Here is a 112,899-nt window from a genome sequence, read left to right as displayed (position 1 = left end):
GATCCGGACGCGGCGCTGGAGCAGCTGCGACGGACGATGTCGCTGGATCTGCGTCGCTTTCCGGGTGGCATCGCCGTCCTTGGATAGATGAAGGCGCTGGCCGTGCGCGCCGCGCCGGGCTGTTGCAAGCAAGGAGAATCCAAGGATGCGCAACGAGACCATCGGTGTGCTCGATCTGCGCCGCAATCTGTCTGCATTGCTGGAAACCACCCAGCGAAGGCCCCTGATGGTGCATCGCTATGGTTCGCCCTGGGTGTGCGTGGTGTCTGACGCGCAGTGGCAGCAGCAGGCGGTGCTGCTGGACTTCAATCCGCAGTCACACCCATTGGCGATGCTGCTGCGGCTGCAGCAGCAGGAGATGCCTTTGGTCGAATCCGGGGCGCTGCCGCCTGCGGTGCTCGCACGCGCACTGCTGTTGGCGGGCATGCATGGCATCGACGATCTCACGCAGCTGCATGAGCAGGTACTGCATCATCGGCTCTGGCACTGGTTCGTGGCGGGCGCCCATGGGGTGATGGAGGGCTGGCAGCTGCCCGCACTGCGCGTTGCGCTGGCGTCATGGTGCGATGACGTGGACATGACCGATGCACTGGTCGCATTCGCTGCCCGCAGCGACGTGGCGGTACTGGCCCGCCGTTGTGGGGGTGACGCACCGCGGCTGCAGCGCGAAGCCTGCAGGCGGATGACGCTGCGATGACGTTGCCGGTGAAGCGCCACCCCGTGCACAGAGTTGCATTCGCGGTGTCGCTTCACCTGCCTTGCTGACGTCTTCTCCAGAGTACGACGCACCACGCGTCGTGGAGCACGGGCGGCGCAGATGGAAGACAGTCGCAGGATCAGCATGCTGGAGCTGGATCGCCACCTGAGCCAGTCGCTGGAGCAGGCACGGCACACGCCCCTGAACGTACAGCGCTATGGGCGCTCGTGGGTCTGGGTGCTGTCCAGTGACGCCTGGGCGGATGCGGCGCGCTGGGCGGCACTGGACAACAGTGCGCATCCACTGGCGGCACTTCGAAAGGCCCTCGACCTGCGGCTGTGGCCCTGGCCCGACGCGGCCATGAGCGCGCTGCCGCTTGGCGCAGCCGATGCGCGACTGCTGCAACGTGCGGCCCTGCTGGTGATCGTGCGTGATCTCAACACTGCGCAGCGCGTGTACGACGACCTGCGCTACCACCAGGCCTACCGCATGTTCATCGGCCTCGACCACGGCACCGCGTGGTCGCCGACGCAGTGCGTGCGTCTGCTGCAGGCGTGCGTGCATCCGTTGCTGCGCGAGTGCATCAACCAGACACTGGCCAGCGTGCCGCCGCACCTGCTCGAGGCGGCACGCGCGCCGGCTGCACGTGCGCCCGCACAGGCAACCGCGCAGCGAATCGCAGGCGGATGTTTATCGTACTGACACATGCACCGCTGACCATGGTGCAGCGGTCTCTTCCAGGATGACGAGGGCGGAACAATGGCAAGGCAGGCAGGTGGTCGCAGGGCTCGGCAGCAGGGCTTCAGCCTGATCGAGATCATGGTGGTGGTGGTGATCATCGGCATCCTTGCCGCGCTGATCGTGCCGCGGTTGATGGACCGTCCGGACCAGGCGCGTGTGGTGGCGGCGCGCCAGGACATCGCGGCGCTGATGCAGGCGCTGAAGTTGTTCAAGCTGGACAATGGGCGCTATCCCAGTGCCGAACAGGGCCTGCAGGCGCTGGTGAAGCCGCCGCAGGGCAGCGGTGCGTTGCCGGTGACGCCGTATCTGGATCGCCTGCCGAATGATCCGTGGGGCCATCCGTACCAGTACCAGGTTCCAGGCACTCATGGCGACATCGATGTGTTCTCGCTGGGTGCGGACAGCAAGCCCGGTGGCGACGCCGGGAACGCAGACATCGGCTCCTGGCAGCTGTGAGGCGTGCTGATGGCAGCCCGGACGCGTTCGATTTCATGCATCCACCAGCGTGGCGTGGCGGTGATCGTGGCCTTGCTGGTGGTGGCATTGGTGGCCGTGATTGCCACTGCGCTGCTGACCCGGCAGTCGGCGCAGCTGCGCGCGCTGCGCGGCGACCAGTTGCGCGCACAGGTACGCATGGCGGTGGATGCGACGCTGGAGCGTGCGGCGCAGCAGCTGCGTGAGGATGTCAAGGAACAGCTGACCACGGTGCGCAGCGGGCGCTGGGCGCGCCCGTTGGAATTGCAGGCGCCATTGCCGGTGCAGCTGCAACTGGTCGATGCGCAGTCGATGTTCAACCTGCGCAACCTGCTGGCACAGGGCAGGCCGGACCCCGAGGCGCGGGGCGCGTTCGTCGCGTTGTGCGCCGGGCAGGGGCTGGGCCAGGGCACCTGCGCATCCGCGGTGGACCACATCCAGGCGCGCCTGCGCGACGGCGATGTGCAGGCGCAGGCACCGCTGCCGCGCGAATCACTGATCGAACAGGCGCTGGTCGGCGCTGACCCGGTGGCGTTGCAGGCGCTGGCGCGGCGCACCGTGGTGTTGCCGGCGCAGACCCTGGTCAACGCCAACACCTGCGACCTGAGCGTCCTGCAGGCGGTCGCGCCTGCGGTGGAACCGGCAAGGCTGCAGGCGCTGCTCGCTGAGCGCGACGCTGGCCACTGGCTGCTCAACCGCGGTGACATCGCCAACCGACTCCAACTGAGCAACGAACAGATGGCCGTGCTTCCGCTGGGTATCCATAGCGAGTGGTTCCTGGCCGTGGGCCGGGTGCAGGCTGACGGCAGCGCGGTTGATTTTCGCGCGCTGCTCTGGCGTGAGTACCGCGACGACGGGGTACGTGTACAACGGGTGTGGACGAGGATCGGCGCATGACGGTGCAGCTTCGGGTGCGCCTGCCGCCGTTGGCGCACCTGCGCGCCGACAGCGCGGTGGACTGGGCGCAGCTGCACAAGGACGAGGTAGTGGCACACGGCCGCGACACGCTGGCCGCGCTGGGTCTGCGGCATCCGCGGGCCACAGTGCATGCCTGCCTTGACCCGAACGACCTGATCCTGCTGGAACTGCAGCTGCCACCGCTGTCCGGGCGCCGCCTGCAGGCGGCGTTGCAGGGCGAGGTGGAGGCCATGCTGCTGGATGACCTGCAGGACGTGGCGCTGGCCCACGGTCCGCAGGCGGCAGACGGTACGGTTCCGGTGGCCTGGCTCGGTCAGCAGGCCATCGCGCAGGTGCAGCAGCTGCTGGCCTCGTGTGCGCTGCAGCTGCAGGCGTTGTATCCGACGCCACTGCTGCTGCCTTGGCAGCGCGGCCACGCCACGCTGCAGGTCAGCGGCGAGCATCTGCTGGTGCGCAGCGGGCGCGATCGGGGACTTGTCCAATGGTATGGCGGACGTGACGCGTCCGCGGTGATGCAGGCGTTGGCCACCCGCCTGCAACAGGCCGGGGTGCGGGCCGTGCAATGGATCGACAGCGTACCGCCGGCGTGGCCGGACAGCCTGCCGGCCAGCGCCGTTGCGCATGAACAGCAGGCCTGTGGTCCGTTGCCGGGTTGGTCATTGCCGCTGCCCGGCGCAGGCCGTCAAGCGCCGCGACTGGCGATCGGCCTGGCACTGGCGGCGGTGCTGCTGGCTGCACTTGGCCTGCAGTGGCAGGTCTCGCGTTGGCGGATCGAGGGTGAGGCGCTGCAGCAGGGCATGGCACGGCAGTTCAGCGCACGCTTTCCGGAGGTCACCGATGTGGTGGACCCGGTGTTGCAGGCAAGGCGAGCGCTTGCGGTTCCACCGCCGACGCCGCCGTTGCCGGCGCTGCAACGTCAGGTCGCCAGCACGCTGCACGCGGTTCCGGAGCTGGCGGGTCAGGTGCACAGCCTGCACTACCAACCCGGGCAGGTGTACCTGGAGCTGGACGCCGGTGCCCAGGCATTGGCCGACGATCCACAGCGGCTTGAGCGCTGGCAGCAAGCGATGCAGGCGCAGGGACTGCAGCTGGCGCGCGATACCGGTGGACGCCTGCGGGTGAGCGGAGCGGGACAGTGACGACCCGAACCCTGCGGCTGGGCCAGGGGCTGGTGGGCCTGCAGCAGCGCTGGCAACGCCTGCCACCGCGCGACCGGCTGATGCTGTGGGTGATGGTGGTGGCGCTGCTGGTAGCGGGCCTGTGGTCGTTATGGCTGGAGCCCCTGCTGAAGCAGCGCACGCACTGGCAGGCCGAACTGCCACGGCTGCAGGCGCAGTCCCGCGCACTGGCGCCGCTGCTGCGCGCGCGTGAGCGCCAGCAGCTGGCGCAGGGCCAGCATCCGACCCTGGCCGGGCTGCGTGACCAGATCAAGGCTGCCGGTCTGGCCGACGGCCTGCACATCGAAGCGCGCGACGGGCGCTGGCACCTGCAGGTACGGGCCGTACCCGCCGATGCGCTATGGAACTGGCTGCTGCCGCTGCTGGCCGACCCGGCCATCGAGTTGCAGCAGCTGCAATTGACACGCACAGGGGATGCGAACATGCCGGCGGCACGGATTTCAGGACACATCGTGATGGTGGCAACTGCGGGTGCCCATCCATGAGGGCGATGCGCAGCCTTGCCTGCAGTGCCGCATTGGCACTGATCGTGTGCATGGGCCACGCGCCGGCACCCGTGCTGGCGCAGGACACCCGCGATGAGCCGGTGCAGTTGAACCTGGTCGACACCGACATCGGCGGCGTGCTGCGCATGGCGGCGCGCTTCACCGGGCGCCAGTTCCTGGTCGACCCACGCGTGACCGGCAAGATGACGGTGGTTTCCGATGGCCCGGTCAGCCGTACCCAGGCCTACCAGTTGCTGCTGGGCGCATTGCGCATGCGTGGCTTCGCCGTGGTCGAGAACGGCGGCGTCAGCCGGGTGGTGCCGCAGGCCGATGCCAAGTTGCTCGGTGGACGGGTGGGCAGCGGTGGTGCAGGGGGCGAGATCGCCACGCGCACCTTTGCGCTGCGCTATGAGAATGCGGCGGCGCTGGTGGCTGTGCTGCGGCCGATGATCAGCCCGGACAACCCGATCACCGCCAATCCAGGCAACAACACCCTGGTGATCACCGACTACGCCGACAACCTGGATCGCATCGCGCGGGTGATCGCCAGCGTCGACACGCCCGCCGGCATGGACACCGATGTGGTGAAGCTGCAGCAGGGCATTGCGGTGGACGTGGCGGCAATGGTCGCACCGCTGCTGGATGCGCAGGGTGCCGAGCCGGGCCAGAAGGTGGTGGTGATGGCCGACCCGCGCAGCAACAGCGTGCTGCTGCGTTCCAGCAGCCCCGGCCGCACCCGTCTGGCGCGGCAGCTGGTGGAGAAGCTGGACCGCGCCCAGGACGAGTCCGGCAACCTGCATGTGGTCTACCTGCGCAATGCCCAGGCCAATCAGCTCGCCGGCGTGCTGCGCGGCGTGGTTGCGGGGCAGAGCGATGCGCCGGCAGTGGGCAGCAATGAAGGCATCACGCCACTGCCTGGCGATGCAAGCCGTTCCGCACCGGCGCAGCCGTCGCAACCGCAGCAGGCCAAGACCGGAAGCAATGCGCTGGAATCGCAGCGGCTGGACCCGAGCCGGCGTGACCCGATCGATGCGGGAAGCACCGGCTTCAGCCAGAACGGCATCTCGGTGCAGGCGGACGTGGCCACCAACACGCTGCTGATCTCGGCGCCGGAGCCGGTGTACCGCAACCTGCGACGGGTGATCGACCAGCTCGACCAGCGCCGTGCACAGGTGCTGGTCGAGAGCCTGATCGTGGAGGTCAACCAGACCGATGCGGCCGAGCTGGGCGTGCAGTGGATGCTGGGCAATGGACGCACCTTTGGTGGCACCCACTTCGGTGGCGCCACCGGCGGCAGTGGGCTCAATACCGGTGCCCGCACCACGCTGGACGTGCTTCCCCGGGATGGCCTGAAGATCGGCGTGATCGACGGCACCATCAACCTTCCAGGTGTCGGCCAGATCCTCAACATGAAAGCGCTGGCCAACGCACTGCAGAGCAAGGGCGGCGCCAACATCCTGTCCACGCCGAACCTGATGACGCTGGACAACGAAGCGGCCAGCATCATGGTCGGCCAGACCGTGCCGTTTGTCAGCGGGCGCTACGTGACCGACGGTGGCGGCGGCAGCAACAACCCGTTCCAGACCATCGTGCGCGAGGACGTGGGCCTGAAGCTGCGCGTGCGCCCGCAGATTTCCGAAGGCGGCACGGTGAAGCTGGACATCTACCAGGAAGTCAGCAGCATCGACGCGCAGAGCGCGAACAGCACGGCCGGCATCATCACCAACAAGCGCGCCCTGGATACCAGCGTGCTGCTGGACGATGGCCAGATCATGGTGCTGGGTGGCCTGCTGGAAGACAGCGTCAGCCATGGCCGTGATGCGGTGCCGGGGCTGGGAAAGATCCCGGTGCTGGGCGCCTTGTTCCGCAGCGACACGCGCAAGCGCGCCAAGACCAACCTGATGGTGTTCCTGCGCCCGCACGTGGTGCGTGACCCGGCCGCCGGCCAGCGCCTGACCCGCGACCGCTACGACTACATGCGCAACGCGCAGGCGGGCGCGCAGCCAGTACAGAGCTGGGCCTTGCCGGCGCTGTCGGCACCGCAGCTGCCACCGCAGGACCTGTCTGTACTCGGCCAGGGCAATGCGCGCGATGGCCGGGGCCAGCCGTTGCAGAACACCAGCCTGGCCGCGTTGTATCCGTCCGGTGACGGCGATGCGCAGCTGGTGCAGTTCGCGCAGGGGCTGGACCCGGCGCGTGCCAGCCAGGGCGTGGCGCAGGTGCGGGCACTGGGCCTGCAGGCCTATGCTGAAGCGACGCCCGGCGAGAGCGGGCAACGCCTGCGCGTGCGATTGCCGCGCGATCCGGCGACGCTGGACCCTGCGCTGCAGCAGCTGCGCGGGCTGGGCTACACGCCGGAACTGGTGATCGGGCCGTGAGCGCTTCCGCGCCGCTGGCGTACGCCTGGGTGCGCAGCCATGGCGTAATGCTGTCCGAAGTTGGCGGCGAGCCCGTGTTGCTGGGCACCGCCGACACCGCAGCGTGGGCTGTGGCCGAGCTGCGCCGGCGGCATGGCCCGCTTCCGTTCCAGATGCTGGATGCGGCAGCCTGGCAGCAGCACTTGGGCGAGCAGTACCGTGACGGCGGCGATGCCGCTGCCGTGGTGGGGGCCGTCGAGAGTGAAGTCGATCTGGACCGGTTGATGCAGGACATGCCGGAGGTCACCGACCTGCTGGATGCGCAGGACGATGCGCCGGTGATCCGCATGATCAATGCGTTGCTGGCACAGGCTGCACGCGACGGTGCCAGCGATCTGCATATCGAGCCGTTCGAGACCCATTCGGTGGTGCGCTACCGGGTGGACGGCACGCTGCGCGACATGGTGCAGCCACGGCGCGCACTGCATGCAGCGCTGGTGTCGCGCATCAAGATCATGGCCCACCTGGACATCGCCGAGAAGCGGTTGCCACAGGATGGGCGCATTGCGATCCGCGTGGGCGGGCGGCCGCTGGACATCCGTGTTTCCACTGTACCGACCGGGCACGGCGAGCGCGCCGTGCTGCGATTGCTGGAAAAGGATGCCGGCCGCCTGCAGCTGCAGCGCCTGGGCATGGCCGATGACACCTTGGCCACATTCACCGGGCTGATCCGGCAGCCGCACGGGATCGTGCTGGTGACCGGGCCGACCGGCAGCGGCAAGACCACGTCGCTGTACGCCGCGCTGGGCCAGCTTGACAGCAGCACCAGCAACATCCTCACCGTGGAAGACCCAGTGGAGTACGACTTTGCAGGCATCGGCCAGATCCAGGTCAACGCGCGCATCGGCATGAGCTTTGGCACCGCGCTGCGCGCGATCCTGCGCCAGGATCCGGACTCGATCATGATCGGTGAGATACGCGACCTGGAAACCGCACAGATCGCGGTGCAGTCGTCACTGACCGGGCATGGGGTGCTGGCCTCGCTGCACACCAACGATGCGATCTCGGCGGTGACCCGCCTGGCCGACATGGGCGTGGAGCCGTTCCTGCTGGCTTCGTCGCTGCGCGGCGTACTGGCGCAGCGGCTGGTGCGCCGGCTGTGCACGCAGTGCCGGCGTGCCGAGGTGGATGGCGAAGGCCGAACCGTGTGGCGCGCGGTGGGCTGTGCGGCCTGTGCCAACAGCGGCTATCGGGGACGCACCGGCATCCATGAACTGTTCGTGGTCGATGACCGCGTGCGCGCATTGATCCATGAAGGGCAGGGCGAGCCCGCGCTGCGCGAGGCCGCGCGGCGCGCCGGCATGCGCACGTTGCGGCAGGACGGCCAGCGCTGGGTCGACAGCGGGGTGACCACGCTGGAAGAAATCCTGCGCGTCACCGGCGACGACTGAGACGACGATGGCACTGTTCGATTATCAGGCCGCCAACGCGCAGGGCCGCATCGAGAAAGGCCAGCTGGACGCCGACAGCCCGCGCGGTGCGCGTCAGCTGCTGCGCGGGCGTGGGCTGACGCCTGTGCAGGTCAGTGCGGCGCGCAGTGCCGGCAGTGGCTGGGGTGCTCGCCGGTTGTCAGCCAGTGAGCTGGCCTGGGCCACGCGCCAGCTGGCCAGCCTGCTGGCCGCCAGCCTGCCGTTGGAAGGTGCCTTGAGTGCGGTGATCGAGCAGGCCGAGCGCCCGCACGTAGCGCAGGCGCTTACTGCCGTGCGTGCGGATGTACGTGCTGGCCAGCGCCTGACCGTGGCACTCGCCGCGCGGCCTCGCGATTTCCCGCCGATCTATCGGGCCCTGGTGGGGGCGGGTGAAGACTCCGGCGACCTCGCGCGAGTGATGGAGCGCCTGGCCGACTACATCGAAGAGCGCAACGCGCTGCAGGCCAAGGTGCTGACCGCCTTCATCTACCCGGCGGCGATCAGCCTGGTGTCGGTGGCGATCGTCATCTTCCTGCTCAGCTACGTGGTGCCGCAGGTGGTGACCGCGTTCGTGCAGGCGCGGCAGACGCTGCCGATGCTGACCCAGGTGATGCTGGCGGCCAGTGCTTTCGTGCGCAGTTGGGGCGTGTGGGCGGGGCTGGGCATCGCTGCGCTGGTGGTGGCATGGCGACTGGCGCTGCGCCGGCCCGAGCTGCGCCTGCGCTGGGACGCGATGCTGCTGCGGCTGCCGATGGTCGGGCGTTTCGTGCTGGGTGTGAACAGTGCGCGCTTCGCCTCGACACTGGCGATCCTGCTGGATGCCGGCGTGCCGCTGCTGCGCGCGTTGGAAGCTGCCCGGCAGACACTGGGCAATGCGTTGCTGGCGCGTTGTGCCGATGACGTGTCCGCGCGCGTACGCGAAGGCGCTGCGCTGGGTGCTGCGTTGAAGGTACAGAAGGTATATCCGCCGATCCTGGTGCATCTGGTGGCCAGTGGCGAGAAGACCGGTTCGCTGGCGCCGCTGCTGGATCGCGCCGCGCAGACCATCTCACGCGAGATCGAGCGTCGCGCGATGGCGCTGACCGCCCTGCTGGAACCGACCATGATCCTGGTGATGGGCGGCGTGGTGCTGACGATCGTGCTGGCGGTGCTGATGCCGATCATGGAAATGAACCAGCTGGTGCAGTGATGCGCAAAGCGCATCACAGGTAGAGTCGACTGTTAGTCGACTAGCGCGCAGCGCGCGTGCTTCGTACTGCTGCTGCGTGTGAAGAGCAGTCGACTAACAGTCGACTCTACCCAGTCGATTCGATCCAGCCGATCCCATCAAATCGATTCGATCCAGTCGATTCCATCGAATCGATCCCATCCAGTCGATCGGACGGCGTCGTTGGAATGTGGCATGGGCCGATTCTCCACACAATCCTCCACACCTTTTTTCGATCTTCCACAGGTTTCTTAAGCGGCCTGTCATCGGTGCGGACCAGCATGGACACGTCGCCGCAGAGTGGGCTGGGAGGCCCTCGGCGGCAGCAGGCGTGTAGTGACCGTTCCTCCCTTGGCGTTTCCCTTCGCAGTAAACCCTTCAGGAGAAGATCATGAACAAGTACAAGACCCTGGCCGCGCTGGTTGCTACCGCGCTGCTGGCCGCTGCTGGTGCCGCTTCGGCCCAGACCGCCGTCACCGGCGGCGGCGCTTCGCTGCCGGCCGACCTGTACAAGGGCCAGGCCGACAGCATCCTGCCGGCCAACTTCAGCTATGCCGTGACCGGTTCGGGCACCGGCAAGAAGGCCTTCCTGGAAAACAATTCGGCGCTGTTCTCCACCACCGGTACCGTGCACTTCGCCGGTAGCGATTCGGTGCTGAACAGCACCGAGCTGAGCACCTACAACAGCACCTACAACGTGTCCGGCGACGCCAACCGCTATGGTGCTCTGGTGCAGATCCCGTCGGTGGCCACCTCGGTCACCATTCCGTTCAACAAGGCTGGTTCGGCGGTTGACCTGTCGGTCACCCAGATCTGCGGCATCTTCTCCGGCAAGATCAACAACTGGAGCCAGCTGGCGGGCCTGGGCCGTACCGGCGCCATCCAGGTCGTCTACCGCGGCGAAAGCAGCGGCACCAGCGAACTGCTGACCCGCTTCCTGACCAGCGCCTGCCAGCCGGCTGACGTGTCGGGTACCAACCTGAAGCTGACCAACGGCGTGCCGGCATTCTCGGTGCAGTCGACCTTCGCCAACCTGTTCACCAGCTTGCCGTCGAACTTCATCGCTGCCCCGGCCACCGGTGGCACCGCGCTGTACAACGCCGTCTATGCCGTTGACGGCCGCGTCGGCTATGTCGGTCCGGACGTGATCCCGAGCCTGACCGATGCCACCAAGATCGCCAAGGTCAAGGGCTTCTCGCCGGATGAAGTGAGTGTGCAGGCCACGCTGGAAACCGCTGCGCCGCCGACCGGTGCCGCCGCCGAGAACCCGGCGAACTGGGTGCCGGTGTTCGGCAACCCGAACGCGGGCTATCCGATTGCCGGGTACACCAACTTCGTGTTCGGCCAGTGCTACAAGAATGGCACTGTGGGCGCCAACGTGCGTGCCTTCCTGGCACGTCACTACGGCAGTGTCGTCGATGCCAGCGGCGTCGAGAAGGGTCCGAACGACGACGCGATCCGCGCGCACAAGTTCATTCCGCTGACCAAGACCTGGCGTGATGCGGTCCGTACCCGCTTCGCCACCGCCAGCAATGCCGGTGCGGTGAACAATCCGAGCACCTGCTCGGGCATCGGTCGTCCGCTGTAACTGCCATTGCTTCTGTAGTTGCAGGAAATGCACAAGGGCGCCGGCAGCAATGCCGGCGCCTTCTGCGTATGTCCGCTGCATGACAGTGATGCGCCTGTCGCCTTCACGCCGTCGCCACCGTCTATGAGGTGCAGGGCGTGCCTGGCGCAGGCCCATCCGTACACACGCCGCGGCCGACGCGGCCCATCAGGTTGACGAGGTCCCCGATGTCCCACCCGCATTCGCCCACCGCCCGTTTCCCTGCTGCCCTGTGGCGCAGCCACCCGATGGCCTGGGCCGTCGCAGTGGCCCTGGGCAGCGTAGTGGCTCCGGCCACTCAGGCCCAACAGGCGTTCAGCCCCGGCTGGTTCGCCGAGCGCGGTGCGGCGCAGGGCGCGGCGGCACAGAGCGGGCGCATGCCCAACGGCGTGCCGATCCAGTTCCAGCTGCCCGCGCAGCAGCAGGATGCGGCACGGCAGAAGCTGCAGCAGTCGATCGACAACCTCGGCACGGCCGCGCAGGCCATCGCCCTGCAGCAGCGCCTGCAGGAGCAGGCACGGCAGGCGCGCCGCGAGGCGGGTTTCGTAGTGGCCGATGGCCTGGGCAAGGATGGCCTGAAGGTCGACGAGAATCCGCTGACCCGAGGCTGGATCAACGCCCGTGAGGCCATCCAGTCGCAGACCGCCGAGGGGCGGGTGCTGGTCAACATCGAGCAGACCGCCGACCAGGCGATCCTGAACTGGGAGACCTTCAACATTGGTGGCAACACCACGCTGAACTTCCTGCAGAACCCCGACTGGGCCGTGTTGAACCGGGTCAATGATCCCGCTGCAAGACCCAGCCAGATTCTCGGCCAGCTGAAGGCCGATGGCACGGTGTTCGTGGCCAATCGCAACGGTGTGGTATTCGGCAACAACAGCCAGGTCAATGTCCGCAATCTGGTCGCGGCGGCGGCGCGCATCAGCGATGCGCAGTTCCGCGAGCAGGGCCTGTACACTGCCGACGCGAACACCTCGGCGCTGACCGACGCCGTGGGCAAGGTCATGGTCGAACGCGGTGCGCGCATCACCACGCACGAACCGACCACGGCTACACGGGGCGGCGGTCATGTGCTGCTGGCTGGCCACAGCGTGGAAAACGCGGGCCAGATTGAAACCCGCAAGGGACAGGCCCAGCTGGCCGCCGGTGACAGTTTCGTGATCCGTCGCGGCGTGGGAACCGCCCAGAACACCGCGTCCACCACCCGCGGCAATGAGATTGCCCCGCGCTTCGTCGCTGACAGCACGGCGGGCAGTGTTCGCAACAGTGGTCTGATCCAGGCGCGCGAAGGCGATGTCACGCTGGCCGGCCGCACCGTCGAGCAGGCTGGAGTGGCCGTTGCTACCACCACGTTGAACCAGCGCGGTACGGTGCACCTGTTGAACTCGGCGTCCGATGCGGCCGGCAGCGTGACTCTGGCCGCCGGCTCGACCACGGCAGTACTGCTGGAGGACGATGGCAAGAGCACGGCGCTGGACAGCCAGCGCAACGCGCTCATCAAGGAATCGGCCGAGCAGGACAAGCTGCGTGGTTCCAGCAACAGTGGCACCTTCGATAATCTCTCGCGCCTGCAGGACCGCCGCGAGCAATCGCGCATCGAAGTCGTGTCCGGCGGCGATGTGAACTTCCAGGCCGGCTCGCTGGCAGTGGCCACCGGCGGCCAGGTGATCGCCGACGCCAGCCGGCGCAGCTATCTGGATGATGGCGCGCGCGTGGACGTCTCCGGTGCGGTGGGTGTGCAGGTGGCGATGGAAAGCAACAACGTCAAGGTGAAGGTGCAGGGCAACGAGCTGCGCGACTCGCCGGACAATCGTGACAGCGGCAAGCTGATCAGCAGCGAGGTGTGGATCGACCGCCGCCAGTTGACCGAAGTTGCCGCCGGTACCGGTGGCTATGAAGGCACGCGCTGGTATGCCGGCGGCGGCCTGCTGGAAGTGGGTGGCTATCTGGACAATCAGGGGCATTCGATCAGCGAATGGGCAGCGCAGGGCGGCACCGTCCAGTTGGCAGGCAAGGAAGTCGTCAGCCACGCCGGTTCGCACATCAATCTGGCCGGTGGCAGCCTGGATGTGCAGTCCGGCGTGGTGCAGCAGAGCTGGCTGCGTGGCCGCGATGGCCAGTTGTACCGCCTTGACGACGCGCCGGCGGAGATGCTGTACGAGGGCCTGTACCAGGGCTATGAAGTGAAGCAGGAACGTTGGGGGGTGACCGAATCGTTCCGCAATCCGCTGGTTGCCCCGGGCCAGCGCTTCGACAATGGCTACACCGTGGGACGCGATGCTGGCCGCCTGTTGATCTCGGCGCCCACGGCCGTCCTGGAGGGCCAGGTGGATACGTTGGCCTTCCAGGGCGCACAGCAGACGCGCCGGCCCGATCAGGGGCAGGAGGGCTATGCGCAGGCACAGACGGCGGTGGCCCGCAACGCCCAGCTGTGGCTCGGGCGTTTTGACAACAGCGGGCGCAGCGCGGTGTTCGACTCGAATGTCCGCATTGGAGCGCTCAAGGCCGATCCCCGGCCGTGGACGCTGCAGGCGCCGGTCGGGGAAGCACAGCGCAATACCGTGTGGTTGGACAGTGAGGTGCTGAGCGCCCAGCGATGGGGGCAGGTGGACCTCGCTTCGGCCGGCCGTATCGACCTCGATGGCACGCTCAGGTTGCAGGAGGGCGGCCGGCTTGGGCTCACCGCAAGCCGCGTCAGCTTCGGTGGAACGGTGCAGATTGCCGGCGGGCAGGTGGAAGCCGGAAATCTGCTTGCGGCGCTTGGCGGGCCCACGGCATTGCTGACGTCCGGACGTGGTGCGGTGGATGTCGCGGCCGGCGCGCGGATCGATCTTGGCGGTGGCTGGAGCAACGCGCTTGCAGCGCCGGAGGGCGGTCCCGCACAGGCGTGGATCGACGGCGGGCAGGTGCGCTTCAACAGCAGCCACGATATCGACGTGGGCCAGGCAGCAGCGATTCTGGTTGATGCCGGCGGTGCGATCGATGCCAACGGCAAGGGGCGCGTCGGCAAGGGCGGCAGCGTCAGTCTGCTCGCGGCCAGCACCGAGGTCGCCACCGACGGCAGCGGCCGGCTGGGCTTCGGCGAGGGCGCGCGCTTCAGCGCGCTCGGCAATGGCAGCGGCAACTTCATATTGGCAACCGGCGGTGCGGTGTCCATCGGCGTGCCTGGCACGGAAGCATCGGCAGCCTCGCTGCGATTGCAGGCAGCGCTGTTCAACAGCGGCTTCGCCGGCTATGACATCGCCGGTCACAACGGTTTGACGGTTGAAGAGGGCACCCCGCTGCAGGTGCAACGACCTGCGCTGCGCTTGGCCGACGGCGCAGCACAGGCTCTGGTCCGCGAGCAGGGCGTGCAGGCCTGGATGCCATCGTTGTACGAGGCCGATCCGAGCAGTGGTCGCGTGGCGCAGCGTGGCGGCGCGAGCCTGACACTGCGCGCGGGGCATCTGCTGTCCACGGCCGACCTGCGCGTTGGCAAGGGGGCCAGGATCGAGGTCGACCCGGGCCAGTCGATCGAACTGTCCAGCGCCGGCAACCTGAGCGTGGCCGGTCATCTGAGGGCAGCCGGCGGCCGCATCCGCCTGGATGAGGCGTTCGATCCATCCGGTGTACGTGGTGATGCACGCCGCGAGCGCCAGTGGACGATCGCCGATGGCGCGCTGCTGGACGTGAGTGGCGATACCGTTTCGCTGCGCGACGCGCGCGGGACGTTGCGCGGGCAGGTGCGCAAGGGCGGAACGATCGAGATCGGGGGCGCGCTGGACTGGGAAGACCAGGACAACGTACGCCACCTGCCACCCGATACCTTCGTGGTGGTGGAGCGTGGGGCGCGCCTGGATGCCTCCGGTGCGTCGGCGCTGCTCGATATCGATGGCAGCGGGCGCACCCGCGTGGACAGCGATGGCGGCAGCATCGTGCTGCGCAGCGGCAATTCCCTGTACCTGCAGGGTGAACTGAACGCAGCGGCCGGCGGCGACGGCGCGCGCGGCGGCACCCTGGGGGTTGCCTTCGGTGGTGGCACCTACGGCAGGACGGCAGACGGCAAGGACGTGCTGGCACCGCGGATGATCTCACTGACCCAGCACGCCGCGCAGACGGCGGACCTGCCTGCACGCCTTGAGTACGGCCATGCGGCACTGTCGGTGGAGCAGATCGAGGCCGGTGGTTTCGATCATCTGGCCCTGTTCGGTGACATCCGTGCGCAGGGGGATGTCAATCTGCGCATGGACCAGAGCCTGCGCATCCAGGGCTCGAACGAGCGTTACCTCGGCTTCGTCCCGGGTGGCAGCGAGGGCGGGCACCTGCAACTGGCCGCGCCGTATGTCCGCCTTGCGCAGGGCCGCTGGTGGCAACCGGCCGGCGAAGGCACGTTGCGCCCGCTGGAGGCGCCCCTCGACGCCGGCCGGCAGCATCGCCTGGAGGTGGGCGCCGATCTGATCGACCTGCGCGATGTGACCTGGCTGGCGGGCTTTGATCAGGTCGCGCTGCGCAGCCGCGGTGACATCCGCTTGCTGGCCCCGGTCGCCAGCAGTTCGCTGGTCTCCACGCTGGCAAGCCCGGGGTCTATCGACATCAGCGCCGCACGCCTGTACCCGGCAGCCCGGGCCAAGGGACGCATCGTGGCCGGCGTCCCCGACATCGGACCTTCAGGCGAGCCGTTCTGGCAGAACCCCGACGCCGTGCTGCGCATTCATGGCATTGCAGGCGGCGCGCAACCGGCACCGGATTCTGCGTTCGGAAGCCTGGAGCTGGTGGCGGCGACGGTGGTGCAGGGCGGCAATGTGCAGGTGCCGTGGGGCCATGTGCAGCTCGGCGGCCGGAAGTTCAACGCCGATGTCGCCGGCCGCGTCGACCTGCTTGCAGGCAGTGTGACGTCGGTGAGCGGAGCGGGCCTGCAGCTGCCGTTTGGCGGCACCGTGGATGGTGTTGGCTGGCGCCGCAACGGTGCCGACTTCGATGTGCTGGGCCCCGGCTCGAACAACATCCCGATCGGTATCGACATCGTGGCCAACGCCTTCAATGGCGTGGCGGGCAGCGTGCTGGACATGTCCGGCGGCGGCGAGCTGTCCGGCGCTGCATTCGTGGCCGGACGGGGTGGCTCGGTGGACGTCCTGCGGCATGCGCTGGCGGATGCGAACCCGCGCTACCGCTTCAGCGGCAGTGACAATGCGGTCTACGCGATCATGCCGGGACGCTCGGGCACGCAGGCGCCGCAGGCGCTCGCTGACGGCAGCGCCGATCCGCGCGTTGGCCAGCAGATTGTCATCCCTGCCGGGGTTCCAGGCCTACCGGCGGGAACCTACACGCTGCTGCCGGCCAGCTACGCACTGCAGAAGGGCGCATTCCGCGTCGAAGTCGGGGCTGAAAGCGCCGTCGGCAGCCGACAGCCAGTGGCGACCGGCACCGGTTCCTGGCGCGTCAGTGGACACCAGGCGCAGAGCCTGGGGGGTGGAGTCTCATCGCTGCTCACTGATCTGGTGCTGACGCCGGCGGATGTGGTGCGCCGCCATGCCAGCTACAACGAGACCTCCTACAGCGCGTTCGTACAGGGCGTGGCCGAGCGGCGTGGTGAAGCGCTGCGCTGGCGGCCAACGGATGCCGGCAACCTCAACCTGGTGCTGGGTGATGGCGCCGGACGTTCGAGCGTGCCAGCCGCGATCTTCCAGGGCGTGTCACGCTTCAACGCCGGCAGCAATGACGGACGGGGCGGCACGCTTTCGGTCAATCTGCTCGCTTCCAATGAGGCGATGCTGGAGATTGCCACCCAGGGCGTTAGTGCCGGCAGTGGAAGCGGTGCCACCCTCTTCGATTCGGCGCTCAATGCGTTCCGCCCGGAAACGATGCTGATCGGCGGCGTGCTGCGACGTGACGCGACGACGTATTCGCTGGAGGGCAGCGCGCAGCACATCGTGGTGCGCAACGGCGTCACCCTGACGGCGCAGGAAGTGCTGCTGTCGGCTGCGTTCGGGGGCAAGGGGATCCTGGTCGAGCAGGGCGCTTCGATCGATACCTTGGCCGCAGCCGATCCCTCGCGCGTGGCGCAGCCCACGGCGCCCTATCTGGTGTCGGGCGGCCTGCTTGCCGTGTCCAACCAGCGCTTGACGGCGCTCAGTGCGCAGGGCGGCAGTGCCGCCGGTCCGGTGGCGATCGACATCGGCGGATGCGAGGTGGACTGCAGTGGCCAGACCCGGTTGCTGTCGGCAGGCAGCATCAATGTGGTCACCGACGGCGCCTTGAACATTGGCGACGCAGTGAGCTATGGCACGCGCCAGCTCGGCCTGGGCATGTCGGCCCTCAACCTCGGTAGTGCCGAAGCCATTGCGACGGCAGCGGCAGCTGGTGGCCTGCCGGCCGGCATGACCATGAACCAGGAGGTACTGCAGCGATTACTGCGCGGAAACACCGCCACCGGCGCGCCGGCGCTGGAGGCGCTCAGCCTGACCGCGCGCGATGCCATCAATGTGTTCGGCAGCGTGGACCTGGATACGCGTGACAGTGCGACCGGCCGCAGCAGTCTACGCAGTCTGGTGCTGGGTGCCCCTGCCATTCACGGCTACGGCAGCGCTACCGACCGCGCGCGCATCTACGCCGATACGCTGGTCTGGGACGGTACGCTGGCCGGCACCGCATTGGCCGGCGGTGAGCAGACCCAACCAGCCGGCGAGGCGATGGTGGGCCGGCTTGGCCAAGGGCAGCTGGAGATCAATACGCGGGTGCTGGAGCTGGGGCGTGCGCCCTTCACCCGGTCCAGCTCGACGGTGGCCGCAGATCGCCAGGTGCTCGGCTTCGCCGGCGTAACGCTGGCGGCGTCGGATCGCATGCTGTTCTCCGGCAAGGGCAGCCTGGACGTCTTCCAGCGCCAGGGCGACTACGGGGCAGGCAGCGGCTGGCAGTTGAATGGCGGCGCGCTGGATATCGTCACCCCGCTGCTGACCGGCAACGCGGGTGCGCAGCTGGCCATCCGCAATGGAGGAACGGTGCAGCTGCGCGGTGCTGCGGCGACCACGGGCAGCGATGCGTTGGGTGCAGAGTTGTCGATCACGGCCGAACGGATCGGCATCGACAGCCGCGTGGCGCTGGCGTCCGGCCGGTTCGAAGCCAATGCCCGCCAGGGCATGACGCTTGGCAGCAACGCGGTGCTTGACATGGCCGGCCGCAAGGTCAGCCTGTTCGACGTGGACAAGTACAGCTGGGGTGGCGACGTGGCGCTGACGAGCCGCGAAGGTGACATCGTTGCCGACGCCGGGTCGCGTATCGATCTTTCCGCCCGCAACAACCGCGGCGGCCGCCTGACCGTTGCTGCGCTGGGCCCGCAGGGCGGCCGTATCGATCTGGCCGGGACCCTGCTGGGCGGCGCCAGCGGTCGCTACGATGCCGGTGGAACCGAAGTGCCCTATGACGGTGGCGAGCTGGTGGTGCGTGCACGCCGGTTGCAGGACTTCTCCGGCCTGAACGCTCGGCTTACCGCCGGTGGCATCACCGGTGGCCGGACCTTCCAGTTGAGTGAAGGCGACCTGGTGATCGGCGATGAGGTGAAGGCCCGAAACGTTGATATCAGCGTCGATGGCGGCAGCCTGCAGGTCAATGGCCGCGTTGATGCCAGTGGCGAACAGGTCGGCAGCATCCGCCTGTCCGCCCGCGACGTGCTGCGTATCGATGGCACATTGGACGCGCATGGCAGCGGCCTGCGCGTGGACAGCTACGGCAAGATCATCGACAGCCCGAACCGGGCCATGATTGAACTGACCTCGGCCAACGGCAGCCTGCAGCTGGGTGCGGCTTCCTCGATGGACCTGCGCGCCGGTACGTCGGTGGCGACCGGTAGCGGCCCGGGCCAGAACGACGGCCGCGCACGCGGCAGCGTCAAGCTCAACGTGCCCCGCGTGGGCAGCAACGATGCAGCAATCGAAGTGGCCAGCGGCATCCGTATTGCCGGCGCCGGCGACCTCCAGGTCAACGCCTTCCGCAGCTACGATTCGGCGCCGCTGGCCAGCGCTCCAGACGTGCACGGCCATCGTCCGCAGGTGATCAACCAGCAATGGCTGGATACGGTGGTGGACCCGGACAACAGCCTGTGGATGAACGCCGCGCTGGCCAATACGGGATTGCAGCAGCGCACCGCCGCCCTGGGCAGCTACCGCCTGCGTCCCGGCGTGCAGCTGGTGGCGCGGAGCAGCAGTGACAATCCGCGTGGCGACCTGGTGGTGGCCGGTGATATCGATCTGTCCGGCTACCGCTACGGACCGCAGTCGAACCGGACTGATCCAGCGCGCCGTGGCTTCGGTGAATCGGCCGCGCTCGTGCTGCGCGCCGAGGGCGATATCAACGTCTACGGCAGCATCAACGACGGTTTCGCACCGCCGCCTGCCAACCCGGATGAGGACGGCTGGGTGCTGTTGGAAGGGCGGAGCGCGGGCTCGCCGAACACCGCATTTGGTGGCGATCTGATCGTGCCCGGCGAGGGCGTCAAGCTCCAGATCGGCACTGAGTTCCGCGCCGGTGCGACACTGAATTACGACCTGCCGTTCCAGGCGCTGACATTGCCGTCGGGTACGGTGCTGCCGGTGGCCATGACACTTTCCGCAGAGCTCACGCTGCCCGCCGGCAGTGTGCTGGGGGCGGCGGTGACCACCGATGGCGGCCAGGTGCTGGCAGCAGGCACCGTGCTGGCCCAGGCGCTCACCCTTCAGGCAGGCGCACGGCTGGGCGCCGGCTTCCGCCTGCGCAGTCCGGCACCGGTGGCGGCCCAGGTCTGGCCTGCCGGAGTGGCGTTGCCGATGGTGATGCGGCTCTCCGGCGCGCTGGATCTGCACGCCGGTGCCATCATCCCCTCGATGACCAAGGTGGAACTGGCCGGCGACGCTCCGGTGAAGCTGCGGGTGGCCGACGCCAGCGGCCGACAGGGGCGCAATTGGGCGTTGGCCTCGATGTTGCCCGAAGGGACCACGTCATGGGACCTGACTGCGGTGGCTGGTGCAGATACAGCGTCTGCCGATCCGCGCACGCGTCGCTGGGGCAGTGACGGCAGCATCGTGCTCGCCGACAGCCACTACAGCACCATCGGTACAGTGACCACCACGACGGAATGGAAAGGCGATCGTGTCGTCAACCTGGAAGGTTCGCTGTTCTGGTGGGGGGACGACAGTCTGGTCGGCAAGTCGCCCCGGGAGGCGGCTGAAATGCTGGGTGTCGCCGAAGGTGACATCTGTGAACTGGGACCGTTCTGCGGCGCGGCGCCGCGCCTGGTGGACAAGGAGGGTTCGCTGATGTGGTGGGGGGACGAGTCCTGGGTCGGCAGGCCTGCGTCGGAACTTGGCGCCGAGATGGGCATGTCCGAGGAAGATATCTGTGCAGTCACCGGTTACTGCTACGGCGGCGGCACGCTTACCGAAGTCACTACCTACGGCAAGCGCCTGGGCTCGCCGGCCTGGAGCGTGTTGCGTACCGGCAAGGGAGACCTGGCGCTGCTGGCGGCGCAGGACGTGCGCATGAAATCCGGCTTCGGTGTCTACACCGCAGGTACGCCCACCCATCTGGGTGATGGCAGCGATCCGCGCTTCAACGCGGCGCGTGCGCCGAAGCCGGAGAACACCTTGCTGCTTGGTTCGACCCAGGCCTCCGGGGCCTACGACGCGGCCCTCGCCAGCTATCAGGCGTGGTATCCGGACCAGGGCGGCAATCTGCGCATCGAGGCGGGGCGCGACATCATCGGCGATACATGGAGCTTCCGCGCGGAATCGGGCACGGTCCAGCGCGACCAGGCTGGCCACTCAAGCGCAGCGGTGGGCAACTGGTTGTGGCGGCAGGGAACGGGCACCACCGGCGGTGTCGTGCAGACGCCGACCAGTTGGTGGATCAATTTCGGAACCTACAGCACGGTGAGGCCCGAACTGGATGCAACCCCCCGCCTGGTGGGCTTTACCGGGTTCGGGACGTTGGGGGGCGGCAATCTGAGCCTGGACGCAGGCCGCCATATGGGCATGCTGGACAGCATGGGCAACGCGCTGGGATACGAGATCTCGCCGCATTCGAGTGCGCTTTCGGTCGCGGTCGGATCAACCGGGCGCGTGGTCGATGGCCAGTTGCATGTCACCGGCGGTGGTGACATGGCCCTGCGCAGCGGGGGTGCACTGAATCCGGGCCTGCGTGCCAGCAGTCGTGGCAGCACATCGGATCAGCAGGACCTGGACGTCAATGGCGTGGTGACCAATGTTCGTGGCAATACCCGCATCGACGCTGCGCGCATTGGTGGCCTCAGTACAGTCCAGGCCAGCTATGGGCAACTGGGCCTGAAGGATCCGCTGGTGGCCGACAGCCCGGTTGCGATGGCCGGACCGGTGCTGGTGCTGGGCGACTCAACCGCGCAGTTGCAGGCGCGCGGCGACGTGGTGCTGGGTAGTGCCGCCGATCCAGGCCGGGTTCCCGTGGCCAATTTCAACACGATCGTGCTGGATGATGGCAGCCGCGCGTCTGGCACGAGCTGGTTCTCGCTATGGACGCCGCGCACCGCGCTGGACCTGTTCTCCGCCGGCGGGAATCTGTCGCCGGGCCTGGTGGGCACGCAGCATGCGAGCGGCAGCAATCAGGCCAGGGAGGTGGTCGAAATCAACGCCAGCAATGGCGACATCTATCTCAACTACTGGTTGTATCCCTCCCGGTTCACCGCCATTGCAGCCTCGGGCAACATCAATCTCGCCAATCTGCGCAGCGGCAGTGTGCCTGATGCCCAGGACGTCATCCTGCTGGCGCCCTCGGCGTCGGGACGGCTGGAGGTGCTGGCGGGAGGATCGATCCTGGCCGCCAACCGAGCGACACAGATCGCGCGCTCCAGCAGTGATGCCCGCATCCCTGGTCCGTTCGATCCCGGCTTCATCGCGCAGGGGCCCGGAAACGCGGGAACGGTGCGCAGCAATGTATCCGTCGATGGGAACGCCGCCAGCCCTGACACCGTGCTGCCGTATTTCGCGTTCGGTCCCAATACCGCGCTTGGTGCGTCGTTGTCGGCTACGCCGACGGCGGTCAGCCGGTTCTATGCCGTGGCCGGCGATATCATCGGGCTGGGCAGCGGCAGCAGGCGGCAGCTCTCGCGCAATGGCCAGAATGGCGGACGTACCGTATTTGACTGGTTTGAGGCGGGCTCGGCGGTACGGCTGCGCGCCGGCCGCGATGTCATCAGCGCCGATGTCACCGCGCTCAACACCCGCGGAACCGATATCAGCGGGATCGAGGCGGGCCGGGACATCATCCGCAGCAATCTGACGGTGGCCGGCCCGGGCAATGTCGAGGTCAGCGCCGGTCGCCAGCTGCGCCAGGAAGAGGCAGGAAGCATCGTCAGCCTGGGCGGCATCGTGCAGGGCGATACGCGCCCGGGCGCAAGCATTGCCTTGACGGCGGGCAATCAGGCCATTGATTTCGATGCACTGCGCACGCGCTACCTGGATCCGGCCAACCTCGCCGATCCCTCGCAGTCGTTGGCTGCGCAACCGGGCAAGGCGGTGAAGATCTACGACAAGGAGTTGAGGGAGTGGCTGCAGCAGCGCTTCGGTCTGGCGGTTGGTGGCGCCGAGGCCCTGGCGGCATTCGACCGGCTGCCGAAGGAACAGCAGCGCATCTTCCTGCGCCAGGTCTACTACGCCGAACTGCGTGAAGGTGGGCGCGAGTACAATGATCGGAATGGGCCACGCGTTGGTTCTTACCTGCGCGGCCGCGAGGCCATCGCCACGCTGATGCCGGACAAGGACGCTGCCGGAACGGCCATCGACCGTACCGGCGACATCCTGTTGTACGGAGGCTCCGGCGTGCGTACCGAAGCCGGCGGCAACATCGAGCTGATGGCGCCGGGCGGACAGATCGTGGTGGGTGTGCAGGGCGTGGTGCCGCCGGCCAGTGCCGGGCTGGTGACCCAGGGGCAGGGTGACATCCGGCTGTTCAGCCAGGACAGCGTGCTGCTGGGCCTGTCGCGGGTGATGACAACGTTCGGCGGTGACATCCTGGCCTGGTCGGAGCAGGGTGACATCAATGCCGGCCGTGGTTCGCAGACCACCTTGTTGTACACGCCACCGCGCCGCGTCTATGACGGCTGGGGCAATGTGCTCCTGTCGCCGCAGGCCCCGGCCAGTGGTGCAGGCATCGCAACGTTGAACCCCATTGCCGAAGTGCGGCCGGGCGATGTCGACCTGATCGCGCCGCTGGGCACCATCGATGCGGGCGAAGCTGGCATCCGCGTCTCGGGCAACATCAACCTGGCCGCGCTGCAGGTGCTCAACGCCGCCAACATCCAGGTACAGGGTGAAAGCAAGGGCCTGCCCGTGCTGGCCACGGTGAACGTCAACGCGCTGGCCTCGGCCAGTGCAGCAGCCAACAGCGCCAGCCAGGCGGCACAGGATGTGATGCGCAAGAGCCAGGATGATGCGCGGCGCAACCAGCCATCGGTGATCAGCGTGCAGATCCTCGGTTTCGGCAGCGGCACCAGCAGCATCAACCCGCCGGCGCGTGGCAATACTGCCAACGCTGGCTATGACGCCAACAGTGCCTTCCAGTTCCCGCAGGCAAGTCGCGACGAGGGCACGCAGCGCCGGTAGGCCTCTTGCAACGGTGCCGATCAACGGTCGGCACCAAGGTAGATCCACGCCATGCGTGGATGCGATCGGGCCGGAAGAACGGACAGCATCGGGCCAGCCGCCAAGGAGCGGTGGCGGCCCCAGCCAGGACGGCACGGAGGGCAGGGAACGGCCATCAGCGGTGAGGACCACCGACACAACGCCGCCGGGTGCAGGAGAGTGCCCGGCGGCAGGCGGGGGGATCCATGCAATGCGCGGATTCCGGAGCCAACAACAATGCCGACCAACGGTCGGCACCCACCAAGGCACGGTCGGCACCCACCGTAGATCCACGCCGTGCGTGGATGCTTTGCCTGGGAAGAATCCTACAGCTCCAGCACGCGCCGGTAACTCAACGGCCCACGCCCATCACGCAGGCCCAGCCGCAGTTCCAGCCCGGTGGCCGGCAGCACTTCGCCTTCGCTCGGCAACGGCGCCCAGCCGGCACCGGACTGCCATGCCCACACCTCGAACCGCTGTACCTCGCGCGCCACGGCAATGCCCTTCGACAGATCCGGCGCCGGCAGGGGATACCGATCCGTCGCTGCGCCGCTGGCCCGCCAAAGCGTACTTCCCTGCCGCCACCAGCGTACCCGTTGCCAGTGCAGCCCATCGCTGCCGACACTGCGGGTGATCTCCAGCGCGAAGCTCCCATCCGGGTGCCGCTCGCTCACCAGCGACGGCGGTAGCAACCGCTGCGGTTGATCGGCCGGCCGCACTGCGCCATTCATCAACGCATCGTCTGCGCGCATTTCGATATCACGCTGGAACTGCTGCAGCACGCGCAGCGCCGTCGTGGTCTCGGCATCGGCCTGGCGCAGGCGCTGATTGCTGTTGGCCACGCTGTCGAGCGCCCGCCAGCAGATCAGCGCCAGTACGCCCATGATGGTGATCGCAATCATCACCTCGATCAGGGTGAAACCGCGCACGGCGCGCGTCATTGCGCCGCCGTCCATGGCAACTGCATCCGCGCCAGCGACTGCCGGGGTGCATCTTCGGCAACCACACTCAGCTCCAGCTGCGGCTGGCCGTCGCTGCCCGTGCCCAGATGCTGAAGCACCAGGAAGCTGCTGCGCCCCTGCACGCAGCGCTGCCGGTCATCCTGCGGTGCCTGTCCGCTCAGACGCAGTTCCTGCCAGCGATCCTGCGCACACAACAGTGCCAGGCGACGGTCACGCAGCCGTGACTGATCGTCGGTCGCCACTGCCACCGAGCGCATCACCGCCGCCAGTGCAATCGATACGATCGCCAATGCGATCAGCACTTCGATCAGGGTGAATCCGCGTGCCGCCTGCTTCATTGCACGACCTGCAACTGTCCGCTGCCATCATCACGAAGACGCAGTTTGCGACCATCCAGCGACAAGCCAAGCTCCCAGGCGATACCGATCCACTCCGGGCTCAGCTCAATGGGGTTGGCGGGCTGCACCGCAATGCCGGTTGCCTGCCACTTCTGCGGACGCAGCAGATCATCGTGTTCAACGGTCACCCAACCGCTGCCTTCGCGGCGGCTGAAACGATAGCCGTTGGCGTCGGCCTGCCAACGCAGGGGGCGGCCATCGATGCGCGCCTCATCGCGCGCCACCTGCAGGCGCTGCGCCAACCGCTCGGCTTCCTGTCGCAGCTGCCGGCCCGGGTCGAGCAGGCTGCCCAGGCCCAGCCCGATTCCGGCCGTGCAGATGCCGATGATCACCAGCACCACCATCAGTTCCAGCAGGGTGAAACCACGCGGCACGCGCTGCATCGACGTTGCCTCCTGTCCGGGTCGATACCTGCCAGCGTAGGCCGGCATGATGAAACAAAAGCGTCAGCCACAGCTGCTAGCGTAGGCGGACACGAACGTGGCGGTGGTGCGGAACATGGATGGCAGGCGCTGGGATCGCAATCGCATACTGACCCTGCTGGCGGCGACGCTGCTGCTGGCCGTGGTGGCCTATTGGAGTGTCACCCTGTCTGCCGTGGCGCCAGCGGCCGCGGCCAGTGAGGCGAAGGCCGTGGCGCCGGTACGGCCGATGTTCGATGCAGTGGCCAGCCTGCCGCTGGTGCGGCTGCTGTCCCCCGGTGCAGTGCAGACCGAGGTGGTGGTGCTGGGCGTGATGGCCGGTGACCATGCGCCATTGGCCCTGCTCTCGGTCGATGGACGCCCGGCGGAAGCGTATGCGCCCGGCCAACGGCTCGGACCCTGCACGGTGCTGGCCAGCATCAGTGCCAGCGCGGTGGAACTGAACCAGGCCGGGCAATCGCGTAGCCTCCCGGTGCCCGAGCTGCCGCCGGTACCGACCGATGGCATCGTGCCCGCGGCACCGTAGAGCCGAGCCTACGCTCGGCTGCGCCTGCGCGGCATCGCCGATGAATGTAAAGACAGCCGAGCATGGGCTCGGCTCTACAAAGGCGCTGGCTCAGCGCGCAGGTCGCTGCGGCACCACCGAGCGCCCGAACGCATCGCCCATGCGCTGTCGTGTGCCTTCCAGGTTGTACTGCATCAGTTGGTTGCCAGGCTGCCGCATCAGGCGTTCGGCCTCCGGCAGCGCCGGTGATTTCGCCGTTTTCGATGCCGGCGCAAGTTTGCGCTGCAGGCAGTCCCAGGCCGGAATGCGCTCGCCGTTGACCTGTACTTCGATGCACGGCGCGGCATCGTCCTGCTTCTTCGCCTCTTCGGCCCAGGCCGATGGCAACGCCAGCAACAAGGCAAGGGCGAGGGCAGGGCGAACGCCCGCCTTCAACGGCTCACTCATCTCTAATCTCCTGCGACAACCGACGTTCTGCAATGAAGACGTGTGGCGAGGGCAGTCTCCGCCCGCGAGTGTTCCGGCGCTGTCAGAAGATGACAGTGCTGTCACAAAACTGTTGGCGGTTTTGACGCGACGTGCACGTCCTGTTGGTAGACCCACGCGCCGCTCCCTGGCCACTCCCTTCGATACGACGTGATGCCTTCGATGACTCCTGTTCCGTGCCGAGCCGTCCGCCTTCCGCTGCGCCTGCATCCGCTGGTGCTGGCCCTGGCCGTGATGCCGCTGCCGCTGTTCGCGCAGGAGGCGGCGCCTGCGCCCAGCGTGAACATCAATGAATACATCGTGCGCGGCAACACCGTGCTCGACCCGCGCCAGATCGAGCGCGCGGTGGAGCCGTTCCTCGGCCCGGGAAAGACCCTGGCCGATGTCGAGAAGGCACGCGATGCAGTCAATGCGCTTTACCAGCAGGTGGGCTACCAGTCGGTCTACGTGGAGTTGCCCGAGCAGCAGGTCAGCGGTGGCGTGGTACTGCTGAAGGTACAGCAGACACCGATCGGCCAGCTGCGGGTCGTGGGAACGAAGCACGAATCGCCCGAGCGCATCCGCGAGCGCGTGCCGGCGCTGGCGGAAGGCAAGGTGCCGGACTTCGACCAGGCGCAGAAGGAACTGACCGCGCTGAACGAAGGTGGCCGCCGCCAGGTGATGCCGCTGGTACGGGAGGGCCAGGTGCCAGGCACGATGGATGTGGACCTGCAGGTCGAAGAGAAGTCGCCGTGGCGTGCCAGCGCGTCACTCAACAACGACCATAGCGCCGACACCGAGAAGCTGCGCCTGAGTGCGTCGCTGGCCTACGACAACCTGTGGAAGCGGGGGCACAGCGCCAACATCGGCGTGTACCTGGCGCCGGAAGATGCAAAGCAGGCCAAGGTGTTCTCGGCCTCGTACGCGATGCCGTTCGAAGGCACGCCGTGGAGCCTGGAAGCGTCCGGCTACAAATCCGACAGCCGCGTGCTGAACGCGGGTGGGCAGGTCGGTACCGGCACCGGAACCAATGTGGTCGGCAACGGCCATTCGATCGGTCTCAAGCTCAACTATCGACTGGCCGGCAGCAGCCAGTGGTGGCGCCAGCTCAGCCTCGGCGTGGACTTCAAGGACACCGAGGAAGACACGCAGATGGGCAAGGAGAGCCTGAAGACGCCGCTGAAGTACGCGCCGATCACCCTGGGGTTTGTCGGTGTGCGCCAGGGCGAGCAGGATCAGTTGAGCATCAACACCCAGCTGGTGGCCGGTACCCGCCGCCTGTTCGGCTATGGCAGTGACGCCACCGCCTTCGGCCAGAAGCGCTACTGGGCCGATCCGAGTTTCGTCGCCTTCAAGGCCGACGTGGCCAACACCCACACCTTCAGCAGTGACTGGCAGTGGTATGCGCGTGGCGCGCTGCAGGTAACCGATGCGCCACTGGTGTCGGCCGAGCAGTTCGCTGCTGGCGGCATGTACACCGTGCGTGGCTACCTGTCGGCCGAGGCGATCGGCGACTACGGCGGCCTGGCCAGCCTGGAATGGCGGACCCCGGCGTGGTCGCTGTGGAGCGGTACCGACCTGCGTGTCTACAGCTTTGCCGACGCGGCCTACCTGCGCCTGCGCCAGCCGCTGCCCGAGCAGCGCGACAAGTACAACCTGGCCTCGGTCGGCCTGGGCGCGCAGATGCGCCTCGGCGAACACCTGCAACTGCGCCTGGACTACGCCTGGCCTTATGCCGATGGCCCGGTCACGCGCAAGGACGACCCGCGCCTGCATTTCAACATCAGCACCAGTTACTGACCCTTCCCTTGAACATGCGTTCTCCGGAGACCCTTCGCATGGACCGTTTGCTTTCCCGAGTGTTGTTGCTGCTGGCCGCGCTGGTTGCGCTGCCGGTCGCTGCGGCCGATGCCAATTGGTGGCAGGCCGAATGGAAGTACCGCAAGCCGATCACCGTCGACGCCGGCCCGCAGGGCGCGGGCCTGGCCGGTGACCCGGGTCGCACGCCGCTGCTGCTGCGCCTGCATACCGGCAACTTCGGTTTCGACGGCACCCAGGACGCGGGCAACGACCTGCGCTTCGTCTCGGGTGATGGCCGCACCGTGCTGGCCCACCAGATCGAACAGTTCGATCCCAGGCTGGGCCTGGCCCTGGTCTGGGTGGACGTACCGGCGGTCAGCGCCGCAGCACCGCAGACGATCTGGATGTACTACGGCAACGAGAAGGCCCCGGCCAGCGGCAATGGCCAGCAGGTGTTCGACCCGGACTACACGCTGGTCTACCACTTTGCCGAGGCCAATGCGCCGGCCCGCGACACCACCGCCTATGGAAACAACGCCGGGGCCGTGGCGCCGCCGTCGGAAGGCTCGGTGATCGGCCGCGGCGTTCAGTTGGGCGCAGCCCCGCTGCCGCTGCCGGCCAGCGCATCGCTTGCGCAGGAGGCGGGCGCGCCGCTCACCGTCTCGGCCTGGATCAAGCCGGGCAGCAACAACGCCGCACAGGCGATCTACGCCCGTCGTGACGGTGCGTCCGAACTGGTGCTGGGCATCGAAAACCGGGTGCCGTTCGTGCAGCTCAATGGCCAGCGCAGCACGCCGGCGCAGCCGATTCCGGAAGGGCAGTGGGCGCATGTGGCGCTGACTGCGGAGAAGGGCGCACTGCAGTTGTACCTCAATGGCCGCGTGGTCGCCCAGCTGAGCGGCGAGCTGCCGGCGCTGACCACCGCGCCGGTGGTGGGCGCTGATGCGCCGGGCGCGGTGCAGCCGTTTGCCAATTTCGAGGGCGCACTGGATGAGCTGCGTATCTCGCGCGTGGCACGACCGGCGGCACTGCTGCTGGCCGATGCCACCGCACAGGGCGCCGACTCGCGCCTGATCAGCTACGGTGCCGACGAGCAGTCCGCCGGGCAGAGCCACTTCGCCTTCATCCTCAAGGCGATGCCGTTCGACGCCTGGGTGGTGGTCGCTATCCTCGGCCTGATGATGCTGCTGTCGTGGGCGATCATGATTGCCAAGGGGCGGCACTTCGGCCGTACCAGCAAGGCCAATGCAGTGTTCACCGAGAGCTTCGGCAAGCTGTCCGGTGTGCCGCTGCGCACCCTGTCCGACATGGACCGCCAGGGCAAGGCACCCACCGCGATGTACGACGGTTCGCTGTGGCGCATCTACCAGGTGGCCATCGATGAAATGCAGCAGCGCCACCAGCGCGATGGCAACAGCGGTTACCTCAGTGGCGCCACCATCGCCGCGATCCGCGCCTCGATGGATGCGGTGATGGTGCGCGAGCAGGAAGCGATGGCACGGCGCATGAACTGGCTGTCGACCACCATCGAAGGCGCGCCGTACGTGGGCCTGTTCGGTACCGTGATCGGCATCATGCTGGTGTTCGTGGTGGCGGCGATGGCCGGCGCGGTGGACATCAATTCGGTGGCACCGGGCATGGCCGCGGCGCTGCTGTGTACCGCAGCCGGCCTCGGCGTCGCGATTCCGGCGCTGTTCGGCTACAACTACCTGGGAGCACGTGCCGAGGCGATCGGCGCCGACATGGCGGTGTTCATCGACGAGTTCGCCGCGCGCCTGGCCGAAGAGCAGGACGGGCGCGGCCCGGCCGCGGTCCAGGGCTGAGGGGCGCGCCATGGGCCAGAAGGCGAAGTTCGGCATCAAGAAGCGCGAGAAGGGCATCAACGTGACGCCCTTCGTCGACGTGCTGCTGGTGGTGCTGGTGATCTTCATCCTGACCAGCAACGCCTCCATTCCCGGCATCGAGGTCAACCTGCCGAAGGCCAGCAACAGCGTCGCGCTGGAGAAGCCGAAGACCAAGGCGATCACCATCGACCCCAGTGGTCAGGTATTCCTGGATGCCTATCCGGTGACGATGGCCGAGCTGGAAGATCGCCTGCGCACCGAGCGCGCGACCACGCCGGATTTCCCGGTGATCGTGCGCGGTGACGCGCAGGTGCAGTACGCCCGTGTGGTCGAGGTGCTGGACCTGCTGCGGCGGCTGGAGCTGGCCCAGGTTGGCCTGGTCACCGGCAAGGCGCAGGGCTGAGGCATGACGGCCCATCAACCCCCTCGGCCGGAGCCCGGCATGCGCGGACGCCAGTTGCTGGTGACCTTCGCGTTGGTGCTTGCCGCTTTGCTGGTGCTCGGCATCGCCGTGTGGTGGATGCTGTTCAAGGACACCGCCAGCACCCGCAGGCCGGTGGTGCAGCCGCCGATGCTGGCATTGCCGCCCCCCCCTCCGCCGCCGCCACCGCCGCCGGAAAAGCCACCGGAGCCGGAGACGCCGCCGGAAGAAACGATGCCCGAACCGGAGCCGCTGGATCAGCCGACGCCCGCTGAAGAGCCCACACCGACGCCGGACAATGCAGACCCGGTGACGATGAATGCCGATGCGCAGGCCGGTGGTGACAACTTCGGCATCCAGTCCGGCAGTGGCGGCGGTTCGTCCGGCGTCGGCCGTGGCGGCGCCGGCAATGCCACCTATGGGCGCTATCTCGGCTACCTGATGCAGCAGGCGATCTCGCGCGACGACAAGGTCAAGCGCCTGGCGTTCCAGCTGCAGGTGAATGTGTGGCTGTCCAACGATGGCCGCCTGGAAAAGGTCGAGCTGGTGCGTGGCAGTGGCAACGGGGAGGCCGACGCGGCCGTGCTCGATGCGCTGCGACGCATCGGCAAGGTCGACCAGGCACCGCCGCCGTCGCTCGATTTCCCCGCCCGCGTGCTGATCCAGGGCCGCCGTCCCGGGGCCTGATTCCCGACTTCCGTGATTTCCCTTCTTTGGATGAGAACCGTGATGAACGACCACGACCGCGCACGAACCGACTCCCGCTGCTCGCGGCCGGCCCGACGGGCGCTGCTGTGCTGCGCCGTGCTGCTCAGCCTGGCCGCCCCGGCCGGTGCGATGGCCGCAGAAACCACCATGGTCAAGCTGATCAAGGGCCTGATCGCCAGTGGCGCGCTGAAGCCCGAAGACGGCCAGGCATTGCTGGTGCAGGCCGAGGCTGAAGCAGCGGCCGCGTCGCGCACCGCGACCACCGTACCTTCGGCCGCCAGCGGTGGCGTGGCCCTGGAGGCCGGCGACGTGCGCGTGCCCTACGTGCCGCAGAGCGTGCGCGACGGCATCCGTGACGAAGTGCGCCAGGACGTGATGGCGCAGGCCAGGTCCGAGAGCTGGGCGGCACCGAACGAAGTGGCTGAGTGGACCAAGCGCATCAAGGTCACCGGCGACATGCGCGTGCGCAGCGAGTCGCGCTTCTTCTCCGAACGCAACAGCGACATCGTGAGCAACTGGTCGTCGATCAATTCCGGCAACGGCTTCGACACCAACACCAACACCAACCTGCAGCTGCCGCCGCTGCTGAACACCCGCCAGGACCGCCGCAACCTGTGGCGCATCCGCGCTCGCCTGGGCATCGAGGCGACCATCGGCCAGCACACCACGGCCGGCGTGCGCCTGGCCAGCGGCAGCAGCAATGGCCCGGTGTCAACCACCGAACAGCTGGGTGGTGGCCTGAGCAAGAAGGACGTGTGGCTGGACCAGGCCTGGCTGGCCTACAGCCCGGCCGATTGGGTGACGGTGCGCGGCGGCCGCTTCGGCAATCCGTTCTGGACCAGCGATACGCTGTTCTCCAACGACCTGAACTTCGACGGCCTGGCCGCCAACCTGAAACACGACTTCAACGGGGGAGATCTCGAGCTGTTCGGCAACCTTGCGGTGGTACCGCTGGAGTACACCTCCGACAGCTCGCCCAGCCAGAGCCGGGTCAAGACCCCGAACGAGAACAAGTGGCTGTCCGGTGCACAGGTCGGCATGAACTGGCGCTTCAACGACGACAATGCGCTGCGTGCCGCACTGGGCTACTACGATTTCAAGAACATCAGCGGCCGCCTGTCCTCGCCGTGCGCGCTATATGCGGGCGCGGTGGGCTGCGATACCGACTGGTCGCGCCCAGCGTTCATGCAGAAGGGCAATACCCTGATGCTGATCCGCGACATCGCGCGCAATCCGCTGGACCCGGCCAACACGCCGACCCCGCAGTATGTCGGCCTGGCCTCGGCATTCCGCCTGGCCACGCTCAACCTGCGCTGGGATACGCAGTTGGCTCAGGGCATCGGCCTGCGCCTGGATGGCGACTACATCCGCAACCTGGCCTACGACAAGCAGGCCATGTTCAGCCGCGCCAACAACGGCATCGTCAACAACTACGGTGCCGGTGGCGCCGCCAGCATCGATACCTTCCGCAGTGGCGACACCGCCTGGATGGTGCAGGCCACCTTCGGTGCCACCGACCTGAAGGAGAAGGGCCAGTGGCAGGCGCTGCTGGGCTACAAGCATATCGAGGCCGATGCGCTGCCCGATGCCTACAACGACCCGAACTTCCACCTCGGTGGCACCAACGCCCGCGGCTACTACGTGGGCGGCGCCTACGCGCTGGACGCGCGCAGCTGGATCAGCGGCAAGTGGATGGCGGCCAAGGAAGTGTCCGGTGCTCCACTGTCGATCGACGTGTTCCAGCTGGAGTTCAATTCCGGGTTCTGAGTGACGGCGTGATGTGGATCAGGTAGTGCGTGGCGGGGGCGCAGTGATGCGCCCGTCTAGGGAAAGGAGACCACGCGTTGCACATATGGAGGAGTGGATGAGCCGTCGCAAGCTGTTTGAAAGTTCCGAACCGTCCAGTCGATCGCTGGGCATCGGGCCGGCCTATGTCTCGGTGGAGGGGCTGCGCCAGCACTTGGCGGAGTTCCTGCTGTATGCAGGCCGGCCGGTGGTGATCATGCGCGGGCGCAGCGAAGTGGGTTACTTCCTGCCGGCGCGCTGCTGGCGCCAGCGTGACGACGATCCGCTGGCGGCGGCCGCCGCCGACCAGCTGTTGGACGCGGCCGGGTTCCAGGCCGAGGATATCCAGCAGGTGGAGCAGGAATTCAACGCGATGCGCCAGCGCACCGTGCTGCATTCACGGCGCTGAGCGGCCGCCGGGCATGGCCCGGCGCTACCCGATGGCCCCGCGCCGCTCCGGTAGCGCCGGGCCATGCCCGGCTAGCGTCGTCTGTAGATCCACGCCATGCGTGGATGGGGCTACGCTGCGGCCCCACGCTCACTGGTGATGCGTGCACCTTCGCGCATCACCAGGGTCACCGGGGTCTTTTCCACCACCTCCAGCAACCGCTGCCACTGCGCATCGCTCAGCGCGGCGCTGGCATGCAGCACGCGGTGCACGTGGAAGCGTCCATCCGCGTCACGTTCCGAGCGCAGCTCGGCATGGAACTCGCCCAGTTCCCAGCCCTTGCGCTGCGCATACATGCGCAGGGTGATGGCGGTGCAGGCCGCCAGCGAGGCCAGGTACAGGTCGAACGGTGCGAAGCCCTTGCCCTGGCCGCCCAGCGAGGCAGGCTCGTCCGCATCCACATCGAATGTGCCGTTGCTGATGTGGTGCAGGTAGTTGTCGGCGGTCGAAACAATGCGTGCGTAGGCCATCACGTTCTCCATCTGTCTATAGCGTCGAGCCATGCTCGACCGTTCCCAAGGGCGGCGCCAGCCAGGGTCGGCGCCGCCACGCAATCACTCGGTACGATCGTACGAGAACTGGATGCCCGCCGTACCGCCGGTTTCAATGAAGAGGTTCATGAAGGCCGGCACCGTTTCCGAACGTGCCCAGTCGCGCTGCAGCTCGCAGAACAGCTGCGGCACGCTGATCAACTGGCCACCGGCCTGTTCGATTCGGCGCAGCGCGGCATCGTGCGCGGCCAGCGAGGTACCGCCGACGGCGTCGACCACCACATACACCTCATAACCTTCCTTCAACGCATCCAGCGCCGGGAAGGTCAGGCAGGCCTCGGTCCACAGCGCGGTCATGATCAGCTTGCGGCGTCCGGTGGCTTCCACCGCCTTGCGGAACTCGACGTCCTCCCAGGAGTTGATGGTGGTGCGGTCGTAGGTGGGATAGTCGCCCAGCACCTTGCGCAGCTGCGGAATCGGCGGTTTGTTCAGGCCGGTCTTGACGTTCACCGTCGAATGCACGATCGGCAATCCATAGGCGACGGCGGCCTTGGCGGTGCCGACGATGTTGTTGACCAGCAGCTGGCGGTCCATCGAGGCGATGGAGTTCACCTGCACCGGCTGGTAGTCGATGATGATGAAGGCGGAATTCTGCGGGGTCAGCAGGTGGTCGCTGACCGGGTCGCGGATCGGTTCACTGGACATGATGGGTCTCCTGGTTCGGGGAAGTGCCGGCGGTCGGCCGGCACCGGGACAGCTCAGCTGCGTTGAGAATCCAACGGTTCGTGGCTCTTCTGCACCTCCTGCGCCTTCAGGTAGCTTTCGATCAGCAACTGGTAGTTCGGGAAGGTCTTCGTGTAGACCTCGGCCCATTGCTGGGCATCGTCGCGGTTCCAGGTGCGCTGGATCTCCGAGGCCACCGCGGCGGTGTCCATCGGTACCACGCCGGCCTGCACCACGCGGGCCAGGGTGATCTCCTCGGCCATCTTCGAATAGGTGCCGGACGCGTCGATGACTGCGAACACCTGGTAGCCATCGGCAACGGCGGCGATTGACGGGAAGGCCATGCACACGCTGGTGATGGTGCCGGCAATGATCAGCTGCTTGCGGCCGGTGGCCTTCACTGCGGCAACGAATTCCGGGTTGTCCCAAGCGTTGATCTCACCCTTGCGCGGCACGTACTGGGCATGCGGGGCTGCGTCGTGGATCTCCGGGATCAGCGGGCCGTTCGGGCCCTGCGGAACAGAGGCGGTGGTGATCACCGGCATCTTTGCCAGCGTGGCCATCCTGGCCAGTGCGGTGGCGTGGGCGCGCACGCTGGTGAACGGCATGTCACCGATGGTCTGGAACAGGCCGCTCTGATGGTCGATCAGCAGCATCGCGGCGTTGTCCGGATCGATCACCGGGCGGGCACCGTTGAAGTTGCCGGGGGTACTCATGGTCAGTCTCCTGGAGAAGGTGGGCGATGGCCCGGAAGGTGCGGCGGGCCAATACCCGCAGCATTGAAACGATCAGTGCGCGATCTGGCCGAAGCGGCCGCTGTTGAAGTCGTTGACCGCCTGCGCGATCTCGGCCTGGCTGTTCATCACGAACGGGCCATAGCCCAGCACCGGCTCGTCGATCGGTTCACCGCTGAGCAGCAGCACGGTGGCGTCGCTATCGGCGTCGACGAACACGTCCTCGCCGCTGCGGTCGAAGGTGACCAGCTGTGCCTCGCCGACCGGCTGGCCGCCGTTGATCCGCACCGAGCCCTTCAGCACCACCAGCGCCAGCGTGCGGCCATCGGCCACCGGCAGTTCGGCGTGGTGGCCCTGCCGCAGGCGGATATCCCAGACATCCATCGGCGTGTGGGTACGCGCCGGGCCGGCATGACCGTCGAAGCGGCCGGCGATGACACGCACGCGGCCGGCGCCATCGGGCAGATCCACCGAGGGGATCTGTGCGTCGAGCAGGGTCTGGTAGCCCGGTAACCCCATCTTGTCGCGCGCCGGCAGGTTCACCCACAGCTGGACCATGTCCAGCGTGCCGCCGCGTTTGCTGAATTCCGGCGTGTGGAATTCCTCGTGGAGGATGCCGGAGGCAGCGGTCATCCACTGCACGTCACCCGGGCCGATGGTGCCGCCGGCCCCGGTTGAATCGCGGTGGGCGACCTCACCTTCATAGACGATGGTGACGGTCTCGAAACCGCGATGCGGATGCTGGCCAACGCCACGCGGGGTATCGCTGGGAGCGAAGGTGTAGGGGCCGGCATAGTCCAGCAGCAGGAACGGGCTCAGGTGCTGGCCGTGGGTGTTGTAGGAAAACATCGAACGGGCGGGGAATCCGTCGCCCACCCAGTGCGGGCGGGGGGCGCTGTAGGTACCGGTGACACGCTTCATGGCGATCTCCTGGCCGGGGCTGCCGGCCGCTGTTCTTCGTTGCGAAGACGATATCGCCGCGACAATGAGGCCAGTAGGCGCCAATATTTGCCGTCATAGTCCTATCTGGTGAACAATGGTCGCAGGCCGTGGGCCGCAGGAGATCGCCCCGTGTTCATCGCAGATATCCGCCGTTGTGACCTCAACGACCTGTTCTACTTCGCCATGGTGATCGAGCACGGCGGCTTCTCGCAGGCAGGCCGGGCGCTGGCCATGCCGAAGTCGAAACTGAGCCGGCGTATCGCGCTGCTGGAGGAACGGTTGGGCGTGCGCCTGATCCAGCGTTCGACCCGGCGCTTCTCGGTCACCGAGGTCGGCCAGGACTACTACCGCCATTGCAAGGCCATGCTGGTCGAGGCCGAAGCGGCCGAAGAAGCAATTGCGATGTCACGCGCCGAGCCGCGCGGCACGATCCGCTTGGCGTGCCCGATCGCGATCCTGCATGCACGCATCGGCACGATGTTGGCCGATTTCCTCGCCCTGCACCCGCAGGTGACGGTGCAGCTGGAGGCCACCAACCGGCGCGTCGACGTGGTGGGCGAGGGTGTGGACGTGGCGATCCGCGTGCGACCGCCGCCGCTGGAGGACAGTGACCTGGTGGTACGCGTGCTGGCGCGCCGGGTCTGGTGCACCAGTGCCAGCCCGGCGCTGTTGCAGCGGCTGGGCGCGCCGCAGGTGCCGGCCGATCTGGCGATGATGCCGACCGTCGATCTGGCGTCGCCCAGCCAGCAGCATGTCTGGGAATACACCGGGCCGGACGATGTGCTGGCCAGCGTGCACCATCGCCCGCGGCTGGTCAGCGATGACATGATCGCGCTGCGCACCGCCGCGGTGGCCGGGGTGGGCCTGCTGATGCTGCCGCGGATGATGATCAGCGGCGAACTGGCCAGCGGTGCGCTGGTGCCGGTGCTGCCCGAGTGGGTGCCAAAGCATGGCATCGTGCACGCGGTGTTTCCATCGCGACGCGGCCTGTTGCCTGCAGTGCGTGCGCTGATCGATTACCTCGCCGAGCGCTTCGAGGCGCTGGAGGAACCCTAGGTCTTCCAACCACACCATGCGTGGATGATATCGGGGCCTCTGCTTGCCGCCTGCGGCCGCGCAGCCCACAATCCACGTCCGGACCGTCGCCATCACGCCCATCATTCCCCGGTCCGGCCTTGGCACCTATGTCTCCCAATGCCCTGGCGCTGGTCGAGCTGCTGATCCGCGAGCGCCGTGCGTTGTCTCGCTTCATCGCGCGCTATCTCGACCCGGCCAGTACCGAGGACACCCTGCAGAACCTGTACCTGAAGGCCAGCAGCGTGCCCGGCGATCCGCCCATCCTCGAGCCGCGCGGCTATCTGTACCGGATGGCCTACCACCACGCGCTCAACCGCAGCAAGTCCGACGCCCGCGAGCGGCGTGCGATGGCCGAGTACGCCCTCGACATGGCCGAGGCCAGCCGCGATGGCGAGGCGCAGGCGCTGGACCAGGCGCAGCTGCGCGAGATCACCCATACCATCCTCGCGCTGCCGGCCCAGGTGCGTGAGTGCTTCGTGCTCAACCGCTACCTGGGCCTGAGCGAGCGCGAGATCGCCGCCAGGCTGGGTATTTCCAAGAGCCTGGTCGGCAAGAATGTGCTGCGGGCGGCGCTGTTGATCCAGCAGCATCAGCAGGGAGTGCATTGATGAGCTGCGATTGCCGTGGGCAGATCGCGCCCGCCGTTGTCACAACAGGAAGGCGCACCCGTTCGTGGTGCGGCAGGCCACAACCATGAACACGTCCGAACCCTCGCCGCGTCAGGCCAGGCAGGCGTTGCGCTGGGTGATCCGGTGCAGTGCAGGCCCGCTGCCGGAACGTCAGCAACGAACCCTGCAGCGCTGGCTGCAGGCCGACCCTTGCCATGCGCTGGCCTGGCGCCAGCAGCAGGCCTTCTGGCAGGGCTTGGATGCCGCCGGGCCAGAGGTGCTGGCCGCGCTGCCAGGGCTGACGGCTGATCGCGAAGGGTGGCGCCCGATCGCACCGCGCCGCCGCCTGCCGTGGCTGTTGGCCAGTGCCGCCGCCGTGGTACTGGTGGTCGCGGCCGCACCGCAGGCGTTGCTGCTGGCACGCAGTGACCTGCGCAGCAGCGATGCACCGCGCGTGGTGCAGCTGGAGGACGGCAGCACCGCCGTACTCGATGCGGGCACCGCATTGGCGGTTGAGTTCGATGGTCAGCGGCGGCACCTGCGCCTGCTGCGCGGCCAGGCCTGGTTCCAGGTGGTGCATGAACAGCGACCGTTCCAGGTCGAGGCCGGCGGTGGCCAGATCCGTGACATGGGCACCGCCTTCAGCGTGTCGATGCGGGACACCACGGTCGTGACTCAGGTCAGCGAGGGCGTGGTCGATGTGCGCCCAGGCGATGGCAGCGTGCAGCGCCTGCATGCTGGGCAGGCACGGGTGTTCCGTGACGGTCGCTGGCTGCGGCCGGTGCAGCTGGAAGATCTCGAGACGATGGCGCCGTGGCGGCGTGGCGAGGTAGTGATCGACGATCAGCCGGCCGCGCAGGCCATCGCTGATCTCGCGCGCTACCGTCGTGCACCAGTCTGGGTACTGGGCGGGCAGGGCGCGGACTTACGGGTCAGTGGTCTGTTCCATCTGCAGCAACCGGAGGCCGCCATCGATGCGGTGGCCGCGCAGGCAGGGCTGCGTGTGCAGCGCTTGCCCGGCGGCGCGCTGTTGGTGTGGTGAGGCTCGCGCAATGCCCGGATGAACCGGTCGCATAAAAAAAACATGAAAAAACCGTGGGCAATCGCCACATCGCGCTGTCTATAGAGGTATAGCCAGAGCGAAACACCGTTTCTCCTCAAGCCAGACATGCCACCGGCACCGGATGTGCCCGTGGTTCCGCCACGCTTGAGGAGTTCCTGTCCATGCCGTCCACGGCATCCGCCTGTCATCGTCGCGTCACCGCCCTGGCCCTGGCCATCTCCACTGCATTGCTGCCGCTGGCCTGGGCGCCGGGCGTGCAGGCGCAACCGGCGGTCGTCGCGCCGTTGCGCCAGTACACGATTCCGGAACAGCCCCTGGCCGACGCTGTGCGTGCCTTTGGCCGCCAGGCCGATGTGCAGGTGGTGTTCCGCAGTGACCTGGTGGAGGGCCGCCGCTCCAGTGCGGTGAAAGGCGAGTACAGCCAGATGCAGGCGCTGCAGCAGCTGTTGCGCGGGAGTGGCGTGCGCGCACAGCGCGGCATGGACGGCACCTGGAGCCTGCGGGCCGCAGTGGAGGCGGGTGAAGGGCAAGGGGTGCGGGTAACCGAGACTCTGGACGTGGCCGGTCGCCTGCAGTCGGAAGGGGGCGAGGCGCGTGATCGGCGCGGCTACGATGATGTGTTCGCGCTGGACCTGACCACGGCGTATTCGGGGCGCGACCGGGTGGAGCGCTACCGCGGCTCCAACCCGGCCGACGTGGTCAAGGATCTGGTCGGTGTGTTCAGTGGCGATGCGCGCAACAGCGGCGCACTGGACATCAACATCCGCGGCATCCAGGGCCCGGGGCGGGTGCCGGTCAGCATCGACGGTGGCGAACAGGCGCTCACGGTCTGGCGCGGCTACAACGGCGTCAGCAACCGCAATTACATCGATCCCAACCTGATGGGTGGCATCCAGGTCATCAAGGGGCCAGGGCTGGTGCGCGATGTGCACAGCGGGATCGGTGGCGCGCTGGTGATCAAGACCATCGACGTCGATGACATCGTGGAAACGGGTGAGCGCTTCGGCGGGGAGCTGAAGATCGAAGGCAGCAGCAATGCGGTGGCGCCACGCCTGCCGCGGCTGCACACCGGCGAGGATTACCGCACCGTGCCGGGGTTCCCGCAGGGCTCGCCGAACTCGCCCTACGACGACCGCACCCTGGTGGTGCCGGTGAAGTCGCGCAGTGGCAACAACCCCTTCGATGGCGAGGACCAGGCCTGGCGCCTGGCGCTGGGCGTGCGTGGCGACAACGTCGACCTGATGGCCGCCTACGCCTGGCGCAAGCGCGGCAACTACTTCTCCGGGACCCGGGGCAACGCCTACTACGACCAGGACCGGCGCGAGCAGTTCGAGTACCAGGGCATCGACTACATCACCACGCTGGCGCGCTACTTCAAGCCCGGCGATGAAGTGCCCAATACTTCCAGCGAACAGGAGTCCTGGCTGGTCAAGGGCAGCTGGCAGATCAACGATGACCAGCGGTTGAAGGCGACCTGGCGGCGAACGCTGTCGCACTATGGCGAGATCATGCCGTCGCGCATCTTGTCCGCGCCGGACTATGGGCGCATCCAGTGGCCGCTCAGCCGGGTTGCGTCCGATGCCTGGAACCTGGAGTACCGCTTCCAGCCGGCCGGCAGCCGCTGGCTGGACCTCTACGCCAACCTGTGGCGCACAGAGACGGACAGCGATACCTACACCGCAGGCGGCTTTCCGAACTTCGCCCCGGGCAATCCGGACTGGAATGCCGGCGCCAGCCCGATTCTGCGCAACACCGCGCTGGCAAATGCGAGCAACGACCGGACCGGCCTGACCCTGAGCAACCGCTTCGCCCTGCATTCGACCCTGGACCTGACCGTGGGCGGCAACTGGCAATACGAGAAGCTCGGTTCGCGCGACCCGTATTTCGGCCCGTCCGACGGCTGGCGCATGTACCCGCGTGCCGGCCGTCGCCAGGAGGGCGAGGGCTACCTCACTCTGGAATGGCGTCCGGTCGACTTCCTGACCCTCAATGCCGGCGTGCGTTACAGCCGTTACTGGGCGTTCGACGACTTCCTGCAGGCCCACCCGGAACTGCAGACGACCTCGATCGTGCCGCGCGAAGCGCAGTACCGGGTGAATGAACTGCCGCCGCGGCCGGACAGCCTGCAGGGCGAGATCGACGCACTCGAGAGTGAGCGGGAATTCTGGGACAGCATCGGCATGGGCTGGATCGTCGATCAGTCGCTGGCCGACCTGCTGCGCAAGTACGAGACACCCAGGGAGGTCCAGCACGGCATTCCCTGGTTGCCCGATGCAAACGGTAACTACAGCCGAGCCACCAATCCCTGCCTCAACGGCCAGGTCGCCGCCATCCCCGGGCTGCTGCCGATGGTCCTCGGCACCGACATCCGCTGCAGGATCGGGGGCGGGGCGATGCAGTCGGTGGCCGGGCGCAACGAACGGCACCGCGATCACGCCTGGTTGCCGACGTTCTCGGCGACGGTGCGTTTCTCGCCGGCCGCTCGTGCCTATCTGCGCTACAGCGAGGCGGTGCGCTTCCCCAGCATGTTCGAAAGCACCATTGCGTTCTCCAGCAGCCTCAATCCGCTGTATCCACTCAAGCCGGAGCATGCCTACAACTACGAGCTGGGGTACGTGCACAACCTTTCCGGGCTGTTCGGCAACACCGCCGATGCCGACGTCAAGCTGGCCTACTACGTGCACAAGACCCGCAATGTCATCGAGCGTGATGCGTACTTCATGTTCGACAACATCGACAAGCAGACCATCCGCGGCATCGAGCTGCAGGCGCGCTTCGACAACCGGCGCTTCTTCACCGATCTGGGCATCAGCCGCATCCTTGAAAACGAAGTCTGCGACGAAAGCTCGGCGGTACGGCTGGATGCGGACCAGGGGCGGGTGCCCAACTGCGTCCAGGACGGCTTCGTCAGCGGCTATCTGCTGACCCAGGCCACGCCGAAGCTGTCGGTGAACTGGTCACTCGGCACCCGCCTGTTCGATGAGCGCCTGGAGCTGGGCAGCCGCATCGTGCACTACCAGCGGCACGACAATCCGGACCTGCAGGCCTACCGCGACCGCCTGATCGCCGGGGGCAGCAGCCTGCTCTGGCAGAACGTGCCCTTCACCTGGGGAAACATCACCACGGTGGATGCCTACGCCCGCTGGCGTTTCAACCAGCACGCCAGCGTCGAGCTGGTCGGCAGCAATCTCGGCAACCGCTATTACGTCGACCCGGCAACACGCTCAACGCTTCCGGCACCGGGCCGCACGATCAAGCTTGGCATCACCGCACGCTTCTGAGTCCGCATTCGACAGGGAGAATCAACCGTGAAACAGCCCCGCACCCTTGTACTTTCGATCGGCCTGCTGGCTTCCATGCCGGTCATGGCTGCCGACATCGCTGGCGGGCAGAGCCCGGCCCAGGACGGCGTCCATTACATCAACGCAGGCGAATCGACACTCAATGCCGGTCCGCACCGTTCCGGTCGCGCAGGCATTTCGTTGGGGCCGTATGCCAACGCGGCGCGAGTGGACGTGGCCAGCCTTGTGCCCTACGCCACCACGGTGGTGCGTGGCGCAACCACGGTCCGCACGCTGGGCCCGGACGCAGGCCTGCCGTTCGCCACCGCTGGCGTGGGCCACTTCAGCTTCGTGCAGGTGGGCAATGCAGATGTCTGGTTCGGTGAATGGTCATCCAGCGGCGCGCAGGCGGGCTTCAATCACCGCCAGGTGTTCTTCGTCGGTGACCGTGCCGGTACTTCGCTGCCAGCAGGCATCGTGACCTACACCTTGGCTGGCATCAACCGCTTTGATGGCAGCGGCGTGTTGGAAGGTGCACTGCGGGCGAATTTCGATACCGGCACCGTCACCGCCGGCCTGGTCGGGACCGGATACAGGCTCGCCGCGAGCGGCACGCTGGATCGCGCCACCGGTGCGTTCAGCGGTTCGGCCATCGCCAATGGTTCGATCATCGGTACCAGCAGCGGCCAGTTCTTCGGCGCCGGTGCCAGTGCGGTGACCGGCATCGCAACCTTTGCCGGCAACAGCCAGTTCGATACGTCCTTCGGCGGTCAGCGCAACTGATCCGCCGCCGTTCCTTTTTGTGTTGTACCCGTAGTTCCCTCAACCCAAGGAGCAATACCATGAAAATGATCAACCGTTCCCTGTTGGCCGTCGCCGCTGCACTGGCCCTGGCCGGCACTGCGCAGGCGGCCGACATCGTCGGCGCTGCCAGCCCGGCGACCGATGCGCAGCTGTACGTCAAGGTGGGTGCGTCGGAAGTCAACGGCGGCCCGCACTCGGCCGGCAAGGCCGGTATCGGCGTTGGCACCGTGTCCAATGCCAAGCCGGTCGATTTCCAGGGCCTGGCGGCCTACTCGGCCCCGACCACCGTCAATGGTGTCACCGTACGCACGCTGGCCATGCCGATCACCGGTACCCCTGGCAGCCATTCCGGCATGGGCCACTTCAACTTCGTGAAGGTCGGCAGCGGCGATGTGTGGTTCGGCGAGTGGTCCAAGGATGGCGCCGCTGGTGGCTTCAACAACCGCCAGGTCTATTTCGTCGGTGACCGTGCCGGCACCACGCTGCCGGCCGGCGTGGCCACCTACAGCGTGGCAGGCCTGAACAAGTTCAATGGCAGCAACCTGCTGTCGGGTACGTTCCGCGCCAACTTCGGCAATGGCACCCTGCTCGGTGGCCTGAGCGGTGGCGGCCTGTCGATCAACGTCAACGCCAACATCAACAGCGCCAACGCCTCGTTCGCCGGCACCGCCACCGCCAACGGCAGCGTTGCCGGCACCACCCAGGGCCAGTTCTTCGGCGCCAACGCGGCCACCCTGGCCGGTATCGCCACCTTCAGCGGCAACAGCCAGTACGACACCGCCTTCGGCGGCAGCAAGAACTGATCGCCACGCCCCTGACGGGGCAGGGCAGGGACAAGCCGCGATCCGCCAGTCCCTGCTTCGGCCCGCTGCATGCATCACCACGGATCGACCATGCGCCATTCCATCTTCCTTGTCGTACTGCTGTTGGCCGCCACCGAGGTGTGCGCCCAGCAGGACGATCTTCGACGCGTGCTTGAACAGGGCACTGAGCTGCGCCACCAGCAGCAGGACCAGCAGTGCCTGCAGCAGGCCGAGTCGGAGCGGCCAACCATCACCATCGACGGCCAGACGCTGCGCGTGGAGCGCACCGTCGATGATCTGGGCCAGGCTCTCTACCTGTCTCTGCAGCATCAGCAATGGCAGGCCGCCGCTGCGTTTCTCGACGAGTACATCGAACTGCCTGGGCATGACCCCCTGCTGCGCCACCATGCGCAGGGAGCGCTGGCACGGGTGGCCGGCAACCATCGTCGCGCGGCGAAGGAGTACGAAGCCCTGCTGGCTGCGCAGCCGGATTTTCTGCCAGCCCGCCTCGAGCTGGCGCGTGTCTATGCGGAAGATCAGCGCGATCGCGATGCGGTCGCGCTGTTCACGGCCATCGCTGCAGGCATCAATGCCGATGATCCGGCCACGGCCGGCGTCCGCGCGCGCGTGGACGGCTACCTGGGTGCCCTGCACGCGCGCCAGCGCTGGAAAGGCGCGCTGTCCGCCGGCCCGGCATGGAGTGACAACATCAACCGCAGCTCGGCCAGCCGCACCTGCCTGTTCGGCGTGGGCGACGCCTGCATCATCGAACGGAAGCTGCCCGACGCCCAGCGCGCGCCTGGTCTTGACTACGACGCCAGCCTGGAACGGCGCTGGGTGCTCAGCGGGCATCATGGGCTGTACGTGCGCGGTCTCGCCTTTGGTCAGACATGGCGCGGGCACAGTGCGTACAACGAGCTCAATGCCAACGTACAGGTGGGTTACAGCTGGCGCAGCGCGCGGCAGACCGTGCTGCTCGCCCCCAGCCATGACTACCAGGGCCTGGGTAACCAGGCGCTGCAGGGCGGCAGTGGCGTGCACGCGGAATGGCAGTACGCCCTGGACGCGCGCAGCCTGCTCAAGCTGGAGGCCGACTGGAAGCGCCAGCGCTATCGCCAGCAGGGCCTGGCCAGCAACTACGACGGCGAGCTGGCATCGGCGTATGCCACCTGGTTCCGCGCGCTCAACCCGCGCTGGACGGTCTTCGCCGGGCTGGATGTCACTGGCAGCAGCGCCGCCGACCCGGCCAACGGTTACCGCCAGCATGGCCTGCGCCTGGGGGCGGCGCGCCAGTGGACGGGCACCACCGCAACCGTATTCGTGTCGCTGCGCCACCGCGACTACGACGCCTGGAGTCCGTTGCTGGAGGCGCGCAGGCAGGACGACGAACAGAACCTGATCGCCATCGTCCGCAGCGAGCGCCTGGCCGTGGCCGGGCTGGTACCCAGCCTGAGCCTGCGCCACGCGCGCATCGACAGCAACGTCGGCTGGCTGTACAGCCACGACCGCAGCCTGCTCAGCCTGAAGTGGGAACGGGCCTTCTGAACGCGGCGTTGCAATGCCGCGGTGAACGCGCCGTGGCCGCGACCTTCATCCATCATCACGCGCTCTTGTAGCCCGGTTCGCGCATCCTGCGGGCGTTGCGGCAGAGGTGGGCCGCGTGTATCGAGGAGCGCCGGTCGTGCTGGAAGCGGGCAACAAACCAGAGGGCCTGAAAGGGCTGCGTGTACTGGTGGCGGAGGATGAATTCGCCATCGCGATGTTCCTGGTCGACTATCTGGAGCTGAAAGGCGCACAGGTGGTGGGGCCTGCCGGTGACCTGCAGGCGTTGGGGCAGCTGGTCGATACCCATCCCATCGATGTGGCGCTGCTGGACATCAATCTGGGCGGCGAACAGGTCTATCCGCTGGCCGACCGGCTGGCCGAGGCCGGCACCCCGTTCCTGCTGACCTCCGGCTACGACGACAACCTGCCAAGCCGCTTCGCCAGCGCGCCGCGCTGTACCAAGCCGTATCACATTGAAGCCCTGGTGCAGCAGCTGGCCGGGCTGGTGGCGACGCCGCAGGTCTCTGCGGGCATCGCCTGATCGCGCGGCATGTCGCGCCGTCCTGAAGGCATCCGCGCCACCGAGCTGCGTGGCGGCATGCCACCTGCAGCGCACCCGCACGGGCGCCACGATGGCATGGCTGCGCGCATCGCCCGCCATGACTGGTCATCCACGCCGCTGGGAGCGTATGAGCGGTGGCCGCCACACCTGCGCGCCACCGTCGACCTGATGCTGGCGCATGGTTTCCCGATGATCGTGCTGTGGGGCGAGCAGCTGGTGCAGCTCTACAACGATGGCTATGCCGAGATCCTGGCCGACAAGCATCCCGGCGGACTCGGCCAGCCGACCCGTGAATGCTGGCCCGAGGTGTGGCATATCAACGGGCCGATCTACCAGCGCGTCTGGCAGGGCGAAACCATCACTTACGAGGACAAACTCTATCCCCTCGCGCGCCGCGGGCGGTTGGAGGATGTGTGGTTCACCATTACCTACAGCCCCATCCGTGGCGAAGAGGGGCGCGTCAGCGGCGTGCTGGTCACCATGTTCGAGACGACGGCGGCGCATGTGGCCCAGTCGGCCCGCGAACGCGAAGAGCAGAAGCGGCGGGAGGCGGACCGCCGCCTGGCATTGGCCTTCAAGGTACTGCCGGTGGGCGTCTGCATCGTCGATGCCGAGGGGTGCCTGCAGCTCTCCAACGACCAGATGCGCACCTACCTTCCCACCGGCAAGGTGCCCTCCACGGATCTGCCCAACCACCACCGCTGGCAGGGATGGCACCCCGACGGCTCGCGCATCGAACCCAGGGATTTCGCCATAGCCAGGGCCTTGCGCGGTGAGACGGTAGTGCCCGGGCTGGAGTTCCAGTTCAAGCATGACGACGGGCGCGCGCGCTGGACCCGTGTGGCCGCCGCGCCGCTGCGCGATGCAGACGGCGAGGTGACGGGCGTATTTGCCATCGCTGTGGACATCGACGATCTCAAGCGTGCCACCGAGCGCCAATCGGTACTGCTGGCCGAACTGCAGCACCGGGTGCGCAACATCATGTCGACCATCCATGCCATTGCCTGGCGGACCCGTGAGTCGGTCAGCAGTGTGGATGATTACGCGGAACGGTTGTGCGGACGATTGATGTCGCTGGCGCGCACGCAGAGCCTGCTTACCCGTGGCGCCAATGCCGGGGTCTGCCTGCGTGGCATGCTCGATGAGGAGATCGCAGCGCAGACGCCGGTCACTGCCGCCTATCGCCTGCAGGGCGAGGATGTGCTGCTGCCACCGAAGGCGGCCGAAGTGCTGTCCCTGGCGATCCACGAATTGGCGACCAACGCCCTGCGGCATGGTGCGCTGACCCATGAGGATGGCCGGATCGACGTGTCCTGGCACCTGCAGGTGCAGGACGGACAGCCATGGCTGGGCCTGCACTGGTGTGAACGCCATGCCGCCGTGGAAGACTGGGAGCTGCCGCGCCAGCGCGGCCTGGGCCGTGCGCTGATCGAGCAGCGCGTGCCCTATGAGCTGGCCGGCAGTGGTGAACTGCACTTCGATCCGCAGGGGCTGGATGCCTGGATCCGCTTCCCACTGCGCGAGCGTGACAGCCTGCTGCAGACCGATGCGCCACAGACCGGCTCCGGCGCGTGAAACGGCATTTATATCCAATTTGGCCAAATTGGGTATAGTGGACATTATCCACTTCTGCCTGGAGCCGTGCCATGACCCTGCCACTGGATCTGCCTGGACTTGAGAAGGCCCCGGCCTCGTCTGTGAAGACCAGGGGCTGGCCGAGCCTGATGCGTACCGTGCGTGAGAAGCAGGCGCTGGTCATCACCAACCACAACCACCCCGAAGCGGTGATCGTGGATATCCGCACCTACCAGGAGCTGTTGGCCAAGGCTGCCGGCAGCGATGCCGGTGAGCGCAGTGAAGAACTGCTGCGCCTGCGCGGCGAATTCGACCAGACCCTGGCTGGCCTGCAGCGCGGTGAGGGGCTGGGCAAGGTGCTGGGCCAGCCGATCCGCCGCGGCCGCAAGGTCACCCTCGGCCGTCCGCTCTGACCGATGGGGCGGATCCTGGTGCTGGCCGGCGTCAACGGCGCCGGCAAGAGTTCGCTGCTGGGAACCTGGCTGGAAGCCGAAGGGCTGGGCTGGTTCAACCCCGATTCGTTCACCCGCCGCCTGGTAGAGGCGGGCTGGCCGCTGCCCGACGCCAATGCCGAGGCCTGGCAGGAAGGCACCCGCCGCCTGCGCCAGGCCATGGCCGATGGCACGGACTTCGCCTTCGAGACCACGCTGGGCGGCAACACCATTCCGCGCCTGCTGCGCGAGGCCTGCGAGCACCATCACGTCGCGATCTGGTTCTGTGGCCTGGCCACGGTGGACCTGCACATTGCCCGTGTTGCAGCGCGGGTGGCCGCCGGCGGCCACGACATTCCGGTGGAGAAGATCCACGCCCGCTTCGATTCGGCGCGCGAGAACCTGCTGGAACTGCTGCCACACCTGGCCGAGCTGCATGTCTACGACAACAGCGCTCCCGCCGGCGCCGACGGCTGCGTCGAGCCGCTGCCGGTGCTGGCGATGGCGCACGGCCAGCTGCAGTACCCGGCCTCGGTGGCCGAGCTGCTGCACACGCCGGACTGGGCCAAACCCATCGTGATGCGTGCGATGGAGTTGAACGCTGCGCGCGATTGAGGGCGCGTACGTTGTAGAGCCGAGCCCACGCTCGGCTGATCCCTCGAAAGGCAGCCGCGCGCGGGCTTGGCCGTACAACAACGCCGGCTTCGCCGAGCCTCAGGCCGGCTTTACCTGCTCAGGCTCCGCAGTCTCCGGCAGTGGCGGCAGGCTCGGGTCCACCGTCACCGGCACATCGCTCTTCAGCAGTGCGGCGGCTTCCTTGTCGCTGCCGACCGCCGGCGGTGAACCGCGCAGCGGCAGGCCAGCGGTCTCCTTCACGAACAGCATGGTGACCAGGCCGATCACTGCCGCGCCCATCAGGTAGTAGGCCGGCACCAGCGGATCGCCGGTACGTTCCACCAGCCATGCGGTCACCAGTGGCGTGGTGCCACCGAACAGCGACACCGACACATTGAAGGCGATCGACAGTGCGCTGTAGCGCACCGGGGTATAGAACAGCGCCGGCAGCGTGGACGGCATCGAGCTGGTGAAGCACACCAGTGCCAGGCCCAGCAGCATCAGGCCGAGGAAGATCAGCCAGTCGTTGCCGCTGCCGAGCAGCAGCAGGCAGGGTACGGCCAGCACCAGCAGCGCGATGCAGGCACCGATGATCATCGGGCGACGGCCAAGCTTGTCACTGAACAATCCGCCGACGATGTTCAGCGGCATCATCACCAGCATCACGATGATGATCAGCAGCAGGCCCTTGCTCTCGGCATAGCCCATGGTGACGCTGAGGTAGCTGGGCATGTAGGTCAGCAGCATGTAGTCGGTCACGTTGAACACCAGCACCAGGCCCATGCAGACCAGCAACTGGCGGCCATGTACCTGGATCAGCGCGGCGAGCCCGGGCCGGTCGTGCTCGCGCTTCTCGGCTTCCTCGGCGAAGGCGCGGAAGGCCGGCGTTTCCTCCAGTTTCATGCGCATGTACAGGCCGAGCAGGCCCAGCGGGCCGGCCACCAGGAATGGAATGCGCCAGCCCCAGTCCAGCATCTGTCCGCTGCTCAACAGCATGTGGAGCGCGGTCACGGTTCCGGCGCCGGCGATGTAGCCGCCCAGCGTGCCGAACTCCAGCCAGCTGCCCATCAGGCCGCGGTTGCGGTCGGTGGAATACTCGGCGATGAAGGTGGCCGCACCGCCGTACTCGCCGCCGGTGGAGAATCCCTGCACCACACGTGCCAGCAGCAACAGCACCGGTGCCCAGATGCCGATGCGCTCGTAGGAGGGAATCAAGCCGATCGAGAACGTGCCCAGCGCCATCAGGATCATGGTGAACGCCAGCACTTTCTGGCGCCCATAACGGTCGCCGAGCGGGCCGAACACCAGGCCGCCGAGTGGACGCACCAGGAATGCCACGGTGAAGGTGGCGAAGGCGGCGATCACCTGTGCCGTTGGGTTGCTGGACGGGAAGAACACCTGGCCGATGGTGACGGCCAGATAGCCGTAGACACCGAAGTCGAACCACTCCATGGCATTGCCAAGTGCGGCGGCGCCCACGGCGCGCTTGAGCATGGGCTTGTCGACGACGGTGATCTCATCGACCTTCAGGTGGCGGCGGCGTTTGAACCAGCCGAAGTGGGCATGGGAATCGGGCGTGTCCTGCATAGGGGCTCCCTTGTAGGTATGGAATAGGGGAATGGGTGCTGTGGTGTATCCCGGAAATCGGAAACGGCGATGCAGGCGCAAGTGGCGCAGGGGCATCGGAAGGCGGCGTGGGGGCCGGGGAATGTGTGCAGGCGCAACGCCACGCGCACGGCAAAGCGCCGCCGCAGGGGCGGAGACGCGAAAACGGAATCACAGCGGCCGAGCAGTCAGCGGCCAGGTATCACATCAGCGTAGGGGTGCAGGCAGAGCGCCTGCTGGCGTCATCCGCCGGGATCCAGCGCGAGGCGATGGAAATGCAGGGCGGGAGCATTCGTGGCAAGCGAAGCGCCGGTCGGCAGTGCTTCCCACGTAACAGGTGCGCCCGTCACGTAGTGGGTCGTGTCGATCATCCTTTCATCATAACGGCATCGGCGTGAGCATGCAGCGAAGCAGGCCGATCTGCACGCTGTGTTCCACCTCGCCTGTTCAGAAGGCTCAGGCCGACTTCGCCACCAAACCGAACACCGTGCAGGCCATCGCCAAGGCGCCCGGCAGTGCCAGTTTCCGCGTGACCAGTGCGGCGCCGATCATGGTGAGCACCGAGAGCATGATGGCCAGGGCGAAGAACGGTTGGCCCTGCAGGAACTGGTGGATGCAACCGGCACAGCCGGCAATGGCCAGGCTGGTGGCAAAGCAGACGTGGAACAGTGAGCCAGCGTACACAGAGGTTCCTCGCGATGATGGAGGCCATAGCGGCAGGCAGGCGGACAAATTTAGCGCTGATTGCAGATTGCGATGACGGGATCACATCCTGTACCCGCTCTGGTGACATCGGCGTGCATAAGGTGGAGCGCACACCCACTTTCCGGATTGATGGAGGATGCAATGGCGCGGACGATTCCCGAAGGAACCCTGATCGTGGTAGCCGACGGTGGTTCGGCGCGGGTGTTCACCAACGTGGGCAGCAACCACCAGTTGACCCTGAAGCAGGAAGGCGAACTGCGCCTGCAGGACATCAGCGAGCAGGGTGTATCCGGGCAGGGGCCTGCGGGTGCCGTGCCGAAGGACATGTCGGTCTCGCAGCTCAATGAGGCCACGTTCGCCAAGCAGGTGGCCGAACAGCTCAACGAAGATGCCTTGAAGAACCGCTATGCGCACCTGGTATTGATCGCCGACCCGACCACGCTGGGCCGCATTCGTCCGCTGCTGCATAAAGAGGTCCAGGCGCGATTGCTCGGGGATATTGCCAAGGATCTGACCAACGCGCCGCTGGAAGACATCCAGAAGGCACTGGCGGCGTAGCGCTCATGCCGTTCATGCGTGATCACCTTGCGAACGAGCCCACCTCTGCGGAGGTGGCGGCGCAGCCTGGCTGGCAGGTGCTGGAGTTCGGTGCGCCCTGGTGTGGTCATTGCCAGGCCGCGCAGCCCGCGTTGCAGGCTTTTGTCGAAGCGAACGATCTGCCGCATTGGAAGATCGAGGATGGCAAGGGAAGGCCATTGGGGCGAGCGTTCAAGGTGAAGCTGTGGCCGACGGTGGTGCTGCTGCGCGATGGAGAGGAGATCGCGCGGGTGGTAAGGCCTTTGGACAGCGCGGATCTCATGTCGTTGCAGAGCGCACTTCCCGGTTGAAGAGTAAACCCGGTACGGGACACCGGGCAGTCGCACTGCAGCATGCGGCGTGACAGGCCCGGTGCTAGGATCCGGCTATCGCCTGAATCGATCCAAATGCCGATGCCCACGCTGGACCGTCGTCTCCTGATCGCTGTCGCCGCCACGGCGATGCTCGCTTCCGGCCTGGCGTCGGCCGCGCCTGCCAGAACCGCCGCCGACAAGGCCTATGCCTCGGTCGACCCGTTCATTGGTACGGGTGGTGAAGGCCACACTTACCCGGGTGCCACGGTGCCGTTCGGCATGGTCCAGCTCAGCCCGGACACACGCATCCAGCCACGCGAAAAGGCCTATGGCTGGGCAGCCGGCTACCGCTACGACGACAGCAGCATCGTCGGCTTCTCGCACACGCATTTTTCCGGCACTGGCCATTCCGATCTGGGCGACATCCTGCTGATGCCGTTCACCGGCAGTCCCGGCCTGGAGCGTGGCGATCCTGAGAAGCCGGGCAGCGGCTATGCCTCTCGCTTCCGCCATGACGATGAGAAGGCCGAGCCGGGCTACTACGCCGTCACCCTGGACGACTACAAGGTGCGCGCCGAGCTGACCACCAGTGCGCGCGTGGGCGTGCATCGCTACGCCTTCCCCAAGGGCGCCGACGCCAAGGTGCTGCTGGACATGCGCACCAGCATGTACGACTACCCGGGCAAGGTGCTGTGGTCGCGGGTGCGGGTGCGCGCCGATGGTACGGTGACCGGCTTCCGCGAGACGCGCGGCTGGGCGCCAGGTCGCCAGCTGTACTTCGCGATGCGTTTCTCGCGGCCGCTTTCCGGGCATGAGCTGCACAACACCGAGCAGGACATCGTCTACAAGGGCTTCCCGCCGCCGGGCGAGAAGGATCCAGCGCAGCGCGCACAGGTCGAGGGCCGCCAGCTGGTCGGTACCTTCGCATTCGGCAAGCTGGATGCACCGCTGGTGGTCAAGGTCGCGATCTCGCCGGTCAGCGAAGCCGGCGCCATTGCCAACCTCGACGCGGAAGTGGCCGACTTTGATTTCGATCGCGTGCGTGCGCAGGCGAAACAGGAATGGACGCAGGCGCTGTCGGTGCTCGATATCGATGCGCCCGAGCACGCCCGCCGCAGTGCCTATACCGCGCTGTACCACACCCTGCTGGGGCCGACGCTGTTCATGGATGCCGATGGCCAGTACCGCGGGCCGGACAATGCGGTGCACAAGGCGGATGGCTTCACGAACTACTCGACGTTCTCGCTGTGGGACACCTACCGCGCGCTGCATCCGTTGCTGACGCTGGTGCAGCCGGAGAAACGCAACAGCGACTTCGTCAATTCGATGCTGGCCCACCACGAGCACAGCCCCTACGGCATGCTGCCGGTGTGGTCGTTCCATGGCCTGGAAGACTGGTGCATGATCGGCTACCACGCCGTGCCGGTGATCGCCGACGCCTACGTGAAGGGCATCCGTGGCTTCGATGCCGACAAGGCACTGAAGGCGATGGTCGAGACCGCCAATTACGGCCCCTATGACGGCATCGCGCAGTACCGCGAGCTGGGCTATGTGCCGATCGACGAGGAAGGCGAGGCCGCCAGCAAGACGCTGGAATATGCCTTTGATGATTGGACCATTGCACGCATGGCGCAGGCGATGGGCAAGGGCGATATCGCGGCGACCTTCGACAAGCGTGCCGGCAACTGGCGCAATGCCTTCGACAAGGACACCGGCTTCATGCGTGCGCGCAAGCGCGATGGGAGCTTCCGTACGCCGTTCGACCCCAGCGCCAGCGGCTATGGCACCGACTACACCGAGGGCAACGCCTGGCAGTACTCGTGGTACGTGCCGCAGGACGTCGCCGGCCTGGCGGCGGCGCACGGGGGCAGCGACAAGCTGCTCGCGCGCCTGGACGATGTATTCAACGCCAAGGTGGATCCGTCCATCTTCGAGCACATGGAAGACATCACCGGCCTGATCGGCTGGTATGCGCACGGCAACGAGCCCAGCCACCACGTGGCCTACCTGTATTCGTATGCAGGTCAGCCGTGGCGCACCCAGGCGCGGTTGAAGCAGATCATGGACACCCAGTATGCCGACCGCCCCGATGGCCTGGCCGGCAACGATGATGTCGGCCAGATGTCGGCGTGGTACGTGTTCACCGCCCTGGGCTTCTATCCGGTGGCCCCGGGCTCGGGCGAGTACATCCTCGGCCGCCCGTTCCTGCCGAAGACCGCGATGCGCCTGCCGAACGGCAAGGCGTTCACCATCGTGGCCGATGGGCTGGATGACAGGCACACCTACGTCGGCAACGTGAGCCTCAACGGCAAGCCGCTGCAGCGCACCTTCCTGCGCCATGACGAGATCCTGGCAGGTGGCGAGCTGCGTTTCACCATGCAGGCCGAGCCGAACAAGGATTGGCCGGGGCAGGGCGCGCAGGCGCCCTATGCGATGAGCCGGTGATGATTGGTAGGTGCCGACCTTGGTCGGCACGCTTCACGGCTGACCTTGAACCTGTAGAGCCGAGCCCATGCTCGGCTCAGGTATCGCGTCAACGGCAGCCGAGCATGGGCTCGGCTCTACAAGGGCAATTCGACAAAGGTCAGCGAAACCGCAACCCCACCCGCGCACCGCCGATCGGGGCGGTATCAATCATCAAGGTCGCGCCATGCCGCTGCGCGATCTCGGCCACGATCGCCAGCCCCAGCCCGCAGCCGTCGCCCTCGCTGCTCGCCCGATAGAAGCGTTCCGTGACGCGCGCGCGTTCGGCTTCGGCGATGCCTGTACCGTCATCGTCCACCCATACCTGCACGCCCTCGGCATCCCGCTGTAGTCCCAGGGTGATCACGCCGGGCACGGCGCCGTAGCGCAGCGCGTTGTCCAGCAGGTTGCCCAGCGCCTCGCGCAGCAGCTGCGGATCACCTTGCACCTGCACACCGTCGTCGGGTCCGTCGTAACCCAGGTCCACGTCGGCCGCCAACGCACGGTCGGCGTAGCGCTCGACCACGCCCCGCGCCAGCGCGGCCAGATCCAGCGGCTGCAGCGGCAGTGCGCTGCCATGTGGATCTTCCGATCGACTGAGCATCAGCAGTTGGTTGACCAGGTGCTGCAGCCGCGCCAGCCCGGCCAGCGTGCCGGACAGCGCCAGTTGCTGGGCGTGCGGATCGTGCTGGCGCAATGAACTCTCAAGCTCCACCTGCATCGCTGCCAGCGGCGTGCGCAGCTGGTGCGCGGCATTGCTGACGAAGCGCCGCTGTGCATCCTGCATCGCGTCCAGGCGCTGCAGCAGCGCGTTGTAGGCCTCCACCGCCGGCCACAGTTCGCGCGGAGCTTCCTGCGCCGGATCCAGCGGCGCCAATGGATCCGGCCGCGGGCTGGCCAGCTTCCGCGCAACCAGGTTGGCATGGCGTGCGGCAGCGCCTGTACCGGACCAGGCCAGCCATGCCGCCAGTGCCAGGATCGCAGCCTGGAACGGAACGCTGGTCAGCAGCAGCTTGCGCTCCAGTCGGTGCCGCTTGCGCAGTGTCTCGGCCACGCGCAGCCGGATGTCATGACCCGGCCCGGCGCTGACCACCACTTCGACCATGCGCACGGCCTGCCCACGCAGGCGCGCGTCGTAGTAGACGGCATCGTCGCTGCCGGCAGCGATCGCGGGGCGGGGCAGCGCTTCGGGCAGGTCGCCATACAGGCGCCCGCCCGCGGCGTCGACCACTTCGCCATGCACTTCGTCGGCGGTGTCCCAGGTGAACATGCGCGACACCGCCGGGGTGATCTCGATGGACGCGCGGCCGTCCTGCACCGTCACCAGCTCGGACAACGACATCGCCGAGTCCAGCAGCCAGCGGTCATAGACCTGCCCGGCATAGAAGCGGGCCAACGTGAATGAACCGACCGCGCTGCACAGCAGCAGCACCAGCAGGGGCAGCCACAGGCGGCGCAGCAGCAGGCCACGCAGGCTGTGCACACGCTCAGTCACCGCCGGCTTCCAGCCGATACCCCAGGCCACGCAGCATGCGGATGCCGACGCCGGCGCGCGCCTGTTCCAGCTTGCGGCGCAGGCGGCTGACATGCACTTCGATCACTGACAGGTTGGCCTCGTGATCCCAGCTGTACAGCGCGTCGAACAGACGCTGCTTGGTGACGGTGCGGCCGGGATGCTGCATCAGTGCCTCGACCAGCGACAGCTCGCGCGCGGTCAGTTCGATGCGCTGGCCTTCCACCTGCACTTCATTGCGGATGCTGTCGAAGCACAACCGGCCCAGCCGCTTCTTTGCCGGTGCGTCGCTTCGGCGGCGTGACAGCGCACGCAGGCGCGCCTCCAGCTCACCGAGTGCAAATGGCTTGGCCAGGTAATCGTCGCCACCCCGGTCGAGGCCGAGGATGCGGTCCTCCACACCGTCGCGCGCGGTCAGGATCAGCACCGGCAGGGTGACACCGTCGTTGCGCAGGCGCGAGAGCAGGTCGAGGCCATCGACGTCGGGCAATGAAAGATCGAGCACCATCACGTCATACGGCGCGCTGGCCAGTGCAGCCGGCGCGTGCAGCCCGCGCGAGAGGTGGTCGCACAGATGGCCGGCGCCCTGCAGGGCGCGGATCAGTCCATCGGCCAGCGCGGCGTCGTCTTCGATCAGCAGGATTCGCATTGCAAGCTTCGTGCAAGGTTGGGGCAAGTTTGGCGCAAGTGCATCACCTTACCGTGACGTGCATGAATTTCTCCCCTCGTTTTGCGGCCGTGCTGGCCACTCTTCTGTGCGCGCCCACCGCTTCGGCGCTGTCCCTGCAGGAAGCGCAGCGCGCCATGGAAGCACACAACCCGGACCTGCGTGCGGCGGCACTGGAGCTGCGCGGCGTGCAGGGCGATGTGCAGACGGCGGCGTTGCGCCCGGCCACCGAGTTGTCGATCGGCACCAGCAAGATCAGCCCCAAGCATGGCATCGGCTCGGGACGCTGGCAGGACAAGCGGGTGGACAGCACCGTGGGCCTGGGCTGGACCTGGGAGCGCGGCGGCAAGCGCGCATTGCGCATCCGCCAGGCGGACGCGCTGCTGGAAGTGGCCGGGCTGGACATGCTCGATACCCGGCGCCGGCAGCAGGTGGCACTGCATGAAGCCTATTTCGCTCTGAAGGGCGCACAGGAGCGGGCGCAGATTGCCGATGCCAACCGCCAGAGTTCGGCCGAGCAGATGGCGGCGGCGGACAAGCAGGTTGCCACCGGGGCGATGGCGCCGGTCGACCGCGCGCGGCTGGCAGTGGACGACCTGGCGGTGGCCGATGCGGCGCGCGAGGCGGCCCTGGATCTGCGCGATGCACGGCATGCGCTGGGGCTGCTGCTCGGCCGCGACGACAGCCATGACCTCAGCGCCGATGATCCTTGGCCGGAGGCCAGCAGCGTGGCCAGCGTGCGTGCGTTCGATCCGCAGCAGCGTGCCGATCTGCGCGCGGCACGTTCGCGCCTGGCCGCGGCCGACGCCGGTGTGGCACTGGCGCGCAGTGAGCGCCATCGCGACATCCAGCTGGGTGTGGAGGCCGAGCGCGAGCCGACCGACATCAGCGGTGTCACTTGGGGAGTGTCATTGACCATTCCGCTCGGCGGCCCGTCACGTGCACGCGGCGCGATCCAGCGTGCCGAGGCCGACCGTGACAGCGCCGCGCTGGAGCTGCAGGTGCTGCAGCGCGAAGCGCGTGCCGAACTGGACCAGTTGCAGGCCAGCGCCCAGTCCGCCGCGCAGCGCCGGAGCGACTACGAAGGACTGCAGTCCGACGCCGCACGCAGGGCGGTGCAGGGCATCGAGCTGGCCTACCGCCGCGGCGCCGCCAGCCTGACCGATCTGCTGGATGCGCGCCGCAGCTGGCGCGAGTTCGAGGCCGCGTTGATTGAAGCGCGTGCCGATCATGCCATTGCTCTGGCGCGCTGGGAAGCGGCCACATCCGTTGCTGAAGGAGAGTCCCGATGAAGTCCACCGTCGCTTATCGACCGCAGGCGCGACAGGCCGTGCTGCCGGCCTTGCTGGCGCTGGCCCTGCTGGGCGGCTGCGGCCGCGAACCGGCGTCGTATACCGAGGACGCGCCGAAGGTCAGTGCTGGCCAGATCCAGTTTCCTGCCGGTAGCCGCCAGCTGGACGTGCTACGCAGCGAGGCGGTCACCGCCGGCGCCAGCGCCAGCCTGCAGCTGCCGGGCCGGGTGGTCTGGGACGAGACGCGCTCCAGCGCGCTGCGTACGCCGTTGGCGGGGCAGGTGGCGCGTATCGAGGCACAGCCGGGGCAGAAAGTGAAGGCGGGCCAGGTGATCGCCTGGATCACTTCGCCCGAATTCGGCCAGGCCCAGGCGGAGGGCGTGCGCGGCCGTGCCCAGCTGCAGCAGGCCCGCAAGGAGCTGGAGCGCACCCGCGAGTTGCATGCGGCAGGTGTGGCGTCGGGGCGCGAACTGGACGAGGCCGAGGCCAATTTCGCCGGCAGCCAGGCCGATCACGCGCGTGCCACCGCCTTCGCCAAGGCCTATGGCAATGGCCAGCACGTCGATCAGCGCCTGCCGTTGCGCGCGCCGATCGATGGCGTGCTGGTGGAGCGGCGGATGAGCCCGGGCATGGCGGTCAGCCCCGACAGCGAACGGCCATTGGCGGTGATTGGCGATCCGGACCGCCTGTGGTTGCAGCTGGATGTACCGGAGGGCCTGGCCGGACGTTTGAAGGCGGGCATGCAGGTGAGCGTGCCCGGGCCCGATGGACAGCCGCTGCAGGCGACCCTGCAGCACGTGGATGACTTCGTCGACAGCGAACGCCGCGTGGTGCAGGCGCGCGCCGAGCTGGACAACCGCGCACGCGGTTTCAAGGCGGGGCAGTACGTGCGCGCCCAGGTGGCGTTGCCGGCCGAAGGCGGTGTCTCGCTGCCCGATGCGGCCGTGTTGTTGATCGACGGCAAGCAGGTGGTGTTCGTGGAGGAGGGCAAGGGCCGCTTCGTGCGTCACGCGGTGCATGCCGAGGAGCTGGGCGATGGCCGGCTGTGGGTGCGTGAGGGCCTGGCCGCAGGCGCCAGGGTGGTGGTAGAAGGCGGCCTGCTGCTGCAGCAGCTGGCGGACAGCGCACCGGCCGCCGCCAGCACCGGCACGGGGAACGCCGCCCCATGATCGATCGCCTGATTGCCTACTGCCTGCGCCAGCCATTGATGGTGATGCTGGCACTGCTGCTGTTCATGGGTGCCGGCATTGCCGCGTTCCGCGTACTGCCGGTGGAAGCCTTCCCGGATGTGTCCGACACCCAGGTGACCGTGGTGTCGCTGCACCCGGGCCGTGCCGCCGAAGAGGTCGAGCGCGAGGTGACGATGCCACTGGAGGTGGCGTTGTCCGGCATCCCGCATTCGGTGCGGGTGTTCTCGCATACGCAGTTCGGCCTGTCGATGATCATCCTGACCTTCGACGACGAGGCCGATGACTACTTCGCACGCCAGCAGGTCCTGGAGCGCCTGCAGGGCGTGGAGCTGCCGGAAGGGGTGACCCCGGAACTGGAGGCGATGAGCTCGGCGGTAGGTGAGATCTACCGCTATGTGCTGAAAGGCCCGCACATGACGCCAACCCAGCTGCGCACCGTGCAGGAATGGACGATGGAGCGCAGCCTGCGCACCGTGCCGGGCGTGGCCGATGTGATCAGTTTCGGCGGCTTCGCGCGTACCTTCCAGGTCAAGCCGGACCTGGACAAGCTGCGTGACCGCGGCATCAGCCTGGGTGAGTTCGCCGAGGCGCTGGAGAGGGGCAGCTCGAATGCCGGCGGCGGCTACGTGGAACGCGGCCAGCAGCAGTTCCTGATCCGTGGCGTGGGCCTGATGCGCTCGCCGGCCGACATCGGCAACGTAGTGGTGGCGCAACGCGGGGGAACGCCGATCCTGGTACGTGACCTGGCCGGCATCGCCGATACCGGGCTGCCCCGGCAGGGCCTGGTCGGCCAGGACGACAACGACGATGCGGTGTTCGGCATGGTGCTGATGCGCAAGGGCGAGAACCCGTCCGACGTGCTCGACGCGCTGCATGCGCGCATCGCCGAGATCGAGGCCAACCAGCTGCCGGCCGGGGTCAGCATCGAGCCGTTCTACGACCGCTCGTGGCTGGTCTCGACCACGCTGAATACCGTGTTCCGCAACCTGCTGGAAGGCGCGGTGCTGGTGTTCCTGGTGCTGTGGCTGTTCCTGTACAACGCCCGGGCCGCGCTGATCGTGGCGGCGATGATGCCGCTGGCGCTGCTGTCGACCTTCCTCGGCCTGCATCTGTGGGGCGTACCGGCCAACCTGCTGTCGTTGGGTGCGATGGACTTCGGCATCATCATCGATGGCGCGGTGATCGTGACCGAGCACATCGTCTCGCGATTGTCGAAGCTGCCCCCTGCGGCCGATCGTAAGACACGGTTCTCGACCGTTCTTTCAGCTGCATCGGAAGTGGGCCGGCCGACGTTCTTCTCGATGCTGATCATCATCGCCGCGCATATCCCGATCTTCACCCTGCAGCGCCAGGAAGGCCGCATGTTCGCGCCGATGGCGTACTCGGTGACCTCGGCATTGATCGGCGCGCTGATCCTGGCGCTGGCCGTGGTGCCGTTGTTCTGCTACTGGTGGCTGCGGAGCGACCGCATGCGCGACGGCAATCCGCTGATGGACCGCCTGACCGGCTGGTACCGGCCGGTCCTGGAGCGCGCACTGGCCCGCCCGCGTGCGGTGGTACTGACCGCAGTCGCGCTGCTGGTGGGCACGCTGGCGCTGGGCACCCGCCTGGGATCGGAGTTCCTGCCCGAGCTGGACGAAGGCTCGATCTGGCTGACCGCCACGCTAGACCCCAGCACAAGCCTGGCCGAAGCGCAGCAGCAGTCGCGGCGCATCCGCGAACTGGTCGGCACGTTCCCGCAGGTATCGACGGTGGTGGCCAAGCTGGGACGCCCGGAAGACGGCTCCGATGCCAAGGGCGCCAACCAGATCGAGGCGCTGGTGGCGTTGAAGCCGGAGAAGGAATGGCCGAAAGGCGTGGACAAGCGGCAGCTGGTGAGCGACCTGCAGCGCACGCTGGAGCAGCGCATTCCGGGGCCGGAGTTCTCGATCTCGCAGCCGGTGCGCGACAACATCCTGGAGAGCATCTCGCAGATCAAGGGCCAGGTGGTGATCAAGGTCAGCGGCTCGGATCTGGACGTGCTGAACCAGCAGGCGCAGGCGATCCTGGGCCAGGTACGTGGCGTGGAGGGCGTAGAGAGTGCCTTCATTGATCGTGACGGATCGTTGCCGCAGCTGCAGATCGAAATTGATCGCGACCGTGCTGCGCGCTATGGCCTCAATGTGCGCGACATCGACGAGGTGATCGAGACCGCACTGGGCGGGCGCCAGGTCGGTGAACTGTGGGAGGGCGACCGCAGGTTCCCGATCACGCTGCGCCTGGACGACGCCGATCGTGACCTGCAGCGGCTGCGCACGGTGCCGGTGGGCATCGGCGATGGCCACACGGTGACGCTGTCCGACGTGGCCGAGTTCCGCATGGCCAGCGGCGCGATCAACATCTCGCGCGAGAACGCACAGCGGGTGAAGGCGGTGAGCATCTTCATCGCCGGCCGCGACATGGGCAGCGTGGTGGCTGACATGCGCAAGCGCGTGGATGCCAGCGTACAGCTGCCGGAAGGCTACCGGCTGGAGTGGTCCGGCGAGTTCGAGAACCAGCAGCGTGCGATGAAGCGCCTGGGCTGGGTGATTCCGCTGTCGGTGTTGATCATCTTCGTGCTGCTGTTCGATGCCTTCAAGGACATCAGCAGCGCCGCGCTGATCCTGGCCAACGTGCCACTGGCGATGATCGGCGGCATCCTGGCCCTGTGGCTGACCGGCATTCCGCTGTCGGTGTCGGCGGCAATCGGCTTTATTGCATTGTTCGGGCAGGCGGTGCTGTACGGCGTGGTGATGCTCAGCCGCTTCGCCCAGCTGCGCGAGCAGGGCATGGACCTGCTGCAATCCGTGGTGCAGGGTTCGCTGCAGCGCCTGCGCACGGTGCTGATGACCGCACTGCTGGCGATGTTCGGCCTGCTGCCGATGGCCACCTCGCATGCGATCGGTGCCGAGACCCAGAAGCCGCTCGCGGTGGTGGTGATCGGCGGCCTGCTGTCGGCGATGCTGCTGACCCTGCTGGTACTGCCCACGTTGTACTACTGGGTGCATCGCCGCCGCGAGGCGCGCATCGCCTGACCTACCTGTAGAGCCGAGCGCATGCTCGGCTGCTTCTGGCCTTTGCGCGAAGAGCCGCCGAGCATGGGCTCGGCTCTACAAGGGCGTCGCGCCATGCGTGGATGCCACCTGTGCGGACTACACCATCCCGCCATTGGCGCGCAGCACCTGGCCGTTGATCCACCCGCCATCGGCACCAACCAGGAACGCCACCGCACCGGCGATGTCCTCCGGCGTACCCAGCCGCTCCAGGGGGTTCATCTTCGCCAACCGCTCGATCAGCTCGGGCGATTTCCCATCCAGGAACAGATCGGTGGCGGTCGGGCCCGGCGCCACGGCGTTCACGGTGATGTTGCGCCCGCGCAGCTCCTTGCTGAGGATCGCGCCCATGGTCTCCACCGCCGACTTGCTGGCCGCATACACACTGTAGTCCTCCAGCCGGGTCCCGACCACGCTGGTGGACAGCGTGACGATGCGCCCGCCGTCGCGCACCCGTCGCGCGCTTTCGCGCAGCACGTTGAAGGCGCCCTTGAGGTTGATGCCGATCACCCGCTCGAACAGGGCGTCGTCGGTGTCGGCGAGCGGCGCCAGCTGCAATATGCCGGCGCTGTTGACCACCACGTCGATGCCGCCGAAACGGGCCTCGATGGCGTTGAACAGCTGGTAGACCGCCTGCGGATCGGCCACATCGGCCTGCAGCGCGATGGCCTGCGCGCCGGCTGCGTTGAGTTCGGCCGCCAAGGCTTCGGCGTCGTCGCAGCGGCCCGCATAGTTGATCGCGACCGCGTGGCCATCGGCGGCCAGGCGGCGGGAGATGGCCGCGCCGATGCCACGGGAGCCGCCGGTGACCAGAGCGACAGAGCGGGCGGGGGAGAGGGTCATGGTGGCTTCCACTGGGGCGCGCCGGAGCGGCGCAGGGCCATGTTCGCGCCATCGCACGTTCGGATAATCCTGCATAATCCGCCAACATCATCCGGATAGCCGAACAATGGACCGCTTTACGGCCATGCGCGCCTTCGTCCGTATCGTCGAGCGCCGCAGCTTCACCCGGGCCTCCGAGGACCTCGGCCTGCCGCGGGCCACGGTGACCGACGCGATCAAGGCGCTGGAACAGCGGCTGGGCGCGCGCCTGCTGCACAGGACCACGCGGCTGGTGGTGCCGACGTTGGAAGGCGAGGCCTTCTATGGCCGTTGCCTGCGCCTGATCGCCGACATGGACGATGCCGAGGCCGCCTTCCGTGACGCGCCGCCGCGCGGCCCCTTGCGCATTGAAGTGCACGGCACGCTGGGCCGGCACCTGCTGTTTCCGCAGCTGCCGGACTTCCTGCAGCGCTACCCGGAGATCGAACTGGACGTCAGCGAAGGCGACCGCTATGTCGACCTGCTGCGCGAAGGCGTGGATGCGGCGTTGCGGGTGGGGACGCTGGCCGATAGCGATCTGGCGGCGCGCCGGTTGGCGATGCTGCGCGAGGTCACGGTGGCCGCGCCGGGTTACCTGCAGGACAAGGGTGTGCCCGGCAGCATCGCGTCCCTGCTGGGCGGCCATGAAATGGTGGGCTATCGCTCCAGCGCCACCGGCCAGCTGATTCCGCTGGAGTTCCAGCAGGGCGGGCAGGTACGCTACGTGCCGCTGCCGGCGCGGGTGCGTGTGTCCGGTGCGGATGCGTTCCTCGGCGCCGCGCTGGCGGGCCTGGGCATCATCCAGGCGCCGCGCTACCGGATGGACCCGTATATCGCGCGCGGGCAGCTGGTGGAGCTGTTGCCGGACGCGCCGCCGACCCCAAGCCCGTTGAGCCTGGTCTACCCGCGCAACCGCACGCCGTCGCCGCGCTTGCGGGTGTTCATCGACTGGGTGGCCGGGGTGTTCGAGCAGACCGGGGTTGCCGGCCAGCGGCCGGCACTACCGGAGCGGCACGCGAAGCTGTCCGACCGCAGGGGGTAGTGCCGGCCGCTGGCCGGCATCACAGCGCGTGCAGCGGCCCCTGCATGCGATGGAAACTGCCATCGGTGGCGGTGAACCAGGCCAGCGAATGCCCGCACGCGAAGTCATCGACATGCACGACCGTAGCGCCATCGGCTTCCTGCCACGAAATGGCATAGATCCCTTCGCTGATCTGCTGCCACTCGCAGGCGGCTTCGCCCTGCGCACCGGCATAGGTGCCGGAGATGATGGCGTACTGCACGTGGCGGCCATCGGCGCTGTAGACATTGTCGGCAGCCAGGCCGTCATAGCGGACGCGGAAGCGGCGGCCGGCGAACAGTGGCAGGGTGGACGCCGCGTTCATCGGATCGCCACCGGGTTTATGTTGACCTGGGTCGAGCCGACGTACAGCGGCTGGCCGAGCACGAACAGGAATTCCCAGGCCTTGTCGCGCACCAGCGCACGGCTGTCGATCAGCTCCAGGTTGTAGATGCCGCGCTTGGCCAGCATGTACTGGTTGATCGGGAACTCCTCGGCACCGTTCGGGTTCGGGTAGACCTCCGAGGCCCAGGTGTCGCCACCGAAGGCGACGACGCCCTGGTCGGCCAGCCACTTCGCCGCCTGCATGCCGATGCCCGGTTCCACTTCCAGGAACTGTTTGTCGTCCTTGCCGATCAGTTCCAGCCAGCCGGTGTTGAACAGCACCACGTCGCCCTTGCGCAGGCTCAGGCCCTGCTTCTTCAGCACGGCCTGGATGTCGGCCACGGTGAACTCGGTGCCACCGGGCACGATCGCCTTGCCGTAGTACGCGGTCATGTCCAGCACGACGCCGCGGGTGACCATTGGCGGCACCTTCTCGACGCCGAGCTTGCGCACACCGTCCACGGTGACGAAGTCGGCGGCCTTGTTGCCGTTGTAGTAGACGTTGTCGATGCCGATATGGCCGATACCGTTGAGCTGGGTGCCAACGCCGGTCCAGGCGTTCACCAGTTCATCGTTGAAGGTGAACCTGTTGGGGCCCAGCGATTTGCCGGCCTGCTGGCCGACCTGAACGTTGTACAGGCGGAAGCTGCGGTGGCGGAACGCGGGCAGGTTCTTGTCCACCGGCACCGCCAGCGGATAGGTCTTGCCGGTCCTGACCAGCGAGACCGCGTGCTTGACCACGTCGGCGGTCAGCAGGTTGGCCGCGCCGATCTCGTCGTCGGCGCCGTAGGCGGAGGGATACCAGTCCTCGGCGGTGGCCTGGAAGGACAGCGGCAGGGTGGCCAGCGCAAGCGCGGCCAGAGTCTTCATCTTCATGGCAAAGCTCCGGTAACTGTCAGACCGTCGCGGCGGCGCGGGCATGGGCCGGGAAGTGCGGCAGCACGTACTCGGCGATTTCGTGGAAGGTTTCGGCCAACGGCCGTTCATTGCGGCGGAACTGCAGGCCGATGTGGTCGACACCGGCTGCCTGCATGGCGTGCAGCTCGGCCAAAAGGGCGTTGCGGCCGCCACGCAGGCCGAAGCGCCAGCGCTGCAAGGGGGCATCAGCATCGGCCACCAGGTCCAGGTGGATGAAGCTGGCATACGGCTTGTTGCCGGCCACGGCGCGCCAGGCCGCCACGCGCTGCGCATGGTCCTGTGGCGTGCCCGGGTAGGCCAGGCAGCCATCCATGTGCTGGCCGATCCACGCCGGTTGCTGCTGGGCCAGGCCGGCCACGAACAGCGGCAGGGCCGGGCCATCCGCGGGCAGCACGTCCAGGCCCTGCGGCAGGTGCGCGGCGGCGCCTTCGCGCAGCATTGCGATGTGCTCGCGGAAGCGGTTGCCACGGCTGTCGAAGTCGCGGCCGAACAGCGGGTACTCCACCGGGCGGTCGCCACTGGCTACGCCCAGCAGCAGGCGGTCTCCGCTCAGCCGCTGCACGCTGCGCGCTGACTTCAGGGTCAGCAACGGCTCGCGGATCGGCAGCACCACCGCACCGGTACCCAGCAGGATGTGCTCGGTGATGCCGGCCAGGTAGCCGAGGTAACTGAACACCTCGAATACCTGCGCCGCATCGCCGAAGGCCGGGTCGTACACGGGCACGTCGCGTACCCACAGCGCACGGAAGCCGAGGCGGTCGGCTAGCCGTGCCAGTTCCGCATGGCGCTGCAGGTCCGGTTCGCCGGGCAGGCGTCGCGCGGCGCGTCGTGCCTGTTCGCCCAGCGGCGTCCAGTCATTGTCCAGCGGTGCTTCGACGCCGATGCTGAAGCCACCGGCCTGCAGCCGCGTCAACGCACTACCCATGGCGAGGCGCCTCAGTCCCAGGCCGGGGCCAGGCCCGGCGGATCGACTTCGCGGCCGTTGCGGTCAAGCGCGGCGATCGCAGCCATGTCATCGGCATCCAGGCGCAGGTCCTGGGCGAGCAGGTTGCTGGCCAAGTTCTCGCGCTTGGTCGAGGACGGGATGACCGAGTAACCCCGCTGCAGGGCCCACGCCAGCGCGACCTGGGCCACGGTGGCCTGGTGCTTGTCGGCGATGGCGGCCAGCACCGGGTCCTTCAGCACCTTGCCGTAGGCCAGGGTCATGTAGGAGGTGACGGTGATGCCTTGTTCCTGCAGGAAGGTGGTCAGTGCCGGGTTCTGCAGGTAGGGGCTCAGTTCGATCTGGTTGGTGGCGATCTCGCCGGCACCGACCACCTCGATGGCCTGCCGGGTCAGCTCGATGTTGAAGTTGGACACACCGATCTGGCGGGTCAGGCCCAGCGTCTTGGCGTCGGCCAGCGCGGTCATGTATTCGCGCAGTTCAACGCCATTGCCCGGCGCCGGCCAGTGGATCAGCAGCAGGTCGACATGGTCGGTGCGCAGCTTCGCCAGGCTGTCGCGCAGGCTTGGGATCAGCTTGTCGGCGGCGTAGTTGTCCACCCAGATCTTGGTGGTCAGGAACAGCTGGTCGCGTGGGACGCCGGATTCGGCGATGGCCTGGCCGACTTCGGCTTCGTTGCCATAGATCTGCGCGGTATCGATCGCACGGTAGCCGACCTCAAGGGCGTTGCGCACCGAGTCGATGACGGTCTGGCCGGTCAGGCGGAAGGTGCCGACGCCAAAGGAAGGAAGGCTCATGATGGACTCCAGGGACTTCGTTGAGAGCCGGTGGGCTCGGGACAGGGCGAAGTGTGGGCGCTTTACATTTGTTGATTAAGCTGTGTATACAGGAAACGCTTTTGCGCCGAGGTAAAAAATGAAAACCACCCTGGATGAGCTGAAGGCCTTCGTGGCCGTGGTCGACAGTGGTTCGATCACGGCGGCGGCCGAGGCGCTGGAGCTGACCATCTCCGCCACCAGCCGCACCCTGGCGCGGCTGGAGGACAAGCTGCAGACCACGCTGCTGCGGCGGACCACGCGGCGGCTGGAGCTGACCGAGGAAGGCGCGGCGCTCCTGGAGTACGCGCGTACGATCCTGGCCACGGTGGACGAGGCCGAGGAACAGATGGCCGCGCGGCGGCTGCAGCCGGTCGGGCGCCTGCGCGTGGACGCCGCCACGCCGTTCATGCTGCACGTGATCGTGCCGTTGCTGGAGGGCTTCCGCGAGCGCTACCCGCAGGTCGAGCTGGAGCTGAATTCCAACGAGGGCATCACCGACCTGATCGAGAAGCGCACCGACGTGGCGTTCCGCATCGGTGTGTTGCGCGACTCGACCCTGCATGCGCGGCCGATCGGCCACAGCCGCATCCGCGTGGTGGCCAGCCCCGAGTACCTGCGCCGCCGCGGCACGCCAACGCGCGTGGAGCAGTTGCGCGAGCACGACCTGCTGGGCTTCACCCAGCCCAGTTCGTTGAACGAATGGCCGCTGCACGATGCCGATGGTGGGCTTTTCGTGATCGCGCCGGCGATCGCTTCATCCAGTGGCGAGACACTGCGGCAGATGGCGGTAACCGGGCTGGGCATCGCCTGCCTGTCTGATTTCCTGACCCGCCAGGATCGGCGTGAGGGCCGCCTGGTGCAGCTGTTGGCCAAGCAGACGCAGGAGGTGCGGCAGCCGATCAATGCGGTGTACTACCGCAACACCGCGCTGGCCGCGCGCATCACGTGTTTCGTCGACCACGTGACGCAGACGCTGGGACAGCGACCGTTCGACGAGTAGAGAAGGGTAGAGCCGGCCGCTGGCCGGCTTTCCCCACCTGCCGGATCACCGCAGCTGCCGGCCAGCGGCCGGCACTACCGTTGGCTGCGTCGAGCGCATCGGTAGATCCACGCCATGCGTGGATGGCGTGTTCCAACCGACCTGCGGCCGGTGTTAGCGGTTGCGCAGCGCCCGCCGGTTGCCGATGTGAGCGAACGCCAGCAGCGCGCCACCACTGGCTGTCGCTACGCCATGCCAGAGCAGCGATTCCTTCAGCGGCAGATACAGAGAGGCCGACAGCAGCAGGATGGCGCCGGCGCAGGCCAGCCGCAGGGGCTGCCAGCGCCCGTGCCGGTGCACCCCGGCCGAGGTGCTCGCCAAGGCCAGCGAGGAGGCCAGCAGCGCGAACAGCCACTCCCAGCGCGACATCATCAGCAGCAATGTCATCGCGCCATGGCCGGGATGCTGGAACGAGCGCAGCGCCATCATCGCTGCCGGCACGAAGGCCAGCAGCAGGGGCAGGGCGATGCAGTGGGCGGCGCAGGCCAGGGACAGCCAGGCACCGGCAAGATCGAAGCGGGGGTGCCAGCGTGCCGAAGTTGGCGGCTGGGCCAAGGCCCTTGCGGGCGTCGTGGGGATATGGTCCATAATGTTACATAGTAACAATTGGAGACTCCCCCATGAAGCTTCCTGCTGTTCTATTCCTGCTGCTGGCTGCCAGCGCTGCACAGGCCCATGACATCCGCCAGCACGCACCGCACGTGCATGGCCAGGCGACCGTCGAGGTTGCGCTTGACCAGCAAACCCTGGAATTCGCCCTTCAGGCCCCCGGCATCGGCATCCTCGATTACGAGCGGCCGCCGGCCAATGCAGCCGAGCAGGCCGCGCTGGCACGGGCTACGACAGTGCTGAAGGGAGGCAGCTGGGTCACCCTGCCCACCGCTGCGGGCTGCCGTCTGGCCACCAGTAAAGCCGATGCGGAGGGCTTCGACGCGACGGCCGCCGCGCCGCCGCCGGGACAGCACCGGCACGCAGGTTTCAGCGCGACGCTGCAGTACCACTGTGCCAAACCTGCCGAGCTGCGGGCGATCGTCGTGCGCTTGCCCGTGCTGTTCCCGGGCCTGCACGAAGTCATCGTCAACAGTGCAACCGCCAATGGCCAGAACCGCAGTGTGCTGACGCCCGACAACCTGCGCGTGGTGCTGGCACCGTGAGCGCGGCACCGGTGATCTCGCTGGAAGACGTGCAGTTCGGCTACGGCACGCGGCTGGTGCTGGACATCCCGCGGTTGTGGGTCGAGCAGGGCAGCAGCGTGTTGCTGCGCGGCATCAGCGGTGGCGGCAAAAGCACCCTGCTGGGCCTGCTGGCGGGCGTGCTGCTGCCCGGCAAGGGCCGTGTCGAGGTGGCCGGCCACGCACTGCAGGACATGGGGGGTGCGGCGCGGGATCGTTTCCGTGCCGACCAGTTGGGCGTGATCTTCCAGCAGTTCAATCTGCTGCCGTTCCTCACCGTGCGCGACAACATCGCGCTGGGCCTGCGCTTCTCGCGCCTGCGCAGCGCACGCATCAGCGGGCCGCTGGATGCCGAGATCGCCCGCCTGCTGCAGGCCCTGCAGCTCAATCCTGAGCTGATGCAGCGGCGGGCGGGTACGCTCAGTGTTGGCCAGCAACAACGCGTGGCGGCAGCGCGCGCCCTGATCGGCCGTCCGACGTTGCTGCTGGCCGATGAGCCCACCTCGGCGCTCGACCGCGAAGCGGCGACCGCCTTCCTGCAGCTGATGTCCGCGCAGTGCCAGGCGGCCGGCACCACGGTGCTGGTGGTCAGCCATGACGACAGCCTGCAGCCGTTGTTCGACCGCACCATTTCACTGTCCGAGATCAACCAGGCAGGTGCCGGCCATGCTTGAGCTTGCCTGGGCCAGCCTGCGCAGCCGCGCGTTGAGCGTGGGCCTGACCGTGCTGGTCATCACCCTCAGCGTGGTGCTGCTGCTGGGCGTCGAGCGTGTACGCACGCAGGCGCACGAGGGGTTTGCCAGCACCGTATCGGGCACCGATCTGATCGTCGGTGCGCGTTCGGGACCGGTGAACCTGCTGCTGTATTCGGTGTTCCATATCGGCGACCCGACCAACAACGTGTCCTGGCAGTCCTACCAGGAGCTGTCCGCATTGCCGCAGGTGAAGTGGTCGGTGCCGTTGTCGCTGGGCGATTCCTGGCGCGGCTACCGGGTAGTGGGTACCACTGGCGGCTACTTTGAACATTATCGTTATGGTTCCGGCCACGCGCTGGCCTTTGCACAGGGGCGGCCCTTCGATGATCTGTATGACGCGGTGATCGGCGCGGAGGTGGCTCGCGCGCAGAAGGTCGGCCTCGGCGACGAGATCGTGCTGGCGCACGGCACCGGCGCGGTCACGCTGGCCACGCATGCCGACAAGCCGTTCCGCGTTGCCGGCATCCTGCAGCGCACCGGCACGCCGGTGGATTCGTCGCTGCTGGTCTCGCTGCCGGCCATCGAGGCGATCCATGTTGACTGGCGATCGGGCGTGCAGCTGCGCAGCCAGAGCGTCAGCGCCGAGCAGGCGCGCCACCTGGACCTGACCCCGACCAGCATCACCGCCTTCATGCTCGGCCTGAACTCGCGCATCGCCACGTTCTCGGTACAGCGCAGGATCAACGAGTATCCGGACGAGGCGATGCTGGCGATCCTGCCCGGCGTGACCCTGCAGCAGCTGTGGCAGTCGCTGGGCACCGCCGAGCGAGCCCTGCAGCTGATCAGTGCAATGGTGGTGCTGCTGGGCATGGTCTCGCTGGTGGCGCTGCTGGTCTCCACCCTGCAGGAGCGGCGGCGCGAGATGGCCATCCTGCGTGCCACCGGTGCGCGACCGGGCTACATCGCTGGCCTGCTCGTGGTGGAAGCGGTGGCGACCAGTGCGGTGGCCAGCGTGCTGGCCCTGTCGCTGCTGGTGGTCGCCAGCATTGCCGGGCGCGGCTGGGTACTGGCCACCTTCGGTCTGTCGATCACCCATGTCTGGCCGGATGGCCGTGAACTGGCATGGGCTGCGGGCGTGCTGCTGATCAGCGCCGTAGCCGGGCTGGTCCCGGCGTTGCTCGCTTACCGGCGCACCTTGGCCGATGGCCTTTCACCGGGAGGCTGAGCATGCGATGGATGCGGGTAGCGGCAATGGTGCTGGCGCTGGCCGCCTGTGAGCGGCCGGTGGATACCGGCGTACAGGCCTTGCCACCCTCGCCGGTCGTCGACCGCGATGAGCCTGCAGGCGCTGTGGAGCAGGAGCTGGACTGGTTGCAGATGATGCCCAAGGACGAACTGGCCGCGCTGGAGCGGGGCGAGGGCCCGGAGGTCGAGCACAGCGGCAACCGGCGCATGCCGCAGTTCGGTACGTTCCGTACGGTGGAGACGGTGCTGCAGCGACCGGTGCGCCTGCCGGGCTACGTGGTACCGCTGGCCAACGCGCAGGACGGGCGGCTGACCGAATTCCTGTTCGTGCCGTACTACGGCGCCTGCATCCACGTGCCACCACCACCACCGAACCAGATCGTGCACGTGGTGCTGCCGCGCCCGATCGAGATGCCCGACATGTACTCGCCGTTCTTCCTGGCCGGCACCCTGCGTGCCGAACGGTTGGACGACGATCTGGCCGGTTCGGCCTACACCATGCGTGACGCACAGTTGAGGCCCTATGAACCGTAGTTGCCTGCTGCTGGTACTGGGGTGCGTCGGGTTGGCAGGCTGTACGGCGCCGGGCGGCGACGCCGTGGTGGTCACGCCGCAGGACAAACCGGCGCCCTCCGCCACGGCCGAAGCCCCCATCGACCGCTGGGACGCGTTGCGGCCCGACGAAGTGACCTACCAGCGCCCGCCGCCGCAGATCGGCCTGTCACGCGGTGGCATGGACGGCGTGGGCGGGCTGATCGACGACACCGGCTCAGGCACGCCGCCGGGGCAGGAGATCGACCATTCCAGCCCGGATCGCGCCAAGCAGTTCGGCTCTTCGCGCGTGGTCGACGCTGTCGATGGTCGCGTGGTGGATCTGGATGGTTACGTGGTACCGCTCGGCACCAACGATGCCGGCCTGGTCGATGAACTGCTGTTCGTGCCGTTCTACGGGGCCTGCATCCACGTGCCGCCGCCGCCACCCAACCAGATCATCCACGTGACCCTGGCGACGCCGATCGCGCTGGGCGATCTGTGGGATCCGTACCGGCTTGCCGGCCGCCTGCAGGTGAAGCGTTTCGACGCGGACATCGCCAGCGCGTCCTACGATGCTGCGGCGGCCACGCTGACGGCGATCCACAACTGATGCGCCGGCGCCGGATCATGGCTGCCGGGGTGCTGCTGGGCGCAGTTGTGCTGCTGGTGTGGTGGCAGCGGCAGCGCGCACCCACCGCGCCGCCGGCGGTCGCGTTTCCGGCACCGGCGTCCGATGCCAGCCAGCGCATCGAACAGCGCCTGGGTGATGACCCCGCGTTCCGCAACGACGTGCTGTTCCTGCTCGCGGCGACCCTGCGCGACCGCTGCCAGCCGGCGCAGGCCGGGCTGCTGGCGCGCATGGCCAATCGTGCGTCACTGCCGGTGCTGGCGGCGGTGAGTGCGGTGACCCAGCAGGATCCAGCGCTGGACCGACCGATCTACCAGTACATCCAGCATCGCGCCGATGCGACGCCATGCGGCCAGCCGCTGCAGATGCCGTTGGCCGGTGGGCGCAGCATGGCCGTGGACATCGAACAGTATGCGCGCACGTTTCCGGACAGCTACTTCGACCCGCAGCGCAGCAGCGAACCGCGGGATTTTGGTGGACTGCCGTTGCAGCAGCGTGCCGGCAATGCCTGCAACAGCGTGGTGTATTCGGTGTTGCCATTGGGCGGTACCGATTGGCGGTGCAGCAGCCTGCGCGCGAATGCCCGTGCGCGGGTGCGCGGCCTGTGCGAGGACGAACTGCGGCGCCAGCACGGTGGCATCGGCGGCGAGCTGGACGCCGCCGTGGGGCAGGGCATGCAGAGCGCGGTGGTGTCGGCGGTTGCCGTGCTGCCCGAAGACTGCCGGTGAGCGTCCACCCACAGTGCCAGGCCACCCCTGGCCCGCTTCAGTAGAGCCAGGCCATGCCTGGCTGGCGGCGCAGTCGAGCAAGCCCGCCTCTACAAAAGCTGAATCGGTGGGCTTTGAAGGTCATAACTATACAGGACATCCGGTATAGTTATGGCCGTATTCCACCCCACCAGGTTCTCCCATGGCTTTGTCCCAGCCCCTGGCCGGTGCTCCGGCCCTGTCGCGTGCCCGTCGCTGGGCACTGCTGTTCACCGTCGCCGCCGGCCTGCTGCTGGTCACGCTCGACAACTCCGTGCTCTACACCGCACTGCCCACGCTGACCGAAGAACTCTCGGCCAGTGCCGGCCAGGCGCTGTGGATCATCAACGCCTATCCGCTGGTGATGGCCGGCCTGCTGCTGGGTGCGGGTACGCTGGGCGACCGCATCGGCCACCGCCGCATGTTCCTGATCGGCCTGGTGGTGTTCGGCGTGGCCTCGCTGGCGGCGGCGTTCGCCGACACCGCAGCGCAGCTGATTGCCGCACGCGCGTTCCTGGCGGTCGGCGCGGCCGCGATGATGCCGGCCACGCTGGCGCTGATCGGCCTGAGCTTCCACGAAGAGCGCGAACGCAACATCGCCATCGCGATCTGGGGTTCGGTGGCCATCGTCGGTGCGGCGCTCGGCCCGATCATTGGCGGCTGGCTGCTGCGGCACTTCTGGTGGGGCTCGGTGTTCCTGATCAACGTGCCGGTGGTGGTGGTCGCCTTCGTGGCCACGCTGCTGCTGGCACCGGAAGGCCAGCGCGACACCTCGCGGCCATGGGACCTGGTTTCGTCGCTGCTGGCTCTGGCTGCACTGTCGGGCCTGGTGCTGGCGATCAAGTCGCTGATCGCTACGCCGCCGTCGTATGCGCTGGGTGCAGGCGCGCTGCTGTTGGCCGTCATCAGCGGTGCGGCGTTCGCGCGCCGCCAGCAGCAGTTGCCGTACCCGCTGCTGGACTTTGCGATCTTCCGTAATCCGGCGTTCCTGGCCGGCACGCTGTCGGCGGTGTTCACCCTGTTCGCGATGGCCGGCCTGCAGTTGGTCACCACGCAGCGCTTCCAGCTGGTGGCAGGTTTCACGCCGCTGCAGGCGGGCCTGCTGGTGTCGGTGGCGGCACTGGGCAGCCTGCCCAGTGCGCTGCTCGGCGGCAGCATCCTGCACCGGGTTGGCCTGCGCCCGCTGATCTGTGGTGGCCTGGCCGGAGGTGCGCTGGGCGTCGGCGTGGTGGCGTTCGGTTTCCCGCATGGCCTTGGTTGGGTGGTGGCTGGCATGGCCATCACCGGCTTCGGTATGGGTTCGGCCATCTCGGTGGCGTCCACCGCCATCCTCAACAACGTGCCGGCGCACCGTGCGGGCATGGCCTCGTCGGTGGAAGAAGTGTCCTATGAGTTCGGTGGCCTGCTGGCGGTGGCGATGCTGGGCAGCCTGAGTGCCGCAATGTACAGCGCGTTCCTGCCGGTCTCGGCCGATATGCCCGCGCTTGCCCGCGAGGGTTTCACCCAGGCGCTGCATGCCGCGCGCGAGAGCGGGCAGGGCGAGTGGTTCGCACTGGCTGCGGCCGCGTATGACCGTGGCTACCAGATCGTGCTGCTGGTGATCACGGCGGTGCTGGCGCTGGGTGCGGCGATCATCGCGCGCCTGCTGCGCGGCCGCGTCGGCAGCCGCGAGGGCGCGGCCGATCGCGTAAAATGAGGTAATGAGAACCAGCAAGCGCGACCGCATCCTCGACGCCGCCGTCAACGTGATCAATCGTGACGGCGTGCGTGCGGTGACCTTCGAGTCGGTGGCGGCCGAGGCCAAGCTGACCCGCGGCGGCCTGCTGTACCACTTCCCTTCGCGCGAGGCGCTGCTGCGCGGCATCGACGAGCACCTGGTGCAGGCCTGGGAGACGTCGATGGAAGCGTTGCTGGGCAAGACCGCCGAGCAGGCCACTGCGTTGGAGCGTTACCAGACCTTCGTGCGCGTGTCTGCCCAGAGCGCCACCCGTGCCGAACTGATGTTCATGCTGGAATCGGCCGACCCGGACGCCGAAGAGCGCCCGTGGGGACCGGCGGTGCGTCGCTGGGCACCGCTGCCGCCGGAGGCGGGTACAGCAGAAGACAGCGCAGCGCTCGACAATTTCGTGGCGCGGCTGGCTGCCGATGGCCTGTGGATCTACGAGGCGATGTACCAGGGCCAGCTGGATGCAGGCGTGCGCGCCCGTGTTGCCGAGCGCATCGCCGGGCTGTTGGCGAAGTCTGACGGATCGCCGCACTTGTAGAGTCGACTGTCAGTCGACTGCCCTTCGGTCAGACAACGAAAACCCCGCGCTTCGCGCGCTAGTCGACTGACAGTCGACTCTACCGCTCGCGCGTCTGCCCAGCCTGCGCGGCGCTCGCGGCCAGCCACGCCCTCGGCGATACCCCCAATCGCTTGCGGAACGCCTTCGACAGCGAGGCGGTATCGGCAAACCCCACCTCGATCGCCACCTGCTTGACCGCCACGCCTGCCCGCAGCTGCGCGCAGGCCAGGCTCAGCCGCCAGTCCAGCAGGTAGCTGGCTGGCGTTGCCTCCATCACGTCCTTGAACACGGCCGCGAACGCGCTGCGCGACATGCCGGCGGTCGCGGCCATGCGCGGCAGCGTCCATTCGTCCTGCGGTGCCTGGTGCATCGCCACCAGCGTGCGTGCCAGCCGCGCATCGGACAGCCCCCGCATCAACCCGTGGCTGACGCCGGCTGCATCCGGGTGGTCGACCACCCAGCGCAGGATCTGGATCAGCGCCACCTCGAACAGGCGGTTGGTCAGCAGCCGTGACCCGCAGCGCTGGCGATCGGCTTCGGCGAACAGCAGCTGCAGGGTGTCATCCAGTTCGGTGATCGCGGCCAGCGGCACCACCATCACCGGTGGCAGCGACAGCACGATCGGATTGCGCGCGCCACCATCGAAATCCAGCGTGGCACAGGTGAAATCCGGGCCGTCCAGCGGAGCGTTGAAGAACACATGGTGCAGCGGCTGCGGATACAGCAGGAGGCTGGGTGTATCGATCTTCAACCGGGGCAGCGTGCTATCGCCCCCAGGATGACGGACTTCCATCTCACCCTGGCGCAGGATGTGCAGGAACGCACGACCGGGCTGCGGCTCGAAGACATGCTGCCCGCACAGCGGGCCACTGTGGAACAGGGCCGCCTGCACCCGGAAGCGTTCCAGCAGGGAGGAGAGTCGATCTGGCGCAGGGGTGGCGGCGCGCATGCTCATGGACGTATGGACAACATATGTGGCGCATTGAGGATGTTACGTCCAGGGAGTCTACCTAGGATGGGCGGGTCGTCCAATCCCGGGCGCTTTCCCAAGGAGATCCACCATGTCCCGTGTCCCCCTGATCGATGCCGCCAACACCACCGCCGACCGCCAGGCCCTGCTGGGCCAGGTCCACGCTGCCTTCGGCGCCACCCCGGCCATGTTCCGCGCCGTGGCCAACTCGCCGGCTGCCCTGCAGAGCATGTGGGGTTCGTTCGGCGCGCTGGGCGGCGGTCGCCTGTCGCCGCTGCTGGGCGAGCAGATCGCCGTGGCCATCGCCAACCGCAACGCCTGCGAGTACTGCCTGGCCGCGCACACGGCATTGGGCCGCAAGGCCGGCGCCAGCAGCGAGCAGATGGCTGCCGCGCAGATCGGCCAGTCCAGCGACCCGGCCACTGCGGCGGCGCTCGACTTCGCGTTGAAGGTGGTCGAGCAGCGTGCGCAGATCGCCGACGGCGACGTGCAGGCGCTGCGCGCGGCTGGCTTCGATGATGAGCAGGTCGTCGAGATCCTCGCGCATGTGGCGCTCAACCTGTTCACCAACTACGTCAACGTGGCGTTCGACGTGCCGGTGGACTTCCCGAAGGTCGCGCTGCGCTGAGGTGTACCGGGCCGGGGGACGCAGTGCTCCCGGCCATCCTCAGCGGGCGTGGCCGTCGTGCGCCTGCAGCCGCTCCGGATGGGTATACACATTGAACCCGCTTTCCCGCGCGAACCCGACCAGGCACAGGCCGGCGCTGCGGGCCAGATCGATCGCCAGCGCGGTCGGCGCGGACACCGCCGCCAGCACGCTGGCGCCGGCGCGCACTGCCTTGCTGACCATCTCGTAGCTGGCCCGGCTGGAAATCACCAGCAGGCCGCCTTCGATGGCGTGTTCATTGTGGTGCAGGGCACCGATCAGCTTGTCCAGTGCATTGTGGCGGCCCACGTCCTCGCGTACCCAGCCGATGCGCCCACTGGCGTCGGCCCAGGCCGCGGCGTGGATCGAGCCGCTTGCCGCATTCATCGGCTGGTGCTGCGCCAGGCTGGCCAACGCCCGCTGCAGGGCGGTGGCGGAATAGCTGCGGCGCTCGCGGATCTGCGGCAGTGGGCGCAGCACTTCTTCCAGCTGGCGCGTGCCGCACAGGCCACAGCCACCACGGCCGGGCAGCAGCCGCCCCTTGTCGGGGTCGAGGTTTGCGCCGGGCGCAGCCTCGTCCACGGTCATCTGCAGCTCGATGCCTTCCAGCTGTGGGTGGATATCGATCGACAGCAGCTGCGAGGGCGCACTGATCAGGCCTTCGCTGAGCGAAAATCCGAGTGCGAAGTCCTCCAGATCACAGGGTGTGGCCATCATCACGGCAAAGGCGGCATCGTTGTAGCGCAGCGCCACCGGCACTTCCTCGGCCACCACGTCGACCTGCTGCTGTTGCGTGCCGCCGCGCCAGCGCTGCAACGGGCGTTGGGCGGTGCCGGCAGGCGGGGTGTGCAGCGGGATCGAATCAGGCATGCAGCGCGTCCGGACAAGGGAGAAACGCGGGCGGGCCACCGCCTGCGGTTTCGAGGATAGCGCAGTGGTCGCGCGCAGACTCGGCTGTAACCGTTGCCATGGCAGGTTGTGCTGAAAACAGCCTGTGCCCTCTGGCGAAGCGCCGCGGGCCGTGCTTGACTGTGCGGCTGGTCGTGCCACTGAATGCACCGCCGGACCGCGTTGTGCCGTTCGTTGTTGCGTTCCTTCCGCCAGGTTCCCGAACATGTCCGAGCAGAAACCGCCGCGCTACAAGCCCTACAACCAGCCGGCCGGAGGCTGGGGTGCCGCTGGTGCCACGGCCAAGGTGCTGCTGCAGCAGAGTGTCATCGGCAAGGGGTCGAAGGCGCTGCTGGCGATGAACCAGCCCGGTGGCTTCAAGTGCCCCAGCTGTGCGTTCCCCGATGCCGACGAACGCAGGAAGCTGGAGTTCTGCGAGAACGGCGCGAAGGCACTGGCCTGGGAAGCCACGCAGTTCCGTGCCGGTCGTGAGCTGTTCGCCCGGCACACCGTGACCGAGCTGATGGCGCAGACCGACTACTGGCTGGAGATGCAGGGGCGGCTGACAGAGCCGATGCGCTACGACGCTGCGACCGATCACTATGTGCCGTGCAGCTGGGACGATGCCTTCGCACTGATCGGCCGTCACCTGCGGGCACTGGACAGTCCTCACCAGGCCGAGTTCTACACCTCCGGGCGCACGCCCAACGAAGCGGCGTTCCTGTATTCGATCTTCGTGCGCGAGTTCGGCACCAATAATTTCCCGGACTGCTCGAACATGTGCCACGAGCCGACCAGCCGCGGGCTGCCGCCGGCCATCGGGGTGGGCAAGGGCACCATCGTGCTGCAGGATTTCGATCACGCCGAGGCCATCTTCGTGATTGGCCAGAACACCGGCACCAATTCGCCGCGGATGATGAGCAACCTGGTGGAGGCACGCAAACGCGGCATTCCGATCGTGGCGGTCAACCCGATGCCCGAGCGCGCGCTGATCCGCTTCGCAGAACCGCAGGACGTGGTGCAGATGGCCACGTTCGGTTCGACAGAGATCAGCAGCGAGTTCGTGCACATCCGCATCGGCGGCGACCTGGCCCTGATCAAGGGCATGATGAAGGTGATGTTCGAGCGCGAGGCGCAGGGTGAGCGTGTGCTCGACCATGCATTCCTCGCCGAACACACGGTGGGCCTGGAGGCGCTGCGCGACGACGTGATGGCGCAGGACTGGGATCAGATCGTGCAGGTGTCCGGCATTTCGCAGGCGCAGATCCGTCGCTGTGCGGAGATCTACATCCGCTCCAATGCCACCGTGATCTGCTACGGCATGGGGCTGACCCAGCACCAGTACGGCTCGCGCCTGCTGCAGCAGGTCGCCAACCTTCTGTTGTTGCGTGGCAACTTCGGCAAGCCCGGTGCTGGCATCGGGCCGATCCGGGGCCATTCCAATGTGCAGGGCGACCGCACTGTCGGCATCGATGAAAAGCCGAAGCCGGCCTACCTGGACCGCGTGCAGCAGGTATTCGGCTTCGACCCGCCACGCGAGCATGGCCATCACGTGGTCGAGTCGATCGAGGCGATGCTGGATGGCAGTGCCAAGGTGTTCATCGGCCTGGGTGGCAACTTCATTCATGCGGTGCCTGATACACCGCGCGCGTACGAGGCAATGCGCGGCCTGGACCTGACCGTGGGCATCGCTACCAAGCTCAACCGTGGGCATCTTGTTCATGGCCGCGATGCGCTGATCCTGCCGGTGGTGGCGCGCTCGGAGCGCATCGTCACGCCGACCGGCGAGCAGTTCATCACCATTGAAGACGCGATGTCCAATGTGACCGACTCGCGGGGCGTACTCGAGCCGGTCAGCCCCGATGTGTTGCCCGAGGTCGAGATCGTCTGTCGCATGGCGATGGCCACGCTGCCACGCAGCAGGGTCGACTGGGCAGGCTGCATGCACGACTACGCACACATCCGTGAGTTGATCGCGGCCGTGTACCCGGAGATCTACACCGGCTTCAACCAGCGCATCCAGCAGCCGCACGGCTTCCATCTGGATATCCCGCCGCGTCGCCGCGTCTGGCCCACGCCCAATGGCAAGGCCAACATCCTGGTGATGCCTGGCCTGGACGTGGATGATCCGGTTCACGACCCCGACATGCTGCGGCTGGCCACCGTACGCTCGCACGATCAGTACAACACCACCATCTACAGCTACAACGATCGCTATCGCGGCGTGTACAACGATCGCATGGTGCTGTTCATGAACATCGAGGACCGGCTGGCGCGCGGGCTGCGGAAGGAGGCGCTGGTCAGCCTGGAGACGATCAGCAGTGATGGCGTGCAGCGACGCATCGAAGGCTTGACCGTGCTCGATTACCCGATGCCGCGCGGCGCGCTGGCCGGCTACTACCCCGAACTGAACCCGTTGCTGCCGCTGGATTACCACGACCGGATCAGCGGCACCCCCGCAGCCAAGTCGATCCCGGTGCGGATGCGGGCGATGCCGGCGGTCACCTAGCAGTGGATCAATCCAGTCCTATGGGCTTCCGGCATGTGGATTGGGTTCATCCAGCGCAAAGGAGCAACGGAAATAGTTGGCGCTATCCCGCCAGGCGCCCACGATCGGTTCCTGGATCTGTGCCAGCAGTTCACGGGCCTTGACGGGATCATTGGCCTGGCAGGCGAAGTAGGCGAATGATTGCAGGTTCCATGGCGAGGGATAACGTGACAGCACGTCTTCGAAGCCGCGTTTCATGGTCGGCCAGTTCACTTTCGACTCGGTGAACAAACGGTCCTCGTACTCCCGCTGCGAGGCGACCCAGTAGATACGGGCGTACAGCATGTATTGGTCCTGCGGTGGGGCCGCAGCCATGACCCTGCGTGCATAGGCTTCCAGGCCAGCCGGATCGCCGCCCCACTTCGGAGCGAAATAGCGCACGGCAGCAAAGTAGAGCGGGAAGTAGCCCGGATAGCGCGCGATGCCTTCGTCATGCAATGCGAAGAAGCGGTCTGCATCCCAACTCTGTTCGATCGCCCGGTGTTCCATCGACTCGTACCAGTACGGGTCCGTGCTGGCGATGTCCTTGTACTTCAGCAGGTAGTCAACGGCCTGCTGCTGCAGCGCCTTGAACGGTGCCCAGTCCTCTTCCTTCACCGTATTTGCATAGCCGGGGCCGCGGATGCTCCAGCCTTGGCGGCTGAGCATCTCAGCCATGGCCAGGCGCGCCGACGGCGACCTGGGGTAGCGCGAGATCCATGCCTGCACGAGTTTCTCGCGACCCTGCCAGTAGGCCGGGTCACGGTTGCTCATGCTGAAGGCATAGCCGATGCCAACGTAGTACGCCGAGAGCTTCCAGACACCGCTGCTGAAGTAGCGATCCGTATCCCGGTAACGACTGGCGAGTTGCTCCAGTCTGGCGAAATCCTGCTTCTCCAGCAGTTGCTTTGCCTGCCGGGAGACTTCGGCGCGTTCGCTTGCTTCATCTTCACCGGATGCACCGGCGTGGGCGATGGTCGCGCACGACAACAACAGCATCACAAGCAGTGTTCGCATGAATCCATTCATGGGAGAAACTCCGTGTCAGGGACAGGGGCATGGCAAGGCAGTGGGCCACGATCGCCATCTCGCCATAGCAGGGGCCGTCGCGCAAGTCGGCAGCGTGGCTGCCAGGCGGGCGTGGGCGCTGCCACCCCATGCTGTGCAGTTGTGCATCGGCTATCATCGGCGGGTGAACCTGCCTGGCCTGCTGCTGCGATGGATGCTGCTTGTTGCCCTGGTGCTGAATGCACCGGCGCTGGCGCTCGCCGCGTCTTCCTACAGCGGTCCGGCCAGCCAGGACCATTGCGTGGCACCGCACTCGGCCGGGATAGCTTCGGCGGGGTGTTGCGATGATGCAGGTCCGGCGGCTTGCCAGAGTGGCCAGTGCGAATGCCCGCCGGCGTGCTTGGGCATGTTGGCAACGCTGAACGGGACACCAGCCTCCCTTTGGCGCGAGGCGCCCGCTCCAGCCAGTAGCCAGCAACGCGCGCCCCCGTTGATGCCGGATCCGTTGCGTCCCCCCATCGCGTGAATTCCTGCAGGCCTCAAGCGCCTGCCATGACTGTTCGACTTTCTCTCAACGCTACCTGCGCCTTCAATGCGTGGGTGGCGGGCCGCTTTGCCCGCCTCTGCAAAGGAATCACTCAATGAACCGTACTCTTTCCCTCGGCCTGCTGCTGGGCACCGTGCTGGCCACGACCGCCTGCGCTCGTGCCGCCGAAGAATCCTCCGCGGCACCGGTCGCCAGCGAAGCACCGGCACCGGCCCAGGCCAGCCCGGCCAAGATCGATCCAGCCTTGCCGGTCGCCATCGTGCACAAGACCGCCAGCTGCGGTTGCTGCGGCATCTGGGTCGACCACCTGAAGGCCGCCGGCTTCCAGGTCGATGTGCGCGACACCGATGACATGAATCCAATCAAGGTCCGCCTGGGCGTGCCGGTCGGCAAGGCCTCCTGCCATACCGCCGAGATCGGCGGTTACGTGGTCGAGGGTCACATCCCGGCCGAGGACATCAAGCGCCTACTGGCCGAACGCCCGGCCGCGCGCGGGCTGGTGCTGCCCGGCATGCCAGCCGGTTCGCCGGGCATGGAAATGCCGGACGGCTACGTGCAGCCGTACACCGTCGAGCTGGTGCGCACCGACGGCAGCACCGAGCCGTTTGCCCAGCACGGTCAGGGCGGCTGATGGACGGAGGGTGCCGGTCGTCCTGACCGGCACTCTCCGACGCGTCTTGTGTAGAGCCGAGCCTATGCTCGGCTGTGTTTGGCCGGCAAGCCGAGCATGGGCTCGGCTCTACAGGATCAGCGTGCCGTGGCCGTTTCCTTGGCCAACTGGGCGTCGAACTTCTTCTCGGCCGCATCCGCGTAGGCTTTGCAGCTCAGTACCTTCTCGCTGGCGTTGCTGCCAGCAGCATAGTTCCAGTTGCTGGCGCCCGGATGCGGAGTCAGCAACAGGTCGCAGGGCAGGCCGCGCACCATGGCGAAGCTACGTCGGTAGTCCTGGACCAGGCGGGGATAGCGGGCGTTGCCCTGGAGCTGGTAGCCCGGCGCGCTCAGGCTGTCGGCATAGGCGATGCGCACCGGCTTGCCATCGCGGGTATCGGTCCAGGTCCAGGCAGTGCTGCCCGGGGTGTGTCCCGGCATGAAGTGCGCGGTGAACGCGATGCCGCCCACGTTGACCACCTCGCCATCCATGATGATGCGGTCGGTGCTGACCGGCGGAAAGGTGATGCTGTCGCCAAAGTGCAGGTCGTTGCTGCCACCGCGCGCCAGCAGCACCGCCGTTTCTGCATTGGCCGCCACATGCGCGCCGGTGCGACGCTTGAGCTCGGCGACCGGGCCGGCGTGGTCGGCGTGCGCATGGCTGAGCAGGACCAATCGCAGGTCCTGCGGGGCCACGCCGCGCAGCTTCATGTTGTCCAGCAGGTGACCGGCCATCTGCGGCATGCCGCCGTCAAGCAGCACCGCACCGTCGGCGGTCTGCACCAGTAGCGCGGTCAGGTCCTCGGTGCCGATCTGCCAGGTGTGGTCGGCAATCTGCAGCGGTGCCATCGGCTGCAGCCATGAACTGTCCACCGTGTAGGCCCGGAGCTGGGGCAGCGGTTCGTCGGCGGCAGTGACATCAAAGGCAAGCGTGGCAGCCAGGGCGAGGGTAGTCAGGCAGAGGCGCATGGCAGAAAGGTGTCTGGACTGGGGCCGATGAAGCTAGCACGTACCCTGGGCGGGCCGTTTCGCGAATAATTCATGGCTGCGATAAGCTCCGCCGCAGTCGATGCAGGGATTGTTCGCTTGCTGTGGATTGTGAATCCATCTCCACAGGCTGGAGCGCAGAATCGGCCGGGGCTAGCCTGCTTTCAGTCTCAAGGAGGTGGACCATGCATGTGCTCATGGTGATGCTGGGTGGCGTGCTCCTGCTAGGGGTGTTCCTGCTGTTTGGCCGCCTCTGGAGCGTGGGCACCTCGCAGCTGCCCACGGCGCTGATCGCCTTCATCGCCACCTGGCTTCTGGTGGCCGTGGCCAACATGTGGGTGGGGGTCAGCAGGGCCGGTTACGCAGTACGCGAAGAGCTGCCGATCCTGCTGCTGGTGTTCGCCGTGCCGTCGCTGCTGGCCGGTTTCCTGTACTGGCGCCTGGCGCGCTGAAGGAGTTGCATGAGTACCCGACTGCGCCTGCCCGCGCTGCGCCACCGCGATGGCCATCATGCCCGCGTGACCTACGAAGAACTGTTCTTCGACCTGGTCTACGTGTTCGCGGTCACCCAGCTCAGCCACCATCTGCTGCATCACATGGACCTGGCCGGCGTGCTGCAGACCCTGGTGCTGTGGTTCGCGGTCTGGCTCGGCTGGCAATACGCGTGCTGGGTCAGCAACTGGTTCGACCCGGAGGCGCCGCGCATCCGGGGCCTGATGTTCGCCACCATGCTGCTGGCGTTGTTGATGTCCTCGTCCATTCCCGAGGCATTCGCCGATCGTGCGTGGATCTTCGCCGGGGCGTACGCCACGATGCAGGTCGGACGCACCGCGTTCGTGTTGCTGGAGGTCGGCCGCAACCATCCGTTGGCTCCGAACTTCCGCCGCATGCTGGCCTGGGTCAGCGTGTCGGCCTGCTTCTGGCTGGCCGGCGCGGCGGCCGAGGGCCACCTGCGGCTGGCACTGTGGGCGATGGCGGTGGCCTGCGAATACATCTCGCCGATGTTTGGCTTCGCGTTCCCGGGCATGGGTCGTTCGCACACTCGCGACTGGACCATTGAGGGGGGGCACCTGGCCGAACGCTGCCAGCTGTTCGTCATCGTCGCACTGGGTGAGACGTTGCTGGCCACCGGGGGTGTGCTCAGCGACGTCGAGCACTGGGACCTTGAAGTGGTATCGGCGGTGCTGGCCACCTTCGCCGGCACGATTGCCATGTGGTGGCTGTACTTCGGCATCTCCAGCCACGATGCCACAGAGGCCATCACCCACGCGGAAGACCCCGGACGGATGGGGGCCAACTTCCATTATGTGCATGCATTGCTGATCGCCGGCATCATCGCCACCGCGGTGGGCAACGACCTGGTGATGGATCACCCGGAAGCGGCGGTGACGCCGGTGTATGCAGCGGTGCTGGCCGCCGGGCCGTTGATCTACCTGCTTGGCAGCGCCCTCTACAAGCGCGTTGTGTACGGGCGCGCCCCGTATTCGCATCTGTTCGGTGCCATGGCGCTGGTCGTGTTGGGCGTGGTCTTGCCGCACAGCCATCTGCTGGCCGCCGGTTGGCTGACCAGTGCGGTGCTGCTGGCCGTGGGGTTGATGGATACGCGGTTGAAGCGTCGCCTGCAGCGGGCGTGATCCGTTGCGTCAGCAAAGCGCTCCAGCCGCCATCGAGCGCAAGCGCCGAGCAGTCAACTGACACTCGACTTCAGCACCGCTGCACAAGAAATGCTGGCAGGCTAGGCCAACGCGGCGACCATCGCGGCAAGCTTGCCCACCGTGTTCATGTTGCGGGCAGTGCCTTGCTGGGCATAGGGCATCCGCAGGCGCGAGTCGGCCATGCCAGCACCGTAATGAACGAAGATCTCGCGCGTGCCGAGTGCGAGCTGTTCGTCACGCCGGCCGGTCACGCCGTCGAGCGGATCGGCGGGCAGGCTGCCGTCGAGGAACAGGGCGACCACACGATTGCCGGCCGCCTGCGGAAATGGATTGCGCGCCACCACGCCGGCGATCTCGTTGGCCGAGCGCACCAGCACGCCCACCGGCTTGCCAGCATAGACCTTGAGCCGCTCGCCGAGGGCCTGGCGCACGCCCGCCTCGTCGAGCGAGCTGCGGAACACCACGTTGCCGCTGGCGATGTAGGTGCGGACATCGGCGAAGCCTGCGTCCTCGCACATCGCCACCAGTTCGCGCATAGGGAGCTTGCCGGTGCCGCCGACGTTGACCGCGCGCAGCAAGGCGACGTAGGCGTTCATGGCGTCCCCGCCTGCAGGCGGTCGTACATGCGTACCAGGTCAACCAGGGTGCGTGCGCCCATCTTGCGCATCACCTGCGCACGGCGCACCTTGACCGTGATCTCGCTGACCCCGAGGTCAGCGGCGATCTGCTTGTTGAGGCGGCCGCGCACCACGCCATCGACCACCTCGCGCTCGCCCGCGCTCAATGAATCCCAGCGCTGCTGCAGGGCGCCCAGCACGTCGCCGTCGCGGCGGCGCTGGCGGTCGATCTCGATGCCCCTGTGGATGGCATCGAGCAGCTCCTGGTCACGGAAGGGCTTGGTCAGGAACTCGATGGCGCCGTCCTTGATTGCGTTGACACCCATGGCGATGTCGCCGTGGCCGGTGATGAACACCACCGGCAGCCGCAACCCATGGTTGCCCATCGTGCGGTGGAATTCCAGGCCGCTCTGGCCGGGCATGCGCACGTCCAGCACCAGGCAGGCCGGTGCGTCTACCAGGTCGTGTTCAAGGAACGCCTGGGTGGATGCAAAGGCGTGCACCCGCAAGCCCATCGATGCCAGCAGGTCTTCCAGCGCCGCGCGCACCGACGGATCGTCGTCGACCACATACACGATGGGTGCCGGATCGACGGCAGGGGTAGCGGGCCTACGCATGTTGGGCATCCGTGACGATGGGCAGGTCGAACACGAAGCAGGCACCGCCGCCTGCCGGCCGTTCGGCGCGGATCTGGCCGTCGTTGGCTTCGATCATCGAACGGCTCAAGCTGAGGCCCAGGCCCAGCCCGTGTGACTTGGTGGTCCAGAACGCATCGAAGACGCGTTCGGGATGGTCGGCGGGCAGGCCGACGCCACGGTCGCGTACGCTGAGGCTGACACGCTGGCCGTCGCGCCGGGTCAGCAGCGACAGACGGCGGTCGCCTGCGGGTATGGCTTCCATTGCATCCACTGCATTGAGGATCAGGTTGCCGATCACCTGCTGCACCTGCACGCGGTCGGCGTGTACCTGTGGCAGGTCGGGGTCCAGCAGCAGGGCTACGGCCACGCCATGCCGGTTCAGTTCGCTGCGCGACAGCGCCAGCATTTCCTCCACCGCCTGGTTCAGGTCGAAGGCGCGTCGTTCCGGTGCCGCGCCCTGGGTCAGGCCGCGGATGCGGGCGATCACGTCACCGGCGCGGTGCGCGTCGGCGAGGATGCGGGCCACGGTCTGCCGGGCCTTGTCCACGTTCGGCGGGTCCTGCGCCAGCCAGCGCTGGCAGGCTTCGGCGCTGCTGGCGATTGCGGCCAGTGGCTGGTTGACTTCATGGGCGATGGAGGTGGTGAGCTCGCCTACGGTGGACGCGCGTGCCACCCGCAGCAGGCGGCCCTGCGCTTCCTGCACTGCGGCCTTGGCCGCTTCCATGTTCAGAGCGAGATAGGTGGTGATGCCGATCACCAGCATGCCGATCACCGAGTTGACCAGGCCGATGCGGTAGGTGCCGAAGCGGGTCAGGAAGAAGCTCAACCCGGTCAGCGCGATGCAGGCGATGGCCAGGGTGATCAGCCCGCGCGCGCCCAGCACGCGCGACGCCGCAAGGATGACCGCTGCATAGAAGCAGGCCGCGGCAACCGCATAATCGGTGACGGTGTCGATCAGGAAGATCGCCGCCATCACGACGATCAGGGCCAGCAGCACCAGCGGGCGGCGGGGCGACAGCGATGGCATCGGGGAGCTCCCTTGCGTGGGGGAAAAGGATAGCAAAGCCATCACCGTTGGATGCCGACCTTGGTCGGCGTGCTCTCGTGCGGTGGGTGCCGACTCCTGGTAGGTGCCGACCGTTGGTCGGCACAGCAAGTGAATGGCGGGGGCGATGAGGGTTTGTGCCGACCAACGGTCGGCGCCCACCAAAGCGATGCACGGTGCGTCCGGGGATCATGGGGTTGCCGGCCGGCGGCCGGCACTACTCCTCAAGGCTGGCGTTCCAGAAGCCCTGCAGCACACCGGGCGTGGTCGCCAGGGTGGCCAGCACGGCATCGAGCTCACCGGCATCCACCGTGGTGGCGTACAGCACCGCTTCGATCTCCACGTCACGCTCGCCGAACGGGCGCTGGTCCACCGCGCGCACCGGGTAATGCGCCTGCTCAAGCAGCAGCAACAGCCGGTCCAGCACCTCGGCCTGCTGCTCGCGCTGGCAGACCACGTTGATCGCATAGGTCGCCTCGCTGAACGCTTCCGGCAGCGGCTGCCGCTGGATGCGGTTCACCACCGGCCGCAGCAGGGTGTTGGCGGCCAGAACGAACACTGCCGCCAGCACCGCTTCGGGCAGCAGCTTGATTCCGGCACACGCACCCACCGCCGCCGAGCCCCACAGGGTGGCGGCGGTGTTCAGGCCGGACACCTGGGCGCCGTCCTTCATGATCGCACCGGCGCCGAGGAAGCCGACGCCGGAGATCACATAGGCCACCACATGCAGCGGCGAGGGTGGACCACCGTACAGGTCATGGAAGCGCACCGCCAGATCGACGAAGACTGCCGCGCCCACCGCCACCAGCGTGTTGGTGCGCAGGCCTGCGGTGCGCTGGCGCAGCTGCCGCTCCAGGCCGATGACCGTGCCCAGCACGAACGCCACCGACAGGCTGATCAGCGAGCTCAAGGTCGCGCCGGCGTTGAAGGCCGGCAGGTTGGGATTGATGTCCATTGTGTTTCTCCCTGGACAAGCGGCGGGCGTTTACTGCCAGCCGTACCGGCGGATGTAGAACTTCTTCAGCGCGGTGGTCAGCACCGCATAGCCGAACAGGATCGCCACCAGGAACGGCCAGTAGCCAGCCGGCAGCGCCTGCAGCTTGAAGTAACCGGCCAACGGGCTCATTGGCAGAGCCACGCCGATGGCCATGATCAGGCCGGTCATCAGCAGCAGTGGCGGCGCGGCGATGCTCTGCAGGAACGGTACCTTCGGCGTACGGATCATGTGCACGATCAGGGTCTGGGTCAGCAGGCCGACCACGAACCAGCCGGACTGGAACAGGCTCTGGTCGCCGGCGGTGCGCGCATCGAACACGTACCACATCAGCGCGAAGCAGGTCAGGTCGAAGATCGAGCTGATCGGCCCGAAGAACACCATGAAGCGGCCGATGTCCGCCGGGTTCCACTTCAGCGGCTTGCGCACCAGTTCCTCGTCCACGTTGTCGAACGGAATGGCGATCTGCGAGATGTCGTACAGCAGGTTCTGCACCAGCAGCTGCAGCGGCAGCATCGGCAGGAACGGCAGGAAGGCCGAGGCTACCAGCACCGAGAACACGTTGCCGAAGTTGGAGCTGGCGGTCATGCGGATGTACTTCAGCATGTTGTTGAACGTGCGCCGGCCCTGGATGACACCTTCCTCCAGCACCATCAGGTTCTTTTCCAGCAGGATGATGTCAGCCGCCTCCTTGGCGATGTCCACTGCACTGTCCACGCTGATGCCGATATCGGCCGCACGCAGTGCCGGGGCATCGTTGATGCCGTCACCGAGGAAGCCGACCACCTTGCCTTGGGCGCGCAGCTCGCGTACCAGCCGTTCCTTGTGCAGCGGCGTCAGCCGCGCGAACACGCGGTGGTGGTGCAGCGCCCGTGACAATGCGCCATCATCCATGCGCTCGATATGAGGGCCGGTCAGGATGGTATCGGCGTCCAGCCCCACCTGCGCGCAGACGCGGGCGGTCACCAGTTCGTTGTCGCCGGTGAACACCTTGACCTCCACGCCATGCGCGGCCAGCGCCTGCAGCGCCTGCGCTGCCGATTCCTTCGGCGGGTCCAGGAAGGCGACGTAGCCGACCAGGGTCAGGCCACATTCGTCGGCCTGCGAATAGGTGGTCTGGCTTGCGGCGGTCTCCTTCATCGCCACCGCCACCACGCGCAGGCCCTGTTCGTTCAGTTCCTCGGTGGTCTGCCGCACGCGGGCCAGGCGGTGCTCGTCCAGTGGCATGTCCTGGCCGTTCTCGCGCACGGTGCTGCACACCGCCAGCATTTCTTCCACGGCCCCCTTGCAGATCAGCTCGTGGTGATCCTCGCGCTCGGAGACCACCACCGACATGCGGCGGCGCTCGAAGTCGAACGGGATCTCATCCACCTTGTGGTAGTCCTGCGACAGCCGCAGCGAGCTTTGCAGCTCCACGTGCTCCAGCACTGCACGGTCCAGCAGGTTGATCAGCCCGGTCTGGAAGTGGCTGTTGAGATAGGCGAACTTCAGCACGTCTTCCGAATCCTGGCCGAACACATCGGTATGACGCTCCAGCGCGATCCTGTCCTGGGTGAGGGTGCCGGTCTTGTCGGTGCACAGCACTTCCATCGCGCCGAAGTTCTGGATGGCATCCAGGCGCTTGACGATCACCTTGCGCCGCGACAGCAGCACCGCACCCTTGGCCAGGGTGGAGGTAACGATCATCGGCAGCATTTCCGGCGTCAGGCCCACCGCCACCGACAGCGCGAACAGGAATGCTTCGGTCCAGTCGCCCTTGGTCCAGCCGTTGATCAGCAGCACGAACGGCACCATCACCAGCGCGAAGCGGATCAGCAGCCAGCTGACACTGTTGACGCCGGCCTGGAACGCGGTCGGTGCACGGTCGGTGGCCGTGCTGCGCAGGGCCAGCGTGCCGAAATAGGTGCGGTTGCCGGTGGCCAGCACAACGGCGGTGGCAGTGCCGGACACCACGTTGGTGCCCATGAACAGCAGGTTGTGCTGTTCCAGCAGGCCAGCCAGGCCGTCGCCCGGGTGCGCGAACTTTTCCACCGGCAGCGATTCGCCGGTCATCGCCGCCTGCGCCACGAACAGATCCTTGGCGGTCAGCACGCGGCAATCGGCCGGAATCATGTCGCCGGCCGACAGCACGATGTGGTCACCGGGCACCAGTTCGCGGATCGGCAGGTCCAGCAGGCGCGCCGGGCGCCGGCTGTGCAGGTGCGCGCCGAAGTACTGGTCGGCCACATCCGCAGCCTCGGTGCCCGGATTGCGGCGCAGCACGCGTGCGGTATTGCCGACCAATGCCTTCAGTCGCTCGGCGGCGCGGTTCGAGCGACCTTCCTGCACGAAGCGGATCAGCGTCGACAACAGCACCATCGTGCCAATCACGATCGTCGCCTTGATGTCCTCGGTCAGCCAGGACACCGCCGCCAGCACGGTCAGCAGCAGGTTGAACGGATTGCGGTAGCACTGCCACAGATGGCGCCACCACGGCAGCGGCTTTTCGTGATCCACCTCGTTGGGGCCGAGCGTGGCCAGTCGCTCCTCGGCCTCATGCGGGCTGAGGCCATCGGCATGCGATTCCAAGGTGGTCAGCAGCTGGGTTTCATCCTGCTGGGCAAGGGTGACCAGGCCGGTGGTGAGCGCGAACGGCGCCGCTTCGGCGCTGCCCGGGCCAAACCCGGCTTCGGGCATCGCGCGGCGGCGGAACAGGTTGCCTGCGCGACGGCTGCGCAGGAAGGCGTTGAACCAGGCATTGAGCAGGCTCATGGGACGCTCCTCGAATGTCAGAGCCGGCCGCAGCCGGGACACGAACGGAATGAGTGAGGCAGATCAGGCGTGGCGCATCGCCAGCACTGCCGGCGACCACGGCTGCATGTGCAGGCGCTGGCTGCCGCCGATGCACAGCGGCTTCATTGCATCGCGCAGGGGATAGGGCAGGTGGCGCAGCACGGTGATGCGCTCGCTGATCGGCAGCAGCGACAGCGCGTCGGCCACCACGCGTGGCGAACCGAGTGACAGCGAACGGGCGAACATCACGGGGCCGTGCTGCAGCAGCTGGCTGCGCAGGGCGGCGACATCGCGCTCGCCGATCAGGCGGCGCAGGGTGATGTAGAGGATCTTGTAGGACATGGGGCGATCTCCAGACAGGCGGCGCCTGGCGGTCCCCCGTCACTCAGGCAGGCAGGGACCGGCGGGCAGGCGCCAGGAACAGGCAACAAGCGGTCATCCGGGGCGCGGTGCGCCCAGCAGGGTCGGGGTCCATCTGCGTCTCCATGAGGGGAGGGTGCCAGCCAGGGTTGCCCTGGCCAGTGGCGCTATTGTCCGCCCCTGAATGGGGCAGGCCTAGAGGCTCGTGGGTTAGCCCGGCTATACCTTGGTATAGCCGGCATGCGCAGCGCCAGTCGAGGGCTCAATGATGGATCAATGCGAAGCGCTGGTCTGCTTGCACACGTCGTACTCGCCGCGGCTCAGCGTCTTGTTGCGGTCGGTGTCGCAGGCGTGCAGTCGTTCGGCCCAGTCCGGTGCCACGGCATCCACCTCGGCCAGCGTGACGATGCCGTCCTTGTCCTTGTCCAGCGATTCGTAGGCAGGGATGAGCCTTACTTCTGTCACGTCCTCGGCGGCGGTGGCCTTGCTGGCCTCCTGGGGATTGGAACAGGCGCCCAGCAGCAGGCCCCCACATAGCGAGAGAGCGATGGGAAGGCAGCGATAACCGGTCATGGTGTGCTCCTGAGGAAAGGGCGAACCACCGGTGCGGTGGTCACCGCCGGATCTTCTGCGCGGGGCTGTAAGCGGGCTGCGAAGAATGGGGCCGTGGGCCGTTGCCGGTGGGCCGCCATTCACCGGGCCGCGCAGCAGCGATTGCGCGGAGTCGACGCAACCCTCGAACGGTGGCATGCCGGCCAGCGGCCGGCACTACCATCTGCTCAGAAACGGTCGGCAAAGGCGTCCGTCGCCCGCACCAGCGCATCCACCGTGGCCGGCTCGTTCGCGCTGTGGCCGGAGGTCACCATCTCCAGCCGGGCTTCCGGCCACGCCTTGGCCAGATCCCAGGCGCTGCGCGGCGGGCAGATGATGTCGTAGCGCCCCTGCACGATCACGCAGGGCAGATGGCGGATGCGATTGATGTTGCGCAGCAGCTGGTCGGGCTCCAGGAAGATGCCGTTGCGGAAGTAGTGCGCTTCAATACGAGCCTTGGCCAGCGTATCCAGCGGATCATCGGTGGATTGCGCATCCACGTCGTGCTGCAGGGTGGCGGCGTTGTCTTCCCAGCCCAACCAGGCCTGCGCGGCTTCGATGCGGGTTGACTGATCCGGGCCATCCATGCGCGTCCAGTAGGCCGCGATCATGTCGCCACGCTCGGCTTCCGGGATGTAGGCCTCGTAGCGGTCCCAGCGCTCCGGGAAGATCCAGCGCGCACCACCGTCGGCCTCGGCGAACCAGCGGTTCTCGATCTCACGACCGAGGAACACGCCACGCACGATCAGGCCCGTGGCGCGCTCGGGATGTGCCTGTGCATAGGCCAGCGACAGCGTCGAACCCCAGGAGCCGCCGTAGACCAACCAACGCTCGATGCCGAGGTGCTCGCGCACCTTCTCGATGTCGGCCACCAGGTCCTGCGTGGTGTTGTCGCGCAGTTCGCCAAACGGCGTGGAGCGGCCGCTGCCACGCTGGTCGATCAGCACGATTCGGTAGCGCGCCGGGTCGAAGAAGCGGCGATGGGTGGGTGAAATGCCAGCGCCCGGGCCACCGTGCAGGTACACCACCGGGATTCCCTCCGGCGTGCCGCACTCTTCGATGTGCAGCGTGTGCAGATCGCTCACCTGCAGGGTGAACTGGCGGTAGGGCTCGATGGCCGGGTACAGGGTGCGCATGGCAGGTGTCTCACAAGCAGGGGCGGCCAGCATAGCGCCGCCATCTACGGCTTGCAGTGGCGGGCTCCTGCGCGGCGCTGGAAATGCGCTGGCCGATGCGCATAAGCTTCCGCGATGCTAGCGACCACGACCGGGACGTCCACGTTCAACCTCAGCCTCGGCAGCGGCGCGCGCGAGCTGTTGAAGTGGATCGCGCTGCTGGCCATGACCGGCGACCACGTGGCCAAGGTGGTGCTCGGGGGCTACGTGCCGGTGGTCAGCGAACTGGGGCGTATCGCCTTCCCGCTGTTCGCGCTGGTGATGGCCTGCAACCTGGCCCAGCCGGGCGCCGACCTGCGCAAATCGATCCGCCGGCTCGCGCTATGGGGGCTGATCGCGCAGCCATTGCACGCATTCGCGTTTGGTTCCTGCCTGCCGCTCAACATCCTGCTTACCTTCACTTTGGCGGTTGTGGCCGTTCATGCGCTGGCGAACCATCGGCCCGTTCTGCTGTTGCTGGCTGCCGGCGTGCTGCCGATGTTCGTGGATTACCAGTGGGCGGGTGTCGGCTGCGTGCTGCTGGGATGGATCGCGTTCCGGCATCGGGCGTGGTGGCTGTTGCTGGTTGGGCTTGCAGCGGTGTGCTGGGCCAACCACAACGGCTGGGCAATGCTGGCTGTTCCTATGGTCGTGCTGGCGACGCGGGTGCCGAGGCAACTGCCGCGCTGGCGTTGGGCGTTCTATGGGTACTACGTTGGGCATCTGGCGGTGCTGGCATTGGTTGCCCATCTGCTTGCGTAATGTCGGAACTGGCATGTGGCATGTCCTGAATGCCGGATGCGGTCAAGGAATGCGCGGTGCCAATGCGTGTGAAGCATGCCGCCATCGGCATGGTGCGAGTTATTGAATTTTCGGCGCGATTGTCGATATGCGACAATGCTGCCACTGCGTGAACGTTGCTGTCTTTGCACTTGGGTTGTTGTCGCCTGCCACCCCGCTGTGCACGTGATGGATTGCCACCGAAAAAGGGTGGCCGGGTGTGGAAACCCGTTTAGCTATGCGTTGTCTACGCTTGCCAGCGGGCGTCGCCTTGCGCGGCGCCGGCTGGCATTCCGTTCGCGTTCTATGGCGGGCGGTACGTGGGGTGCGCGCAAGCGAACCCACCGGGTAATGACGCTTAGCTACCGGTTTCCACACACGTACCGTCCGCCGCCTTTGTTAAGGGTCCCGCATGCCTTGCACAGAGACCTGCCATGAACGCATCGGAGTTCCCCCATCAGCGCGCCCCGGCCAATGCCGATGAGGGGCACGACATCCCGCCCGATCCCAACAACCTGACGGCCCTGCTGCACAGCATCGGGCTGGGCGCGGCCTCTGACGGCCAGCCTTGGCCCGAGCGCCACCAGCTGCCGGGCCGGTGCCTGGCGTTGGCCGACGCCGACGGTGCGCTGGCCGGGCTGCGTGTGGTGCAGGAGATCCTGCTGGCGGCCGAACGCGCCCGCCAGAATGGCGGCCCGGAACAGTACGTGGGTGATCGCGTAATGGAAGGGCTGAAGCTGGCGGCATTCGCGTTGACCAGCCACGCCATCTATCGCCTGCATCCGGAATGACACGTAGATCCACGCCATGCGTGGCTGCCGTTCGCGGATTGCCTGACGACCTGTAGAGCCGAGCCTATGCTCGGCTCTACAGGGGTTCCACGCCAGCTTAGAAATCCATCGTTGCCGACACCAGCACCGTCCTCGGTGCACCCAGCGCCAGGCTCGACAACAACGGCATGCCCCAATACGACTTGTTGGTCACGTTGTTCACGCTGGCCCGCAGCGCAAGCGATCGACCCGCCACGGTGGTGCTGTAGCGCGCGCCCACGTCGAACAACGTACGCCCCGGTACCGACAGGCGGTTGTCGGCACTGATGTACTGCTTGGACATCGCCGTGGCAGTGCCGGTCAAGGTCAGGCCCTGCAAGGTCGGCACATCCCACTCCACGCCCAGCTTGGCCTGCCGCTGCGCCACGGCGGTAGCGATGCGCCCTTCATTCACGCCACCGGCCGTGCGGGTCAGCTTCGGCTGCACATAGGCCACGCCACCGAGCAGGCGCACGCCGTCCAGCGGTGCGCCGAAGAAGCCCCATTCCACGCCGCGATTACGTTGCTCGCCGCCAAACGAGAAGATATTCGTGACCGGGTCGGTATAGCTGCTCGGTCGCTTGATCTCGTACACGCTGAAGGTGTGCGCGAAGCGGCCCAGGTCCAGCTTCAGGCCCAGCTCCTTCTGCTTGGTGCGGAACGGTGCGAACACATCACCGGCATTGGCAGCGGTCATCGGCGCGGTGGCGCCCTGGCTGAGGCCTTCGATGTAGTTGGTGTAGAGGGAGATCGTGTCGGTGGCCTTCAGCAGCAGCGCCGCAGCCGGGGTGGTGGCGCTCTCGTCGTAGCGTGAAGTGCGTGCGCCCGTGGCCACGCTGAAGGTCTCGCTGACTACCTGCTGGCGGCGCACGCCCAGCGTCAGCTGCACGCGGTCATCGGCGAAGGAGAGGGTATCGGCGAAGCCGAGGCTGTCCAAGCGCAGCTCGGTATGCGAGATGTGCGGTGCCACGAACGGCGCGGCCGGGCCCCATACCGGGTTGTACAGATTGGTGGTCCAGTCCCAGCCGGGTACGCTGCGCCGGCCGTAGTCGTTCTGGGTGTGCTGGTAGTGGGTCACGTTGGCGGCCCACTGGTGGCCGACAGCGCCGGTGCGGAAACTGCCACGCAGACCAGCATCTGCGGATTGCTTCTTGATATTGAAGGCGAGCTGGCCGATCACTGTGGTGAAGTCGCCGGCTGGATTGAGGATCTGCGCGCTGATCGAACCGTTGTAGCGGTAGTCGGTCTTGCTGGTGCCGTAGGCCAGGTAGGCCATCAGGGTGTCATTGATGTCCAGCTCGCCGCGCAGCATCGCGCCCTTGTCCTGGCTGTCCACGTAGGCCCAGTCCGGGTTGATCAGCGTATCGCCGCGCGGCGGGCGCGGAATGGCCACACCCGGTGCCAGGCCGACGCCACGCGAGGGGCCGTCAACACGGTCATCGGCGCTGTACAGATCGGCCGACAGCCGCGCACGTTCGCCGCGCCAGTCCAGTGCCAGCGAACCGAGCTGTACCTTCTTGCGCTGCTTGCCGACGGCGCCGTCACCATCACGGTAGGCACCGTTGAAGCGGATGCCGAACTGCTTGTCGGCACCGAGGCGGCGACCCATATCCACATGGGTACCGAACTGAGCATCGGAGGCGAAATTGGCACTGACCCGCAGCAGCGGTTGATCGCCGGCACGCTTGGGGACCAGGTTGACGCTGCCACCGACCGAGCCGCCCGGCGGCATGCCGTTGAGCAACGCCGAGGGGCCTTTCAGCACCTCGATGCGTTCGAACATTTCCGGCGAAGTGCGGTAGTAGGGCGCCATGCCGCTGAGGCCATTGAAGGTGGTGTCGCTGGTGCTGGAGGCGAAGCCGCGGATCGCGTAGTTCTCGCTCCATGCGCCGGTGACGCCGTTGCTGAAGACGGTGGGGTCGGTGGCGGCGATGACGTCGGTCAGGTCCTTGGCCTGGCGGTCACGGATGAACGACTCGGTGTAGCTGACCGTACTGAACGGCGTGTCCATGAAGTCCTTGTCGCCGAGCAGGCCGACGCGGCTGCCAGCCGCGACCTGGCCGCCGGCATAGTCACCCGTGACGCGGCGCTGCTCCTGCACCTGCACCGAGGGCAGGGTGGATGGCGCGGTTTCGGCCAGCGCGGCTGGCGATGCCAGCAGGGCCAATGCCAGGGCCGAAACCCGGTAGCGCCGGGCCACGCCCGGCGGATGCCCCAGGACAGGGTCTGCAGGGGGTGCGGGACGACGCGGCGGGGAAGTGAGGTTGAACACGGGCATGCCAGGTTCCTGTGGATCGCAGGTGCGACGGCGCCCGGCGCGCGGCCATCGGCTCGCACGGGATTGGGGCGCGGTGCAGGGTTGTTGGCTGGGTGGAAACCTGGCGGGAAGGTGAGCATTGGGCTCGGTTGCCAACGGCGCGCCGGTGATGAACCAGACGCATTCCGAATTAGTTGAGTAAAATAAACTAAATTGAGCGAAGCGGACAAGAGGGTCCTTTTGCTGGCACCCTCAGCAGGGTATGAGCACGCACCCCGATCCAACGGCGCCGACCCGTGGCCGCCCGCCCACCATCACCCCGGAGCGCCTGGCCGACATCGGCATCCGTCTGGGCCTGCCCAACCTGACCATGGCCAACGTGGCCGCCGAACTGGCGGTGACCCAGGCGGCGCTGTACAAGCGCGTGGCCAACTTGGAGGCGTTGAAACGCCTGGTGGCCGAGGCGGTGTTCCAGCGCTGGGAGATTCCGCGCGCGTCGGTCGACGCACCGGGTGGGCTGGAGGCCTACCTGATGCGGTTCGTGGAGTCACTGTGCGAGGTGGTGAAGGCACATCCCGGGCTGCCACCGTACCTGTTGCGGCGCACGGTGGCGACCGCGCCGATGCTGGAAAAGATCGCCTCGCACCAGGCGCATGTGGCCGAGGTCTTCGGCCTGCCGATGGACAAGGCACGCTGGCTGCTGGCCACGATCGCGTTCTACTGCATCGCCGGCGCCGACACCATCTACGCGATTGCGGATGACGAAGAGGGCCAGGTGATCTCCGAGTTCAAGCAGGGCATGCGGGCGCTGGTGATCGGGTCGTTGCAGTTGTTGGATGCGGAGGACGCGGACGGATCACCGTGATGCCATCGACGCATGGCGTGGATCTACAATGCGGCCATGCCTGCCACGCCCACCCTTGAAGATCTGCGCCGCTACGCGGTGGCGCGCACCCTGTTCAAGCCGACCACGCTGCTGACCGCGATCCGGAAGCTGGGCTTCGTGCAGGCCGACCCGATCCGGGCGCCGGCACGCGCGCAGGACCTGACCCTGCGGCACCGGGTGAAGGACTACCGCGCAGGTGATCTTGAGCGCCGCTATGCGCGCCTGCCGGTGGAAGAGGACTGCCTGGTGAACTACGGCTTCCTGCCGCGCGAGCATCTGGCACTGATGCACCCGCGCGTGTCCAAGCGCGAATGGGACGCCGAGACCCAACGCCGCGCCGCCGACGTGCTGGCCTTCGTGCGCGAGCGCGGCAGCGTGCACCCGCGTGAGGTGGACCAGGCGTTCGCGCATGGGCGGGTGACCAATTACTGGGGCGGCACCAGCAACGCAAGCACGCATCTGCTTGACGGCATGCACTACCGTGGCCTGCTGCGGGTGCAGCGGCGCGATAGTGGCACCCGCATCTATGCAGTGGCCGAGCACGCCGAGCCGGACGCCAGCGAACAAGCGCAGGTCGAGCGCGCCGCCGCCCTGATCGACCTGGTGGTGCGCAAGTACGCGCCGCTGCCGTCGGCCAGCCTGACCTATCTGGTGCGCCTGCTGGGCTATGGTGCGCCGCATCTGGCCGAGCAGACCCGCAAGGCATTGGCGCTGGCCAAGCAGCAGCTGGCCAGCTGCACGCTGGAGGGCACCACCTGGTACTGGCCGGCGGACGAGAATCCGCGTTCGCGCCGCTATGCACCGGACGAACAGGTGCGCCTGCTGGCGCCGTTCGACCCGGTGGTGTGGGACCGCCGTCGCTTCGAGCTGCTGTGGGGATGGGTGTACAAGTTCGAGGCCTACACGCCTGCACCGAAGCGCCAGTATGGCTACTACGCACTGCCGGTGTTGTGGCACGACCAGGTGGTGGGCTGGGCCAATCTCAGCGTGCGCGAGGGTGAGTTGGTGTCGAACGTGGGTTATGCCGGCAAGTCGCTGGCCCGCGACAAGGTGTTTGGTGGCGCGCTGGACGACGAGCTGCAGCGCATGGCGGAGTTCCTGTAGCGTCAAGCGGCGCATGGGTACCTATCTGGTGCTGGCCGCGTTGATGTGTTGGTCTGTGATCGGGCTGGGCTTCGGCTGCTTCCCGGCACACAGTGCTGCACAGCTGGACCCTATCCAGGCATTGACGGCGGAATAGGGCCGCCCGCTATGCACCTGTAGAGCCGAGCCCGCGCTCGGCTGCACTCCGTTCAGGTCGCGCCGTACCGAGCGCTGCGCGCAGCAAGCCGAGCATGGGCTCGGCTCAACAGCTACTCAGCGCACCTTGCCTTTGATCGGCACGCTTCCCGGCAGCTGGGAATAGCCGCTGTCACCCCAGTGGCGGGTGATGCGCTGGAAGAACAACGAGTTGGGCACGCGCAGCAGGCAACCGCGCGCGCCTTCGCCACGATCACTCAGCGTGGTGTAGATCAGGTTGATGTCAACCACCTGACCGCACAAGCCCGGCTTGTCCACGCTTTCCAGCACTTCGATGGTGTCATTGATGCGGAACGGGCGCGTGGCGACGATCAGGAACGAACAGAACAGGTTGGACAACACGCTCCACGCTGCAAAGAACGCCACCGCACCGACCGCCATGAACCCGGTCAGCGCGGTCCACAGCACCGAGCGCGAAACGCCCAGCCGCTCCAGTATCAGCAGCGCGGCCGCCAGATACAGCAGCAATGCACCGCCGCGGCGCAGGCCCACATGAAGCTCTGGAGCCAGCCTGCCGCGCTGCCGGGCCTGCACCAGCATCCACGCCAGGGCGCGCACCATCACCCACGCGACGCCGAGGATGGCCAGCACCTCGGCCACCGGCACAACCACGGTCAGCCAATCCTGGATCCAGGCGGGCAATTCGGCCATGAGGGGTCACAGTGTTGCCGCGCCGCCGGAGATGGTCAGCAGTGCGCCGGAGGTATAGCTGGCGCTGTCCGAAGCCAGCATCACATAGGCCGAGGCCAGCTCGGCCGGCTGTCCGGGGCGGCCGAACGGCGTCTGCGCGCCGAACTGTTCGACCTCTTCGGCGGCCATGCCAGCAGGAATGAACGGCGTCCAGATCGGGCCGGGCAGCACGGCATTGACGCGGATCTGATGTTCGGCCAGCAGGCCGGCCAGCCCCAGCGTCAGGTTGGCGACGGCACCCTTGGTTGCAGAATAGGGAAGGATGTTCGGCGTCGGCCGTTTGGAGTTGACCGACGCGGTGTTGATGATCGCACCGCCACCGCGCAGGTGTGGCACGCACAGCCGGGTCAGATTGAACACGGCATGCACATTGGTATCGAACGTCCGCTTCCAGTCATCCAGGGTGATGTCGTCGAAGTGCTCGTAGTAGCGCTGGTACGCCGCGTTGTTGACCAGGATGTCGAGGCCGTCCAGTTCGCTGGCCACGCGGTCCACGAGCGAGCGCGCCTGTGCCGGGTCGCTGATGTCACAGGGCACCAGCACGGCCTTGCGCCCGGCCTGTTCGATCTGCTGCTGCACATGGCGGGCATCGTCCTGCTCACCATCGAGGAACGCGATGGCAACGTCGGCGCCTTCGCGCGCAAAGGCGATGGCCACGGCCGCGCCGATGCCGCTGTCACCGCCGGTGATCAGTGCTCTCTTGCCCTGCAGCAAGCCATGGCCGCGGTAGCTGTCCTCGCCGTGGTCCGGACGCGGTTGCATCTGCGTTGTCTTGCCGGGGAAGGGTTGCTGCTGGGCCGGGAAGGGCGGGCGTGGGTAGTCGGGCAGGGCCATCGTCACTCTCCGAAAGGAAACCTGCGCCAGTCTCCCTCCAAGTGGGTAAACGGCTGGAGGGCGCGGTGTCGTTGCAGCGTGGACGCCTGCGCGCGCGGCTTCACAATGGATGCGCGATGGTGGTCATGATGCTGTTTGCGGCCTGCCGGGAATCCAACCGGGTGTGCTGCACGATGATCGGCTGGTCGGATTCGACGAGGGTAGCGAAGCCGGTGCCGCGCGGTACCGGCGCCGGATCCTGCAGGTCATTGAAGCGCAGGTGACAAGTGCGTCGTGCCGGCACGGTGACCCGGTACGGGCCCACGGGATCTCGGTCTTCGAAGTAGAGGGTCAGGGTGACATGCGCGTCCTCGTTGCCGGCATTGAGGACACAGCAGGTTTCGTGACTCTGCATCTCCGGTGACGGTCCGTTGCTCCAGGCTGGAATGTAGCCTTCGGGGATAGCCCAGCGTCGATGCCCGATGCAGGAAGCGTTCGTTTCCATGACGCCGTTTTAGCCCGGCGGGTGTTGCCATCGTGTCCAGTCCCCGCACATCATCCGTGATGACCATCGGCTACCACGCATCGCATGAGCAGTTCCCGCCCGCCACTTTGCTGGGCCTGGCACTGCGCGCCGAACAGGCGGGATTCGAGGCTTTGATGTGCTCGGACCACTTCCACCCGTGGACGACCGCGCAAGGGCAGTCCGGCCACAGCTGGGTATGGGCCGGCGCGCTGGCGGTGCAGAGCGCATTGACCCTGGGCATGGTGACCTGCCCGATGCTGCGCCAGCACCCGGCATTGGTGGCACAGGCAGCGGCGACGCTGGAGCAGTTGGCGCCGGGCCGGATCTGGCTGGCGCTGGGTACCGGCGAGGCCCTGAACGAGCGCATCACTGGCCAGCCGTGGCCAGCCAAGCGCGAGCGGCAGAAGGCACTGCGCGATGCGGCCGAGGTGATGCGGCGGCTGTGGGGCGGCGAGCAGGTCGACCACGACGGTGGCTTCCGGGTGCGCCAGGCACGGCTCTACAGTCGCCCGGCGCTTCCCCTGCCGCTGCTGGGGGCGGCCGTCACCGAGGAAACTGCACGCTGGATAGGGGGCTGGGCCGATGGCCTGATCACCATCAGCCAGCCACTGGCGCAGTTGCGGCGTGTGGTGGCGGCGTTCGAGGACGGCGGTGGCAGGGGCAAGCCGATGTACCTGCAGGCCAAGCTGTCCTACGCGCGCGCCGAACAGGCGGCGCTGGAAGGTGCGATGGAGCAGTGGAGCGCCAACGTGCTGCCGCCGGAACTGGCCGAAGGGCTGGACCAGCCCGAACAGTTCGAAGCACAGGCCCGATCGGTCAGCGCCGAGGTGGTGCGCCAGCACGTGCATGTCTCGGCAGACCTGGGCCAGCATCGGGCCTGGCTGCAGGAGCTGCAGGGACTGGGCTTCGATCGCATCTACCTGCACAACGTGAACCGCGAGCAGGAACGCTTCATCGATGATTTCGCCGAGCACGTACTGCCTGCGCCGCGCACTCAGGCACCCTCGGCGGCCAGCCACGTATAGCCATGGCCTTGCAGGTAACAGCGGCGATCCTGCAGCTTGGCGCCTTGGCCCACCAGCGTGTTCAACGGACCGCGCAGGGGCACGTCCACCTCGACCGGCTCGTCGCCGAAGTTGATCAGTGCCAGTGCCTGATGGGGTGCCTCACCGTAGCGGAGCATCAGCAGCGCGGGAGATGGCGGGTCGAGCGTGTGAGGACCCTGCTGCAGCACGGGATGTGCATTGCGCTGCTGCAGCAGCTCGCGCACCCGCAGCAGCAGTGAACCTGGCGTCGTGCGTTGCGCCTCGACGTTCACCGTGCGGTAACCGTACGGGCCGTCTGCCGGTGGTGCGCGCCAGGCATGCCGCGGTTGATCGGTAAACCCCGCCGCTGGTCCACCGTGCCAGTGCATCGGCATGCGCACGGCATTGCGCTCTGGCAGCTCCAGGCAGTCACCGAGGCCGATCTCTTCGCCGTAGCGGATCACCGGTACCTGGCCCAGCGACAGCAATGCCGCCCACCAAGCCATACCCTGCCATGCGATGTCGCCCTCCAGCATCGGTGCCAGCCGGCGGCGGATGCCACGGCCATAGATTCGCATGCCACGCTCAGGGGCGAAGCGTCCCATCACCGCTTCGCGCTCGTCCGGCTCCAGCTGCTCCAGGTCAAGCTCATCGTTGTTGCGCAGCCAGGCGATGCGGGTGTGCGGCGGCGCCTGCGGTCCGTATTCGGCCATGACCCGGGCCACTTCGCTGGCGTCGCCGCGCGCCAGGGCCAGGAAGAAATGATTGTTGAGGTGGAAATCCAGCAGGTGCGAAAGCCGCCGGCCCTGGCAGAGGAAGTCACCGTAGCGCGACGCGGGGACGTCCGCTTCGCCGATCAGCGGCAGGCCTGGCTGCTGCGCGTCTGCCGTGGCGCGCATTTCCTCCAGCAGCCACAGCCCGTCGTCGCGGGGGTCGGCGTGTCGCGCGCGCTCGGCCATGTACGGCACCGCGTCCACGCGGAAGCCGGCCACGCCGCGCTGCATCCAGAACGTCATCACCCGCAGCAGTTCGTCGCGTACTGGCGCATGGGCCAGCTCCAGGTCTGGCTCGTGCCGGTAGAACATATGCCGGTTGAACGCGCCGGCCTCGGCGTTCCAGGTCCAGGCAGACGCCTCGATCGGCGGGAACATCGGCTTCAGGCCATCGTCGGGCACGTGGTCGCTCCACAGGTACCAGCGGCGCCAGGCCGGGTCGCCGCGCTGCGCGGCGACGAACCACGGGTGAGCGCTGGCAGTGTGCTGCATCACCAGCTCGACGATGATGCCGATGTCGCGTGCGGCGGCAGCATCGACCAGGCGCTGGAACGCCGCCTCGTCACCCAGGCGTGGATCGATGCGGTAGTGATCGGTGACATCGTAGCCACCGTCACGGCCGGCGTTGCAGTAGAACGGCAGCAGCCACAGGTGGCTGACACCGAGCCACTGCAGGTAGTCCAGCTTTTCGGTGATGCCATCCAGAGTGCCCCAGCCGCGCCCATTGCTGTCGCGGAAGAGGTAGGGGTCGACCTGGTAGATCGCACGCAGCGGACGCACCGCCATTGGGCCGCTCCAGCACCGTTCAAGGGTGACCAGCCTGCTGCGCGACATGGCAGCGGTCCGTGAACCGGACGGCACCGCATCATGACGTGGCATCCACGGTCCCTGCATGCCTGGGCGCGCAGAGTGAATGCTCGTCCCGCTGCGTCGAGGAACCTTTATCCATGCCCCGCCGCAAAACGCTTCGTATTGCGACGTTCAACGTCAACGGCATCGGCACACGCCTGCCGCAGCTGCTGGACTGGCTGCACAGGGAATCGCCGGACGTGGTTGCCCTGCAGGAACTGAAGGCCACCGACGCCGCGTTTCCCGCTGCGGCATTGGAAGAGGCCGGCTACGGTGCACTCTGGCAGGGTGAGGCGCGCTGGAACGGCGTGGCGCTGCTGGCCCGGGGCACCATGCCGGTCGAGAGCCGCCGACGATTGCCGGGCGAACCCAAGGATACGCAGAGTCGCTACCTTGAGGCAGCGGTGCACGGCGTCATCGTGGGTGCCCTCTACCTGCCCAACGGCAACCCGCAGCCCGGGCCGAAGTTCGACTACAAGCTACGCTGGATGGAACGCCTGATCCGGCATGCGCGCAGCCTGGTCGAGCTGCCGCACCCGGCGCTGCTGCTGGGTGATTTCAACGTGATTCCCAACGAAGCCGACGTCTACGACCCCAAGGCCTGGCGCCGCGATGCGCTGTTCCAGCCCGAGGTTCGCGATGCCTTCGAGCGGCTGCTCGCGCAGGGCTGGACCGATGCGCTGCGAAAGGTGCACGGCGACGCCACGATCTACACCTTCTGGGACTATTTCCGCCAACATGCCGAGCGCGACCGTGGGCTGCGCATCGATCATCTGCTGTTGAATCCGATACTGGCGGGGCGACTGAAGGATGCCGGCGTCGACCGCTGGGTACGACTGCAGGAAAAGGCCAGCGACCACGCGCCAGCCTGGGTGACGGTCAGGGCGTGATCAGCGTGCGGCCGGGTCTTCGCGCCGCTCGCGGCGTACCCGCGCGCGGGTGCGGTACAGGCGGCTGTCCGCCTTCTGGATGGTGTCGGCCACGGGTTCGCCGGGCGTGTTGATGGCCGCACCCATCGAGAACGCGCTGGGCGAAAGCGCGGCGTGGTCCTGGTACCAATGCTCCAGTTCGCTCAGGCGGCCATTCGCTGGCGCGACCAGCACCACCATGAACTCGTCGCCACCCAGCCTTACCACGGTCTCGTCCTTGCCCAGCGGCGAGCGCAGGAAGGTGGCGAACTCGACCAGCACGGCATCGCCACGGCGGTGGCCCTGGGTGTCGTTGATGTGCTTGAAATGGTCCAGATCGAACATCACGCACGCCCAGCGCTCGTCAATCAGTTCATCCAGCCGGTGCAGGTAACGCCGGTTGTAGCACTGCGTGAGCGGATCCTTGAAGGACATGTCGCGCAGCTGCTGCTCCTGCATCCTCAGCGCGGTGACGTCCTGCGCATGCCCCAGCACGTAGGGCGGGCTGGCTTCGTTGTCGAGCACGTTGTGGTACGCCCAGTAGTGGCGCGTACCATCGGCGGCAATCAGCTCGATCACGCCAGCGTCGGTGTGGTTTGCCTGGATCCGGGCGAGGTAGGCCTTGAAGCCCTCGCGCTTTTCCGGTGGCATCAGGTCACACAGGCTGCGCCCGATCATCTGGCTTTCCTCGAAGCCCAGCGACTGCACCGCCGCCGGATTCACCGAGGTCAATGTCCCGTCCAGCGTGTGGGTGCAGATCAGGCCCAGGCTGTAGTGGAACAGTCGCCGGTAGCGGGTTTCGCTGGCTTCCAGCGCGTCGAGCGCGGCCCGCTCGTCCGTGATGTCCTGGATGGCCCCGACCAGGCGCGGATGGCCGTCGACCTGTTGCCGGCTGCCGACCACCCGGGTCCAGATCGCGCGCCCGTCGGCGGTCGTCATTGGCAGCTGCACCTCCCAGGACGTGCCTTCGTCGATGCAACGCTGCACTGCCGCGCGGATGATGTTGCGGCTGTCTTCGCGATAGAACGACAGCGCGGTGTCGAGCGTCGGTTCAAAGTTGCTGCGCACGCCGTGCAACTGCTTGGTCTCGCGGGTCCAGCGCACTTCGTTGGTGACCAGGTCCATCTCCCAGCCGCCCACCCGCGCCGCGCGGTTGGTGCGCTCCAGGAAGTCTTCGCTGCGTTTCAGCTCGCGTTGCAGCGCTTTCGCCTGGCCCACCTGCGCCATCAGGGTACTGCGCTGTTCCAGCACCTGGGTGGTGACCCGCGCCAGATGCACCATCAGTTCGCGCTGGGAGGGGGACAGCACGCCGGGCATCGGGTCGAGCAGGCACAGCGTGCCGATACGTGCGCCGTGCGCCGAGCCCAGGGGGATGCCAGCGTAGTGGCGGATGCGCGGCCCACCTGTCACCAGCGGATTGGTGGAGAAACGTGGATCCTGGCGCGCATCGGGTATCTCGAACAGCTCGTCCTGGCGTATGGCATGGGTGCAGAAGGAAATTTCGCGAGCCGTCTCGCTGACGCCCTCAAGGCCGATGTTGGCCTTGAACCACTGGCGGTCTTCGGCCACCACGGTGATCAGGCCCATCGTCAGGCCAGTCGCGGCGCGGGCGGCGGCGACGATGGCATCGAACACCGGCTCCGGGGGCGTATCCAACAGGTGCAGTCCTTCGATTTCGAGCAGTCGTTCGGCTTCGTCCATGGCGCTTTTCAGGGCTGGGTGGCGAGGGCGGTTGCGGCGGCTGTCTTGGATCACGGTAGTGCGTGCGGCGTTATGTATCGCCATGGCAGGGTGATGCCGGCGTGAGGCGCGCGCGCCGACTCAGTGTTGCCGGTAGCCAGCGCGGCATCACCGGACACCAGGTCCTGCCAGCGCAGCGTGATGCCCTTGCGGCGCCCCTTTTCAACCAGCTTCAGTCCTTCGGGGTCCACGATGAGGGTGTAGGGCTGGCCATCGATGTCCAGTTCGCGTCGCAGCGGTTTGTCGAGCGGGGTCATCATCGTTTCCTCGCCGGGGAGAGAGCGCGGCGTGGCTGTATCGATACGTGACGATGATCACGGACGTGCCAACGCCAGGGGAAATCAACAGCGCGGGTGATGCCGATGCGGGGCCCGACCACTGGATCCTCCGGCGGCGGCACGCCGTCGCTGACGATGACAATGCCGTGGTTGCCGGTCACCAGATCAGCGCCGTCGAAGCTGCGGTCCAGCCCGAAGGCCTGCGAGAGCTTGCCGGGCCCGCTGGCCAGATCGTGGTCGCGGCGCGCAGCGGGGCGCAGTTCGCGCATGCGCTCCAGGCCCACCAGCGGCTCGATGGCCCGCAGCAGCACCGCCACGCCTTCACCCACTTCGCCGCAGACAACGTTGCTGCCCCAGTGCATCCCGTAGGTGAAATAGACATACAGGCGGCCGGCCTCACCGAACATGCTGGCCGTGCGCGGCGTCTGCCCGCGATAGGAGTGTGCGGCCGGATCGACACTGCCCGCGTAGGCTTCGACTTCAACGATGCGACCGGCCCGGCCATCGTCACGGACCAGGAGCTTGTTGAGCAGCTCGGGCGCAACCTCGACGGGCGGGCGCCGGTAGAAGCTGCGCGGGAGGATCTGAAGAGAGGCAGGCAACCAATCCGGCACGGTAGAGGCAGGCTCGGGCAAACGGTGATGGCACTGTGGCATCAGGCAGGTGAAACGGGCGCAGACGCAGTGTCATTGCTGCGCAGGACCGGCGGCCAGTGCGGCTCTCCGTGCGGCATAGACCTCCGGCGTCTGTGGCTTGATGAACAGTGCCACCAGTTCCGGATACTCGCGCTTCACCGCCGTTTCGATGCGGGTGATGCAGGCTTCGATCTGCGGGGTCCGCCGGTCATCCTCGAACTCGGCGCTGAGCATGGCCACGACCTGTTCCGGGCCCATCTGCATGGTGGTCACGCCATTGGCGCGGCGCAGGTCTGGATCGGTTTCCGCCACGGCCATGATCCGATCGGCCACCGCCGGGTGGGCCGGCTCACCCACCAGCAGTCCCTTGGTTTCGCGTGCGAGAAGAAAGGCGGTGGCGGCAAGCACGCCCGCGATGCACAGCGACGCCACACCATCAAGCACCGGCATGTCCAGGATCTGTGCGGCCACGAGCCCGATCAGTGCGAAACCCAGGCCCAGCAGGGCCGCGCTATCCTCCAGCAGCACGGTAAAGGTGGAAGGATCCTTGCTGCGGCGGAAGGCTTCGAAGTAGCCAAGCTTGCCCTTGGTACGCCGGAACTCGCGCAGCGCCACCCACCAGGAGGCACCCTCGAACAGGATGGAGATGCCCAGCACGCTGTAGCTCAACGCGTGGTTGGTGGCCGGCTCCGGCTGGCGGATGTGCTGGATACCTTCGTAGGCCGACACACCGGCGCCGGCAGCGAACACCAGCAGGGCGACGATGAAGCTCCAGAAGTACAGTTCGCGGCCATAGCCGAACGGATGTACCGGGTCCGGCGCCTTGCCGGCGCGGCGCAGCCCGTACAGCAGCAACACCTCGTTGAGGGTGTCGACCAGCGAATGCACGCCTTCGCTGAGCATGGCCGAGCTGCCGGAGATGCCGGCGGCGATGAACTTGGCGATCGCAATGGCGAGGTTGCCCGCGAGCGCGGCATAGATGACAAGGCGGGAACCGGTGGGAGCGGACATGTCAGCAGCGGGGCACGGTAGACGGCTGATCTTCGCGGTCTGCCCGTGCCCATCGCGTGCACGTCGCGGTCAACGCCCCCTGGGATTGAGATAAAGCCGGGCTCCATCCGACTCGCGGAACCCCGACCAGCGCCCGCTGCCCGACGCGCGGAAACGCCCGTACACCGTATTGCTGGTATCGGTCAGCAGCAGCTGGTTGCCCGACAGTACCCAGCGGTTGGCCGAGAAGAAGCCGTCCGGGCAGCCGGCAGGCACGTAGGCGCTGTAGCCACCGAACCACTCACTGTTCTTCAGCTCGATGGTGCAGGTGGTGCCGTTCTCCTGGCCCAGCGTCCAGCTGCCGAACAGATCGCTGTCGCGCACATCGCGGTCGCCGCGGTGGCGGTCATGGTTCCAGTCGTCGTTGTCGTCGTGGAAACCGAAGCCCACGTCGATCTCCTTGCTTTCGGTGCGCGACTCGGACTGGGAGCTGCCACTGGTGGTGGTCTGCGTGGTCATCGAACCACTGGTCTGGGTCTGGGTGCTGCTGGATTGCGTGGTCTGGTCGGTGTGGGTGGTCTGTTCGCCGAAGCCGGACGAAGCGTCCTGGGCAAGGGCGGGCAGGGCCAGGAAGTACAGCGCCGACAGGCAGCTACGGGCAAGCAGAGCAGCCATCGCAGGATCCTCGGAAGGGTGGATCGCGCGAGCATCGAACCGGTGGGGTGGGAGACGGTGTGAGGGCGCGCCCTGAGGCAAGCCAGCCAAGGACAGGTGCTGTCCGCTGAAGGGTAGTGCCGGCCGCTGGCCGGCTCCCCTTTGACGCCCAGAGCCGAAGGAATGCCGGCCCGCGGCCGGCACCTCCCGCAGCCAGGCATGGCTTGGCGCTACGGGTCGGGTTTCACCCTTACCACCCGTTTCCGGTACTCGTACACGTTGTCACCGCGGATGCGCTTTTCCTCGGTGCCGGTGACCCGGCCCACCTGCTGGTCCGAACCGGTCACGGGCTGTGCCTCGATTTCGGTCTCGTGCTCGAAGGAATGCGATTTGTCGGTGTTGCGGTAATAGCGGTACAGCGCCCAGTACAGCGCGGTCGCGCCGGCTGGACCTGCCGCCAACAGCCAGAGTCCACTGTCGTCGCTCATGTCGATGCTACCAGGAAGGCAATTGCGAGGGCTTCAATGATGGTGCCGGTGGCCAGTGCCGCCAGCAGCATCTTCCATTGCTGCACGGGCACGCTGCCCATGGTTTCGCCGGTACGGCCGTTCACCGCGATGTAGTGCAACATGCCGCCGTTCTTTCCGGGCTGGTGATACGAGTACAACCACACCGGCAGGTACATCGACACCCAGCGCGTTCCATGCACCTCCAGCTGTTCCTGTTCCCAACGCACGCCACGGTTGTAGCGCCTCACCGAACCTTCCACCTGTGCGCGGGCAATCGACAGAAGCTGGTCTTCCAGCCGCGGCCGCAGCTTTTCCACGTCGAGATTGCGTTTTTCAGAGGTGAAGCCGGCCAGGTACGAAGCGTTCCATTTCACCGCGTTCTTGGTGTCGAATGGCAGGATGGTGTTGATGATGTTGTTGGTGTTGGCCCGGGTATCCAGATTGCCGCGCTCGGCCGAGGATTCCAGGGGCAGGTCATCAACGGTGAAATCGACCTGGCGTTCGACCTGGTAGACATCGGCGTCGTAGAGGGTGCGCTTGTTCTTCTCGCTGCCCACCGTGTACTCGCGCGTCTTGATCTCGCCCTTGCCGGCCACGGCCGCGCTTACATTGCTGTCGACGATCATGTAGGGGAGGAACACGCCCACCACGTTTTCCGGGGTGAACTGGTCCTTGAACGCTTTCAGCGCGAACATCCGGCGCTTGTCGACGAACTGGCGGATGCGCGCGACCGCATCGTCCTTCTTGATGTGGAAGGGCAACACCGCATCGGGCACGGCGCCATTGCTGATCTGTTCGTTGACGCCGAAGACGTGGCGGCACCAGTGGCAGCGCGCCGTCATCGTGCTTTCGGTATTGACCGTGACCTCGGCACCGCAGCCGGTGCACTTGAACGTCATCAACGCCGAGGTGTCGGCGTCGATGTCACGCGCGCCGGAGGCGATGACCGTACCGCGCAGCTGGTCGATGGCCTCGCCCAGCCCGAATTCCTCCTCCACGCGCGCGCCATGCCATTCGTGACGGCAGTACAGGCAGACCAGGATATCGGTGCCGGCCTTGGGCCGGATGTCGGTGGCGCCGCACTTCGGGCAGCGGTTGAGACCGTCTTTCAGCTCGCTGGCCGAGGTATCGATGGCCACAGGATCGGGCGCTTCCACTTCATCGCGGATGGCCTGTGGCAGAGTCGACGTGTCCAGCGGGAAGCTGCCGGGCAGGGGAGGGACGTCCTGCGGCGAACCGGGCCCATCCAACGACGCCGCCGGCAGGGGCGGCGGCGTCGCGGGCACGGATCCGGGCAGCGGCGGTGGGCCGTTTCTGGGATCGGACATGTGGGTTGTGCGTTCCGCTGTTACAGGCCCAGTGCCTTGGCTTTCAGGGCGTCATAGTCGCCTTGGGTGATCAGGCCCAGGTCCAGCATTTCCTTTGCCTTCTTCAGCTTGGCCACCGGGTCATCCGCAGCCGGGGTGACCGGCTGCTGCATGCCGCCCACACCGAACATGCCCGAGGCCATGCCGACACCGACCAGGCCCGCCGCACCGCCGTTCTCGCCGGCCGACTGGATGCCCTGGGCGACGCTGGCCTGCAGGTTGGAATTGCCGCGCGAACCGGACAGCGCATCGGCGCGCTGCACGGTCTTCAGCAGTTCGCGGGTGTTGGCGTCGTACTCGATCGAGACGATGGCGGTCTTGACGATGGCCAGGCCGCGGTCGGACTTCCACTGGTAACCCTGCTCGACGGCGGCGGACAGGCTCTGCGCGAAGCCCAGCGAGTCCTGCTGCAGCTTGGTGATGCGGTTGCCCTTGCCCGGATCGTTGGTATACAGGCTGAAGGCCGGGGCCAGCGAACCGACCACTTCATTGAACAGCTGGCTGGCAGCGGCGTTGTCCAGATCGGTGAAGTCGAACACCTGGCCCGGCCGCAGGTAGCTGGCCGGCACGAAGTTCTTCACAAACAGGATCGGGTCGACGATCTTCAGGGTGTACGAGCCACGGGTGACCGCGCCTACCTGGGTGTTGAGGAAACCGTCGTCCCAGTAGATTTCCGACTGGGTGCCGAAGCGGTTGTCCGGCAGTTCCTTCAGCGAGACGAAATAGGCCGCCTGCTGCGAACCCGGCTGGCCGCCAAACTTGAAGCGTTCCCAGCTCTGCTTGATGAAGGTGCTGACCAGGCCGTCGCCGGCGAAGATCGACCGCGAGTTCAGGTCGTCCGAACGCCATTCGTAGCCACCCGGTTCGGCGACGAATGCGGTGATCGCGCCGTCCTGGAGCAGCAGCAGGCCGTAACCTTCGGGCACGATGATCTTCGAGCCGTTGGTGATGATGTTGGACGAGCCGCTGGTGTTGGAGCCGCGGCCGGCATTGGTGCCCTGCGGCACCGCCGCGAACAGGGCGGCCGTGGACGGCAGGCCCGCCGGCACGGTGTAGAAGTCCTTCCACTGGTCGGCCAGCACACCGCCAACCGCACCCTTCACCGCCTGTACCAGACCCATGACCAACTCCCTGTGATTCGAGGGCAGGCACCATGCCTGCCGAGCTGGACTGAATATAGCAGCGGTGGAGGACGGCAGTAGTGCCGGAACATGAATCCGGATCAGCGCCGGCCAGTGCCGGTTGGCCCGGCCCGTACCGCCTGCAGCACGGCCGCCATGTCCAGCGCCCCCGATCCGGACGCCAGTGCCTGTGCGAACAGCGCGTCGCTGGCGTCGATCAAGGGCGCATGCATGCCCACCTCATGGGCGGCAGCGGCTACCAGCCCACTGTTCTTGCGCACGTCGGTGATCGACGCCTGCACGCTGAAGTCACCACGGATCATTTTGTCCAGCTTGATTCGCGATACTTCGCTGGCCATCGGCCCTGCGTTGAGCACCTGCGCGAAGCGGTCAAGCTCGATGCCGTGTGCTTCGGCGAAGTACACCGCTTCGGCCAAGCCGGTGACCAAGGTGATCAGGTACAGGTTCACCGCCAG

Annotated in this window: 101 protein-coding genes and 1 pseudogene (2 of these 102 only partly in view); 57 read left to right on the top strand and 45 right to left on the bottom strand. The window is 67.1% G+C overall.

Translation table 11 applies throughout. From position 1 onward, the window contains the following. The 12 genes from AC5P7R_RS04560 to AC5P7R_RS04505 form a co-directional block, all read left to right on the top strand. Positions 1 to 87, top strand: the final stretch of a protein-coding gene (locus tag AC5P7R_RS04560) for a FecR family protein (protein ID WP_227853839.1). It extends 894 nt beyond the left edge of the window; only the last 87 of its 981 coding nucleotides appear in the window; its start codon lies beyond the left edge, outside the window; the stop codon is at positions 85 to 87. Between the two features lie 58 nt (positions 88 to 145). Then, a complete protein-coding gene (locus AC5P7R_RS04555; RefSeq protein ID WP_111098548.1) occupies positions 146 to 697 on the top strand; it encodes a hypothetical protein in 552 nt (183 codons plus the stop codon). Between the two features lie 120 nt (positions 698 to 817). Further along, positions 818 to 1,399 carry a hypothetical protein gene (locus AC5P7R_RS04550; RefSeq protein WP_227853840.1) on the top strand — a complete coding sequence of 194 codons (582 nt, stop codon included), beginning with the start codon at positions 818 to 820 and terminating at the stop codon, positions 1,397 to 1,399. Between the two features lie 57 nt (positions 1,400 to 1,456). Further along, positions 1,457 to 1,894, top strand: a complete 438-nt coding sequence (gene gspG / locus AC5P7R_RS04545; protein ID WP_005416799.1) for a type II secretion system major pseudopilin GspG — start codon at positions 1,457 to 1,459, stop codon at positions 1,892 to 1,894. A 9-nt stretch (positions 1,895 to 1,903) separates the two neighbouring features. Further along, the gene (gspK, locus tag AC5P7R_RS04540) at positions 1,904 to 2,809 is read left to right on the top strand and encodes a type II secretion system minor pseudopilin GspK (protein ID WP_031270524.1); all 906 of its coding nucleotides are present in this window, start codon (positions 1,904 to 1,906) and stop codon (positions 2,807 to 2,809) included. Next, complete coding sequence (gene gspL / locus AC5P7R_RS04535; protein WP_227853841.1) at positions 2,806 to 3,969, top strand: type II secretion system protein GspL; 1,164 nt, start codon at positions 2,806 to 2,808, stop codon at positions 3,967 to 3,969. Before gspK ends, gspL begins: the two co-directional genes overlap by 4 nt. Beyond that, a complete protein-coding gene (locus tag AC5P7R_RS04530) occupies positions 3,966 to 4,493 on the top strand; it encodes a type II secretion system protein M (protein WP_021203914.1) in 528 nt (175 codons plus the stop codon). The genes gspL and AC5P7R_RS04530 overlap by 4 nt, the downstream gene beginning before the upstream one ends. After that, positions 4,490 to 6,871, top strand: coding sequence for a type II secretion system secretin GspD (gspD, locus tag AC5P7R_RS04525; RefSeq protein WP_021203913.1), 2,382 nt, complete (start codon positions 4,490 to 4,492; stop codon positions 6,869 to 6,871). Before AC5P7R_RS04530 ends, gspD begins: the two co-directional genes overlap by 4 nt. Further along, a complete protein-coding gene (gene gspE / locus AC5P7R_RS04520; protein ID WP_021203912.1) occupies positions 6,868 to 8,301 on the top strand; it encodes a type II secretion system ATPase GspE in 1,434 nt (477 codons plus the stop codon). Before gspD ends, gspE begins: the two co-directional genes overlap by 4 nt. Positions 8,302 to 8,308: 7 nt before the next feature. Further along, positions 8,309 to 9,508 carry a type II secretion system inner membrane protein GspF gene (gene gspF, locus AC5P7R_RS04515; protein ID WP_111098541.1) on the top strand — a complete coding sequence of 400 codons (1,200 nt, stop codon included), beginning with the start codon at positions 8,309 to 8,311 and terminating at the stop codon, positions 9,506 to 9,508. Positions 9,509 to 9,917: 409 nt separating this feature from the next. Further along, complete coding sequence (locus tag AC5P7R_RS04510; RefSeq protein WP_227853842.1) at positions 9,918 to 11,114, top strand: substrate-binding domain-containing protein; 1,197 nt, start codon at positions 9,918 to 9,920, stop codon at positions 11,112 to 11,114. 206 nt (positions 11,115 to 11,320) lie between these two features. Next, positions 11,321 to 23,713, top strand: a complete 12,393-nt coding sequence (locus AC5P7R_RS04505) for a filamentous hemagglutinin family protein (RefSeq protein WP_227853843.1) — start codon at positions 11,321 to 11,323, stop codon at positions 23,711 to 23,713. Positions 23,714 to 24,057: 344 nt separating this feature from the next. Here AC5P7R_RS04505 and AC5P7R_RS04500 read toward each other — a convergent pair whose 3' ends face one another. From AC5P7R_RS04500 to gspH, 3 genes are read right to left on the bottom strand one after another with little or no spacing between them, the layout of a single operon-like run. Continuing rightward, positions 24,058 to 24,672, bottom strand: coding sequence for a prepilin-type N-terminal cleavage/methylation domain-containing protein (locus tag AC5P7R_RS04500; protein WP_134729060.1), 615 nt, complete (start codon positions 24,670 to 24,672; stop codon positions 24,058 to 24,060). Then, positions 24,669 to 25,031 carry a type II secretion system minor pseudopilin GspI gene (gene gspI / locus AC5P7R_RS04495; RefSeq protein ID WP_111098538.1) on the bottom strand — a complete coding sequence of 121 codons (363 nt, stop codon included), beginning with the start codon at positions 25,029 to 25,031 and terminating at the stop codon, positions 24,669 to 24,671. Before gspI ends, AC5P7R_RS04500 begins: the two co-directional genes overlap by 4 nt. Continuing rightward, positions 25,028 to 25,474 (bottom strand): type II secretion system minor pseudopilin GspH, encoded by a 447-nt coding sequence (gspH, locus tag AC5P7R_RS04490; RefSeq protein ID WP_049409494.1) that lies wholly within the window; start codon positions 25,472 to 25,474, stop codon positions 25,028 to 25,030. The genes gspI and gspH overlap by 4 nt, the downstream gene beginning before the upstream one ends. 115 nt (positions 25,475 to 25,589) lie before the next feature. Between gspH and AC5P7R_RS04485 the strand changes: the two genes are divergently transcribed. Continuing rightward, complete coding sequence (locus AC5P7R_RS04485; protein WP_031269449.1) at positions 25,590 to 26,039, top strand: general secretion pathway protein; 450 nt, start codon at positions 25,590 to 25,592, stop codon at positions 26,037 to 26,039. A gap of 90 nt (positions 26,040 to 26,129) precedes the next feature. Here the strand turns inward: AC5P7R_RS04485 and AC5P7R_RS04480 are convergent, their stop codons facing one another. After that, entirely contained in the window at positions 26,130 to 26,465 is a 336-nt protein-coding gene (locus tag AC5P7R_RS04480; protein ID WP_021202281.1) for a hypothetical protein, read from the bottom strand. A gap of 201 nt (positions 26,466 to 26,666) precedes the next feature. Here AC5P7R_RS04480 and AC5P7R_RS04475 point away from each other — a divergent pair, with 201 nt between their 5' ends. From AC5P7R_RS04475 to AC5P7R_RS04450, 6 genes are all read left to right on the top strand, one after another. Continuing rightward, entirely contained in the window at positions 26,667 to 28,283 is a 1,617-nt protein-coding gene (locus tag AC5P7R_RS04475) for a ShlB/FhaC/HecB family hemolysin secretion/activation protein (protein WP_134729062.1), read from the top strand. A 38-nt stretch (positions 28,284 to 28,321) separates the two neighbouring features. Further along, positions 28,322 to 30,106, top strand: coding sequence for a DUF2341 domain-containing protein (locus AC5P7R_RS04470; protein WP_021202283.1), 1,785 nt, complete (start codon positions 28,322 to 28,324; stop codon positions 30,104 to 30,106). Positions 30,107 to 30,116: 10 nt separating this feature from the next. Continuing rightward, positions 30,117 to 30,530, top strand: a complete 414-nt coding sequence (locus AC5P7R_RS04465) for an ExbD/TolR family protein (protein WP_005409874.1) — start codon at positions 30,117 to 30,119, stop codon at positions 30,528 to 30,530. A gap of 39 nt (positions 30,531 to 30,569) precedes the next feature. Then, complete coding sequence (gene tolA, locus AC5P7R_RS04460) at positions 30,570 to 31,235, top strand: cell envelope integrity protein TolA (RefSeq protein ID WP_021202284.1); 666 nt, start codon at positions 30,570 to 30,572, stop codon at positions 31,233 to 31,235. A 42-nt stretch (positions 31,236 to 31,277) separates the two neighbouring features. Further along, positions 31,278 to 33,023: a putative porin gene (locus AC5P7R_RS04455; RefSeq protein ID WP_478435853.1), complete on the top strand. Its 1,746-nt coding sequence runs from the start codon at positions 31,278 to 31,280 to the stop codon at positions 33,021 to 33,023. Positions 33,024 to 33,120: 97 nt separating this feature from the next. After that, a complete protein-coding gene (locus AC5P7R_RS04450) occupies positions 33,121 to 33,450 on the top strand; it encodes a hypothetical protein (protein WP_005416760.1) in 330 nt (109 codons plus the stop codon). A gap of 110 nt (positions 33,451 to 33,560) precedes the next feature. Here the strand turns inward: AC5P7R_RS04450 and AC5P7R_RS04445 are convergent, their stop codons facing one another. The 4 genes from AC5P7R_RS04445 to AC5P7R_RS04430 form a co-directional block, all read right to left on the bottom strand. Next, positions 33,561 to 33,959, bottom strand: coding sequence for an OsmC family protein (locus AC5P7R_RS04445; protein ID WP_021202286.1), 399 nt, complete (start codon positions 33,957 to 33,959; stop codon positions 33,561 to 33,563). Positions 33,960 to 34,043: 84 nt separating this feature from the next. Next, complete coding sequence (locus AC5P7R_RS04440; RefSeq protein ID WP_024956505.1) at positions 34,044 to 34,685, bottom strand: hydrolase; 642 nt, start codon at positions 34,683 to 34,685, stop codon at positions 34,044 to 34,046. 53 nt (positions 34,686 to 34,738) lie between these two features. Beyond that, the gene (locus AC5P7R_RS04435; RefSeq protein WP_021202287.1) at positions 34,739 to 35,419 is read right to left on the bottom strand and encodes a hydrolase; all 681 of its coding nucleotides are present in this window, start codon (positions 35,417 to 35,419) and stop codon (positions 34,739 to 34,741) included. Between the two features lie 72 nt (positions 35,420 to 35,491). Beyond that, positions 35,492 to 36,358, bottom strand: coding sequence for a pirin family protein (locus tag AC5P7R_RS04430; protein ID WP_227853844.1), 867 nt, complete (start codon positions 36,356 to 36,358; stop codon positions 35,492 to 35,494). Between the two features lie 150 nt (positions 36,359 to 36,508). Here AC5P7R_RS04430 and AC5P7R_RS04425 point away from each other — a divergent pair, with 150 nt between their 5' ends. The 11 genes from AC5P7R_RS04425 (at position 36,509) to AC5P7R_RS04375 (ending at position 48,743) form a co-directional block, all read left to right on the top strand. After that, entirely contained in the window at positions 36,509 to 37,435 is a 927-nt protein-coding gene (locus AC5P7R_RS04425) for a LysR family transcriptional regulator (RefSeq protein ID WP_134729068.1), read from the top strand. 128 nt (positions 37,436 to 37,563) lie between these two features. Next, positions 37,564 to 38,064: an RNA polymerase sigma factor gene (locus AC5P7R_RS04420; protein WP_021202290.1), complete on the top strand. Its 501-nt coding sequence runs from the start codon at positions 37,564 to 37,566 to the stop codon at positions 38,062 to 38,064. Positions 38,065 to 38,149: 85 nt separating this feature from the next. Then, positions 38,150 to 39,106 (top strand): FecR family protein, encoded by a 957-nt coding sequence (locus tag AC5P7R_RS04415; RefSeq protein WP_227853845.1) that lies wholly within the window; start codon positions 38,150 to 38,152, stop codon positions 39,104 to 39,106. A 182-nt stretch (positions 39,107 to 39,288) separates the two neighbouring features. Next, positions 39,289 to 42,408 (top strand): TonB-dependent receptor, encoded by a 3,120-nt coding sequence (locus AC5P7R_RS04410; RefSeq protein ID WP_227853846.1) that lies wholly within the window; start codon positions 39,289 to 39,291, stop codon positions 42,406 to 42,408. Between the two features lie 27 nt (positions 42,409 to 42,435). Further along, a complete protein-coding gene (locus AC5P7R_RS04405) occupies positions 42,436 to 43,191 on the top strand; it encodes a Slam-dependent surface lipoprotein (protein WP_021202293.1) in 756 nt (251 codons plus the stop codon). A 59-nt stretch (positions 43,192 to 43,250) separates the two neighbouring features. Then, positions 43,251 to 44,015, top strand: a complete 765-nt coding sequence (locus tag AC5P7R_RS04400; RefSeq protein WP_019659846.1) for a Slam-dependent surface lipoprotein — start codon at positions 43,251 to 43,253, stop codon at positions 44,013 to 44,015. 90 nt (positions 44,016 to 44,105) lie between these two features. Beyond that, positions 44,106 to 45,560: a porin family protein gene (locus AC5P7R_RS04395; RefSeq protein ID WP_227853847.1), complete on the top strand. Its 1,455-nt coding sequence runs from the start codon at positions 44,106 to 44,108 to the stop codon at positions 45,558 to 45,560. A gap of 136 nt (positions 45,561 to 45,696) precedes the next feature. Further along, positions 45,697 to 46,101, top strand: coding sequence for a response regulator (locus AC5P7R_RS04390; protein ID WP_019659844.1), 405 nt, complete (start codon positions 45,697 to 45,699; stop codon positions 46,099 to 46,101). A 9-nt stretch (positions 46,102 to 46,110) separates the two neighbouring features. Beyond that, positions 46,111 to 47,697 (top strand): sensor histidine kinase, encoded by a 1,587-nt coding sequence (locus AC5P7R_RS04385; protein ID WP_021202297.1) that lies wholly within the window; start codon positions 46,111 to 46,113, stop codon positions 47,695 to 47,697. 71 nt (positions 47,698 to 47,768) lie between these two features. After that, positions 47,769 to 48,110 (top strand): type II toxin-antitoxin system prevent-host-death family antitoxin, encoded by a 342-nt coding sequence (locus tag AC5P7R_RS04380; RefSeq protein WP_010485378.1) that lies wholly within the window; start codon positions 47,769 to 47,771, stop codon positions 48,108 to 48,110. A 3-nt stretch (positions 48,111 to 48,113) separates the two neighbouring features. After that, entirely contained in the window at positions 48,114 to 48,743 is a 630-nt protein-coding gene (locus tag AC5P7R_RS04375) for an ATPase (RefSeq protein ID WP_021202298.1), read from the top strand. Positions 48,744 to 48,842: 99 nt separating this feature from the next. Here AC5P7R_RS04375 and proP read toward each other — a convergent pair whose 3' ends face one another. From proP to AC5P7R_RS04360, 3 genes are all read right to left on the bottom strand, one after another. After that, a complete protein-coding gene (proP, locus tag AC5P7R_RS04370) occupies positions 48,843 to 50,330 on the bottom strand; it encodes a glycine betaine/L-proline transporter ProP (RefSeq protein ID WP_021202299.1) in 1,488 nt (495 codons plus the stop codon). A 260-nt stretch (positions 50,331 to 50,590) separates the two neighbouring features. Continuing rightward, on the bottom strand, positions 50,591 to 50,719 hold the full coding sequence (locus tag AC5P7R_RS04365; RefSeq protein WP_256202341.1) for a hypothetical protein: 129 nt from the start codon (positions 50,717 to 50,719) through the stop codon (positions 50,591 to 50,593). An 85-nt stretch (positions 50,720 to 50,804) separates the two neighbouring features. Further along, complete coding sequence (locus AC5P7R_RS04360) at positions 50,805 to 51,032, bottom strand: hypothetical protein (protein WP_019337747.1); 228 nt, start codon at positions 51,030 to 51,032, stop codon at positions 50,805 to 50,807. A 162-nt stretch (positions 51,033 to 51,194) separates the two neighbouring features. Between AC5P7R_RS04360 and AC5P7R_RS04355 the strand changes: the two genes are divergently transcribed. The 3 genes from AC5P7R_RS04355 to AC5P7R_RS04345 all read left to right on the top strand — a co-directional run bounded on the left by AC5P7R_RS04355 (position 51,195) and on the right by AC5P7R_RS04345 (position 54,388). Further along, on the top strand, positions 51,195 to 51,611 hold the full coding sequence (locus AC5P7R_RS04355; protein WP_019337746.1) for a baeRF12 domain-containing protein: 417 nt from the start codon (positions 51,195 to 51,197) through the stop codon (positions 51,609 to 51,611). Positions 51,612 to 51,616: 5 nt separating this feature from the next. Next, positions 51,617 to 51,940: a thioredoxin family protein gene (locus AC5P7R_RS04350; RefSeq protein ID WP_019659840.1), complete on the top strand. Its 324-nt coding sequence runs from the start codon at positions 51,617 to 51,619 to the stop codon at positions 51,938 to 51,940. 96 nt (positions 51,941 to 52,036) lie between these two features. After that, on the top strand, positions 52,037 to 54,388 hold the full coding sequence (locus AC5P7R_RS04345) for a GH92 family glycosyl hydrolase (RefSeq protein ID WP_227854207.1): 2,352 nt from the start codon (positions 52,037 to 52,039) through the stop codon (positions 54,386 to 54,388). Positions 54,389 to 54,527: 139 nt separating this feature from the next. On the opposite strand, the gene AC5P7R_RS04340 is transcribed toward AC5P7R_RS04345, so the two are convergent. Together AC5P7R_RS04340 and AC5P7R_RS04335 are read right to left on the bottom strand one after the other, a co-directional pair. After that, positions 54,528 to 55,901: a sensor histidine kinase gene (locus tag AC5P7R_RS04340; RefSeq protein WP_134729077.1), complete on the bottom strand. Its 1,374-nt coding sequence runs from the start codon at positions 55,899 to 55,901 to the stop codon at positions 54,528 to 54,530. Next, positions 55,894 to 56,568 carry a response regulator gene (locus AC5P7R_RS04335; protein ID WP_111098529.1) on the bottom strand — a complete coding sequence of 225 codons (675 nt, stop codon included), beginning with the start codon at positions 56,566 to 56,568 and terminating at the stop codon, positions 55,894 to 55,896. Before AC5P7R_RS04335 ends, AC5P7R_RS04340 begins: the two co-directional genes overlap by 8 nt. Positions 56,569 to 56,630: 62 nt before the next feature. Here AC5P7R_RS04335 and AC5P7R_RS04330 point away from each other — a divergent pair, with 62 nt between their 5' ends. From AC5P7R_RS04330 to AC5P7R_RS04320, 3 genes are read left to right on the top strand one after another with little or no spacing between them, the layout of a single operon-like run. Beyond that, positions 56,631 to 57,878 carry a TolC family protein gene (locus AC5P7R_RS04330; RefSeq protein ID WP_134729079.1) on the top strand — a complete coding sequence of 416 codons (1,248 nt, stop codon included), beginning with the start codon at positions 56,631 to 56,633 and terminating at the stop codon, positions 57,876 to 57,878. Beyond that, the gene (locus AC5P7R_RS04325; protein ID WP_134729081.1) at positions 57,875 to 59,047 is read left to right on the top strand and encodes an efflux RND transporter periplasmic adaptor subunit; all 1,173 of its coding nucleotides are present in this window, start codon (positions 57,875 to 57,877) and stop codon (positions 59,045 to 59,047) included. Before AC5P7R_RS04330 ends, AC5P7R_RS04325 begins: the two co-directional genes overlap by 4 nt. Beyond that, a complete protein-coding gene (locus AC5P7R_RS04320; protein WP_495213771.1) occupies positions 59,044 to 62,121 on the top strand; it encodes an efflux RND transporter permease subunit in 3,078 nt (1,025 codons plus the stop codon). Before AC5P7R_RS04325 ends, AC5P7R_RS04320 begins: the two co-directional genes overlap by 4 nt. A 117-nt stretch (positions 62,122 to 62,238) precedes the next feature. On the opposite strand, the gene AC5P7R_RS04315 is transcribed toward AC5P7R_RS04320, so the two are convergent. Next, positions 62,239 to 62,982 (bottom strand): SDR family oxidoreductase, encoded by a 744-nt coding sequence (locus AC5P7R_RS04315; RefSeq protein ID WP_227854205.1) that lies wholly within the window; start codon positions 62,980 to 62,982, stop codon positions 62,239 to 62,241. A 106-nt stretch (positions 62,983 to 63,088) separates the two neighbouring features. On the opposite strand from AC5P7R_RS04315, the gene AC5P7R_RS04310 reads away from it, so the two are divergent. After that, positions 63,089 to 64,042: a LysR family transcriptional regulator gene (locus tag AC5P7R_RS04310; RefSeq protein ID WP_021202306.1), complete on the top strand. Its 954-nt coding sequence runs from the start codon at positions 63,089 to 63,091 to the stop codon at positions 64,040 to 64,042. Positions 64,043 to 64,061: 19 nt separating this feature from the next. On the opposite strand, the gene AC5P7R_RS04305 is transcribed toward AC5P7R_RS04310, so the two are convergent. From AC5P7R_RS04305 to dkgB, 4 genes are read right to left on the bottom strand one after another with little or no spacing between them, the layout of a single operon-like run. Beyond that, positions 64,062 to 64,385, bottom strand: a complete 324-nt coding sequence (locus AC5P7R_RS04305) for a MoaF-related domain-containing protein (RefSeq protein ID WP_021202307.1) — start codon at positions 64,383 to 64,385, stop codon at positions 64,062 to 64,064. Then, on the bottom strand, positions 64,382 to 65,320 hold the full coding sequence (locus AC5P7R_RS04300; RefSeq protein WP_021202308.1) for a cyclase family protein: 939 nt from the start codon (positions 65,318 to 65,320) through the stop codon (positions 64,382 to 64,384). Before AC5P7R_RS04300 ends, AC5P7R_RS04305 begins: the two co-directional genes overlap by 4 nt. A 19-nt stretch (positions 65,321 to 65,339) precedes the next feature. Then, complete coding sequence (locus AC5P7R_RS04295) at positions 65,340 to 66,287, bottom strand: TIGR03571 family LLM class oxidoreductase (RefSeq protein WP_288041632.1); 948 nt, start codon at positions 66,285 to 66,287, stop codon at positions 65,340 to 65,342. 11 nt (positions 66,288 to 66,298) lie between these two features. Beyond that, the gene (gene dkgB / locus AC5P7R_RS04290; protein WP_227854203.1) at positions 66,299 to 67,102 is read right to left on the bottom strand and encodes a 2,5-didehydrogluconate reductase DkgB; all 804 of its coding nucleotides are present in this window, start codon (positions 67,100 to 67,102) and stop codon (positions 66,299 to 66,301) included. A 118-nt stretch (positions 67,103 to 67,220) separates the two neighbouring features. Between dkgB and AC5P7R_RS04285 the strand changes: the two genes are divergently transcribed. Beyond that, the gene (locus AC5P7R_RS04285; RefSeq protein ID WP_021202311.1) at positions 67,221 to 68,123 is read left to right on the top strand and encodes a LysR substrate-binding domain-containing protein; all 903 of its coding nucleotides are present in this window, start codon (positions 67,221 to 67,223) and stop codon (positions 68,121 to 68,123) included. Between the two features lie 153 nt (positions 68,124 to 68,276). On the opposite strand, the gene AC5P7R_RS04280 is transcribed toward AC5P7R_RS04285, so the two are convergent. Further along, the gene (locus tag AC5P7R_RS04280; protein ID WP_021202312.1) at positions 68,277 to 68,750 is read right to left on the bottom strand and encodes a MerC domain-containing protein; all 474 of its coding nucleotides are present in this window, start codon (positions 68,748 to 68,750) and stop codon (positions 68,277 to 68,279) included. A gap of 32 nt (positions 68,751 to 68,782) precedes the next feature. Between AC5P7R_RS04280 and AC5P7R_RS04275 the strand changes: the two genes are divergently transcribed. From AC5P7R_RS04275 to AC5P7R_RS04240, 8 genes are all read left to right on the top strand, one after another. Continuing rightward, complete coding sequence (locus AC5P7R_RS04275; RefSeq protein WP_111101886.1) at positions 68,783 to 69,316, top strand: ZrgA family zinc uptake protein; 534 nt, start codon at positions 68,783 to 68,785, stop codon at positions 69,314 to 69,316. Then, complete coding sequence (locus AC5P7R_RS04270; RefSeq protein ID WP_111101887.1) at positions 69,313 to 70,008, top strand: ATP-binding cassette domain-containing protein; 696 nt, start codon at positions 69,313 to 69,315, stop codon at positions 70,006 to 70,008. Before AC5P7R_RS04275 ends, AC5P7R_RS04270 begins: the two co-directional genes overlap by 4 nt. After that, entirely contained in the window at positions 70,001 to 71,254 is a 1,254-nt protein-coding gene (locus AC5P7R_RS04265) for an ABC transporter permease (RefSeq protein WP_010485431.1), read from the top strand. Before AC5P7R_RS04270 ends, AC5P7R_RS04265 begins: the two co-directional genes overlap by 8 nt. Before the next feature lie 2 nt (positions 71,255 to 71,256). Further along, on the top strand, positions 71,257 to 71,808 hold the full coding sequence (locus AC5P7R_RS04260; RefSeq protein WP_021202315.1) for a DUF3299 domain-containing protein: 552 nt from the start codon (positions 71,257 to 71,259) through the stop codon (positions 71,806 to 71,808). Further along, on the top strand, positions 71,798 to 72,418 hold the full coding sequence (locus AC5P7R_RS04255; protein ID WP_206621575.1) for a DUF3299 domain-containing protein: 621 nt from the start codon (positions 71,798 to 71,800) through the stop codon (positions 72,416 to 72,418). Before AC5P7R_RS04260 ends, AC5P7R_RS04255 begins: the two co-directional genes overlap by 11 nt. Further along, positions 72,418 to 73,164, top strand: a complete 747-nt coding sequence (locus AC5P7R_RS04250; protein ID WP_111098513.1) for a hypothetical protein — start codon at positions 72,418 to 72,420, stop codon at positions 73,162 to 73,164. The genes AC5P7R_RS04255 and AC5P7R_RS04250 overlap by 1 nt, the downstream gene beginning before the upstream one ends. Before the next feature lie 181 nt (positions 73,165 to 73,345). Beyond that, positions 73,346 to 74,878 (top strand): MFS transporter, encoded by a 1,533-nt coding sequence (locus AC5P7R_RS04245; RefSeq protein ID WP_134735464.1) that lies wholly within the window; start codon positions 73,346 to 73,348, stop codon positions 74,876 to 74,878. A gap of 4 nt (positions 74,879 to 74,882) precedes the next feature. Beyond that, positions 74,883 to 75,446, top strand: a complete 564-nt coding sequence (locus tag AC5P7R_RS04240; protein ID WP_111101893.1) for a TetR/AcrR family transcriptional regulator — start codon at positions 74,883 to 74,885, stop codon at positions 75,444 to 75,446. A gap of 79 nt (positions 75,447 to 75,525) precedes the next feature. Here the strand turns inward: AC5P7R_RS04240 and AC5P7R_RS04235 are convergent, their stop codons facing one another. Continuing rightward, the gene (locus AC5P7R_RS04235) at positions 75,526 to 76,422 is read right to left on the bottom strand and encodes an AraC family transcriptional regulator (RefSeq protein WP_227854200.1); all 897 of its coding nucleotides are present in this window, start codon (positions 76,420 to 76,422) and stop codon (positions 75,526 to 75,528) included. A gap of 106 nt (positions 76,423 to 76,528) precedes the next feature. Between AC5P7R_RS04235 and AC5P7R_RS04230 the strand changes: the two genes are divergently transcribed. Next, a complete protein-coding gene (locus AC5P7R_RS04230) occupies positions 76,529 to 77,065 on the top strand; it encodes a carboxymuconolactone decarboxylase family protein (protein ID WP_019659816.1) in 537 nt (178 codons plus the stop codon). A gap of 39 nt (positions 77,066 to 77,104) precedes the next feature. Here the strand turns inward: AC5P7R_RS04230 and fdhD are convergent, their stop codons facing one another. After that, a complete protein-coding gene (gene fdhD, locus AC5P7R_RS04225) occupies positions 77,105 to 77,953 on the bottom strand; it encodes a formate dehydrogenase accessory sulfurtransferase FdhD (RefSeq protein WP_021202320.1) in 849 nt (282 codons plus the stop codon). Between the two features lie 244 nt (positions 77,954 to 78,197). Between fdhD and AC5P7R_RS04220 the strand changes: the two genes are divergently transcribed. Continuing rightward, positions 78,198 to 80,480, top strand: a complete 2,283-nt coding sequence (locus AC5P7R_RS04220; protein WP_021202321.1) for an FdhF/YdeP family oxidoreductase — start codon at positions 78,198 to 78,200, stop codon at positions 80,478 to 80,480. An 18-nt stretch (positions 80,481 to 80,498) separates the two neighbouring features. Here the strand turns inward: AC5P7R_RS04220 and AC5P7R_RS04215 are convergent, their stop codons facing one another. Further along, complete coding sequence (locus tag AC5P7R_RS04215; protein WP_021202322.1) at positions 80,499 to 81,515, bottom strand: DUF4034 domain-containing protein; 1,017 nt, start codon at positions 81,513 to 81,515, stop codon at positions 80,499 to 80,501. Between the two features lie 632 nt (positions 81,516 to 82,147). On the opposite strand from AC5P7R_RS04215, the gene AC5P7R_RS04210 reads away from it, so the two are divergent. Continuing rightward, positions 82,148 to 82,684 carry a DUF411 domain-containing protein gene (locus AC5P7R_RS04210; protein WP_019659812.1) on the top strand — a complete coding sequence of 179 codons (537 nt, stop codon included), beginning with the start codon at positions 82,148 to 82,150 and terminating at the stop codon, positions 82,682 to 82,684. 116 nt (positions 82,685 to 82,800) lie between these two features. Here AC5P7R_RS04210 and blaL1 read toward each other — a convergent pair whose 3' ends face one another. Next, positions 82,801 to 83,670 carry a L1 family subclass B3 metallo-beta-lactamase gene (blaL1, locus tag AC5P7R_RS04205; protein WP_021202323.1) on the bottom strand — a complete coding sequence of 290 codons (870 nt, stop codon included), beginning with the start codon at positions 83,668 to 83,670 and terminating at the stop codon, positions 82,801 to 82,803. A gap of 203 nt (positions 83,671 to 83,873) precedes the next feature. Between blaL1 and AC5P7R_RS04200 the strand changes: the two genes are divergently transcribed. Together AC5P7R_RS04200 and AC5P7R_RS04195 are read left to right on the top strand one after the other, a co-directional pair. Next, positions 83,874 to 84,140 carry a hypothetical protein gene (locus AC5P7R_RS04200; protein WP_021202324.1) on the top strand — a complete coding sequence of 89 codons (267 nt, stop codon included), beginning with the start codon at positions 83,874 to 83,876 and terminating at the stop codon, positions 84,138 to 84,140. A gap of 9 nt (positions 84,141 to 84,149) precedes the next feature. Further along, on the top strand, positions 84,150 to 85,322 hold the full coding sequence (locus AC5P7R_RS04195) for a low temperature requirement protein A (protein ID WP_021202325.1): 1,173 nt from the start codon (positions 84,150 to 84,152) through the stop codon (positions 85,320 to 85,322). 101 nt (positions 85,323 to 85,423) lie between these two features. On the opposite strand, the gene AC5P7R_RS04190 is transcribed toward AC5P7R_RS04195, so the two are convergent. From AC5P7R_RS04190 to pip, 8 genes are all read right to left on the bottom strand, one after another. Further along, a complete protein-coding gene (locus AC5P7R_RS04190; protein ID WP_021202326.1) occupies positions 85,424 to 85,939 on the bottom strand; it encodes a DUF1697 domain-containing protein in 516 nt (171 codons plus the stop codon). Then, on the bottom strand, positions 85,936 to 86,577 hold the full coding sequence (locus AC5P7R_RS04185) for a response regulator transcription factor (RefSeq protein ID WP_021202327.1): 642 nt from the start codon (positions 86,575 to 86,577) through the stop codon (positions 85,936 to 85,938). Before AC5P7R_RS04185 ends, AC5P7R_RS04190 begins: the two co-directional genes overlap by 4 nt. Then, positions 86,570 to 87,625 carry a sensor histidine kinase gene (locus tag AC5P7R_RS04180; RefSeq protein WP_019659806.1) on the bottom strand — a complete coding sequence of 352 codons (1,056 nt, stop codon included), beginning with the start codon at positions 87,623 to 87,625 and terminating at the stop codon, positions 86,570 to 86,572. Before AC5P7R_RS04180 ends, AC5P7R_RS04185 begins: the two co-directional genes overlap by 8 nt. Before the next feature lie 235 nt (positions 87,626 to 87,860). Continuing rightward, positions 87,861 to 88,598, bottom strand: coding sequence for an MgtC/SapB family protein (locus tag AC5P7R_RS04175; protein WP_478435846.1), 738 nt, complete (start codon positions 88,596 to 88,598; stop codon positions 87,861 to 87,863). 30 nt (positions 88,599 to 88,628) lie between these two features. Further along, on the bottom strand, positions 88,629 to 91,388 hold the full coding sequence (mgtA, locus tag AC5P7R_RS04170; RefSeq protein WP_227854198.1) for a magnesium-translocating P-type ATPase: 2,760 nt from the start codon (positions 91,386 to 91,388) through the stop codon (positions 88,629 to 88,631). 63 nt (positions 91,389 to 91,451) lie between these two features. Continuing rightward, complete coding sequence (locus AC5P7R_RS04165) at positions 91,452 to 91,751, bottom strand: hypothetical protein (protein ID WP_005413574.1); 300 nt, start codon at positions 91,749 to 91,751, stop codon at positions 91,452 to 91,454. Positions 91,752 to 92,042: 291 nt separating this feature from the next. Beyond that, a complete protein-coding gene (locus AC5P7R_RS04160) occupies positions 92,043 to 92,342 on the bottom strand; it encodes an EF-hand domain-containing protein (RefSeq protein WP_021202331.1) in 300 nt (99 codons plus the stop codon). Positions 92,343 to 92,548: 206 nt separating this feature from the next. Beyond that, the gene (gene pip / locus AC5P7R_RS04155; protein ID WP_227854197.1) at positions 92,549 to 93,496 is read right to left on the bottom strand and encodes a prolyl aminopeptidase; all 948 of its coding nucleotides are present in this window, start codon (positions 93,494 to 93,496) and stop codon (positions 92,549 to 92,551) included. Between the two features lie 114 nt (positions 93,497 to 93,610). Between pip and AC5P7R_RS04150 the strand changes: the two genes are divergently transcribed. Then, entirely contained in the window at positions 93,611 to 94,276 is a 666-nt protein-coding gene (locus AC5P7R_RS04150; protein ID WP_227854196.1) for a TraX family protein, read from the top strand. A gap of 452 nt (positions 94,277 to 94,728) precedes the next feature. Continuing rightward, complete coding sequence (locus AC5P7R_RS04145) at positions 94,729 to 95,085, top strand: hypothetical protein (RefSeq protein WP_227854195.1); 357 nt, start codon at positions 94,729 to 94,731, stop codon at positions 95,083 to 95,085. A 97-nt stretch (positions 95,086 to 95,182) separates the two neighbouring features. Here AC5P7R_RS04145 and AC5P7R_RS04140 read toward each other — a convergent pair whose 3' ends face one another. Beyond that, positions 95,183 to 97,381: a TonB-dependent receptor gene (locus AC5P7R_RS04140; protein ID WP_227854194.1), complete on the bottom strand. Its 2,199-nt coding sequence runs from the start codon at positions 97,379 to 97,381 to the stop codon at positions 95,183 to 95,185. 241 nt (positions 97,382 to 97,622) lie between these two features. Here AC5P7R_RS04140 and AC5P7R_RS04135 point away from each other — a divergent pair, with 241 nt between their 5' ends. After that, positions 97,623 to 98,225, top strand: a complete 603-nt coding sequence (locus AC5P7R_RS04135) for a TetR/AcrR family transcriptional regulator (RefSeq protein WP_021202336.1) — start codon at positions 97,623 to 97,625, stop codon at positions 98,223 to 98,225. A 12-nt stretch (positions 98,226 to 98,237) separates the two neighbouring features. Next, positions 98,238 to 99,350, top strand: coding sequence for a DNA glycosylase AlkZ-like family protein (locus tag AC5P7R_RS04130; protein ID WP_227854193.1), 1,113 nt, complete (start codon positions 98,238 to 98,240; stop codon positions 99,348 to 99,350). 252 nt (positions 99,351 to 99,602) lie between these two features. Here the strand turns inward: AC5P7R_RS04130 and AC5P7R_RS04125 are convergent, their stop codons facing one another. The 3 genes from AC5P7R_RS04125 to AC5P7R_RS04115 form a co-directional block, all read right to left on the bottom strand. Continuing rightward, positions 99,603 to 100,196 (bottom strand): mechanosensitive ion channel domain-containing protein, encoded by a 594-nt coding sequence (locus AC5P7R_RS04125; protein ID WP_478435845.1) that lies wholly within the window; start codon positions 100,194 to 100,196, stop codon positions 99,603 to 99,605. A gap of 6 nt (positions 100,197 to 100,202) precedes the next feature. Beyond that, the gene (locus AC5P7R_RS04120; RefSeq protein WP_021202339.1) at positions 100,203 to 101,069 is read right to left on the bottom strand and encodes a glucose 1-dehydrogenase; all 867 of its coding nucleotides are present in this window, start codon (positions 101,067 to 101,069) and stop codon (positions 100,203 to 100,205) included. 100 nt (positions 101,070 to 101,169) lie between these two features. Continuing rightward, on the bottom strand, positions 101,170 to 101,553 hold the full coding sequence (locus AC5P7R_RS04115) for a sensory rhodopsin transducer (RefSeq protein ID WP_478435844.1): 384 nt from the start codon (positions 101,551 to 101,553) through the stop codon (positions 101,170 to 101,172). 32 nt (positions 101,554 to 101,585) lie between these two features. Here AC5P7R_RS04115 and AC5P7R_RS04110 point away from each other — a divergent pair, with 32 nt between their 5' ends. Further along, entirely contained in the window at positions 101,586 to 102,599 is a 1,014-nt protein-coding gene (locus AC5P7R_RS04110) for a TIGR03885 family FMN-dependent LLM class oxidoreductase (RefSeq protein ID WP_478435843.1), read from the top strand. On the opposite strand, the gene AC5P7R_RS04105 is transcribed toward AC5P7R_RS04110, so the two are convergent. Continuing rightward, complete coding sequence (locus AC5P7R_RS04105) at positions 102,569 to 104,158, bottom strand: alpha-amylase family glycosyl hydrolase (RefSeq protein ID WP_495213770.1); 1,590 nt, start codon at positions 104,156 to 104,158, stop codon at positions 102,569 to 102,571. The two genes, AC5P7R_RS04110 and AC5P7R_RS04105, sit on opposite strands and share 31 nt — an antisense overlap. A gap of 161 nt (positions 104,159 to 104,319) precedes the next feature. On the opposite strand from AC5P7R_RS04105, the gene xth reads away from it, so the two are divergent. Further along, positions 104,320 to 105,111, top strand: coding sequence for an exodeoxyribonuclease III (gene xth, locus AC5P7R_RS04100; RefSeq protein ID WP_111098498.1), 792 nt, complete (start codon positions 104,320 to 104,322; stop codon positions 105,109 to 105,111). Here the strand turns inward: xth and AC5P7R_RS04095 are convergent, their stop codons facing one another. The 9 genes and pseudogenes from AC5P7R_RS04095 to AC5P7R_RS04055 form a co-directional block, all read right to left on the bottom strand. Further along, positions 105,112 to 106,830, bottom strand: coding sequence for a sensor domain-containing diguanylate cyclase (locus AC5P7R_RS04095; protein ID WP_111101920.1), 1,719 nt, complete (start codon positions 106,828 to 106,830; stop codon positions 105,112 to 105,114). Between the two features lie 50 nt (positions 106,831 to 106,880). Further along, positions 106,881 to 107,126 (bottom strand): hypothetical protein, encoded by a 246-nt coding sequence (locus AC5P7R_RS04090; RefSeq protein WP_495213789.1) that lies wholly within the window; start codon positions 107,124 to 107,126, stop codon positions 106,881 to 106,883. Beyond that, positions 107,126 to 107,761, bottom strand: a complete 636-nt coding sequence (locus AC5P7R_RS04085; protein ID WP_111101921.1) for a DNA-3-methyladenine glycosylase — start codon at positions 107,759 to 107,761, stop codon at positions 107,126 to 107,128. The genes AC5P7R_RS04090 and AC5P7R_RS04085 overlap by 1 nt, the downstream gene beginning before the upstream one ends. A 72-nt stretch (positions 107,762 to 107,833) precedes the next feature. After that, positions 107,834 to 108,793, bottom strand: a complete 960-nt coding sequence (locus tag AC5P7R_RS04080; RefSeq protein WP_111098495.1) for a cation diffusion facilitator family transporter — start codon at positions 108,791 to 108,793, stop codon at positions 107,834 to 107,836. A 69-nt stretch (positions 108,794 to 108,862) separates the two neighbouring features. Then, positions 108,863 to 109,447, bottom strand: a complete 585-nt coding sequence (locus tag AC5P7R_RS04075; RefSeq protein ID WP_478435841.1) for an AprI/Inh family metalloprotease inhibitor — start codon at positions 109,445 to 109,447, stop codon at positions 108,863 to 108,865. A gap of 209 nt (positions 109,448 to 109,656) precedes the next feature. Continuing rightward, entirely contained in the window at positions 109,657 to 109,914 is a 258-nt protein-coding gene (locus AC5P7R_RS04070) for a hypothetical protein (protein ID WP_005409784.1), read from the bottom strand. Beyond that, positions 109,911 to 111,263 carry a TFIIB-type zinc ribbon-containing protein gene (locus AC5P7R_RS04065; RefSeq protein ID WP_111098494.1) on the bottom strand — a complete coding sequence of 451 codons (1,353 nt, stop codon included), beginning with the start codon at positions 111,261 to 111,263 and terminating at the stop codon, positions 109,911 to 109,913. The genes AC5P7R_RS04070 and AC5P7R_RS04065 overlap by 4 nt, the downstream gene beginning before the upstream one ends. Positions 111,264 to 111,283: 20 nt before the next feature. Continuing rightward, a complete protein-coding gene (locus AC5P7R_RS04060; protein ID WP_478435840.1) occupies positions 111,284 to 112,423 on the bottom strand; it encodes an SPFH domain-containing protein in 1,140 nt (379 codons plus the stop codon). Between the two features lie 101 nt (positions 112,424 to 112,524). Continuing rightward, positions 112,525 to 112,899: pseudogene (locus AC5P7R_RS04055) on the bottom strand (NAD(P)-dependent oxidoreductase); its annotated part runs 516 nt beyond the window's last position; the annotation flags it as partial.

It is taken from the genome of Stenotrophomonas sp. YJH_SMC_27 (genome assembly GCF_059369815.1).
Note: the sequence above shows the minus strand (reverse complement) of the source record. Positions and strands in the feature narration are given on the sequence as shown.

What these genes read in the sequence shown, in the direction of transcription:
- AC5P7R_RS04555 (WP_111098548.1), top strand. Translation starts at nt 146, where the DNA reads ATGCGCAACGAGACCATCGGTGTGCTCGATCTGCGCCGCAATCTGTCT.
- AC5P7R_RS04550 (WP_227853840.1), top strand. Translation starts at nt 818, where the DNA reads ATGGAAGACAGTCGCAGGATCAGCATGCTGGAGCTGGATCGCCACCTG.
- gspG (WP_005416799.1), top strand. Translation starts at nt 1,457, where the DNA reads ATGGCAAGGCAGGCAGGTGGTCGCAGGGCTCGGCAGCAGGGCTTCAGC.
- gspK (WP_031270524.1), top strand. Translation starts at nt 1,904, where the DNA reads ATGGCAGCCCGGACGCGTTCGATTTCATGCATCCACCAGCGTGGCGTG.
- gspL (WP_227853841.1), top strand. Translation starts at nt 2,806, where the DNA reads ATGACGGTGCAGCTTCGGGTGCGCCTGCCGCCGTTGGCGCACCTGCGC.
- gspD (WP_021203913.1), top strand. Translation starts at nt 4,490, where the DNA reads ATGAGGGCGATGCGCAGCCTTGCCTGCAGTGCCGCATTGGCACTGATC.
- gspF (WP_111098541.1), top strand. Translation starts at nt 8,309, where the DNA reads ATGGCACTGTTCGATTATCAGGCCGCCAACGCGCAGGGCCGCATCGAG.
- AC5P7R_RS04510 (WP_227853842.1), top strand. Translation starts at nt 9,918, where the DNA reads ATGAACAAGTACAAGACCCTGGCCGCGCTGGTTGCTACCGCGCTGCTG.
- AC5P7R_RS04505 (WP_227853843.1), top strand. Translation starts at nt 11,321, where the DNA reads ATGTCCCACCCGCATTCGCCCACCGCCCGTTTCCCTGCTGCCCTGTGG.
- AC5P7R_RS04500 (WP_134729060.1), bottom strand. Translation starts at nt 24,672, where the DNA reads ATGACGCGCGCCGTGCGCGGTTTCACCCTGATCGAGGTGATGATTGCG.
- gspI (WP_111098538.1), bottom strand. Translation starts at nt 25,031, where the DNA reads ATGAAGCAGGCGGCACGCGGATTCACCCTGATCGAAGTGCTGATCGCA.
- gspH (WP_049409494.1), bottom strand. Translation starts at nt 25,474, where the DNA reads ATGCAGCGCGTGCCGCGTGGTTTCACCCTGCTGGAACTGATGGTGGTG.
- AC5P7R_RS04485 (WP_031269449.1), top strand. Translation starts at nt 25,590, where the DNA reads ATGGATGGCAGGCGCTGGGATCGCAATCGCATACTGACCCTGCTGGCG.
- AC5P7R_RS04480 (WP_021202281.1), bottom strand. Translation starts at nt 26,465, where the DNA reads ATGAGTGAGCCGTTGAAGGCGGGCGTTCGCCCTGCCCTCGCCCTTGCC.
- AC5P7R_RS04475 (WP_134729062.1), top strand. Translation starts at nt 26,667, where the DNA reads ATGACTCCTGTTCCGTGCCGAGCCGTCCGCCTTCCGCTGCGCCTGCAT.
- AC5P7R_RS04470 (WP_021202283.1), top strand. Translation starts at nt 28,322, where the DNA reads ATGGACCGTTTGCTTTCCCGAGTGTTGTTGCTGCTGGCCGCGCTGGTT.
- AC5P7R_RS04465 (WP_005409874.1), top strand. Translation starts at nt 30,117, where the DNA reads ATGGGCCAGAAGGCGAAGTTCGGCATCAAGAAGCGCGAGAAGGGCATC.
- tolA (WP_021202284.1), top strand. Translation starts at nt 30,570, where the DNA reads ATGCGCGGACGCCAGTTGCTGGTGACCTTCGCGTTGGTGCTTGCCGCT.
- AC5P7R_RS04455 (WP_478435853.1), top strand. Translation starts at nt 31,278, where the DNA reads ATGAACGACCACGACCGCGCACGAACCGACTCCCGCTGCTCGCGGCCG.
- AC5P7R_RS04450 (WP_005416760.1), top strand. Translation starts at nt 33,121, where the DNA reads ATGAGCCGTCGCAAGCTGTTTGAAAGTTCCGAACCGTCCAGTCGATCG.
- AC5P7R_RS04445 (WP_021202286.1), bottom strand. Translation starts at nt 33,959, where the DNA reads ATGGCCTACGCACGCATTGTTTCGACCGCCGACAACTACCTGCACCAC.
- AC5P7R_RS04440 (WP_024956505.1), bottom strand. Translation starts at nt 34,685, where the DNA reads ATGTCCAGTGAACCGATCCGCGACCCGGTCAGCGACCACCTGCTGACC.
- AC5P7R_RS04435 (WP_021202287.1), bottom strand. Translation starts at nt 35,419, where the DNA reads ATGAGTACCCCCGGCAACTTCAACGGTGCCCGCCCGGTGATCGATCCG.
- AC5P7R_RS04430 (WP_227853844.1), bottom strand. Translation starts at nt 36,358, where the DNA reads ATGAAGCGTGTCACCGGTACCTACAGCGCCCCCCGCCCGCACTGGGTG.
- AC5P7R_RS04420 (WP_021202290.1), top strand. Translation starts at nt 37,564, where the DNA reads ATGTCTCCCAATGCCCTGGCGCTGGTCGAGCTGCTGATCCGCGAGCGC.
- AC5P7R_RS04415 (WP_227853845.1), top strand. Translation starts at nt 38,150, where the DNA reads ATGAACACGTCCGAACCCTCGCCGCGTCAGGCCAGGCAGGCGTTGCGC.
- AC5P7R_RS04410 (WP_227853846.1), top strand. Translation starts at nt 39,289, where the DNA reads ATGCCGTCCACGGCATCCGCCTGTCATCGTCGCGTCACCGCCCTGGCC.
- AC5P7R_RS04400 (WP_019659846.1), top strand. Translation starts at nt 43,251, where the DNA reads ATGAAAATGATCAACCGTTCCCTGTTGGCCGTCGCCGCTGCACTGGCC.
- AC5P7R_RS04395 (WP_227853847.1), top strand. Translation starts at nt 44,106, where the DNA reads ATGCGCCATTCCATCTTCCTTGTCGTACTGCTGTTGGCCGCCACCGAG.
- AC5P7R_RS04385 (WP_021202297.1), top strand. Translation starts at nt 46,111, where the DNA reads ATGTCGCGCCGTCCTGAAGGCATCCGCGCCACCGAGCTGCGTGGCGGC.
- AC5P7R_RS04380 (WP_010485378.1), top strand. Translation starts at nt 47,769, where the DNA reads ATGACCCTGCCACTGGATCTGCCTGGACTTGAGAAGGCCCCGGCCTCG.
- AC5P7R_RS04375 (WP_021202298.1), top strand. Translation starts at nt 48,114, where the DNA reads ATGGGGCGGATCCTGGTGCTGGCCGGCGTCAACGGCGCCGGCAAGAGT.
- proP (WP_021202299.1), bottom strand. Translation starts at nt 50,330, where the DNA reads ATGCAGGACACGCCCGATTCCCATGCCCACTTCGGCTGGTTCAAACGC.
- AC5P7R_RS04365 (WP_256202341.1), bottom strand. Translation starts at nt 50,719, where the DNA reads ATGATCGACACGACCCACTACGTGACGGGCGCACCTGTTACGTGGGAA.
- AC5P7R_RS04355 (WP_019337746.1), top strand. Translation starts at nt 51,195, where the DNA reads ATGGCGCGGACGATTCCCGAAGGAACCCTGATCGTGGTAGCCGACGGT.
- AC5P7R_RS04350 (WP_019659840.1), top strand. Translation starts at nt 51,617, where the DNA reads ATGCCGTTCATGCGTGATCACCTTGCGAACGAGCCCACCTCTGCGGAG.
- AC5P7R_RS04345 (WP_227854207.1), top strand. Translation starts at nt 52,037, where the DNA reads ATGCCGATGCCCACGCTGGACCGTCGTCTCCTGATCGCTGTCGCCGCC.
- AC5P7R_RS04335 (WP_111098529.1), bottom strand. Translation starts at nt 56,568, where the DNA reads ATGCGAATCCTGCTGATCGAAGACGACGCCGCGCTGGCCGATGGACTG.
- AC5P7R_RS04330 (WP_134729079.1), top strand. Translation starts at nt 56,631, where the DNA reads ATGAATTTCTCCCCTCGTTTTGCGGCCGTGCTGGCCACTCTTCTGTGC.
- AC5P7R_RS04325 (WP_134729081.1), top strand. Translation starts at nt 57,875, where the DNA reads ATGAAGTCCACCGTCGCTTATCGACCGCAGGCGCGACAGGCCGTGCTG.
- AC5P7R_RS04320 (WP_495213771.1), top strand. Translation starts at nt 59,044, where the DNA reads ATGATCGATCGCCTGATTGCCTACTGCCTGCGCCAGCCATTGATGGTG.
- AC5P7R_RS04315 (WP_227854205.1), bottom strand. Translation starts at nt 62,982, where the DNA reads ATGACCCTCTCCCCCGCCCGCTCTGTCGCTCTGGTCACCGGCGGCTCC.
- AC5P7R_RS04310 (WP_021202306.1), top strand. Translation starts at nt 63,089, where the DNA reads ATGGACCGCTTTACGGCCATGCGCGCCTTCGTCCGTATCGTCGAGCGC.
- AC5P7R_RS04305 (WP_021202307.1), bottom strand. Translation starts at nt 64,385, where the DNA reads ATGAACGCGGCGTCCACCCTGCCACTGTTCGCCGGCCGCCGCTTCCGC.
- AC5P7R_RS04300 (WP_021202308.1), bottom strand. Translation starts at nt 65,320, where the DNA reads ATGAAGATGAAGACTCTGGCCGCGCTTGCGCTGGCCACCCTGCCGCTG.
- AC5P7R_RS04295 (WP_288041632.1), bottom strand. Translation starts at nt 66,287, where the DNA reads ATGGGTAGTGCGTTGACGCGGCTGCAGGCCGGTGGCTTCAGCATCGGC.
- dkgB (WP_227854203.1), bottom strand. Translation starts at nt 67,102, where the DNA reads ATGAGCCTTCCTTCCTTTGGCGTCGGCACCTTCCGCCTGACCGGCCAG.
- AC5P7R_RS04285 (WP_021202311.1), top strand. Translation starts at nt 67,221, where the DNA reads ATGAAAACCACCCTGGATGAGCTGAAGGCCTTCGTGGCCGTGGTCGAC.
- AC5P7R_RS04280 (WP_021202312.1), bottom strand. Translation starts at nt 68,750, where the DNA reads ATGGACCATATCCCCACGACGCCCGCAAGGGCCTTGGCCCAGCCGCCA.
- AC5P7R_RS04275 (WP_111101886.1), top strand. Translation starts at nt 68,783, where the DNA reads ATGAAGCTTCCTGCTGTTCTATTCCTGCTGCTGGCTGCCAGCGCTGCA.
- AC5P7R_RS04265 (WP_010485431.1), top strand. Translation starts at nt 70,001, where the DNA reads ATGCTTGAGCTTGCCTGGGCCAGCCTGCGCAGCCGCGCGTTGAGCGTG.
- AC5P7R_RS04260 (WP_021202315.1), top strand. Translation starts at nt 71,257, where the DNA reads ATGCGATGGATGCGGGTAGCGGCAATGGTGCTGGCGCTGGCCGCCTGT.
- AC5P7R_RS04255 (WP_206621575.1), top strand. Translation starts at nt 71,798, where the DNA reads ATGAACCGTAGTTGCCTGCTGCTGGTACTGGGGTGCGTCGGGTTGGCA.
- AC5P7R_RS04250 (WP_111098513.1), top strand. Translation starts at nt 72,418, where the DNA reads ATGCGCCGGCGCCGGATCATGGCTGCCGGGGTGCTGCTGGGCGCAGTT.
- AC5P7R_RS04245 (WP_134735464.1), top strand. Translation starts at nt 73,346, where the DNA reads ATGGCTTTGTCCCAGCCCCTGGCCGGTGCTCCGGCCCTGTCGCGTGCC.
- AC5P7R_RS04240 (WP_111101893.1), top strand. Translation starts at nt 74,883, where the DNA reads ATGAGAACCAGCAAGCGCGACCGCATCCTCGACGCCGCCGTCAACGTG.
- AC5P7R_RS04235 (WP_227854200.1), bottom strand. Translation starts at nt 76,422, where the DNA reads ATGAGCATGCGCGCCGCCACCCCTGCGCCAGATCGACTCTCCTCCCTG.
- AC5P7R_RS04230 (WP_019659816.1), top strand. Translation starts at nt 76,529, where the DNA reads ATGTCCCGTGTCCCCCTGATCGATGCCGCCAACACCACCGCCGACCGC.
- fdhD (WP_021202320.1), bottom strand. Translation starts at nt 77,953, where the DNA reads ATGCCTGATTCGATCCCGCTGCACACCCCGCCTGCCGGCACCGCCCAA.
- AC5P7R_RS04220 (WP_021202321.1), top strand. Translation starts at nt 78,198, where the DNA reads ATGTCCGAGCAGAAACCGCCGCGCTACAAGCCCTACAACCAGCCGGCC.
- AC5P7R_RS04215 (WP_021202322.1), bottom strand. Translation starts at nt 81,515, where the DNA reads ATGCGAACACTGCTTGTGATGCTGTTGTTGTCGTGCGCGACCATCGCC.
- AC5P7R_RS04210 (WP_019659812.1), top strand. Translation starts at nt 82,148, where the DNA reads ATGAACCGTACTCTTTCCCTCGGCCTGCTGCTGGGCACCGTGCTGGCC.
- blaL1 (WP_021202323.1), bottom strand. Translation starts at nt 83,670, where the DNA reads ATGCGCCTCTGCCTGACTACCCTCGCCCTGGCTGCCACGCTTGCCTTT.
- AC5P7R_RS04200 (WP_021202324.1), top strand. Translation starts at nt 83,874, where the DNA reads ATGCATGTGCTCATGGTGATGCTGGGTGGCGTGCTCCTGCTAGGGGTG.
- AC5P7R_RS04195 (WP_021202325.1), top strand. Translation starts at nt 84,150, where the DNA reads ATGAGTACCCGACTGCGCCTGCCCGCGCTGCGCCACCGCGATGGCCAT.
- AC5P7R_RS04190 (WP_021202326.1), bottom strand. Translation starts at nt 85,939, where the DNA reads ATGAACGCCTACGTCGCCTTGCTGCGCGCGGTCAACGTCGGCGGCACC.
- AC5P7R_RS04185 (WP_021202327.1), bottom strand. Translation starts at nt 86,577, where the DNA reads ATGCGTAGGCCCGCTACCCCTGCCGTCGATCCGGCACCCATCGTGTAT.
- AC5P7R_RS04180 (WP_019659806.1), bottom strand. Translation starts at nt 87,625, where the DNA reads ATGCCATCGCTGTCGCCCCGCCGCCCGCTGGTGCTGCTGGCCCTGATC.
- AC5P7R_RS04175 (WP_478435846.1), bottom strand. Translation starts at nt 88,598, where the DNA reads ATGGACATCAATCCCAACCTGCCGGCCTTCAACGCCGGCGCGACCTTG.
- mgtA (WP_227854198.1), bottom strand. Translation starts at nt 91,388, where the DNA reads ATGAGCCTGCTCAATGCCTGGTTCAACGCCTTCCTGCGCAGCCGTCGC.
- AC5P7R_RS04165 (WP_005413574.1), bottom strand. Translation starts at nt 91,751, where the DNA reads ATGTCCTACAAGATCCTCTACATCACCCTGCGCCGCCTGATCGGCGAG.
- AC5P7R_RS04160 (WP_021202331.1), bottom strand. Translation starts at nt 92,342, where the DNA reads ATGACCGGTTATCGCTGCCTTCCCATCGCTCTCTCGCTATGTGGGGGC.
- pip (WP_227854197.1), bottom strand. Translation starts at nt 93,496, where the DNA reads ATGCGCACCCTGTACCCGGCCATCGAGCCCTACCGCCAGTTCACCCTG.
- AC5P7R_RS04150 (WP_227854196.1), top strand. Translation starts at nt 93,611, where the DNA reads ATGCTAGCGACCACGACCGGGACGTCCACGTTCAACCTCAGCCTCGGC.
- AC5P7R_RS04145 (WP_227854195.1), top strand. Translation starts at nt 94,729, where the DNA reads ATGAACGCATCGGAGTTCCCCCATCAGCGCGCCCCGGCCAATGCCGAT.
- AC5P7R_RS04140 (WP_227854194.1), bottom strand. Translation starts at nt 97,381, where the DNA reads ATGCCCGTGTTCAACCTCACTTCCCCGCCGCGTCGTCCCGCACCCCCT.
- AC5P7R_RS04135 (WP_021202336.1), top strand. Translation starts at nt 97,623, where the DNA reads ATGAGCACGCACCCCGATCCAACGGCGCCGACCCGTGGCCGCCCGCCC.
- AC5P7R_RS04130 (WP_227854193.1), top strand. Translation starts at nt 98,238, where the DNA reads ATGGCGTGGATCTACAATGCGGCCATGCCTGCCACGCCCACCCTTGAA.
- AC5P7R_RS04125 (WP_478435845.1), bottom strand. Translation starts at nt 100,196, where the DNA reads ATGGCCGAATTGCCCGCCTGGATCCAGGATTGGCTGACCGTGGTTGTG.
- AC5P7R_RS04120 (WP_021202339.1), bottom strand. Translation starts at nt 101,069, where the DNA reads ATGGCCCTGCCCGACTACCCACGCCCGCCCTTCCCGGCCCAGCAGCAA.
- AC5P7R_RS04115 (WP_478435844.1), bottom strand. Translation starts at nt 101,553, where the DNA reads ATGGAAACGAACGCTTCCTGCATCGGGCATCGACGCTGGGCTATCCCC.
- AC5P7R_RS04105 (WP_495213770.1), bottom strand. Translation starts at nt 104,158, where the DNA reads ATGGCGGTGCGTCCGCTGCGTGCGATCTACCAGGTCGACCCCTACCTC.
- xth (WP_111098498.1), top strand. Translation starts at nt 104,320, where the DNA reads ATGCCCCGCCGCAAAACGCTTCGTATTGCGACGTTCAACGTCAACGGC.
- AC5P7R_RS04095 (WP_111101920.1), bottom strand. Translation starts at nt 106,830, where the DNA reads ATGGACGAAGCCGAACGACTGCTCGAAATCGAAGGACTGCACCTGTTG.
- AC5P7R_RS04090 (WP_495213789.1), bottom strand. Translation starts at nt 107,126, where the DNA reads ATGACCCCGCTCGACAAACCGCTGCGACGCGAACTGGACATCGATGGC.
- AC5P7R_RS04080 (WP_111098495.1), bottom strand. Translation starts at nt 108,793, where the DNA reads ATGTCCGCTCCCACCGGTTCCCGCCTTGTCATCTATGCCGCGCTCGCG.
- AC5P7R_RS04075 (WP_478435841.1), bottom strand. Translation starts at nt 109,447, where the DNA reads ATGGCTGCTCTGCTTGCCCGTAGCTGCCTGTCGGCGCTGTACTTCCTG.
- AC5P7R_RS04070 (WP_005409784.1), bottom strand. Translation starts at nt 109,914, where the DNA reads ATGAGCGACGACAGTGGACTCTGGCTGTTGGCGGCAGGTCCAGCCGGC.
- AC5P7R_RS04065 (WP_111098494.1), bottom strand. Translation starts at nt 111,263, where the DNA reads ATGTCCGATCCCAGAAACGGCCCACCGCCGCTGCCCGGATCCGTGCCC.
- AC5P7R_RS04060 (WP_478435840.1), bottom strand. Translation starts at nt 112,423, where the DNA reads ATGGGTCTGGTACAGGCGGTGAAGGGTGCGGTTGGCGGTGTGCTGGCC.